Origin of the sequence: Halorubrum xinjiangense, from assembly GCF_900102375.1 — an archaeon.
Lineage (GTDB): Archaea > Halobacteriota > Halobacteria > Halobacteriales > Haloferacaceae > Halorubrum > Halorubrum xinjiangense.
The window spans coordinates 108,958-219,583 of sequence record NZ_FNBO01000004.1; the positions used below are offsets into that span (position 1 = coordinate 108,958).

A 110,626-nucleotide genomic window follows, 5' to 3' on the forward strand; every position below is an offset into this window, starting at 1 on the left:
GAGGCGGGCGCGGAGCCCGCCGACTCGGTCGCGGACCTCTGCGACCGGCTGGGAGCCGAAAAGCGGATCTGGCTGATGGTGCCCGCGGGCGACGCGGTCGACGCCACGCTCGCGGACGTGGAGCCGCATCTCGACGGCGATGACGTGGTCGTCGACGGCGGTAACTCCCACTTCGAGGAGTCGGTCCGCCGCGCCGAGGAGACGGACGCGGCGTACCTCGACTGCGGCACCTCCGGCGGGCCGGCGAGCGCGGAGGCGGGCTTCTCGCTGATGGTCGGCGGCCCGAAGTGGGCCTACGAGGCGATGGTCCCCGTCTTCGACGCGGTGGCGACGGGGCCGGAGGGCCACGACCGCATGGGCGAGTCGGGCGCGGGCCACTACGTGAAGATGGTCCACAACGGCGTCGAGTACGCGCTGATGCAGGCGTACGGCGAGGGGTTCGAGCTGCTCACCGACGGGCGCTACGACCTCGAGATGGAGTCGGTCGCGCGCACGTGGAACAACGGTGCCGTGATCCGGTCGTGGCTACTCGAGCTCTGCGAGGAGGCGTTCCGCGAGGAGGGGTCGGATCTCGGCGACGTGGCGGACCACGTCGCGGGGGGCTCGACGGGCACGTGGACGGTCCGAGAGGCGCTCGAACAGGAGGTCCCCGTCCCGATCATCTACCAGGCGCTCGCGGAGCGGTTCGACTCGCGCAACGAGGGGCGCTTCTCGCGGCGGCTCGCGAACCGGCTGCGGTACGGGTTCGGTCGCCACGAGGTCGCGCGGCGCGACGACGCGTAACCCGCCCGAGCGCCGACGGCGTCGGTGCGGTCGCGTCCGTGTGCGGCAAGACCCCTTCGCTTAGCAACACGTATTACTGGCGGCAGTCACACGGTTACACCCGTGCTCGATCTCGCCTTCGCCCGTCGGCAGTACCTCGTCCGGCTCTCAGACGGTCCGGCGCGGATCCGGGATCTCGTCGAAGAGTTCGAGCACTCCAGGTCGACGGTCAATCGCGCGATCCGGGCCCTCGAGGAGGACCGACTCGTCGAGCGCGGGGCGGACGGCTACGAGACGACGTTCGCCGGTCGGATCCTCTTAGACACCGTCGACGAGGCAACCGCGGTCGCGGAGGCGGTCGAGTCGGCGAACGACGTCCTCAACGAGCTCCCGTCGTCGCCGCGGAACCACCGCTTCCTCGCGGACGCCGAGGTGGTGACGATACCCGATACGTCGCCGGCGGCGGTGCTGTCCCGGCTCCACCGCGTCGCCGAGACGGCCGACCGGTTGCGGGGGGCGTCGATCGCCGCCAACGACGAGCAGTTCGTTTTGTCGCTGTATCGCCGTACCGTCGTCGAGGAGTCGCTGGAGCTGTCGTACGTCGTGACGGAGTCGGTCGCGGACTACCTGGCAGTGGAGAGCCCCGAGCGAGCGCGTTCCGTCGTCGACGCCGGGGTGGACATGAGCGTCGTCGCCGACCTCCCGTTCGCGTGGTACCTGAGCACCGTCGACGGTCGGACGACGGCGTACCTCGCGATCCACAGCGACAAGGGCACGCTCCTCGGGTACGCGGCCAACGACGACCCGGGCGCCGTGGAGTGGCTAGCCGAACTGTTCGACGCCCAGCGCGACCGCGGTACGTCGCTGGCGGCGTACTACCGCTCGAACGACGGCGACGCGATCGAACTGTGACGGCCGCCGCGGCCGAATCTCAGGGCGCGTAAGCCGCGGGAAACCCTTATATACTGTCGTGGTAGAGGATACCACGCATAGAATGTTCGAGCGATTCTCGAGCGGCTACTACCTGGGGGAACTGTACGTGGAACCCCACGGCGGCGATCGCGCCGTCATCCAGCGGGCGGACCACGAACACGTCAACGAGCAGCTGTACGCGGACGGCGAGGGGGTCGAGCGACTCGACGCCCCGCTCGTCATGAAGGTCGACGGCGGCCACATCCCGGTCGGCGGCGACGACGACGTACCGAGCGGCACGCTCGCGATTCCCCAGGAACTCGCCGACGAGACGCTCCCTGACCGGCGGAACGTGCTGCTGGCGGACGCGGACCGGGCGGAGACGCTGCTGCGATGGGAAGGGTGGGAACCGTTCGTGAACGCGTAGTTTGAGGAATGTGACTCCGTTTTCCCGTCGATTGTGGCCGCTACTTATAAATGGGCAGTTGGGTACAGATTGAGCGTGCTCCCGAACCCCCAGCCGCTCGCTTATAAGTGACTGATAGCGGATCAGCGGCAAACACCGCCAAAGCCCCAGCCGCTCGTTTATAAGTAGTTGCCGGTGGAGCGGCGGCAAACACCTCCAAAGCCCCAGCCGCGAGGCCGCAGTACGCTCGCTGCGCTCCTCGGTCGCAAACTTCGTTCGCTCCCTGCGGTGCTTACGTCGCCTACTGCGGCCTCGCGGCTGCCCCTTTGAGTCCCGCCCCGCACGGCACCGTCCAGCACCTCACGCCTCCCCAGCCTCGTCGCGGCCGCTTAAAAGCGGCCGCGACTCCCTCGCGCGTGCGGTTCGCGCCGCGGTGCGGCGCTCACCGGCACGCGCCACCGCACAGCACTCATATATAAACGAGTTCGACCACGTCGCCGCCACAGACGCACCTTTTAGGTCGCGGGGGGTCGCGGATTCGGTATGATCGATAGGCTGCTCGGGCGCGCCGAGCTGAAAGAGCGGATCGAGGAGCTCGAAGAGGAGAAGCGCCACCTCGAACGCCGCGCCGAGGCCGAAGAGGAGCGCCGCTCCGACGCGGTCGCCGACCGCCAGCGCGCCGAGGAGCGCGTCAACGAGCTCGAACACCGGATCGAGTCGCTGGAGGAGCGGATAGAGCGCGCCGAGGGCGTTGAGGAGTCACTCGAGTTCAGACGCGTGAGCGACCTCCGCGGGCCGAAGCTGGCCGACGCGCTCGACCGCTTTCGGAGCGTCGAGAGCGACGACCCCGAGGGGCTGCTCACGGCATACGTTCCGGACGCCGACTCGGTCCCCGCGACCGTCTCGGACTGGTTCGGCGACCGCACGGAACTGGTCCGGCGGGCCGCGCCCGCGGTCGTCCTCGCCGACGACACCGGCGCGGTGAGCGTCGCGCTCACGCCGCCGATCGAACCCGAGCCGTTCGACCGGTGGGACGACCGATTTCGACTCGACGACGCGTGGTTCCGGCCGACCGGCCGGTTCGCGTTCGCGCTGGTCCGCTCTGACACCTTCGCCGTCGGCACCTACGAGCGCGCGGAGCGGGTCGCGTTCGAGGGCTTCGCGAGCGACGTGAAGGAGGCCCACTCGAAGGGCGGCTTCTCGCAGGGGCGCTTCGAGCGCCGCCGCGAGGGGCAGATCGACGATCACCTAGCGAAGGCGAACGAGGCGCTCGCGGCGGTGGCCGACGCGGACGACATCGACCGGGTGATCGCCGTCGGCGAGCGCAGCGTCCTCGGGCGGGTCCGCGACCGCGCCGACGTCACCGACGTCTCGGACGCCACGGGGAAGCCGGAAGCGGCGCTCGACGACGCCTTCCGCGATTTCTGGCGGGTTCGCGTCCGCGCCATCTGACCCGGAATAAAAGGGACCGACGCGCGTCAAAACGGCGACTCGGGGCCCTCGTCGGGGTCGCCGGCGTCGGCTCCCTCGTCGGGCTCGTCCGTCTCCGTCAGCTCGCCGATCTGCCGTTCCCACGCCTCGATACCGCCGCGAAGGCTCTCGACGCGCGCGTCCTGTGTCCCCTCGTAGCTGCCGATCAGCTGGGCCGCCTGCTGGCTGGCGACGCCGTGCGGGCAGACGGTGACGATGCGGTCGCTGCCGTCGAGCTCCGCGATCCGGCTCGTCAGCTCCGGGAACGGGATACACTCGCTGCCGGGGAGGTGGCCCCGGTCGAACGCCCGCAGGTCGCGGATGTCGACGATGCGAAGCGATTCGGATTCGCCGGCGGGGCCGTCGGCTGATTCGTCGGCGGAGTCGCCGCCGCGCTCCTCGAGCAGCGCCGACAGCTCCGCGGGATCGATTTCGCCGTCCATCAGGGAAGGGGTGCGATACTGGCCGTGAGCACGGCTCGCTCGTCGGTGTCGTTGCGGGCGCCGTGGACCGCGCCTCGCGCGTTCTCGACCACTGCGGGCGCGGCAAGTGCCGCTTCCTCGTCGTCGCGGACCACGGTCGGCTCGCCCTCCACCACGTGGAACACGTTCGTGGCGTCGGCGTGTTCGTGCGCGTCCACCGTCGCGCCCGGGCCGAGGACGAACGCCTTCACGAGCACGTCGTCGGTGACGACGAGCTCCGCCGACTCGACCTCGCCGGGTTCGGGGTCGAGGTCCGAGACCGCCGCCGCGTAGCTGTCGAGCGTCATACCCGCACCTCGCGCGGGACGGGGAAAAATCGCGCGCTCGGGACCGGGGCCGACGGCGCGGCCGGGGCTCAGTACGACGGCGACTCCTCGGGCTCACCGTCGCGCGCGTTGACGAGCCGCCCGAGCGTGAAGAGGAGGTCGGAGAGCCGGTTGAGATAGGTGACGACGGCCTCGTTTATCGGTTCCGAGCGCGCGAGGTCGACGACGCGGCGCTCCGCCCGCCGGACCACGGCGCGCGCGTGGTGGAGCGCCGCCCCCGCCTCGCCGCCCCCGGGCAGGATGAACGACCGGAGCGGCTCCAGCTCCTCGTCGAAGGCGTCGATGCGGTCCTCCAGGTGCTCGGTGTGTTGGGCCTCGACCTGCGGGTCGTCCGGGTCGGGGTCGGGGTTCGCGAGGTCCGCCTGAACGATGTGGAGGTGGTTCTGGATCGTCTCTAGCAGGTCGTCGACGTCGTCGTGGCCTGTCGGGCGAACCGTGCCGAGCAGCGCGTTCGCCTCGTCGACGGAGCCGTACGCCTCGATGCGGTGGCTCGACTTCGACACCCGGCTCATGTCCCGGAGGTCGGTCTCGCCCTCGTCGCCGCGGCCGGTGTAGATGCTCATGCGAGGGTCCTCTCGACGTACTCGACGATGTTCGCGCTCTCCGCCATCGTCACGCCGCGCGCCTCGTCGACGAGGACCGGGACGCCGCGCTGGCCGCTGACGCGCTTGACCTCGTTCCGCGCCGAGTGGAGCGCCTCGACCCACTCCGTCTCGTACTCGACACCGGCTTCGTCTAAGGCGTCGGCCGCCTTCTCGCACCACGGACACCCGTCGAGGGCATAGAGTCGAACGGTCATACCGATCGATCCGTCCGCGCCGTCAAGAAGGTGTGCGTCCGGAGCGGATCGGCCGAGCGGTCTCGGCCGTCCGGACTCCTACAGGTCGTGGTACGACTCCATCTTGGCCCGATGTTCCTCGGGGATCGGCGCCGGCTTCCCGGTCTCCGGGTCCAGCGCGACGATCGTCGCCTCGGCCTCCGCCGCGACCGCGTCGCCGACGCGGATCTCGTGGGTCATCGTCGCGCTCGACCGCCCCAGGTCGGCCAGCTCGACGGTGACGGTCACGTCCTCGTCCGGCAGTTCGATCGGGCGGCGGAAGTCGATCGACAGCGACGCCAGCACGTTCGAGGACTGGGAGATGTCGATCTCAAGGAGGTCGCGGAAGTACCGCGTCCGCGCCTGCTCGACGTACGTCGCGTAGACGGCGTTGTTGACGTGGCCCAGCGCGTCGATGTCCCGGAATCGCACGTCGATATCCACGGTGTACGTACCCATACTCGACCCACTGGCGGGGATCGTATGTAGGCGTCGGGATCGGGGCGACCGCGGCCGGAAGCGCGGACGCGGCGGTCTCGACAACGTATAAAAACGGCACGCGCGTACCGGCGAGGCATGGACAACGGCGCGATAGACGACGTCGACAGGGCGATCCTGTACGCGCTTCAAGAAGACGCCCGAAACATGTCGTCCGGGGACATCGCGGAGCGGACCGGCACCTCGGACAGCACCGTCCGCAAGCGCATCCAGCGGCTCGAATCCGACGGCGTGGTCAAGGGGTACAGCGCCAGCGTCGACTACCAGCGGTCGGGGTACCCGCTCCGGATGCTGCTCTACTGTACCGCGTCGATACCCGAGCGGGGCGAGCTCATCCCCGACATCCTCGACATCGACGGCGTCGTGTCGGTTCAGGAGCTAGTCACCGGCGAGCAGAACCTCCTCGTGACGGTCGTCGGCGAGTCGGACAACGACATCACGCCCGTGGCGCAGGCGCTCCTCGACATGGGCGTCACAGTCGCCGACGAGGTCCTCGTGCGGACCCACGAGACCACCCCCTTCGGCAAGTTCGACGCCGGGCGCCGCGACGAGGACGATTAACCCACGACGCGCTCGACGTCCATCCCGGTCGCCCGCCGGACGACCGCGCTCACGGGGTCGACAGAGCCGCAGAGGTTGTCGGAGTCGCCGTCGAGGACGAGGAGGGCGGCCCGGCGGCCCGGTTCGATGACGCCGCAGTCGAGGCCGGCGATCTCGGCGCCCGCCGCGGTCGCCATCCGCAGCACCTCCCGGTCGGCCACGTCGAACCGCTTCGCCGCGGTCGCCATCTCTCGGAACATCGACGGCTGGTTCAACATGACGTTGTCCGTGCCGAGCGCGACCGTCGTGTGGTCGAGGAGCTCCCGGATCGGCGGCTTTCCGACGTCGAGGACCGCGTTCGCGCGCGGACAGACCGCGATCGGAACGGACTGCTCCGCGACCCGCTCTAAGTGCTCGCGTTCGGCGTGGACCATGTGGACGAGCAGCTCCGGGTCCAACTCGAGCGCCGGATGGATGTCGGTCGCGTCCGGTTCGCCCGCGTGGATCGCGAAGGGGCATCCGCGCTCCTCGCAGGCGCCGCGCTCCGCCGCGAAGTCGTCGTCGTTCGCGCCGGATGCCCCGTAGCCGTCGGCGACGTCGAGGACGGACGGGTCGCCGCTTCCGAAGATGAACGGGTCGACACCGACGCCCTCGGCCGCCTCGCGGAGCGCCCGCGCGCCGGCGGGTCCCGACTCGCGGAAATCGAGCGCGGAGATCGTCCCGGTCCGCCGCATGAACCGGAGCGTCCGGCGCATCGCCGACACCAGTTCGTCGCGGTCGGCGGCCGCCAACCGGCGGTGTTTCAGGCTGTCCGGCGGCGCCACCGCCTCGTCGAGCGAGAGGCCGACCGCCGCCTCCTTCGCGACCGAGTCGCCGAGGTGGGTGTGCGCGTTGACGAACGCCGGCAGCACGATGTCCGTCGAGTCGGTGTCCGTCTCCTCGACGGCCTCGATCCGCCCGTCCTCGACGACGACACGTCCGCGGACGGGGTCGAACGAGTCCCCGACGAGGACGGTCCCAGAGAGTTCCTCCATACCGGTCCTGCGGACTCGGGAACGATATGATTTCCTGAGTAGCGACGGCGAACGGTTCGTGAATCCGTGCCGCCCGGCGGCCGCTGCGCTCGCCGCGCGGCGGCCACGCCAATAACCATAATGTTCTATAATTTGGTTTATTCGAACAGATTGTGAATATAGGCAGTTTTAATAGCTATACTGTTCTCGAGAAGGCATAGATGCGACCGGAAACGGAACCGGAGCCGCTCCGGACGCCGGACACGGTCGCGTGACGAGTCGAACGATGTCAGGACGTACCTCGAAACCGACGGTCGGAGCGCTCCGGGAGACGGCGAACTCGTCGTCCGTTCCCGTCGCACTAACGCGGCTCGCGTGGACGCTGTTCGCCGCGAGCGTCGCCGTGCTCGTCGCTCGACTCCGACTCGGCGGGCCGTGGGAGATCCCCGGCGCGGTCGCAGTCGACGGGCTCACCGTCCTGCTGTGGGTTGTGGTGACGTTTTTCAGCGGCATCGTCCACAGCTACTCGCGCCGCTACATGGCCGGGAGCGCTCACGAGACCGACTTCTTCCTCGGAGTCTCCGCGTTCACGCTCGCCGTGATGGCGCTCGTCGCGGCCGACCACGTCGCGCTGTTCTGGCTCTGCTGGCTGACGATGGGTCTCCTGATGGCCCGGCTCATCGGGACCGCGGACAGCTGGCCGCAGGCCCGCGCCGCCGCGAGCGTCGCCCGTCAGCACTTCCTCGCCAGCAGCGCGCTCCTCGGGATCGCCGTGACGGCGCTGTGGCGGGCGACTGGCGCGACGACGATATCCGGCATCGCTGCGAGCGTAGACTCCCTCGGCGGGTCCGCGTGGCTCGTCGCCGGGGGCGCCCTCGTCCTCGCAGCGATGATCCAGTCGGCGCTCGTCCCGTTCCACGGCTGGCTGCTCTCCTCGATGACCGCCCCGACGCCCGCCTCTGCGCTGATGCACGCCGGCTTCGTCAACGCGGGCGGGATCCTGCTGACCCGCTTCGCGCCCGTCGTGACCGTCGAGACCGGACTCATGCTCGCGCTCGTGGTCGTCGGCGCCGCGAGCGCGCTGGCCGGGAAGCTGCTCAAGACCGTCCGATCGGACGTCAAAGGCGAGCTGGGCTGCTCGACGGTCGGGCAGATGGGCTTTATGATCGTCCAGGCCGGGCTCGGCTTCTTCGCCGCCGCCGTCACGCACCTCGTCTTACACGGCTTCTACAAGGCGTACCACTTCCTGAGCGCGGGCGACGAGGTCGAGCGCACGGCGCCGACGGAACACGGGTCGGGCGAGACGGGCGTCGCCGGCGCGGCGGTCGTCCTGTTGACCGGGCTCGCCGGCGGCGCGACGTTCGCGCTCCTGACCGGAAAGGGGACGAGCGTCGACAGCGGGCTCCTGCTCGCCGGGTTCGTGACGCTCACGACGCTCCACGCTGCCCGGAGCGCCGTCCGGCAGACCACCCTCTCGACGGCGGCGCGCTACGGCGCGGTGCCGCTGGTCGCGCTCCCGGCGATCGCGGTGTACGCGCTCGCCTACCGGGCGGTCTCGGGGCTCCTCTCCGGGCTGCCGCTCGTCTCTGCGCCGACGGAACTGACCGCGCTCCACGCACTCGTCGCGGTCGCCTTCCTCGCCGCGTACGTCGCGATCGAGACCGGCGTTCACGAGCGCAGCGAGCGCCTCTACGTCGCGCTGCTGAACGCGGGGCAACCCGCACCGGACACCGTCTTGACCGCCACGGAGGAGTACAATGAACACTGAATCCGCCATCGGAGACGTCGAAGACGCCATCGAAAAGGAGATCGAGGCGGCCGCGACCGCCGTCGGCTCGGTCTGGCCGGTCCACTCGTTCGTGACCGCGAACCCGCTCGCCGGCTTCGAGGACCGGCCATTTGACGAGGCCGTGAGTCGGGCGGCGGACCTCCTCGGCGGTCGCGGCTACCCGCGCGCAGCGACGTTCCGCACAGCCCTCGACGAGGGCCGGATCGACCGCGATCTGCTCGCCGAGCGGCTGACCGAGCGGGGGTACGAGACCGATCCCGAAGTACTGCTAGAGCGGTTAGAGACCGCCGAGGAGGCGGACGCGCAGAGCGATACCGGGGGGACGGAGCGCTCGGCCGCGGACGCCGAGCGCGTCGACCGCGTGCTGACGAAGTGGCTGTCGGCGTTCCTCGATGAGGGGCAGGCGGAGTGGGCGATGCCGAACCGCGAGGCGGGGTTCTACGACGCCTTCCGGTCGGTGGCCGCCCACGACGGCGAGATCCCCGACGAGGGGCTCATCGCCGACCTGCCGGCGTCGCCGACCGAGGCGATCGCGGCCGCGCTGGCGCCGTATCCCGAAGCACGGTGGCACGCGATCTTCGAGGCGCAGTTCGCCGCGCTCCCCGGATGGACCGGCCTGCTCAAGCGGCGCGCCGACGACGGCGGCGCGTGGCAGTCCGCGTACCCGATCACCCTGGCGGGGTACCTCGCGGTGCGGCTCGCGCTGGCGGACGCCTTCGGCGTCGACGTCTCGCCGCCGACCGAGTCTAACGGGGCGGCGGTCGAGCCGAGCGACGAGATCGCCGACGCGTGCCTGAGCGCGTGGGAGGCCACCTACCGGGACGAACTCGTCGAGCGGGTCGCCGCCGAGAGCGAGGCGCGCGACGGAGAGCGCGGCGCCCGCGCCGACGGCGGCGCGTCGGGACGCCCGGACGCCCAGCTGGTCTTCTGTATCGACACGCGCTCGGAGGTGATCCGCCGCCACGTCGAGGCGACCGGCGACTACGAGACGCACGGTTACGCCGGGTTCTTCGGCGTTCCGATGGAGTACAGCGGGTACGACGCCGAGGTGTCCGTCGACGCCTGTCCGCCGATCGTCGACCCGCAACACCGCGTCGCGGAGGTGCCGACCGACGACGACGAGCAGGCGAACCGCGACCGCTGGGCAGGGCTCCGCGAGGCCGCCGGCGAGGTGATCGAGACGCTGCGGTCGAACCCCGCCACCGCGTTCAGCTTCGTCGAGGGCGCCGGGAGCGGGTACGGGATCGCGCTCGCGGCCCGGACGCTCGTTCCGGGCCGGGTGTACGACCTGCTCGACGGCGCGGACGACGCGGTGCCCGGCGACCACGAGTTCTGCGAGCCGGGGATCCACGACCACGACGGCGCCGGCGAGGGGCTTCCGACGGGACTGACTCCCGACGAGAAGGTCGAGTACGCCGCGACCGCGTTCGAGCTGATGGGATGGGAGGCGTTCGGTCGCCTCGTCGTCTTCACCGGCCACGCGGCCGAGACGGCGAACAACCCCTACGACTCCAGCCTCGACTGCGGCGCCTGCGCCGGCAACCCGGGCGGCCCGAACGCCCGCGTGCTCGCCGCGATCTGTAACGACCCCGCGGTCAGAGCGGGGCTCCGCAAGCGCGGCCACGACGTGCCCGGCGACGCCGTTTTCCTCGCCGCCGAACACAACACGACGACCGACGAGATTGAACTGTACGACGGCGACGTGCCCGACTCGCACGCCGCGGACCTCGAACGGCTTCGCGCGGACCTTGACGCCGCCCGCGAGCGCGCCGCCGCCGAGCGCACCGGATCGGCGGCCGGGGGCTCGGCCGTCCGCGAGGCGGAGCGCCGCGCCGGCGACTGGGCCGAGACGCGCCCCGAGTGGGGGTTGGCCGGCAACGCCGGCTTCGTCGTCGGCCCCCGCGGACTGACGGCCGACCTCGACCTCGACGGACGCGCCTTCCTCCACTCGTACGACTGGACGACGGACCCCGACGGCGACGCGCTCGAAGCGATACTCGCCGGCCCGATGGTCGTCACCCAGTGGATCAACGCCCAGTACTACTTCTCGACGGTCGACAACGCGGCCTACGGGAGCGGGTCGAAGGTGACCCAGAACCCGGTCGGCAATGTCGGCGTCTACCAAGGGAACGGCGGTGACCTCATGGGCGGACTGCCGCTCCAGTCCGTTATGGCCGGGACCGACAAGCCGTACCACCAGCCGCTCCGCCTCTCGACGGTCGTCCACGCGCCGGTCGAGCGCGCGGAGGCGGTCTTGGCTGACCACGAGGCGGTGGCCAAACTCCTCGACAACGACTGGCTCTCGCTGACGGTCGTCGACCCGACGCGGGACCACCGCGCCTTCCACTACGAGTCGGACCTGGAGTGGTCGGCGCCGACCGAGTCGGCGCAGGTCGAAGCGCCCGCCGGGTCGAGCGCACCGACCGTCGCGGACGACTGACGGAACGGTCGCCGGAGACCGCGGCGCTCCGACGGACGAACCCCCGACACGCTCTTGCCCGTTGGCCTCTCGATAAGAGACGTATGTGGCGCCGCCTGTCGCGGTCGGTGCGGCGGCTCGTGCGGAGGCTACGACCGATGACACTCACACCACGCGCGATACGCGAGTACGACGAGCGAGCCCCGGAGCCGGAGGAGACCGAGACGGCGACCTTCGGCCTCGGCTGCTTCTGGGGTCCCGACGCGAGCTTCGGCGCGCTCGACGGCGTGGTCCGGACTCGAGCCGGCTACGCCGGCGGCACGAAGACGGACCCGACGTACCACTCGCTGGGCGACCACACAGAGGTTGTTCAGGTCGCGTTCGACCCCGGCCTGATCGAGTACGCCGAACTCGTCGAGCGCGCCTTCAGCCAGCACGACCCGAACTCGCAGCCGCGGAAGGCCCAGTACCAGAACGTCGTGCTCACCGAGACGCGGGCCCAGGGAGCAGCGCTCACCGAGTTCCTCCGCGAGCGAGGGCTGGAGCCGGACGCGATCGGGACCCGGATCGAGCAGCTCTCGCGGTTCTATCCGGCGGAGGCGTACCACCAGAAGTACAGGCTCCGGTCGCGGGCGGAGCTCATGGACGCGTTCGACGATGCGGGGTACGATGACGAAGCGGTGCGCGAGTCCCCCGCGGCCGCGAAGCTGAACGGCTACGTGGCCGGGAGCGGGAGCGGCGTCGCCGCCAAGCTGTTGACCGCCGAGTAGCGCGCCGGTCCGGGAGCGACGGCCGGGCCCCTGCGATTTTATGATGCCCACGCGACTACAATCGGACGTGAACGGAGCGCGTCAACCGGCGCGATCGACCCGAAATCGGCCCGTCGAACGCGGTGAGCGGCGGTGACCGACGCCGACCGCGGCGCGCTCGTCGTCGGCGACACGACCGTCGACCTCTACCCGGTCGGCGACGGGTCGTTGGCGAGCGGGAGCCGCTTCGAGTGGCACGTCGGCGGGACGGCGACGAACGTCGCACGGTGGGTCACCGGAGTCGGGTGTGACGCCGCGGTCGTGACGAACGTCGGGAGCGACATCGCCGGCGAGATGGCCGCGAGCCACCTCGACGAAACCCCCGTCGACACCGAGGGCGTCACTCGCGTCGACGGGCCCTCGCCGCTCACGCTCTACGTGCCGAGCGACGACGGAGACCGGTGGGACGCGTGGGTGCGCGGGAGCTGCTACGGCTTCACGCCGCCGGAGGACCCGGCGTCGCTCGTCGCCCCGTACGACTGGCTCCACTTGGAGGGCGTCACGCTCCCGCCGACGGTGAACCGCTCGGCGGTCAGCCGGCTCGCGGCGGCGGCGGGCGACGAGGGGACGAAGGTCGCCTTCGACTTGAACGGGCGGACGAACCAGTGGGAGAGCGCTGCGGCGTACCGGGCGGCGCTCGGGGAGGTGCTCCCCCACTGCACGCTGGTCTTCGCGGGGACCGACGACCTCGCGGTCGCGGGCGTCGACCCGACGCCGGACGGCCTCGTCGGCCGGCTCCCGGCGGACCACTCCGGAACCGCGTTCCTCACCGACGGCGCGTCGGCGACGGTCGGGCTGCGTCTCCGAGACGGGAAGGTCGTCGAGCGCGTCACCGCGTCGCCGCCGAGCGTCTCGGCCGCGACGACCGCCGGAGCCGGGGACGCCTTCGCCGGGGCCGTGCTCGCGGCGCGGCGGCGCGGCCGCTCGGATCTGGGCGAGCTCGCGGCGATCGGCAACGCGGCCGGCGCGGCGGCGGCGGCGACGGTCGCCCCGTTCGATCCCGACGCCGCGGCGGTCGTCGCGGAGCGGCTCGACGACTCATGACCGGTCGGGAGCGGATCATCACATACGTTTTGACGATCTGAGACGAACGATCGAACATGGCGTTCAAAAACGACCTCGCGAACGGCGTTATCTCGCTCGTGCTCGGCATCGGAATCACGTGGCTGACCGTCTCCGGCGACGACCACGACACGTCGGACCTGCTCGTCGCGGTGGCTATCAGCTCGTTCTTCTCGGGGTACTTCACGAGCTACTTCGCGAAGTGACCGGAAGGCGGCCGCGTCGGTTCCCGTCGCGCCGTCTCCGCCGTCGATTCCGTCATCGGTCGATGCCGGTGCGATCGGTTCCGCCGTCAGTCGACCGGGCAGCGGTCGATTCCGAGCGCGCGGTACAGCAGACACCGACGGGTAGCGCCTTCGACTATCAGTACCACGCCGGCGACGCCGAGCCCGACCGCGGAGACGACCGGGACGCTGACGCTCCCGGTCGCGGCGAGTAGCGCCAAGGCGGCGATCGCGACGCCGCCGATGATCCGGGCGATCGCATCGATCCGCCCCACGTTTCGTTTCACGGACGACGGGAGGCGCCGCGGCGGCTAAAAGCTTGAGGGGCCCGACCGGACACGTTTCGAAGGCCGCGTCGCTACGAGACGGACAGCGCCTCAGTGGTCGCGTGCGCGCGCTGGTCGGCGACGAACTCGAAGCGCGCGCCCCCCGCCTCGCTCTCGGTTATCGTCACCTCCCAGCCGTGCGCGTCGGCGATCCGCTTCACTATCGAGAGGCCGAATCCTGTTCCACCGTCAGCGGTGGTGTGGCCGGGCTCGAAGACCTGATCACGGCGTTCCGGGTCGATCCCCGGCCCGTCGTCGGCGACGTAGAACCCGCCGCCGACCCGGCCCATCGTCACCGTGACCGGCGAGTCGGCGTGCTCGACCGCGTTCCGCATGAGGTTCTCCAGCAGCTGACGGAGGCGGGACGGGTCGCCGTCGATGACCAGCTCCGAGTCCGGCAGTTCGAGCGCGTCGTCCGCACAGCAGAACGGCTCCCACGCCTCGGCGGCGATGGCGGCCACGTCCGCGGGCTCGGTCTCCGAGACCGTCTGCCCCTCGCGGGCGAGCGTCAGCAGGTCCTCGATCATCTGTTCCATCCGCTCGTGTTCCGCCTCGAGTCGTTCGAACGCGTCCTCGTCTCCCGTCGTTCTGGCGAGGTCCGCCGCCGTCTCGGCGTTCCCGAGCGGCGTCCGGAGGTCGTGCGAGATGATCGACGTGAACTCGTCGAGCCGCTCGTTCTGTCGGATCAGCTCCTCGCGCCGGCGCTGCTCGGCGCTCGCGTCTCTCAGTATCCCGACCGAGCCGCGGAACTCGTCGTCAAAGGGGAGCGCGGCCATGTGGTCGTAACACGGGACGACGTCGCCGTCGGCGGTGTAGATGTCGACCTTGAACTTCTGTCTGTCCGGCCCGTCCGAGGAGACGATCTTCGCGAGCATGTCGTTCGCCGTTTCGACCCCCTCGTCGGTCTTGATCAGTCCCGGCGTGTTGCCGAGTATCTCTTCGCGGTCGTACCCGGTCAGCTCGACGAACGCCTCGTTGACGTACTCGAACGTGGCGTCGTCGCTGACGACGTAGACCGGGTAGTCGAGCGCCCGCAGGACGGTCGAGTACCGCTCCGACTCGATCCGGCTGCGGTGCTCCGCCGCCGCGTGTTCGACGCGGTTGGCGAGCCGCCGGATCTGGTCCGGCCCGCCTTTCTGGAGATAGCCCGTGACGCCGGCGTTTATCGCCTCGGCGGCGATCTCCTCGCTCCCTTTCCCGGTGTAGAGGACGAACGGGAGGTCGGGGTACCGGTCGCGCACCGCGTCGAGCAGTTCGAGCCCGTCGCGGCCCGGCATCTCGAGGTCACTGATGACGCAGTGGAACGTCTCCGAGTCGAGCCGTTCGAGGGCCTCGTCGGGGTCCGTCGTCGTCGCGACGGTGACCGCCTCCAACTCCTCGTCGAGGAAGGACTGCGTGAGGTCGAGAACCGCCGGATCGTCGTCGACATGGAGCACCTCGATCGGCGCAGACGAGGCTCGCTGTGGGTTTTCGATCGACATTCGTTATATCAGTCTTAACGGGCTCTACCGACTAAAAACACGGGATAGTGGTGATTCGAATCGGTCGGAACGGTCCCCGTGCGAGCGGCTGTCAGTCGCCGGGGCGGCCGGTGCGTCGCGCCCGGGCTCTCAGTCGTCACCGGTCGTCGTCGTGTCGTCGCGATCCACGTTCCCGGACTCGGCGTTCGCATCGGCGTCGGGCCCGTCGGTCAGGGCGCTGCCGCGCCAGCCGCCGCTCTCGAACCAGCCGGCCGCGACGACCGCCGCGACGACCCCGGAGACGGCGAAGGCGAACCAGATGCCCGTCGGGTCGGGAGCGCCGAAGAACCACGCGTCCGTCGGGAGGACGCCCCGCGAGGCGACGTACGCGACCGGGAGCCGGATGAAGCCGAACAGCACGACCGCGATGGCGGCGGCGGTCAGCGTCTTCCCGGCGCCGCGGAACCCGCCGCTGTACGCGCGGAGCACGCCGACGAAGCCGAACGTCGGAGCGATCCACCGGAGGAACGACGCCCCCTCGGCGACGACGGCCGGCGAGTCGTCGAACACGGCGATGATGTCCGGGGCGAACGCGAAGGTGATGGCGCCGAGCAGCGACAGGAGGACGAACGACGTCTTCGCCGCGAACCGGTTGGTCGCGACGACGCGGTCCTCGCGACCGGCGCCGATGTTCTGTCCGGTCATCGCCTCGACGCCGCGGTCGATGGCGATGGCGGGCATGAAGATCATCGAGAAGACGCGGACGCCGACGCCGAAGCCCGCGACGACCGGTGTCGAGAACAACGTCACGATGACCAACACGGCGTTGATCGATACCGCCCGGCCGGTGTTCTCGATCGACGCCGGGACGCCGATCCGGAGCAGCTTCCTGCTGTATCCGAGGTCCGGCACCATCTGTGCGAGGTGGATCTGGATCCCGTGGGCGCCCCGGAGCATGATCCAGAGGCCGACGACCATCGCGGATCCCCGTGAGAAGACGGTCGCTATCGCCGCCCCCTCGACGCCGAGTTCGGGCAGCGGTCCGACGCCGAAGATCAGCAGGGGATCGAGGGCGACGTTGAGGACGACCGTGCCGAACATGACGAGCATGGGCGTGACGGTGTCGCCGGCGCCGCGCATCAGCGCGATGAAGACGGTGAAGCCGAAGAGGAACGGCAGTCCGAGGCTGATGACCTCCATGTACTCGGTCGCCAATCCCAACACCACCGGTTCCGCCTCGAAGACGTTCAGCAGGTCGGCGACGAACTGGAAGCCGAGGGCGCCGAGGCCGACGCCGGCCAACAGCGTGAACGCGACCGTCTGTGAGGCCGCGTACTCCGCGCGCTCGGACTGCTCCGCCCCAGTGTGTTGGGCGACCAGGACGCTCCCGGCGACCGTGAGGCCGAGCCCCAGCGAGATGAACAGGTAGACGAGCGGGAACCCGAGGCTGATCGCCGCCAGCGCTTCGGTGCTGTACCGACCGAGCCAGAACGTGTCCGCGAGATTGTAGCCGACTTGGAGGAGGTTGGTGATGACGATCGGCAGCGACAGGAAAAACAGCGAGCGAGGGATCGAGCCGTCGGTCAAATCGAGCTCCGACTGCGACTTGAACAGCCCCGCGAGGAGACTGAGGAGGCTCATCGGTGGCCCCCAGCGCGGACGGCCGCCTGACGCCCGACGGCGCGACGGCGAGACGTGTGAGGAATCAACGACGATCTGTACGGTCGTGAGGCAATTAAATCGTGTCCTCGCTGAGAGCGACCCGCGACGGGGCCAGGGACGGGCGCGGACTCGGAGACCGACAAGTGGGAGACGAGTCGGGTGTCGAGAGGCGACGGGCGGCCGGATCAGGAGCAGGAATGAAAAATTAATTCTACCATCGGCCGCGCTTCGGGGCGAACGAAGCGAGACGACTTGACCTCCTCCCGCGCCTGAAGACGCGGGAATCCCACCACGGGATTTCAGGCCGAGCGTGGCCTGGCGGTTTCAAGACGTATACGTTCCACGCGTCGCCTGCTGGGTCTCAGCATCGGCGTGGCTGTCTTGTGGGGCGGTCAAACGCCCCCCATCCTCAGCCGAGTCATCGCCATCCGTGTGTTCTCTTGAATGGCTCTCTCCGCTGAGGTAGCGGTCTGCGATGTTTATCGCCCCGTTCACATCCGCTTGATACTCATCCACCCAGCAGTCGTCGTTCGTACACGTAAACGTCGCCTGTTGTGGGCGGTATCCCACTTCACCGCAAGCGTGGCACTCCTTCGAGGTGTTGCGTGGGTGTACCGTCTCAACGGGGATCCCCTTCTCAACGGCCTTGTAGCGTATCTGCGCGTGGAGTTTGGCAAATCCCCACCCGTGGAGACGCCGGTTCATGTACTCGCCGTAGTCCATCGACTCCCGGATGTACGTCAGGTCTTCCAGAACCAGCACGGGATTCTCGACGGACTCGGCGTACTCCACGACTTCGCGGGTGACCCGGTGGAACACGTCGTCTATCTGGTTCCACAGGTCGTCCCCGAACGACTCCGCGATACGCTCGCTTTCCCGCGTCTGGAGTCGGCGCTTGGCGGTGAAGTAGGTCTTGCGCAGCCGACGAACGGTCTTTCCCTCGTCGGCCCACAGTTCTGGCGCGGTCGGGGAACCGTGATCGTCGCGGTGACACACCGTGACGAGTGACGCTTCCCCGATGTCCACTCCGATGGGCGTCCGTTCTTCGGCGGACGCCTCAGAGCGTTCCCCCACGTCGCGGGTGGCGGTGACGTGGAGATACCACGTTCCGTCTCGCGCGAACAGTCGACTCTCGCCCATCTCCGCGTCGCCAGCGTTCACCGCTTCGAGCCAGCCCCGTTGCTCAGGGTTCGACTGTGCTGGCATCCAGAGGTGGTAATCCTCGTGGTGCGGGATTTTGACGTACCACTCGATAGCGTTCTCTGGCTTGTGGGCGAGCCGTAGCCCCTCGTTGGTGAACCGAACAGGGTGGTCGTCGTGAAGTTCGCCCGCGTTGTACGTCGTCGTGAGTTGCGGGACGTATTTTTTGAGCGCGTTCTTCGCGTACCCACTCAGGTCGTAGTTGACCACCACATCGTTCGTTTCAGTCTGCGTGGTACATCTGGCGTCGAAGGCGTCATGAAGGGCCTGTTGGTACGCCTCTCGCGTCTCTCGGAGTTTTCTCCGCTTGTGAGCGTTCGGCTCTACCAATTTGAGTTCCAGCGTCTTCGTGAGTCCGGTCACGACTCATCCACCTCGTGACGCTGGATGTAGTTCTCGACAGTCTCACTCGAAACGTGCCCAGCGGTCCCTGCGTAGTAGCCTCTCGCCCATCCGATTTTCTCGCCGTCATGGTCGGCGTATCGGTGGTTGTACTTGCGCGAGGAGATACCCTTGAACCAGTTGGCGAGGAGCGCTGGTTCGTTCTTGGGCGGGCTACTGACGAACAGGTGAACATGGTCCGGCTGTACGGTGAGATCGAGAATTTCGAGGCCCTTGTCGTCGGCAATTTCGTGGAGGATGGTTCGCACACGGTCAGCGACCTCGTTGACGAGTACCGAGTTGCGATACTTCGGCAACCACACTATGTGGTAGTTGAGGTTGTAAGTCGCGTGCCGTGTGGTCTTCACCTGCGTTACACACTATAGATCAAGGTGTCTTAATACTGTGGAGAATCGGCGGGAAATCCAGCCGTAGCGTCGTCGGTGGAGGTGTACGCTATTGTCCGCTTGACTCCCGCCTAAAGACGGGGGTATGCGCTCGTAACTCTATCACGCGGCAATCCAAGATATGGGGACGATAGCCGTCGCGTACTTGGGCGTCGTCCTCCTCGGCGTCTCGACGTCCGTCACCGGGGTCGCGCTCATGTCGGCGGAAGAGGGAGACTGAGACGAGCGAACACGGGTCGGTCTGAGGAGACGAATACGGGGGTCTCGTTGCTATCGGCACGGAGGCGCCGTCCTTCGACGCACCGCCGACTCCGCCCCCGAGGCCGCTCGAAGCCGTTCCCGGCCTCGAGTTAGCTGAATCGCACCGAAAACCCCGCTGCCGACGGTCAGTACAGCAGTTCGTCGTCGTTCTCGATCATGTACAGCGACCGGGCGGCGATGTTGACCGCGTGGTCGCCGACGCGTTCGAGGTCGCGGATCGTAAGGAGGAGCCGCGAGACGTTCCGCATCGTCGCCTCCACGTCCTCCTCCTCGCGGAGCTCGTCGCGCTCGATGAGGTCGCGGACGACGAGGTCGCTCGCGGCCTCGCAGGCGGCGTCGAGGTCGTCGTCCGCCTCGGCGACGGCGTGACAGCGCTCGGGGTCCGACTCCGCGTACGCGTCCATCGCCTCGTCGAGCATCGCCAGCGTGTCGTCGCCGATACGCTGGACGTCGACGTCGGGGAACACCTCGCGGTCGGCCCGTTTCGCGTACTCGCCGAGGTTCGTCGCGAGGTCGGCGATCCGTTCGAGGTCGGTGATGATCTTGAACGACGCGGCGATGAACCGCAGGTCCCCGGCGACCGGCTGCTGGAGCGCGATCAGGTCCGTACACTGCCCCTCCAGTTCGAGATAGAGGTCGTTGATCTCGGCGTCGCCGGTTATCACTTCCTCGCCCAGCGCAGCGTCCTGCCGTTCGAGGGCGTCGAGCCCGGTGCGGAGCCGCTCCGCGACCAGTTCGCTCATGTAGAGCACGTCGTCGCGGAGGGCCTCCAGTTTTGTCTGGTACTGTTCGCGTGGCATCTTGGCGTATTCGCCACGCCGGACGCACAAAAACACGTCGGCGAAGTTCAACTACCGGAAACTATCACTGGTTATCCGACGTACGGTCGAACGCTGCCAGTGTGTCCGGAGACTTATACGTCGGGGAGAAACGGACAGCAATGTCACGGAAACTCGACTCGTCGCGGCGGCGCGTGCTTCGCGGCGTCGCGACCGGGGTGACGGCAGGGGCGATCGCCGGGTGCGCCGGCCGCGGCGCCGACGGCGATGGGAACGGAACCACCGGCGGCGGAAGTGGCGGAAGCGACGACAACGGGGACGGAGGTGGTGACGAGCCGGTCAGCGGCGGGGAACTGGTTTACTCACAGCAGGTGTCGCCGATCGAGTTCGACCCGATCGTCGTCAACGACATCTACTCGCAGCAGGTGTGTTCGCAGGTGTTCGAGCCGCTGTACGCCTACGACGAGGCGACGAACCCGGTCCCGCACCTCGCCAGCGAGGAGCCGACCGTCGAGCGCGACGGGACGCGGTACGTCGTGGAGCTCCGCGACGGGCCGCGCTTCCAGAACGGCGATCCGGTCACCGCGTCGGACGTGCGGTACTCGCTGCTCGCCCCGGTCGAGGAGGAGACCGCCAACGCGCCGGACGTCGAGATGATCGACACGATCGAGGTCGTCGACGAGCGGACCGTCCAGATCGACCTCCAGTACGGGTACGGCCCGTTCTACACGCTCGCGCTGACGCGGAACGTGGTTCCCGAGTCGGTCAGAGAGGCGGACAGGGATGCGTTCAACCTCGAATCGCCGGTCGGCTCCGGGCCCTTCGAGTTCGACGACTGGACCGAAGGGGAGTTCGTCGACCTGGTCCAGTGGGACGACTACTGGGGCGACTCGCTGCCGTACCTGAACCGACTCCGGTTCGAGCCGGTTGAGGAGAGCACGACGCGCGTCGTCTCCTTAGAGACCGGCGAGTCGGACGTCGCCGACGGGATCACGCCCCAGACGTGGGAGACTGTCGAGAACGCCGACAACATGTCGCTCCAGTCGGAGCCCGGCATCTCCTACTACTACATCGCGTTCAACTGCAACGAGGGGCCGACGGCGGACCCGCAGGTCCGAGAGGCGATAGACTACGCCGTCTCGATGGACCAAGCCGTCTCGAACTTCATCGAGCCGGCCGGGGAGCGCAACTACGCGCCGGTGCCGCTCCCGGTCGCTGACTCGTGGGACTTCCCGGTGGACGACTGGGCGGACATCGGCCACGACCGCGACGTCGACCGCGCGGCAGAGCTGCTCGCGGACGCGGGCGTGCCCGAGGACTACAACTTCCGGATCATCGTCCCGCCGGACGACCTCCGCGAGCAGATTGGCATCTCGGTCTCGAACGGGCTGAACGAGGCCGGCTACGACGCGGAGGTGCGCCGGTACGACTGGGGCACCTTCCTCGACACGTACGACACGGGCGACGAGGACGACTACAACATGTACGCGCTGGGGTGGCTCGGCGGGCCCGACCCGGACTCGTACGTGTACAACCTGTTCCACGACGGCCAGATCGGCGCCACGAACGGGACCTACTACGAGAACGACGACCTCATGGACGAGATCATCGAGGCGCGGCGCGCCAGCGACATCGACGAGCGGCGCGAGCTGTACGAGTCGATCATCCCGACGGTGCTCGAAGACCGGGTCCACCTCCCCAGCTACAGCCTGCGCGTCTCCATCGGCGTGCGCGACTACGTCAACGACTTCGTCGCCCACCCGCGCTCGCAGTACAACCCCCGGATCGTGAGCGACTACAACAACGTGTGGCTCGACCAGTGACGGGCCGGCTCGACGAGTAGCGCGGGCTCGGTCGAAGCGTTCAAACCCCGCCGCGACGACGGCTCGGGTATGCAGAACATAGAAGACCTCGTCCTCGACGAGAACGAGGAGGCGCTCGCGCCCGCGGTCGTGATCGCGACAATCGCGCTCCTCGCGGTGTTCGTCGTCGGAGTCCTGGTCTCCGTCGTCGGACTCGTCGCTTGATCGGCCCCGTTCCGGCGACGACGGCCCGCCCGCTCTCCCGCTGCGAACTGCGCGCTCTCCCGCTGCGAACCGCGCTCCCGCTGCGAACTGCGCGTCCAGACCACCCCCTCCGCGTCCACGGCGTTTTTTGTTCCTCCGACGGGTCGGACCGGTATGGACCGCGGGATACTCGCCGACCTCCTTGACCGCAACGACGACCACGTCGCTGCGCTTCCGTCCGGCTCCTTCGACCGGCACCGCGACGGCCAGCGGCCAGGCGTGGTCTCCGTCTGCTGCTCCGACTCGCGCGTCTCCCAGGAGGGGATGTTCGCCGTCGACGAGCCGGGGTTCCTCTTCACCTCCGGCGCCATCGGCAACAGCGTGAGCGCCCTCGTCGACGGCGAGCGAGTTCTGGACGGCAGCGTGGCGTACCCGCTCGGGCACACCCACACCGAGGTCCTCGCCGTGGTCGGTCACACGGGATGCGGCGCGGTCGAGGCCGCGCTCACGGCCGCCCGAACCGGCGAGTTCCCGTCGGAACCGGGTGTCCGCGCCGACGTCGAGGCGCTGTTACCGATCGTCGAGGAGGGGCTGAGCGACCCGGCCGTCGTCGGTGACGCGGCCGACGGCGACGCGGCCGACGGCGACGCGGCCGACGCCGAGGTAGATGCCGACGAGATGGCCGGCGCGAACGACGCACAACCGGACGCTCGTACCGGTTCCTCGGTCCACGACCGCCTCGTCGAGTACAACGTCCACGCACAGGTGGCGTTCGCTCGCGAGAGCGAGGAGGCGGCCAACGCGACGGTGTACGGGTTCGTCTACGACCTCCACGGCGTCTACGGCGACCGCGACGGCGCCGCCTACCTCGTGAACGCTGACGGCGAGCGCGACCCCGCGGCGCTCCGTGAGCTCGTCGGCGAGGCGCACGCGGGCCACGTGGCGACGCTACTGGAGCGGTAGCGGTCGCTTCCGGCCCGCTTTCCGGACCGGCGCAGACCGGAAGGGCCGCATCCGACAACCGTTTCACGGCGACGCCCGAAGGTGGTTCAAATGGACCGACGCGTCCTGTTCGCGACGCTGATCTTGCTGGCGGGCGGCGCGACCGGCGTCGGCGTGGCGCTGTTCGCGTTCGTCGGCGTCGACGACGCCACCACGGAGGCCACGGTCGTCTGGGAGTCCGACCCGGCCGCGGGCGACGACGGCAGCGGCGCCGTGGTCGCGACCGTCGACGGCGACCCGCTCCTCATCCGGCCCGCGGTCGAGAACGGGTCGCGGGTCGTCTCCGCGACGGTCGTCGGGACCGACGAGACCCCGTGGGCGGCCCCGGTCTCCGGGCCGGACGCGGAGCGCGGCGGCGGCGACGGGACGGGCGACGGGAACGACTCCGACGAAGCTGGCGGCGACCCTGTCGGCGTCAGCGCCCTCACCGCGGGCACGCTCGGCGGCGACCCGGTGGTCGCGCTCACGACGGCGTCGGGCGACCTCGTCGTCGTCGACGCGGCCGACGGGACGGAGCGGTTCGCGATCGACCTCGGCGGCCCCTCCGGGCTTCGCCCCGCAGTCGGCGACCTCACCGGCGACGGGAGCCCGGAGGTCGCCGCGGTCACGACCGACGGGGAGGTTCGCGTCGTCAACGGCGAGGGCGACGCCGTCGCCGAGGCCTCGCTGCCGGGCGAGGTCGACCGCCGGCCGCTCGTCGTCGAGCCGGACGCGGACGCCGAGGTGCGGGGCGGGCTCGCGGTGCTGACGACCGCGGGCGACCCCGCGACGATCCACATGCTCGGCGCGGACGGCGAGATGCGCTGGACGACCGAGCCGAACGTGAACCCGCTGAGCTGGAACGCGGCGGACAGCCGCGACGGCCCCGTGTTGGCGCTCGGGGGGGCGAACGGGAACTTGGAGACCGTCGAGGCGAGCGACGGGTCGGACCGGTACGAGGTCGGGCTTCAGGACCGCCCGGTCGCGATCGGCGACGCCGACCCCGGTCGGGTGTACGTCGGCGGCACCGGGAGCGTGTGGGCCGTCGACCTCCTCGACGGAGAGGTCGTCTGGAAACAGCAGTACGGCGCGTCGACCCGGGTCAACGAGCCGCGCATGGGCGACGTCGACGGCGACGGCGAGCGCGCGCCGGTCGTGGTCAACCGCGCCGGCGAGGTACTCGCGATGACCCAGAGCGGCGAAGTGATCACCCGGGGCGGCCCCGCCGAGGTCGTCGCCTACGGCGGCCCCCTGTTCGCCGACGTCACCGGCGACGGCGGCGAGGAGGTGATCGTGGTCGCGGACGACGGGACCGCGATCGCAGTGGAGACCTGAGCCGAGTGGGCTGTCGTAGCGATTTATAAATAGCGGTTTTTTCGAAAACGGTCGACAGCGAGAGGTTTTGGGGCGGGATTCACCGGAAACGCGGTGTGTCGACTGAGCGAGGACTACGCGGCTGGCGGGCGGCGGTGAAAAGTGAAAGTCCGAGCGCGACCGCGTCAGTGGTCCTCTTCCTCGTACACCCAGGCGGCGGTGTCGAGGCCGTAGTCGACGAGCTCCTCGTCGTCGAAGAACAGGTCGATCTCGCGTTCGTTGGCGCCCTCGTCCTCGTGGTCCGACGCGTGGATCACGTTGTGGCCGAGGTCTAAGCCGAAGTCGCCGCGGATCGTGCCCGGGGCGGACTCGGCGGGGTCGGTCTCGCCGACCATCGCGCGGACCTGTCGGGTCGCGTCCGCGCCCTCCCACACCATCGCGAAGACGGGGCCGGAGGTGATGAAGTCGACGAGGCCGTCGAAGAACGGCTTGTCCTCGTGCTCGCCGTAGTGCTCGTGAGCGAGCGCCTCGTCGATCCGCATGAACTTGCCGCCGACGAGCTTGAGCCCTCGGTCCTCGAAGCGAGAGACGATCTCGCCGATGAGGCCGCGCTGGACGCCGTCGGGCTTCACCATCACGAAGGTGCGCTCGTCGTGGTGGCTCACTGGTCGTCGCCTCCCGCGCGGTGGCCCTCCTCGGTCCACTCGACGTCGCGCGCCTCGCGGCCGAGGAAGTAGTTCTTCTCCGCCTTCGAGTCGACGAAGTGGAGGATCTGTCCGTCCTTTTTCACGTACATCGTGCCCGTGCCGGGCTCGATCTCCTCACCGCTGTAATCGCAGGTGCGTGTCTCGACCATTGGTTATCGTCCTCCGATGGAGTCGGCGTCGCGCTGGGTCTCCCGCAGCTGGAGCACGTCGCCCAGACGGACGGGACCCAGGACGTTCCGGGTGATGATCCGGCCCTGGTTCGATCCCTCCTGGATGCGGCACTTGACCTGCATGGCCTCGCCGTGCATCCCGGTCTTGCCGACGACCTCGATGACCTCCGCGGTCGTCGAGTCGCCGGTGCCCTCTTCTGCGCTCATGGGAGGTTATCGGAGCTCCGCGACCTTCTCGCCGATGTCCTCGACGTCGTCGGCGGCGTCGCCGGCGTCGACGACGGCGGCGGCGGCCGAGCCGACCTCGAGGCCGGCGGCCTGCCCGACCTCGTCCTGCGTGTCGACGAAGGCGACCGGGATCCCCTTCTCCTCGGCGAGTTCGGGGAGGTGCATCACGATCTCCTCGGGGGAGACGTCCTCGGCGACGATGACGAGGTCGGCGTTGCCGCGCTCGACGGCCTTGGTGGTCTCGTTGGTTCCTTTCTTCACGGTGCCGGTGTCTCGGGCGACCTCGAGCGCTTCGAGGGATCGCTCCGCGAGGTCCGCCGGGGTGTCGTAGTCTACGTAAACGGGCATATGTTTCTCCTATCCTCCGTGCGGGCTCGCGTGTCCGTCCCGTGGTCGGTCCCTATCGGAACGGCACATCATCAACCCCACAGAGGCTGTGCCCCGTCGTAGTCCGGACATCCATAAAAGCGCTTTCAATGTCCCGCGCGTGTGCGAGCGGGGATCACGGGGCGGAACCGCGGGCGGAGCGGAGCCGACAGGAGCCCTACCGGTGTCGGGCGCGGACGGACTCCGCGCTTTTTAAACCCGACTCGCTCCTTCGGTCGCGTATCGAATGGTCCGTCTCGTTCACTACTCCGACATCGAGAACGTCTTCGACGCCCCCGAGCGGGCGGCCCGCCTCGCCGGTCGGATCCGGGCGCTCTCCGGGGCCGACGCCGCGGTGGTCGCCACCGGCGACACGACCGCGCCGGGCGTCCTCTCGCTGGTCGCGACCGGCAGGCAGGTCCTCGACTTCTACGAGGCGACCGACACCGTCCTCGACACGTTCGGCAACCACGAGTTCGACTACGGCCCCGACGCGATCCGCGAGCTCGTCGCCGACGCGCCCGCGACGTTCGTCTCCGCGAACGTCCGCGACGAAGCGGGCGAGCCGTTCGGCCGCGACGAGGGCGTCGTCCCGTGGGCGACCCGCGAGGTCGACGGCGAGACGGTCGGCTTCGTCGGCGTCACCGACCCCGCGACGGACTCGCTGAACCCGATGGCCGCCGACCTCTCGTTCGACGACCCGATCGCCGCCGCGCGCGACGCGCTCGCGGAGATGCGGACCGCGGTCGCCGAGCGGGGCGAGGGAGGGAATGTCGGCGCCGACCCCCTCGATCGCGTCGTCGTCCTCTCGCATCTCGGCGCGGGCGACGACGACCTCGCGCGCGAACTCGACGTCGACGCGGTCCTGGGCGGCCACGTCCACAGCCGCCGGAACGAGGTCGTCGACGGCACCCTGCTGGTCCGGCCCGGCGTCAACGGCGAGGCGGTGGCCGAGGTCGACCTCGACGCGGATCCGCCGGCCGCGACGCTCCACGAGCCGGACGGGGCCGAGCCCGCGCCCGGCCTCGCGGACGCGCTCGCCGAGCGCATGGCCGCGGCCGACCTCGACGAGACCGTCGACGTCGTCGACGAGCCGATCGAGCGCGCCGGCGACGTGGTCCACGGCGGGGAGTGCCGCGTCGGCAACTTCGTCGCGGACGCGTTCCGGTGGGCCCACGACGCCGACGTGGGACTGTCGAACGCCGGCGGACTCCGGCAGGGCGACCCGTGGGCGGGCGACGTGACGAAAGCGGACCTGATATCCCTGATTCCGTTCGAGGAGCCGGTCGCGCTCGCCTCCGTCAGCGGCGCGGAGCTCCACGACGTGTTCCGCGAGATGGCCGCGCCCGACGTGGACTTCGGCGAGGACGACTGGTGGCACGGTCACGTCTCGAACGCCCGCGTCGTCTGGGACGACGACGCCGAGCTAGTCCTCGAGGCCACCGTCGGCGGCGAACCCATCGACGCCGACGCGCGCTACACGGTCGCCGTCTCGGAGTACCTGCTCCACTCCGAACACGAGTTCCCGACGCTCGCCCAGCGCCACCGGATCGACGAGGCCGACATCCAGTACGAGGTGCTGGCCGCGTACGCACGCGAACACGGGATCGATCCCGATATCGAGGGCCGGATCGAGATCCGGAACCGCGCCGCCGCGACCGACGGAAGCCGGTGAGCGGCGACGGACGGTTCTAAGCGAACCGCGGAGCGAGGTACCGGATCGAGGCGATGGACTCGACGGACGGCGTCCCCGTTCCGTTCGGCGGGCCGCGGCCCCGCCGGCCTCGTTCGAGGTGTCTCGAGCGCGCCGAGACACCGTTGCGACCCGCGTCCGTCGACGACCGCATCCACGACGGAGCGTGGGAGGCCCGTCATCGGGGAGAGGTGACGGAGTCGTCGGGTTTAACGTCGACTACGGAAAGCGAACTCGCTCCGCGAAAAATCGGCGATTCCGACGTGTTCCGTGCTGCCGCGTCGGTCAGCCGCTCGTCTCGTTGTCGGATTCCGTCTCGTTGTCGGTCCCAGTGCCGTTGCCTGTTCCGGTCTCGTTGTCTGTTCCTGTTTCGTTGTCAGAGTCCGTCTCGTTATCGGTCCCGGTCCCGTCGTCTGTTCCAGTCTCGTTATCGGAGTCCGTTTCGTTGTCGGTTCCGGTCTCGTCGTCGGTTCCGGTCTCGTCGTCGGTCCCGTCGTCTGTTTCGTCGTCTGTTCCGTCGTCAGTCCCGTCGTCTGTTCCGGTCTCGTCGTCTGTTCCGTCGTCAGTCCCGTCGTCTGTTCCAGTCCCGTCGTCTGTTCCGGTCTCGTCGTCAGTGCCGTTCATATCCTCCGAAGGCGCGTCCGGTTCGTCCGCACAGCCGGCGAGGCCGATGACGCCGGCCGCACCAACGACACTAACGAACGTTCGACGGTCGAGTTCTTTTCGTACCATAGATCGAACCTCGTCGACCGTGGGTGTTCCGTACCCATTGTTACGATTCGAGTACGGAAAGAATCGCGTTATTACTATGAAATGTTCGCATGGAAATTGAGAGATCGTGCGACAGCGACGTGGAAACGGACGGATAGGTTCTCTCGGCGAAACGCCGACAGGACGACGTTGAGGCCCCGAATAGACGGGACTGGTCGTCAGACCTGAACGGCTGAACTAACTGTCGACGCGACGAACGGCGACGGGACCGGGGTGCTCTTCGAACGGCACGACGGCGGTCCCGACAGTCCAGTCCTACTCGAGACAGCGCGGTCGTACCGACCCGGCGCGAGGTCGGTAACGAGGGCTTTTTCGACCGCGAGTTCGGATTTCGCACCGGCCCCTCTCGCGTCGGGAGACTACACGGTAGCACCGATCTGACGCCGCTCTTCAACCGGGTTCCAGTCGCCTACTCGTGGTAAGCTCGCCGAACCGGATACTGGTTCTTTTTGTATGAGGAGGTGTTCGGAGATGCGAAAGCACGATGCCGGACCAACCGCCGCCGGAAGACGAGACGGGAGTTCGGTCGCGGCGATCGCTGGTCCGCACCCTCGGCGGAATCGGCGCGGCACTGTTCGGCGGCGTCGGGAGCGCGGTCGCCGGCGGCATCGGAACACACCGACACGGCCGGACGTCCGCAAACGGCAGCGGAGACGGGATCGGGGACGGACTGAAGCGGTCAGAGACGTTTCACGAGCGACTCGTCGACCGCTTCGGCGCCGACTCGTTCGAGGGGCTGGAGGTCGGCCGACGGGACTTCCTCGTGGACGTGAGATACGTCGGCGACGCGACGGTGGACGACTCCGTCAAGCGGAACCTGGAGGCGCTGTTCCGCGACAACGGCATCTACATGCAGTGGCTCGACCACCCGAACCGGATCAGTGAGCGACAGTTTCTCGAGGCGTACGGGAACGACGCCTACAGCATCCTCTGGGCCAGAGAGAGCTTCTACGCCCGTGAGATCGAGGACGACCTGAAAGACGTCGCTTTCCAGCTGATAGTCGTTCCCGGGAAGCGCGAACCGCCGCACGAGGGGCGCGTCTACTCCCACCTCTCCGACAACTTGCGCGATCGGTGGAACGACGGGTGGGTCAACGGGATGAACGCCGGGAACAGAGCCGTCGTCGGTCACCGCGAATCCCCCCGCGAGCAGCTGCGACTCGCCCTTCACGAGATATCCCACCTCGTTCTCTGCCACGACGACGATCCCGCGAACTCCGGGGAGATGGGGACCCAGCAGCGACTGGATCTCACCGAGGCCGAATGGGCGGCGCTGCGGAACGGTCTCGACGCGGTCCGGGACACGACCGGCTACGACGTCGCCTTCCGCCGGTGTTCCTGGTCGGAGTACGCGCCGCTTTGACTCCCTCGAGAGCGGTCTCTTGAGGGACGGAACGCGCCGAGCGGCCGAGGGCCGTCGCCGCGTCCGCGACGGAAAGTATCCGCCGCCGAGCCCCGTCAGTCCAACTCGATCTCGACGTCGTGCTGGCGGCCGGCCGCCTTCACCGTGTTGTAGAGGAGCATCGCGCGCGTCATCGGCCCGACGCCGCCGGGCACGGGTGTGATCGCCCCAGCAACATCCTTCGCCGACTCGTAGTCCACGTCGCCCACCAGCTCGTACCCCTTCTCCGTGTCCGCGTCGACCCGATTGATCCCCACGTCGATAACCGTCGCGCCCGCCTTCAGCATCGAGCCGTCGACGAACTCCGGGATGCCCGCGGCCGCGACGACGATGTCCGCGCCCGCCAGTTTCGCCTCCAGGTCCTCGGTGCGCGAGTGACAGACCGTCGTGGTCGCGTTCCCGGTCGGCGACTTCTGGATCAGCAGGTTCGCCATCGGCTTCCCCACGATGTCGGAGCGGCCGACGACGACCGCGTCCGCGCCCTCGGTCTCCACGTCGTAGGCGTCGAGCAGCTTCTGGACGCCGTGAGGCGTACAGGGTTTAAATCGGGCGTCGCCCGCGACGAGACGGCCGACGTTCTCCGGGTGGAAGCCGTCCACGTCCTTCTCGGGGGCGATCCGTCGGAGGACCGTCCGCTTGTCGACGTGGTCCGGGAGGGGAAGCTGGACCAGAATCCCGTGGACGTCGTCGCGGTCGTTGAGGTCGTCTATCGTCTCGTACAGCTCGCTCGCGGGGGCGTCGGCGTCGATCTCGACGTGGAAGCTCTCGATGCCGACCTCCTCGCAGTCGCGCTGCTTCATCGAGACGTACGTCTCGCTCGCCGGGTCGTCGCTCATCAGCACCGTGGCGAGCCCCGGCGCGACGCCGGCGTCGCCCAGCCGCGTCACCTCGCCGGCGACCGCGTCCCGCACGTCGGCCGCGACCGCCTCACCGTCGATGATCTCCGTCATGTACGGCCGTCGTCGCCCCCGCGATAAAAATGACGCGGGATCGTGGTCATCGAACGGTTGCTATCTGTAATTCGATCCGAGAACGTGGATCGACTTCTCCGAAACGGCTACTCGGGGAACAGCTCCTCCTCGCGCTCGACGCCGTCGATCGCGGCGACCTCCGACTCGGTCAGTTCGAGGTCGGCCGCCGCGAGGTTGGCGCGGAGGTGCGCCTCGCTCGACGCCTTCGGGATCGCGACCACGGGATCCTTCGCGGTCGCCCACGCGATCGCGACGGCCTCGGGCGTCGTCCCGTGCGCGTCCGCGACCTCGACGACGGCGTCGACCTCCCGCACGCGACCGCCGGCGAGCGGCGAGTAGGCGACGACCGGATACCCGTGTTTGCGGGCGTGATCGAGCAGCGTCGGTTTATAAAAGAGCGGATGAAGCTCGGTCTGGTGGGCCGCCGGGGGCCGGCCGAGGACGTCGATAGCGCGGTCGAGATCGTCGATCTCGAAGTTCGAGACGCCGACGTTCCGTACGAGGCCGTCGTCGACCATTCGGTCCAACGCCGGGAGCGTCGCCTCGGGATCGTAGTCGCCGCGCGGCCGGTGGACGTACAGCAGGTCGATCGCGTCGACGCCCAGCCGCTCCGCGCTCTCGCGGGCGGCGGGCGCGACGGCGTCGGCCGCGAGGTCGTCGATCCACAGCTTGGTCGCGACGGTGACGTCCGCGCGGTCGAGGTTCTCCGTGGCGTCCACGGCGTCGCCGACGCCGGCGTCTCCGGCCAGCCCCGCGGCGAGCCCCTCGCCGACGACCGCCTCGTTGTCGTAGATCCGGGCGGTGTCGAGGTGGCGGTACCCGAGCGCGAGCGCGGTCGCGACCGATTCGGGGTCGTCGATCCCCATGGTGCCGAGGCCGACGGGCGGGAGTTCCATACGGACGACTCGTTCGAGGCGGTCCAAAAGCGGATCGGACCTGCTACCGCGACCGCGCTTCTCTCCTCTCCCCTCTCCTCCCTTCGCCGCGCCGCCGGGATCGTCCGCTCGGTTCGGCGGGAGTCGCGTCCGGGCTCACCGGCGGCGTCCGCAGATGCTCACGAGGTCGTGGAGGTCGTCGATCTCGTAGGTCGGGTGGCAGGCGAGCTCCGTCGACCGGCGGTGAGGGCGCCGGATGAACGCGGAGTCGATGCCAGCGTTGTCGGCCGCGCGGACGTCCGACTCGTTGTCGCCGACGAACAGCGCCGTCTCCGCGCCGAGGTCCTCGAGGGCGCGCTCGATGTAGTACGGGGAGGGCTTCTTGCGCGAGAGGCTGGCCACCGAGGGCTCGCGGCCGTACGCAACCTCGAAGCGGCCCGCGAGCCCGAAGTGGTCGAGCAGGGCGTCGACGGTCGCCTGCTGATTCGAGGAGACGACGCCGAGCGAGGCGTCCAGCGCGCGGAGGGCGTCGACGTCCTCGTACGGCGTCTTCCGTCCCTTCCGGGCCGCGTCGATCTGGGCCGCGGCCGCCGTCTCGTCTCTGACCCGCCAGAACTCCGCCGGCTCCACCCCGTAGCGCTCGCAGATGTCCGTCAGGGTCGCGGGATCGACGCCGACCGCGACGTCGTCGACGTGAGCGAGGTCCGGGTCCTCGACGCCGAGGCTCACGAACGCGTCCCACGCGGCCTCGCGGAGCGTGTCGAACGGCGTCCGTCCGATCAACACCCCGTCGTTGTCGAGGACGACGGCGTCGTACACGGCTCTCCGTGAGACGGTAACGGGCAAAAAGGTTTCACACGCCGAACGGACGGCGCCTCAGATGCCGAGCGGCGCCTCAGATGCCGAGCGGCGCCTCAGATGCCGAGCGGGCGGCGCTTCACGCGCGGACGGCACGACAGCTCAGACGCCGAACAGGCGGAGGAAGAGCCCGGCTAGCAGCGCGAGCGTGCCGGCGATCACGCCGATAAACGGGATCGGAACCGGCAGCGGGATCACGATCAGCGCGACGCCGAGCGCGATCAGCGCGGTCGAGAGTTTCACGAGACGACTTCGGCTCCGACGCCCAAATACCTTCAGGCGGATTTCGACGGTCGGACGAAACTCGCCGGCGGGCGCGACGACTCCCGCACTTTCAATACCCGGCCCGTCGAATCCTTAGATTGGACTATGAACATCTCTGATATCGCAGTGCCGGAGTACGTCGAGGTCGACGTCGACGAGCGGCTCGCCAAGGTTCGTTCTATCTTCGAGCGAGAGAACCCGAAGGGCATCGTCGTCGTCGAGGACGGCGAGTACGCGGGCGTCGTCGGTGAGAAACAGCTCATGCGCTCGCGAATGGAGGACGACACGAAGGTGTCTGCGGTGATGAAGCCGGCGCCCTCGGTCGACCGCCACGAGGACGTCCGCGAGACCGCGCGGCTCCTCGTCGAGGGCGACGTGAAGATCGCCCCCGTCTACGAGGGGGAGAAGCTCTTCGGCATCGTCACGGTCGACCAGATCCTCGAGGCCGTCCTCGACAGCCTCGACGCGATCACCGTCGGCCAGATCGCCACCGAGGACGTGATCGGAATCAACGACAAGGACAGCGTCGGCCGCGCGATTAACCTCCTCCGCGAGAACGGCGTCTCTCGGCTGCCGGCCCTCGACGAGAGCGGCGACCTTGTCGGCGTCGTCACCACGAACGACATCGTCGAGTTCGTCGTCCGCGACCAGGAGCGACAGGGCAGCGGCGACCGCGCCGGCGACATCGATCGGATGCTCGACATCCCCGTCTACGACATCATGTCGAGCCCCGTCGTCACGGCGGCGAACGACGAGACGGCGCAGGCGGTCGTCGAGCGCATGTTCGACAACGACGTCTCCGGGCTGGTCGTCACGCCCGAGGGCGCCGACACCGTCGCGGGCATGGTGACGAAGACCGACGTGTTGCGCGCGCTCACGTTCACCGAGCAGGACTCGATGGACGTCCAGATCACGAACGTCGACCTGCTGGACACGACCTCCCGCGAGCACATCGTCGAGTCCATCGAGCAGGTCGCGGACAAGTACGCGGACATGCACGTCATCCACGCGCACGTCCGGCTCCACGCGCACAAGGAGAAGCTCCGCGGCACGCCCCTGATCCAGTGTCAGATCCGCCTCCGCACCAACGAGGGACAGGTCGGCGGCTCCGGCGAGGGGTACGGGGCCGAGCACGCCTTCCACGTCGCGCTCGACAAGCTAGAGCGGAACGTCCTCGAGATCAAGGGCGTCAACGCCGACGAGGAGTACCGCGGTCAGCTCCTCCGCAAGCTCGGCGAGCTGTGAGCCGGTAGCGCCCGCGGTACCGGGCGCGACCGTCACGTCGCCGTCGACGGCTCTCGTCGTTTCGCCGCGAGAATTTCCGTCCTCGTCTTCGTCTCCTTCGCCGTCCGCTTCGATTCGTCTCTGGAAACTCAGGCGTCGGTCCCCTCCGCGAGCCCGTCCCCGACGATCCGGAATGTCGCGGTGTCGCCGGCGGGCTTCGAGCGGTGCTTTTCGAGCGTCGCCCGGCGGTTCCCGCCGCGGAACCGGTCGACGCGAAGGATCGCGCCGGTCCAGTGGTTGAGGGTGTTGCCGCCGAGCGCGCGGTCGCGGTCGCCGTCGGGGTCGGTGAACACCTGGTTCGTGATCACGACGGCGACGTCGTGGCGCCGGGCGAGAGAGAGGAGGTGCGTCACCTGCTTGGCGACTTTCCGGAGCGACTCGCCGCCCTCGGTGTCGCCGGCGCGCTCCAGCCGGTAGAAGCCCGTGGCGGAGTCTAACACGATAAGCTCGACTTCCTCGGCGAGCTCCTCCGCGTCGCGGACCGCCTCGCGCTGGTCGTCGAAGTCGTACGCCTCCGAGATCACCAGCCGGGAGGCGAGCTCCTCGAGCGTGTCACCGCCGTCGGCTCGGTCGAGCCGCCCCTCGGCCAGCTGCTCGAAGCGGTCGATCGACAGCCCCTCGGTGTCGATGTAGAGGGCGCGGTCGCCGTCGGCCGCGACCCCGACCGACGCGGCGAGCGCGAGGTTCGTCTTCCCGGCGGCCGGCGGGCCGTACACCTGCGTGACGACGCCGCGCTCGAAGCCGCCGCCCAACAGCTCGTCGACCGGGCGACAGCCGGTCGGGATCGGATCGGTCACTGAGGAGGGATTCGCCCGCGCTCGTATTTAAACGGTCGATCGCGTCGCTCGTCGAACAGCGGCCGGTGCGTATCGGGGGACGGCCGTCGCTCGTCGGGATGTGATAAGTGTGAAAGAAACGGAGATGGCGCCGATCACGTGGAGCGACGGCCGAGATCCGGTAGTGCGTGCGGACGCGTCGTCCGCGGTGTGGGGGATTAGTTGCGGACGAGGTTCGTCGCGCGGGGTCCCTTGGGGGACGATTCGATGTCGAATTCCACTTCCTGACCCTCCTCGAGGTCCGGGCCGCCGACGTCTTCCATGTGGAAGAACACGTCTTCGTCGTCGTCGAGGTCGCCGTCGTCAGTCGAGATGAAACCGTAGCCGCCAGTGTCGTTGAAGAAATCAACCTTACCGTTTGCCATTGCGAATAAACGTACAGCCCGCCTGGGGATAACCCTTGCGAGGGGCACGGTACCACGGGGGTTCCGGACGTTCGTCCACCGGTAGAAGTTCAACGAGTAGCGACGGTTCACGACCACTGGAGCCGCTCTTCGGGCGCTCCGGGTCGTGTTCAGCGCGCGCCACCAGCCGCGGGGTTCATTTACGCGCGACCACGTAGGTCGGACAACGACATGGACCGCCGCCACTTCCTCCGCTCGCTCGCCGCGGCCGGCGCCGCCGCCGGCGCGACCGCCACGGCCGGCTGCGCCGGCGTTATCGGCGATTCCGGTCCCGAGGGAACGATCCTCGGCCCGCCCGAACAGAGCCGCGGGGATCCGGTCCACCCGATCCAAGGCGACGAGATGCCCGAGTTCACCGTCCCCGACCCGATCACGGGCGAGGAGATATCGACGGCGCAGTTCGAGGGCGAGCGCGCGTTCCTGTGGACGATGTTTTATACTAACTGCCCTGACGGCGTCTGTCCGGCGCTCATCCTCCGACTGCGGCGCGCACAGGAGGTCGCCGCGGAGGAGGGATTCGGAGACGAAGCGGCGTTCCTCCCCACCACGTTCGACCCTGAGCGTGACACCGAGGAGGCCCTCCGCGAGTACGCGAGCCAGCGCGGGGTTGACCTCGACGCCGGAAACTGGCACTTCCTCCGCCCAGAGACGTACGAGAGCGGACAGGAGCTGTTCGACGAGCAGTTCGGGCTCAAAATCCAGAAGTCGTTCGACAACGACTACGAGAGCCTAGAGTACACGTTCCCGCACTACGGACTCATCCTCCTCGTCAACAAGCGTGGGATTGTCGAGCGGGCGTACCCGCGCGGGCCGACCACCGACGTCGAACGGCTCGTGGACGACTTCCGACGGGTGGTCACGGCGTGAGGCGACGAGACCTGTTGGCCGGCCTCGCGAGCGTCGGGGTGCTCGGGGGGGCGGGCGCCGTCGCGACCGGGGGAGTCCCCAACTCGCTCGGTGGAAGCGTCCTCGACGGGGAATCCGACGAACTCGGCGAAAACGGCTCCGAAAGTAGCGACACCGACAGCGGCAGACCGGAGCCGATCGAGCCGGTGACGATCGACACTATCGAGGCGCCCGGTAGTCGCGACGGCGAGGTGACGATTCCGGCGCCGGATCGGCCGACGTTCGTCGACTTCTTCGGGACGTGGTGTCCTCCCTGCGCGGAGCAGATGCCAGCCCTCGCGGAGGCCCACGATCGGATCGGCGACGAGGTGCTGTTCGTCTCCGTGACGACGGAGCCAGTCGGCGAGAGAATTAGCGAGGACAAGGTGGTGGATTGGTGGCATAAACACGACGGTGACTGGCTTGTCGCCGCCGATGTCTCGGCCGAACTCGCGGCGCGGTTTCCGATCGGGAAATACCCGAGCGCCCGGGCCATCGACGCCTCCGGCCGGGTCCAGTGGGCGACCTCCGGAACCCACACGACCGAGGAGTTCGTCGCGGGCATCGAGCGCGCGCTCGACGGATGACGGGGCTATCTGACCGATGACCGACGTCTCGCTCGCGACGAACGTCCCGTTCGCCGTCACCGCCGGCGTCGCGACGTTCTTCTCGCCGTGCGCGTACCCCCTCCTGCCGGGGTACGTCGGCTTCTACGTGAACTCCGTCGAGGCCGACTCCGCGTCGGTCCTCGGCGCGGGGGTGCGCGGCGTCGCGGCCGCGCTGGGCGTGCTGGCGACGTTCGCGCTGCTCGCGGGCGCCACCGTCCGGGTCGGCTACTCGACGCTGTCGAACATCACCGTGTTCGAGACGCTCGTCGGCGCGCTGCTCATCCTCTTCGGGCTGCTCGTGGCGTCCGGGCGCACGCCGTCGATATCGGTGCCGCTGCCCGAGCGGCGGTCGAGCGTGTTCGGGTTCGGGGTCTTCGGCGCGGGGTACGCGCTCGCCGGCGCGGGCTGTGTGGCGCCGGTGTTCCTCGGCGTCGTCGCCCGCGCGATCGCGCTCCCGTCGGAGGCGGCGCTCCTCGTCATCGCGGTCTACGCCGGCACCGTGGCCGTCCTGATGGCCGCGACCACCGTCGCGACCGGCGTCGGCCTCGTCAGCAACGCCAACCGGGTGATGACACACGCCGGACTCCTGAAGCGGATCGCGGGCGCCGTGATGGTCGTCGCGGGCGCCGGCCAGCTGTACCTCTCGCTGGTCGTGTACTGAGGCCGGAGCCGCGCGGCGAGACCCGAGCGGTCGTGCTGCGCGCCGTGAAAGCGCTCTTTGTCTCTCCCTTGACATCCTCCCCGCGCTGAAGCGCGAGGATTCCCACGGCACCGTGCCGCTGGGTTGGGATATTGTGGTTTACGACGTGACCCGTTCTTGAGGTGCGAATACACCAGCTTCCTTGTCAAACAGGAACGTCGATGGCTGTGCCAACCAGCCGTTACTCCTATTCACCGACAGATTCGGTGAACTCGGAGATACTTTCTGTCGGATGTTCTCAGCGCCGTTCACGTCAGCGTTCGCCACTGTACCGCAGTCGTCGCAGACGTACAACCCACGTTCAACACGGTTCGCGTCACGTTTGCGACCACAGCACGAGCACGACTTCGACGTGTCCTCCTCGGAGACTTCCTCGACGACAATACCTTCCATCTCCGCCTTGTATTCGAGGAGGTCGGTGAATCGGTCGAATGCCCACGAGTGTAAGTCGAGATTGCCGTGTTTTCCCCAGTTTTTCGACTCATCAGTGTCATCGTCTTCGCGAATCCCTGAGAGATCACCCACTACAATCGTTCCAACACCTTCCTCAACACACCGCTGGATGATGTGTTTCGAGAGCGTGTGGAAATAGTGGGTACGACGAGCCGACTTTTTCTGGTTCAGCCGGGTGGCCTGCTCGGAGTTCGAGTCATCACACCGGGCAATCCGCTTGCTGAAGTAGTAGTCGTCCTGCTTCAGACAGTTCAGCGGATACAAATCGCTGTGACCGTCCTCGTAGGCGAGCGCGGCGAAGTTGTTGATCCCGAGATCAACGCCCACCGTCTTCTCACCGGGGGCTTCAGCCACGTCGATCTCGACCTTACAGACGAAGTGTAGTTTCCATTCCTCACCCGCCCAAACTGTCCGAACCTGTTGGACGTTCTCGACGGTGGAGAGATCAACGTCGGGGCGGGTTTGGTACTCACAGAGGATGAAGTCCGACCAATACTCCTTGAGGTTCGACCCCTTTGAGAGTCGAACGCGGTTGTACTGGGTATCGAGTTTGAAGCCAGCGGCTTTGAACGTCACCGTCGAACGCGGGTGCTCCTCGCCGTGTTTGCGGTAGCCGGGCGGGTTCGCTCTCGTATCTCCGTTGCGTCGTTTGCCGTACCAGCCGTTGAACGCCTCAGCGAGTTCTTGAAGGACTCGCTGACTTGACTGCGAATGTAAGTCATCATAGCGTTCGTGGGTTTTGAGGTACGTGGTGAGTTCGTTGTGGTTCGGGATATAATCGATTTTATCCCAAATCCGACTACATGTCCACCGTCCGACGTTCCAGAGTTTCGAGGCAGCGAACCCGAGCGAATCAAGGTCGTCTTGCACTCGAGACTGGTTCCGTATGGAAGCGGTGTAGGTGCGGGTGACGACCTGTTTCACTATACGTAACCTATATAAATAAAATTACTTGAAGGCTTGGATTGGAGCAGCGTGGAATATCCAGCCGTGCCATCGACCGGTGGATTGTGGAGAGTAATGTCGGATTCATCCCCGCGCTAAAGCGCGAGGCTTTCTCCTTGATTCTCCGTAAGTTCTTAAGCGATACCGCGGAATCTCCGCACAGCCGAACCGACAGGTTCGGTCCCCGTACTATGAAGCTCGACGATTTCACCGCCGCGAACGCACCGACCGACAGCGCGGAACCGTTCCAGCGCGAGAACAGCTACACCCTAGACGTCGACGTCGACGGCACCGTCATGGCGAAGGCGGGCTCGATGGTGGCGTACACGGGCGACGTCTCCTTCACCGGGAAGGCCTCCGCCGAGGGCGGCATCACCGGCTTCCTCAAGGAGGCCGCCACCGGCGAGGGGACGCCGATCATGGCCGTCGAGGGGCAGGGCCACGTCTACTTCGCAGACGACGGCAAGAAGGTCCAGGTGATCGAGCTTGGCGCCGGTGAGTCGATCACGGTCAACGGCGAGGACGTACTCGCCTTCGAGGAGTCGCTCTCCTACGAGATCAGCGCAATCGACAGCCTCGCCGGCGCGCTCGCCGGCGGCTTCAGCAACGTCTACCTCGAAGGCCCGGGCTACGTCGCGCTCACCACCCACGGCGACCCGATCGTCTTAGAACCGCCGGTTGCGACCGACCCGAGCGCGACCGTCGCGTGGGGCGGCACCTCGCCGGACGTGGAGGTCAACCGGAGTCTCTCGGACATGATCGGCCAAGAGTCCGGCGAGCGATATCAGATGCGTTTCGACGGCGACAGCGGCTTCGTCGTGGTCCAGCCGCGGGAAGAACACGTCTGAAGCGAGAGGAAGCCCGCAACCCCACAAGTCGGGCCTACCGCGCCGCCAGCCAGTCGGCGAAGTCGCCGGTGAGGAAGTCGACGTAGTCGACGATGCCGAGGTACAGCGAGACGATCACGACGATCACGATCGGGATCCGAACGGCCCAGATCCACGCGCCGTCGAGGTCGCCGACGTCCGCGATTCCTTTCCGGAGTTCCGCGCGGCCGACGTCGGGGATGACCCAGCCGACGAACAGCGCGAGCAGCAGCGACCCGAGAACGAGCAGGATGCCGTCCGCGAGCAGGTCGTACAGGTTGAGGAACACCAGATCGAGCGTGACCGGCACGCCGAGCAGGAACACCGCCGCGCCCAGGGCGGCCGACGCCGGAACACGAGCGACGCCGAGTTCGTCGATCAGGTAGGAGACGAGCACTTCGAGGATGCTGATCGCGGAGGAGAGCGCGGCGATCCCGACCATCCCGAAGAAGACGATCCCGATGATCCGCCCGCCCGGGACGCTCGCGAACGCCGACGTGAGGCTCACGAAGATCGCGCCGGCACCGCCGGTCCCCGGTTCGATCCCGACCGTGAAGAGGACCGGAAAGACGACGAAACCAACGAGGACGGCGATGAGCGTGTCGATCGTCGCGATGATGCCGGCGTCGGCCGCGAGGTTCCGGTCCTCGCCGAGGTAGGAGGCGTAGGTGATCATCACGCCCATCCCGAGCGACAGGGTGAAGAACGCCTGCCCGGCGGCGGCCGGGAGGATCTCGGTCCAGTTCGCGGTGATCGTCCCGAAGTCGGGCGAGAGGTAGTAGCCGTACGCCGCGGCCGCGCCGTCGAGGGTGAACCCGTAGGCGGCCAACCCGACGAGCATCACGAGGATGGCGGGGACCATCACTTTCACGCTCAGTTCGATGCCGCGCCTGACGCCGGCGGCGATGATGCCGACGACGAGCAGCATGAAGACCGCGTGGAAGAGGAGCGTGTCGAGGCCGGTCGAAACCGTTCCGAACAGCGCGTTCGCCTCGGTCGGGTCCGTGAGGGTGTACCCCTCGGTGATCCCGATAAGCGTGTACCGGAGGAACCAGCCCGCGACGACGCTGTAGTACGAGAGGATGATGAAACCGGTGACGACGAACAGCCAGCCGGCGTACGACCAGACGCCGCTCCCCAGTTCCCGCAGCGCGCCGACGGGGTTCCGGTCGGTCCGCCGCCCGATGACGAACTCGACGAGGATCGCCGGGAACCCGATCAGCGCGACGAACGCTAGGTAGGTGATCAGAAACGACGATCCGCCGTACTGGCCGGTGATGAACGGGAACCGCCAGATGTTCCCGAGGCCGACCGCGCTGCCGACCGCGGCGAGGATGAACCCCATTCGGGTCGCCCATGTCTCGCGTGCCATTGGTGTCGAAGAGAGATCCTGTACCGTGTATAAGCGTGTCTCTCTGTCGCTCTTACCATCAATCATCGAAGATGATCAATTGGGCACCCGGGTGGCGATGACGATCTGGCGCCGCGCGGCGCCTCCAAGCGATACCCGGGGATCGTCCGCATCGGGGACCGTGAATTTAATAGCCGGACAGGGACCTCACGAGGTATGGAACGCGTAGATGTCGCGATCGTGGGCGGCGGGCCGGCCGGCTCGGCGGCGGCGCACGCGGCCGCGACCGGCGGGGCGGACGCCCTGGTCCTCGAGAAGGGAGTCCCCCGGGCCGACCGCGACCGCCTCGGTCCGGATTCGACCGACGCCGCCGGGATCTTGGACTACTGGGTGGACATCATGGGGATCCACCCCGACGAGTTCGACGACGGGGTCGTCCAGCGCGAGCTGAACCGCGCCGAGTTCCGCGGTCCCGACGAGTCCGCCACGCTCACTTCGACCGGCATCGACTCCTCGTATGACACGTTCGGGTACACCTTCCAGCGCGCGCGCTTCGACGACTGGCTCCGCGACCGCGCCGAGGACGCCGGCGCGGAGTACCGCGTCGGCACCTCCGTCCGCGGCGTCGACACCGACCTCTCGGCGGCGCCCGGCGACGGCGACCCGCGCCACAGTCTCGAACTCGCCGACGGGGGAATCGTCGGCGCCGACTTCGTCGTCCTCGCCGACGGCCCGCAGCGGACGGTGACGAACCGCGTCTTGGACGAGTACCTGCCCGCGGACGCGCAGGCCTCGGAGCGGCTGGCCTCCCGCACCGCGAACCACATCGCCTATCAGGAGTACCGGCGCGTCCCGGAGGCGGTGTTCGAGGAGGTCGATGACGCCCTCGTCTTCTGGTGGGGCGTGATGCCGGGCGAGACCGCATACCCGTGGATCTTCCCGAACGCGGACCGCGTCTGTCGGGTCGGGCTGACGATGCCGATCGGCCTCGACATCGACGAGGTCGACCGCGACGCGTACGCGCTGCTCGACGCGGACGACGAGTCGATCCCGCAGGGCGCCGAGTACATCCGGCGGCTCCTGGAGTGGCAGTACGGCGACGAGTACGACATCGAGGAGGACTTCCCGCTCGTCGAGGACGCCGGCAAGCGGAACGGGACGGAGACGTATCCGATCTCGTCGACCCGGCCGATCGACTCGCCGGTGGACGCGGGGGTCGCGGTCGCGGGCGGCGCGATGGGGACCACGTCGGCGTTCCACGAGGGCGGCGACCACGTCGCGGTCCGCACCGGCGCCATCGCGGGCGAGCTCGCCGCCGAGGGCGACCTGGCTTCATACAACCGCCGCTGGAAGGAGGCGATCGGCGACGAGGTCGTCCGCAACGTGACGATGGCCGACATGGTCGCCGACTACGAGCCGGACGACTGGGACCGGGTCATCGGCGCCGCGGACGCGATGCTCGCCGGCGAGGCGGGCGGGAGCCTGCTCTCGCAGCCGTACCGCTCCGGCTGGGAGTCGGCGAAGCTGCTGCTCGGCTACAAGTGGAACAAGCGCCGGGTGAAAAAGGAGTACGTCGGCATCGACGAGAGCGAGTACGTGTACTGACGTCAAGACGGATGCGACCCGTCCCGGCGACGATGAGCGAGTGCAAAACTCGAGGGCGACTTTACACCCTTTCACCGGCAAGCTAATCGCTTATTCGGCCGTCAGCTGTCCTCTCGGGTGGAATGTCCCTATCAGACACCGCCTCGAAGATCGACGGCCTGAGCGACGAGCAGCGCGAGTGTGTGGAGAACTGTACCGAGGCCGCGACGGTCTGTGAGTGGTGTGCCGACGAGTGCCTCGGCGACGCCGACATGGAGGAGTGCGCCCGGCTCTGCCGGGACGTCGCCGACCTCACGTCGCTGCACGCGCGGCTGATGGCCCGGGGTTCGAGCTACAGCGCCCAGCTCGCGCAGACGTGTGCCGACGCCTGTGAGGAGTGCGCCGACGAGTGCGAGCGCCACGACGCCGACCACTGCCAGGCCTGCGCGGAGGTCCTCATACAGTGCGCCGAGAGCTGTCGCCGGATGGCGAGCGCGTAACCGAACGACCGACGAGGGCTCCTATTTTTCATCACCAACCCGCCCGCAGCCGCGGAGGATCGCCAGACGAGTCTCACCGGATGACAACCCGAGAGAGCCGATCCAACGCGGAGACCGGCCGTCGAGGGTGGACGGAATGAATCCGATCTACCTCGTCGTCGGCGTTGCCTGTCTCCTGTCGGCCGTGATCGACATGCTCTGGACGACGCTGTGGGTCGACGGGAGGGCCGGTCCCCTCACTTCCCGGCTGATGTCCGGTACGTGGAAGCTGTTCAGGAGAGCGTTCGGTGAGCGCCCCCGCGTGCTCTCGCTTTCCGGCCCGGTACTTCTCGTCTTCGGGCTCGCGACGTGGATCGGACTGCTCTGGGGCGGCTGGACGTTCCTCTTCGCGGGCGGCGAGGAGAGTCTCCTCGACACGCGAAACGCCGGTCCGATCTCCTGGGCTGAGCGGTTCTACTTCGTCGGGTACTCGATCTTCACGATGGGGAACGGGGATTTCACGCCGAACGGCGCGATCTGGCAGGTCGCGACCGCGTTCACCACGGCCAGCGGGATGTTCTTCGTCACGCTCAGCGTCACGTACGTTCTCAACGTCCTCAGCGCCGTCACACAGAAGCGGTCGCTGGCGAGCAGCGTTCACGGGCTCGGTGAACGGAGTACGGATATCCTCGAAGCGAGCTGGGACGGCGACTCGTTCGAGGGACTGGACGTCCCGCTGAACCTGATCGCGACCCAGCTCGACACGCTGACGGCGAACCACAAGGCGTACCCCATCCTCCACTACTTCTTCACGCCGGAGACGTCGCAGGCGCCGGCGACCAACGTCGCCGTGTTAGACGAGACGCTCACGCTTCTCCGGTTCGGCGTCGATCCGGAGTGCCGTCCGAGTGAGCCGGCCGTCACGCAAGCCCGGTCGAGCGTTCGGACGTACCTCGATACGCTGGAGGACGGGTTCGTCGGACCGGCGTCGCAGCCCCCGCCCGCCCCGGATCTCGAACCGCTGCGCGACGGCGGGATCCCAACCGTCTCGGACGGGGAATTTTCCGACTCGATCGCGGAGGTGGACGAACGGCGTCGGTTCCTGCTGGGCCTCGTCGAATCGGATGCGCGACGCTGGCCCGACACCGGCGGCCGGTAGGAAGCCACCCGCGGGCCGTGCCCCGAGCAGCACGGCTCACCCGTACGTATCGATCTGCGCCGAATCGGAGCCGGTTTCCGCGGTTCGACAGCGCCTCTCCTACCGAATCACGGGCGCCGCTAACTCGACGGGCTCGGCGTCGATGCCCGCGACGTCGACCGGCTCGACCTCGTGGGTCGGCCACCGGCCCGTCTTCGTGAGCCGCTCAGTCAGATCGGACGTGACGAGGTGCGTGTCCTCGCTTTTCGTTCCGTGAACCGTCGGATTCCACGCGTATCCCATCGGCCGCCGAACCGGCTCGTCGCCGTCCGGGGTCGCGAACCACTCCCGTCCCGCGAACCCGGCGGCGCCGCCCTGGTGGTGACTCTCCCACTCGTCGGCGAAGCCGACCGCGTCGTACGCCCGTTGGATGGCCTCGAAGACGTCGCCGGCGGTGTCGGGGGCGGCGTCGCTGGGATCGGCGGCGCTGGGATCGGCGGCGTCCGCGGCGTCGCCGGCTCGCGAGAGCGTCCCGGCCGCGGCGGCCTCGGTGGCGCGGACCGCGGTCGCCGCGACGCGCGCCGCGGCGCGGTGGCGCTCCTCGAACCAGTCGGGGGCGTCGAAGGCGACGGTGCGCGTCATCGAGGCGTACAGCCCGGCGCGTTCGGCGGTGACCGACACGAGCGCGTAGTCGCCGAGCGCCGCGTCGGTCGGCGTGTAGTGGCGGTACGCCTGCGCGCGCTCCGCGCCGCCGACGAGGACCACCGGCGTGTCCACGTCGCGGGAGGCGAGCGAGATGTCGATCCCGGCCGCGACCTCGTACTCCGGGTCCTCGGGTTCGAGGTTCCGGCAGACGGTCTCGACGGCGGCCGTGACCTCGCGGCCCAGCTCGCGGTACCGCGCGACGTCGTCGTCGGTGAGCGGCTGGCGGAGGCTGCTCCCGTCGACGGCCTCGAAGCCGGGCACGTCGAAGTCGGCGGCCGCGGGGGCGGGCGAGCGCTCGGCGACCGCGTCGGCGAGCGAGTCGGCGTACCACGGGAACGACTCGACCGCGAACGCGTCCGGGAGCTCCTCGTCGGTGAGCCGGTCCGCCTCGATACCGTCGGTGATCACGCGGAGGTCGCCGTCGTAGCCGGCGGCGGCGACGCCCGTCGGCGCGTCTCCGTCGACGACGTTATCGCCGCCGGTGAGCCACGCGAAGCCGTTCGGGCGCGCGAACCAGACCGCTTCGAGCCCGCGCTCGTCGAGGTACGCGTCGAGCCTCTCCGTGCGGGCGACAAGGTCGACCATACGGACGGACTCTCGTCGAACGGGTAAAACCGGTCGAAACCCGTCGGCGCGCGGACGCCGGTCCGTGCGGGATCAGTCGCCCGCGACCGCGAGAGACGCGGGTATCGTCGCCGCGCCGTCTCCCGATCGGTTTCCAAGAACAGCCCCGGCGGGAGGCTCGAAACGAAAGGTTCAATTACGTCCCACGGAAACGACGAGATGCGTCAGTAAGCCCCTGCGGGTTGGTAGTCTAGTCCGGTTATGACACCTCCTTGACATGGAGGAGGCCGGCAGTTCAAATCTGCCCCAACCCACTCACTTATAAGCGAAAACCGCACGACGGCGAGCCGCGGCTTCCGCTCCGAACCGTCGGTTTCAGCGCGCCGGCGGACGCTAACCGATATGCCGACAGCCGATGGTATCAGATCATGGAGGATCGGACCCGGAGAGACATCGTTAGGGTCGGATCGACCGGACTGGTCACCGGCGTGGCCGGCTGTAGCGGAGCCGTTCCGGGCGACGCCTCACGACCGGCGGCGTGCCCCGCGACCGACTGGGCTCCGAGCGGCCGGAGCCGGTCGAACTAGAGGTCCACGAGGAGTTCACCGACTACGAGTGGACGACCCACGACGATACCGCGGTCATCAGGCGGTACGTCGAGGAGTTCTAGGTCCCTGGGAGCGCGGTGCTGACGGCGTCGGTCGCGGGGTGACCAATGCGAAGTTTCTTTTAGCTCACCCCGGAGGATACCGGTAGATGAGAGACCGAGGCGGTCGAGAGCCGGACGGGGGCGAATCGGCGGATTCGAGCGGTGAAACGGCTGATTCTCTCGCTCCGACGGCGTCTGAGCCGGCCGCCACGGTCGCCGGCGACGAGGCGCCGACCGGGCGGCTGGTCGTCGTCTGCGGGCTCCCCGGCGTCGGCAAGACGACCGTCGCCGAGCGGGTCGCCGCCCACGTCGACGGGCGGATCCGCCGGACCGACGTGATACGGAAGGAGCTGTTCGACGACCCCGAGTACACCGACGCGGAGACCGAGGCCGTCTACGCCGAACTCCTCTCGCGCGCCCGCGACGACGTCGACGCCGGCGACGCCGTCGTCCTCGACGCGACGTTCGCGGACGCCCGGTTCCGGGCGGACGCCCGCGAGACGGCCGCCGAGGCCGGAGTCGAGTTCGAACTCGTCGAAGTGGCCTGCGACGAGACCGTCGTCGAACGACGGATCGAGCGCCGCGACGGGATCAGCGACGCCGACTTCGAGATCCACCTCCACTTCAAGGAGCTGTTCGACGAGGTGGCGACCGACCACGTCGTCGTCGACAACTCCGGGACGGAGCCGGAGACGTTCGCGCAGGTCGACGCCGCGTTCGGCGGGGACGCGTTCGGCCAGGAGGCCGCGGGCGAGGAGACCGCGGGCGAGAACGCCTCTGTCGACCGCGGCGACCGGTCCGCCGCGGTCACCGACGCCGAGTAGTCGGCGTCGGCCCCGACGCCGGTGTCGTGCGAACAGATCGCATGACGGGGGCGCACACGCGTCTCCCACCACTTATACGGGCGAGCGCACTACGGATGGTATGAGCGAAGAATCCGGGCGGAAGAACCTCCGCATGCCCAACGACGACGAAGTGTTCGCCGTGGTGACGGAACACCTCGGCGGCAACCACGTTCAGCTGCGCTGCGCCGACGGCGAGGAGCGGCTCGGCCGGATCCCCGGCCGCATGAAGTACCGAACGTGGATCAGCGAGGGTGACGTGGTCCTCGCCGAGCCGTGGGACTGGCAGGACGAGAAGGCGAACGTCGAGTGGCGGTACTCGGACGAGGACGCCGACCAGCTCCGCCGCGAAGGTCACATCCAATAATCGACGAACGGCGCGACCGCGCCGCGTCGCCGTCAACCGTCTCCCTGCGGTCTCTTTCCGCTCCGACGCGGTCCGTTCGGGCGCCTGCTTGCCGGATCGGTGCGGAGTTTTCGAACGCCGATAGCGACCGCACCGGCCCGTATCGCGGCGTAGCCGGACGGAGGTCGCCTGTCTGCTCTATCGTAGTATTGTGAACACTATCCAAAACCATTATTACCGCGAGGCGCGTAGGTGTGGGTATGAGTTCGACAGAAGCCGCTCCCGCGGAACCGATCCAGCTGACCGACGCCGCCGCGTTCGACACGCACGTCACCGATAACGACGTGGTCCTCGTCGACTTCTACGCCGACTGGTGCGGCCCCTGTCAGATGATGGAGCCCGCGGTCGAGGCAGTCGCGGAAGACACCGACGCGGCGGTGCTGAAGGTCGACGTCGACGTCCACCAGGCGCTGGCCGGCGAGTACGGCGTTCAGGGTATCCCGACGCTGCTCGTGTTCGCGGACGGCGAGCCCGTCGAGCGCATGGTCGGCGCGCAGACCGAGCAGGCGCTGGCCGACGCGATCGGCGAGCACACCGCCTGAAACGCTCCCGAAGACGTCTCACACCGAACAATCCGGGACGCGGTCGTCGGCCGACCCGTCGCGGCCCGAGTCGCCGAAACCGACACCATGAGAACGATTCAACTCGACGACGACGGTATGACCCCGAGAGAGCTTCGCGCGGACGTCCCGGCACTCGGCGACGCGGCGTACTTCAACTTCGGCGCGCACGGACCGAGCCCCGAGTACGTCGTGGAGGCGGCCGCGTCGTTCGTCGAGGACCACGAGTACGGCTCCGCGACGACCGACCCGTACGAGTACGCGTTCGAGACGTACGACCGGGTGCGCGAGCGGATCGCAGCGTTCGTCGGCGCCGATCCCGAAGAGATCGCGCTGACAGAGAGTACGACCGACGGCATAAACCGCGTCGCCGGCGCGATCGACTGGGAGCCGGGCGACGTGGTCGTGCGGACCGACCTCGAACACCCGGCCGGCGTCCTCCCGTGGAAGCGCCTCGAACGGGAGGGCGTCGAGGTTCGCGTCCTCGAGACCGAGGAGGGCCGCGTCGACCGCGACGAGTACGCCGAGGCGGTCGCGGACGCCCGGCTCGTCTGTTTCAGCGCGATCACGTGGACCCACGGCACCCGCCTCCCGGTCGCCGACCTCGTCGAGATCGCGTCCGACGCCGGCGCGTTCACCCTCGTCGACGCGGTCCAGTCGCCCGGGCAGGTGCCGATGGACGTGCACGAGTGGGGCGCCGACGCAGTCGCGGCCGCCGGCCACAAGTGGACGCTCGGCCCGTGGGGCGCCGGCTTCCTCTACGTCGACCGCGACGCCGCAGCCGACCTCGCCCCACGCGCGGTCGGCTACCGGGGCGTCGAGGACCCGACCGGCGACGAGATCGAGTTCAAGCCCGCCGCGGGGCGCTTCGAGATCGGGACGACGACGGCCGCGGCCCACGTGGGCCTCGTCGAGGCGCTCGACGCGATCGACGCCGTCGGCCTCGATGCGATCGAGTCGCGGATCGCGTCGCTCACCGATCGCCTCAAAGACGGCGTCCCCGAGGACCGGCTCCACAGCCCGCGATCCCACGAGTCCGGGCTCGTGACGATCGACGTCGACGACCCGGAGGCGACCGTCGAGCGGCTCGGCGCGGAGGATATCGTCGTCCGGTCGCTGCCGCACCCGAACGGGATCCGGGCGTCGGTCCACGCAGTCTCGACCGAGGCCGAGGTCGACCGGCTGGTCGAGGCGCTGGAGCTGGAGTGGTGAACCGCGGGCGGGGTCGCTCAGTCCCGAGCCGGGGGCGGCCACGCGCCGCGCGACCGGACGCGTTTTAGCGCTCGGCGCGCAAGACCGGGCATGGGATTTCATACGTTCGACGCCGACGGCGCCGATCGATTGGAGCGACCGGCGGTGCGGTATCGCTGGGTCTCCGCCGAGGAGGTCGTCGGTCCGTTCGCGGCCGACGCGTTCGGCGTTCTCGCCGACCTCGGGAGCGGCACCGGCTTCTACACCGACGACGTCGCCGAACACGCCGAGACCGTCTACGGCGTCGACGTCCAGTCCGAGATGCACGAGTACTACCGCGAGAAGGGCGTCCCCGAGAACGTCGACCTCGTCGCGAGCGACGTGTCGGACCTCCCCTTCGCGGACGGCGAGCTCGACGGCGCGTTCTCGACGATGACGTACCACGAGTTTGCGAGCCCGGACGCGATCGAGGAGGTCGCCCGCGTCCTCCGCTCGGACGGCCGGTTCGTCGTCTTCGACTGGTCGGCCGAGGGCGACGGCGAGCACGGGCCGCCGGTCGACGAGCGGTTCGCGGTGGACGACGCGCGCGACGCGCTCGCCGACGCCGGGTTCGACGTCGAGCGCGCCGAGGCGCGGACAGAGACGTTCGGCGTCGTCGCGCGGTCGCCGTAATCGCTCGGCGTCTGGCGCTTCGAAACCGCCGTCTCAGTCGCGGTTTCGAACGTTCATGAAGAAATACCGTTAGGTGCGTTCGGCCCATAGACGAGGTATGTCCGTTCGTCACCGATCGGTCGCGGTCGCCGCGTTCGCCCTGCTCGCGACGCTCGCCGCCCGGCCGGTCGCGGCCCACGTGGACTACGTCACCGAGGACTCGGGCGATCCGCTCGACGCGGTGGCGTTCGTCGCGGAGGTGCTCTCCGACCCGTTCAACGCGGCGCTTTTCGCCGGGTCCGGGCTCGTCGCGGTCGCCGGACTGGCCCTCTACCTCTGGATACGCCCCACCATCGTCGACATCGTCGTCCTGCGCGAGACGCTCGCCGGCTACGGCGACCTCGTCCCGTGGATGCTGCGGCTGGCCGTCGGGCTCCCCCTCGTCGGCGCCGGCTTCCAGGGGTACCTGTTCGCGCCGACGCTCGCGTTCGACCCAGGCGCGAGCCCCCTCCTCCGCGTGCTCTTCATCGGGCTCGGCTTCGCCGTCCTCTTCGGGCTCGCGACGCGGATCGCGTCGGTCGTTGGCCTCCTGGCCTACGCGTGGGTGTTCCTGGCCGTCGACCCGCTCGTCGTCCTCGCGGTCGAGTATGTCCCCGTGTTCATCGCGCTGGCGATCCTCGGCGGCGGACGGCCAAGCGCCGACGACATGCTGCTGGCGGTCGCGAGCACGCCGGACTCGTACTACGGCCGGATCGACCCGGTTCACCGGCTGAAGTCGTCCCTCGACGAGGCGAGCGGCTCGCTGCGGCGCTACGTCCCCACAGTGCTTCGGGTGGGGATGGGCGTCTCGTTCGTCTACCTCGGGCTGATCCAGAAGCTCGCCGACCCCGCCAGCGCGCTACAGGTCGTCGAGAAGTACGACCTCACCGCCGTGGTGCCGGTCGACCCGGGGCTGTGGGTCGTCGGCGCCGGCGTGACCGAGGTCGCCGTCGGCCTCGCGCTGATCGCGGGCTTTTTCACCCGCGGCGCGGCCGCGCTCTCGTTCGTGCTGTTCACGACGACGCTGTTCGGCCTCCCGGACGACCCGGTCCTCGCTCACGTGGCGCTTTTCGGCCTCGCGTCGGCCGTCTTCACGCTCGGGTCCGGACCGCTCGCGTTCGACCGCTGGTTCGGGCGACCCGCGCTCAACGACGAGGAGCCGGTGGCGGCGGCCGACTGACGACCCCCGGCTCGGTCGGCGGTTTTTAAGTCGCTCTCGCGCGGTGAGGGTAGTATGCGCGTGGACCTCGGCAACGCCCTGGAGACGACCCCCGGGCTCACGACGGCAACGCTGGACAGGCTCGACGACCGCGTCGCGGCCGCCCACGAGCGGATCGCGGCCGGGATGGCGGACGACGAGTTCGGGTACGCCGCCCTGAATCTCCCCGAGACCGCGGACCCGGACGCAATCTACGCCGCGGTCGACGAGTTCGACCGCCCCGAGGCGGTGCTGACGGTGGGTATCGGCGGGAGCGCGCTCGGCGCGGCGACGCTGTCGAACGCCCTGTCGGGCGACGTGGACGCGTACGTCCTCGACAACGTCGACCCCGACGACGCGCGGGCGCTGCTCGACGACCTCCCCCTCAACGACACCGTGATCAACGTGGTCTCGAAGTCGGGGACGACCGCGGAGACGCTCGCGAACTTCCTCGTCGTCCGCGAGGCGATGGCCGACGCGGGCGTCGATTGGACCGAGCGCACCCTCGTCACCACGGGCGAGGCGGGGAATCTCCGGCAGCTGGCCGACCGCCACGACCTCCCCTCGCTGCCGGTCCCGGACGGCGTTCCGGGGCGCTTCTCCGTGCTGTCGACGGTCGGCCTCGCGGTCGCCGCGCTCCAGGGCCACGACGTCGAGGCGGTCCTCGCGGGCGGCCGCGACGGGATGGCCGCGCTCTCGGGGTCGCTGTACGAGTCGCCCGCGTACGCCTACGGGGCGGCGACGTACGCGCTCGCGGAGCGCGGCGCGCTCACCAACGCCGTCATGCCGTACGCGGAGTCGCTGGAGACGTTCGCGGAGTGGTTCGCCCAGCTGTGGGCCGAGAGCCTCGGGAAGGACGGGCTGGGGCAGACCCCGGCGCGTGCGCTCGGCGCGACCGACCAGCACTCCCAGCTCCAGTTGTACCGCGCCGGCCCGCCGGACAAGCTGGTGACGCTCGTGCGCCCGATCGAGCGCGAAGAGGTGCCGATCCCGGAGACCGATCTGGACGGCCTCGCGTACCTCGGCGGCTCGTCGCTTGGCGGGCTCCTCGACGCCGAGTTCGAGGCGACCGAGGCGAGCCTCGCGGCTGCCGACGTCCCGAACGTGCGCGTCGAGATCGACCGCGTCGACGAGCGGGCGCTCGGCGAGCTGCTGTTCGGCATGGAGGCGGCCTGCGTCCTGTACGGCGAGCTCGCGAGCGTCTCGACGTTCACGCAGCCCGCGGTCGAGTGGGGGAAGAAGGCGGCCCGCGGACTGCTCGGCGGCGGCGACTTCGCGGAGGCCGACGCGGTCGACGAGAAGCGCGAGCTGCGGATCGACTGAAACCCGAACCGCGAGTCGGCATCGACGCCGACGATCCCCTTCCGGTGCGTCTAAAGCCCCGCGAGCCGTGTCCCCGGCAATGAGCGACGACCTCTCGGCCTCGGCGGTCGGCGAGCGGGTGTTCCGGGTCGCGAGCGCGCTGTTCGCGATCGTGTTCGCGCTCCTCGTCGCGAGCGCGATCACCGCGCCGGGCGCGGACCTCGCGGCCTCCCTCGGGCTGGTGTCAGAGGGCACGACCGGCTACCAGCTGCTTCAGACGCTGCTCCAGTTCGGCGGGTTCGCGCTCGCGGTCGCCGGCTACCTCGCGATCACCGGTGAGTGGGGACTCGCGCGGGTCTCCCGCCCGGACGCTCGCGAGGCGGCGATCATCGTCGGCGGGGGGATCGTCCTCTTCGCGTTCCAGTACGGCGCGCTGTTCGCGCTCGATCAGGTCGGGCTCTCGACCGGCCAGAACCGAGCGGTCGTCCCGGCGGGCGACCCCGTGGCCTACTACCTCGCGATGATCGCCGTGTCACTCGCGGTGGTCGGCCCGGTCGAGGAGCTGCTGTTCCGCGGCGTCGTCCAGGGCGGCGTTCGGCGCGCGTTCGACGCCGTCCCCGCGGTGCTCATCGCGAGCCTCGCGTTCGGGCTGATCCACCTTCCCTCGGTCTCCGGAACGCCGGTCGAGCAGTGGGCGTACGTCGGCGTCGTCGTCGTCCTCGGGTCGGTCCTCGGCGCGCTCTACGAGTGGACGGACAACGTGGTGGTGCCGGGACTGGTCCACGGCATCTACAACGCGATCACCTACGCGTTGCTGTTGGCGGAGACGCTCTGAGGGCGGACGCGACTGTTCTGAAACGCGATCATTCCGATAGAATCTCTGCGGTGGCGCGTGCCTGCGAGCGGCCGACAGGCCGCGAGCAGCACGCGCGAGGGACGCGGCGACCGCAGGGAGCCGCGAGGCTGGGGAGGCGTGCGGTGCGGTCGCGGTGCTGTACGGGGGGGACTCAAAGGGGCAGCCGCGCGGCCGCCGCAGACGACGCAAGCACCGCAGTGAGTGAGCGAAGCGAACGAACGAGGAGCGCAGCGAGTGTGCGGCGGCCGCGCGGCTGGGGCTTTGGAGGTGTTTTCTGTCGATTCGCTATCAACCATTTATAACTAAGCGGCTGGGGCTTTGGAGGTGTTTTCTGTCGATTCGCTATCAACCATTTATAACTAAGCGGCTGGGGCTTTGGAGGTGTTCTCCGCCGAACCGGAATGGGTGGTTTATAAGCAGCGGCTGGGGGTACAGAAGTCCGAAACGACGGTACTGGCAGCTAGTTACGTATAATCGATGGCAGCTCAGTACGTCTCCTTCCCCCATCGCAGGTCGTCGTAGGTGGCCTGCTGGTCGCTGCCGAGGCGCTCCTCGAACTTCCGGCGGAGCGCCGCCTTCTCGGTCGCGGAGATCCGCGCCAGCTCGTCCGCCTTCGCGACCGGCTCCGGCGGGCCGCGGGTCGCCGCCACCTCCGCGAGGACCTGCCGGGTGAGCCGCTCGCGGGTCGCCGCGTCGCAGGTGAACGCGTACGGCGCCTCCAGCTTGTACGTCACGTCGGTCCGGGGGTCGTAGACGACGGTGAACGTGGGCTCGTACAGCTCGGGGTCGAGCTCGCGCTCGACGCCGAGCGCGTCGCCGTCGGCGGCCATCGGCGCGTCCGCGCCGCCGCGGCTGCGGAACCACGTGGTGAAGGTGAGGTCGTCGTCGAGGCGGGCGCCGCGGTCGGCGGCCGGATCGTCGTCGGTGAACGTCCCACCGGTATCGGCGCCGCCGTCCGGCTCGCGCCGCTCTAACAGCCGGGTAAAAAGCGCCGTGTCGTCGGGCCACGGCGACTCGACGCCGGCGCGCGAGAGCGCTCGGACCGCGGCCCCGCTCGCGGGGTTCTTCACGAAGCCGGCCAGCGGCACGTCGCGCTCGACGAACCGCTCGACGAGGCGAACGTACTTCTCTATCACCGCGCGGGGCTTCGCCTCGCGGGCGAGCACGCCGAGTTCGGGGTCGCGGTCGGCCCACGTGAACAGCTCCTTCGGGTAGATGGGGCCGTCGAGGACGAGGAGCTCGTCGACCGCGTCGGCGTGGTCGAGCGCGTGGGTCCCCTCGGCGAGGTACAAGGCGAGCGCGTGGACGACCCGCTCCGCGTAGCGGTTCACCCGCGGGACGTGGAGCACGCGCTGGCGGGTGTGGCCCTCGTCGCGGCGGGTCCACTCGCTGTCGAAGCCCGCGGTCGAGTCGCCGGCGTGGACGGTGGCGACGATGGTGCGGTCGCGGTGGAGGTCGAGGTCCGTGGGCGAGCTCGCCATCGCCGCGTGCGCGACGTCGACGACGAGTCCGTTTTTGAACGTCGTCGGGTTGATCGTTCCCGAGTCGAGGCCGTGGACCGTCTCGAACGGGCGCTCGGTGAGCGCCACGTCGTCGATGGCGGCCCGGCGGCGCTCGTGGTCGCCGAGCGCCTCGATCACGACGCGGCCGTCGCGGCGCAGTTCGGGGAGCCACTCGCGCCACACGCGCTCGGCGAGGTCGTCGTGGTCCGTCGCGTCCACGTCGCCGCCGATGCCGTACGCGAGTTGGGCGATGTTCTCGACGTGGATCGGATCGAGCGTCACGGGCGTACCGCGGACCGGACGGATATAAAACTCGTCGGCCGCGCGGTCGGCGCTGCGACCCCTCCGACGGTCACGGACGGAGGGGAGGGACACTCCGGGTCGGCCACTGAACTGATTCGGCCTCCGTAAAAAGAAGCAAAGCACGTGGGATACCGAAAGTGTTGGCCAGAGATTGTGTTCAACATATTATCACTTATCGACCCACCGTACGGCGATATCAGCGATAATACTTGGAGGCGATGGGTTTTTAAATGATACGACAACCGTCGCGTATGGCAGAGACTGCGACCGAGACTGGCTCGGGGGTATCGGGCGGGCTGACCGCGAGCGTCCGGGAGGTGATCCGCTACATCCCCGACGGCACCTCGATGCCGGAAGAGATGTGGAAGCCGCGCCACAGGAACATTCTGATCGTCATCGCGGTCCAGCTCCCGTTTCTGATCGGCCTCGGCCTCTATCAGGGGACGGAACCGATCAGCGGCGCGCAGATCCCGGCGACGCCGCTCTGGATGCTCGGGGCGATCGTCGCGATAATCGGCGGATTCGGGCTGCTCGCCGCCTGGCCGCGGTTCGACCGCCGGACTCGGACCCTGCTCGCGACGTTCAGCGGGCTGACGGTCTCGATGGCGCTCGTGAAGCTCTCGGGCGGCTACATCGAGGCGCACATCCACTTCTTCGTGTTCATCGCCGTGGTGGCGGTGTACGAGGACTGGCTCCCGTTCGCGCTCGGGATGACGTACGTCGCGGGCGGTCACGCGGCCTTCGGGCTGATCGACGCCAGCCTCGTCTACAACCACTCGGCCGCGATCGAGAACCCGATCGTCTGGGGCGGGATCCACGCGGCGTTCATCACCGCGCTGGCGGGCGCACTGATGATCAACTGGTACTCGATCGAGAAGTCGCGCGAGGCGGCGCGCGAGCAGCTCGAACTGGCGGAGCAGAAGCAGTCGGAGATACAGGACGTCGAGGCGGCGAAAGCGGAGGTCGAGGAGCGGCGCGAGGAGGTCGAGCGGCTGAACAGCCACCTGGAGACGAAGGCGGACGAGTTCAGCGCCGCGATGGACCGGGCGGCCGACGGCGACCTCACCGTCCGGCTCGACGCGGCAAGCGAGAGCGAGGCGATGGCCCAGATCGGCGAGGCGTTCAACGGCATGATGGACGACATCGACGAGGCGATGGGCGAGGTCCGGTCGTTCGCGCAGGACGTGTCGGCCGCGAGCGCGAACACGGTCGAGGGCGTCGAGACCGCGGCCGACCGGAGCGAGACCGTCAGCCGGTCCGTCACGGAGATCGCCGAGGGCGCCGACGAGCAGCGCGAGATGCTCCGGCAGGTGTCCGACGAGATGAACGACCTCTCGGCGACGATCGAGGAGGTCGCCTCCTCGACGCAGACCGTCGTCGAGGTCGCCGAGCAGACGGCCGACATCGCAGACGACGGCGAGGAGACCGCCGAGGCCGCGATCGAGCGCGTCGAGGAGTCCCGCGAGGCACTCGACTCCGCCGCGGGAACCGTTCAAGAACTCGACGAGCGGATGGAGGACATCGGCGAGATCGTCGACCTCATCGGCGACATCGCCGAGCAGACGAACCTGCTCGCGCTGAACGCGAACATCGAGGCCGCCCGCGCCGGCGGGAACGGCGGCGGGAGCGACGGCTTCGCGGTCGTCGCTGACGAGGTGAAACAGCTCGCCGAGGAGACCCAAGACGCCGCCACGGAGATCGAGGAGCTCATCGGCGCCACGCAGTCGCAGACCGACGGGACGGTGAAGGCGGTCCGGAGCGCCGAGGAGAACATCGCCGCGGGCGCCGAAGCGGTCGACGACGCCGCGGACGCGTTCGCGCGGGTGTCCGACAACGCCGGGGAGGCCGGCGAGGGGATCCGCGAGATCAGCCGCGCGACGGACGACCAGGCGGCCAGCACGGAGGAGACCGTCTCGATGGCCGAGGAGGTCGCGGAGATCAGTCAGACGACCGCCGACGAGGCCGACGCGGTCGCCGATGCCGCCGACGAGCAGCTGACCGCGATGAACGAATCGACCGTGGAGGCCGGCTCGCTCGCGGAGCAGGCGGAGCGGCTCGGCGCGCTCGTCCGCGACTTCGACGTCACCGACGAGGGGGTCGACACTGGCGGCTCGCCCGGTCCCAACGTCGCGGTCGGCGACGGCGGCCAGCCCGAGTAGTCGACGCCGCGCGACGCGGACTCTTTTCGTGAACCGGCGCCGGCCGTCGGCTACTCGTCGTCCGACGCGTTTCGGACCGCGGTGAGGACCGGCAGCGCGCGTTTCACCTGCGCGCCGTCTTCGACGAACACCAGCGTGCGCGGCGGGTGGACCGTCTTCGGTCGAACGCGGAGGTCGACCTCACCCGCCGCCGTTGCGGCCGCGTCCGGGGCCGCGATCGCCTCGATCCGCGCGCGGTCCGGCTGGACGTACACCTCGGCGACGGGTTCGGCGGACTCGTCTCCGCCGAATTCGTCCGCCGAGTCGCCGCGCTCGCGGACGATCCGGTAGGCCAGCTCGCCGTCCGCCGTCGGCTCGACGTCGGGGTCGGCGTCGGCGACCGTCAGCCCGCGGAGGTCGCTCTCGTTGCCGGTCACCTCGGAGGCGAGCAGCTGGGCGATCCGGACGCCGTCGGTGAGACGGTCCGTGACCATCTCAGACCCCCTCCGAGTCGTCGGCGGCGCTCTGAACTCCCGTTCCGTCGACCGCGTCTGCGGCGAGCTCCTCTCGCACGTCGGCCGCGAGCCGGTCGACCGCGGCGCCCTGCTCGCGGGCGTAGAGGACCGCGGCCGCCTCGATGGTGACCGCCAGCGCGCGCTGGCGCTCGTTGATCGCGGCGACCGCCCGCTGCTTCTCGACGCCCGCGGCGACGATGGCGTCGAGCGCGCTCTCGAAGGTTGACTGCTCGCGGAGGACGGACTCGTCCGGGGTGAACCCCTCCGGGACGGTCACCTCGGCCGGGTCGAACTGCGGGACCAGGTCGCCGTCCTCGGACGCGAGCAGCCCGCGACCGACCGCGACGTCGACGAGCCGCTTCGCCTGGTCGGGCGAGAACCACTCCCGCTCCAGCGACAGCGCGACGACGAACTCCCCCTGCCCGAGCCGGTCCTGCGCTCGGGTCTTGAACGGGGCGGCGACGGCGACCTCCAGACTCATGTGGAACGGACGGCCCGGCGGGCGCGTAAACGTGTCGAACGCGGGCTCGCCCGGACCGCACGGGCCTCAGTCGTCGCTGCCGGGCGCGGCGGCGGCGCCCTCGCTCGCCTCGGCGCCGCCGTCGGCTGGGACCGGGTTCGCGTCGATCGTGTACCCGGTCGCGGCCATGGCGAAGAGCACGAGCGGCGAGAGGAACGCGAACAGGTAGTAGGGCGCGTACTCTACGGTCGGCACGCCGGTGGCGCTCGCCATGAAGACCGCGCCCGCGTGCCACGGGAACAGCGCGCCGGTCGGCGTCCCGGCGGCCTCGACGGCGCGGGAGAGCTGGTCGGTGTCGAGTCCGAACTCGTCGTAGGTGTTCCGCAGCGTGACGCCCGGGAGAACGATGCTCATGTACTGCTGGGAGGTGAGCGCGTTGATGAGGATCGCTGAGACGCCGGTCCCCGCGACGAGCGCGCCCGAACTCTTCACCGACGACGTGAACGCGTGGGCGATCACCGCGAGGACGCCCGTGCGCTCCAGAATGCCCCCGAGCGACAGGGCGGCGACGACGACCGTGATCGTCCACGCGGAGCCGGTGAGCCCGCCGGTCGCGAGGAGATCGTTCACCGTCGTGGAGGACGACTCCGGCGCGGTCCCGGACATGAATATCTCCCACGCGGCGACGAAGCCGGTCCCCTGGAGGAGGATCGTCGTGAACGCGCCGGCGAACACGCCGGCGACGAGCGTCGGGAGCGCCGCGTAGCCGCGCAGCGCCAGCCCGAAGGTGACGACGAGCGGGACGAAGGCGAGGACCGTGATCGCGTATGTCTCCGTGAGCCCGCCCTGGATCTCGGCGATCCGGCCCGCCGGAATGGTCCCGCTCGTGCGCAGGCCGAGCGCGGCGAAGCCGAGGACCGCGAGGCCGAAGGCGATCGCGGTGCCGGTCCGCATCCGGCGGATGTGGCCGTACAGGTCGGTGTTGGTGACGCCGGCCGCGAGGTTCGTGGTGTCGGAGAGCGGCGACTGCTTGTCGCCGGCGTACGCCCCCGAGAGGACAGCCCCGACCGTCATCGGCGCGGGGACGCCGAGTCCGGCGCCGATGCCGACGAAGGCGACGCCGAGCGTCCCCACCGTGGTCCACGAGGAGCCGATGGCGAACGCGACGACGGCCGCGAGGACGGCGGCCGCCGGGAGGAACGTCGTCGGCGAGAGGATCTCCAGCCCGTAGTACATCAGGCTCGGAATGGTGCCGGCGCTGACCCACGTCGCGATCAGCCCGTAGATGGTGAAGATGATGAGGATCGCCTGTAGTCCCATCACGAGTCCGTTCGCGATGCCGTCGAACAGCTCGTCCCAGTCGTAGCCGAGCCACAGGCCGAACGCGCCGACGAAGGCGATACTCCAGAGCAGCGGCGGGTGCGGGTCTAAGCCGAGGACGGCCGAGCCGATACCGAGGAACGCCACGACGGCGAGGACCGGGACCAGCGCCGCCGCGAGGCTCGGGCGACGGTCCGGGTCGAGGTCGTCGTACGCCGTGGGCGTGAACGAGCGTGCCATGCGCCGCTGTATTCCTTTGAAGCATAAGAACGTCTCGAAATATGAGCGAAGAAGATAACGATCGTTCGTCTATCTTTCCGGTCGACGGCGCCGGCGGGCCTCCGTCATTCCGGCACCCGGCGCGTCCGCCCGTGTGCCGCCGTGTCGCGGCGGTCCGCGAACGGACGCTCTTATACGCGTCGGCGGCGAAGCCGAGGTAACATGATATTTGAGGGCCTCCCGACGACGCCCCGCGCGGAGGAACTCGTCGACAAGGCGTTCTCGCGGGCGGCGCGGGCCGGGCGCGCGAAGCGCGGCCACGAGGCGCAAGAGTCGATGCTCCGGACCGCCGGCAACGTGCTCTCGGACAACTTGGAGAACGTCGTCACCTCGTGGCCCGACTTCGGCTTCGACGTCGACCCGTTCTACTACGAGCTCGCGGACGCCATCGTCGACGTCGACCGGCTCCGGCAGGCGCTCTCGCAGGTGATGTGGGCCAGCCGCCAGATCGAGGACCTCCGCGACGAGTACACGACGAAGATCCGCAACTCGGACGTCGACACCGCCCGCAAGCACCGCAAACAGGCGTTCGCCCGCATGGCGGACGTGATGGACCAGATCGAAGACGACCTGCGCTACATCGGCGACTCGCGGGACCAGCTGAAGGTCCTCCCGGACGTGAAGACGGACGAGCCCGCAATCGTCGTCGCCGGCTACCCGAACGTCGGGAAGTCTTCGTTTGTCAACCGGGTCACCCGCGCGTCCAACCGGATCGCGGAGTACCCGTTCACCACGAAGGACGTCCAGATCGGTCACTTCGACCGGAACCACGTCCGCTACCAGATCGTCGACACCCCCGGCCTCCTCGACCGGCCGGAAGACGAGCGCAACGACATCGAGCGACAGGCGGTGAGCGCCCTCGAACACCTCGCGGACGCCGTCGTCTTCGTCATCGACCCCTCCGGCGACTGCGGCTACCCCCTCGACGTCCAGCTGGAGCTCCGCGAGGAGGTCCGCGAGCTGTTCGGCGCGGACGTGCCGCTGCTCACCGTGGCGAACAAACACGACCGCTTCGAGGCGGTCAAAGCGGAGTCCGTCGATGCGACGATGAGCGTCACGGAAGACGAGAACGTCGAGGACGTCCTCGATATGGCGGTCGACGCCGTCGGCTACGAACCCGACCTCCCCACGCGCGACGGGGAGTAGTCAGGCTGCGCGGTCGGCGCACGTACGCTGAAAAACGGGTTCTCTCGCGGCGCTACGCCTACTGATTCTCTCGCGGCGCTACGCCTGAACCGCCTCGTACACGACGTTGACCGAGACACGCACGCTGACGTCGCCGGTCTCAACGGCGGTCGAGGCGCCCGCGTCGCCGCCGTCGCCGGCCGCGTCGTAGCTCTCGGTGACGTACGGCCGCGACCCCGACTGCGTCGTCGACACCTCGTAGACCCCGGAGACCTCCAGCCCGCTGGCGTTGGCGAGCGCCGCCGCGTCGTCGTCCGCGTTCGACATGGCCTGCGCGATCGCCTCCTCGCGGACCTCGCGTTCGGTCTCCTCGCTCAGGCCGAACTCGATCCGCTGGACCTGGTCTGCGCCTGCGTCGATCGCGACGTCGATCACCTCGCCGACGGCGTCGACGTCGTCGAGCTCGATCGCGTACTGGTGGACGCCCTCGTACCGAGTCCGGTTCGGGTCCTCGCGGGTCTCGTAGCTCTCGCGGACGTCGTACCGCTCAGTCCGGATCGCGTCGTCGCCGAGCCCCCAGTCGGTCAGCGCCGTCCGGAGCGCCTCCTCGTCGGCGGCCAGCTCGTCGCGCACGGCCGCCGCGTCGTCGCCGGTCGCGGTGACCGCCACGCGGAGAGTGGCGCGGTCCGGCGCCGAGGTCGCCTCGCCCGTCGCCGTCACGTCGATGCTCCGTTCCAGTTGCGCCTCGTCGCCGTCGGTCGGCGTCGCGGTGCCCGCGAAACCGGAGCAGCCGGCCAGCGCGACGAGCGCCGCGATACCGATGAGTGCCGTCAGTCGCCTGTTCATACGCGCACCGTCGCTCCGGACCCACGTATAAGTCGCCGATAGCACAAAGAGCCGTTTTCGCTATCGGCCGTCGTCGTCCGCTTCATCGTCGCCCGCCTCGTCGTCGCCCGCCTCGTCGTTGCCCGCCTCGTCGTCCGCTTCGTCGGCGGCCTCGTCGTCCGCTTCGTCGGCGGCCTCCTCGTCCGCGACGTCGTGATCCACGACGTACGTGTCGTCGAGGTGAGGCTGCTCGTCCTCGGGGCGGTCGTCGACGTCCCCGGCCGTCTCGTCGTCGTCGGCCTCCTCGCTGTCGTCGAGGGCGGCGTCGACGGCGGCGTCCGCGGCGTCGGTTCTGCCGTTCGAGGCCTTGCCGTCGTCGCTCCCGGCGTCCTCGAGGGGGGCGCCGTCGAGGGGAGCGTCGTCGCTACCGGGATCGCGGTTCTCGACCGCCCGCACGTCGGTGCCTTCCGACCGTTCCGGGTCGCGCTCGACGCCGCCCGACATGTCGGTGGCGCGGCGACCGGATCCGAACAGCCGCTCGCGAAGCGATCGGGTGCTGGGGCGCTCCGTGAGCAGGACCGAGGCGTCAACGTCGTGAATGACATCGAGATGCAGGGAGTTCGAGACGAGCCGCGAGAGCAGCCCCTTCTCCGTGGCGCCGATGATGACGAGGGTCTTGTCGCCGGCGGCCCGGCAGATCCCATCCTCCACGTCGCCGCCGTCGTCGACGACGAGCTCCGCGCCCTCGAGACCGTGTTCCGCCGCCCAGTTGGCGAGGAACGCCTCGCCTCGGCCCTTGTCCTCCGGCCCGTCGACCACGTGGAGCAGCGTCACCTCCGCGTCGGCGGTGTCGGCGAGCACCTTCGCGACCTCCGCGCTCAGGTCCGAGTCGGGACCGCCGGAGGTCGGGATGAGGATCCGCGAGGTGTCGAGCTCGTGCTCGTTCAGGATGAGGAAGTCGCAGGGGAGCTGGTTGGTGAGCTCGTCGATGGGGCGCTCGGCGCGGGCGGCGCTCCACAGCTGGTCGTCGCCCCAGCCCATCAGCACGGCGTCCGGGCGGGTCCGGCGGGCCATGTTGAACACCTCCTCGAACGAGCGGTGCGAGACGACCGTGGAGGTCGACACCTCGACGTCGTAGTCGGTCGCGGTCGACCGGAGGTTCGCCATCCCCTCCGCGGAGACGTCGGCGATCCGCTGTCCCGCGTCCCCGGAGGACAGCGACATGCGCTCGGGCGCCTGAACGACGTGGACGATGTGGACGACCCCCTCGTCGTGGCTGCTCGCGAGCCGCGCCGCGAGCTCGACTATCGGCTCGTCCGTCCGGGGGTTCGTGATCGGCACCATGACCCGGTATCCCTCGCCCGCGAACAGCGTCGCCTCGGTGGCGTCCAGAATCGGGACGTACGAGCGACCGGCCGCGCGGCCGAAGGCCCACTCGGGGACCGTGAGGCGGCGGCTCACGCCCTCGAAGCGCGCCTCTTCGAGGCGCTCCTCGCTGGTCTGGAAGTAGTTGACGAGCGTGACCAACACGACTCCGCCGATGGTGTTCCCGAGCAACACCGGGATCACGAAGCCGACGATCCCGGAGTAGAGGCTGATCTCCGCGCCGTACAGCGGAATGCTGTGCTGGAAGAAGAGGTACAACACCTCGGTGAAGGAGACGACGACGTGGAACAGGTTTCCGAGCGGGATCGCGAGGAAGGCGAGGTAGACGACGAGCATCCGCGTCACGGAGTCGGTGGAGGCGAACCCGACCCAGACGACGCCGGCGACGATGAGGCCCGCCATCGCGGCCTTGAAGAACAGCGGGACGAAGTCGACCGCGAACCCCCCCTCGGAGATGTACCGCGCCGCGTCGACGGTGTCGCCCGTGAAGACGCCGCCGTACGACAGCACGAGCGCGCCGATCCCGCCGCCGACGAAGTTGCCCGCGAGCACGATCGTCCAGTGGCGGAGGAGCGTCGGGAGGCTCGCCAGCCGTTCGAGCGTGAGCGCCACCGGCGGCAGCGTGTTCTCGGTGTACAGCTGGTAGCCGCCGATGATGATGTAGATGAACCCGAGCGGGTACAGCAGCACGCTCAGTATGGGATGCGAGTCGGTCGCCGCGGTCAGCGACGCGTACAGCATGAACGTGATCGTGATCGCCAGCCCGGCGGCGAGCCCGCTGAAGAAGAGCTCGCGGCTCCCCGAGGTCACCTCCTCGTCCGCGGCCGCGATAATCCGCTGGAATACCTCGTCGGAGGAGAAGCGGTCCCGGACGGCCTCGCCGACCGCCGGGGCGCCGCTCCGGGACCGCTCGACGACCTCCCGCATGGAATCGTCGTCGGGTTGCTCTGAGTCCGTCACTGTGCTATGGCACTGGGGCCGCGTTAAAAAGTACTTCCACTTTCGTCATGCGCCGTAAAAACCGACGATACCAAAGTTCTGGCGCGGCAGGAACGGTTCATTTTCACGTTTATCGGAGAAACAATAGAGATCAGTCGGTCGTTGTTCACGCCGAGGGCAGAGACGCGTTCTGTCGCTGTCCGGCGCGTTCGATCGTCGGTTAGGAGCGACTGACCGCCACGAGCCGGACCTCCACCTGTACGTCCTCGTCGATCGTCGTCTCGATCCGACGGTCGAGGGCCCGGGCGATTTCCTCCGCACCGATGCCCGGGGGCGCCCCGACGGTAACCACCACGCGTTCGGTGTTGCGAGGCGGTAGCGTCCCCTCGCGCTCGACCTCGAGTTCGATCAGCTCCGTCCCGAAACCCATCGCGTCTAGCTCGTCGTTAACGGCGGTCCGGATATCGGCCTCGGTCGTCGAGGCGACGTACGAGTCGTACGTGACCCCGCCGAGGAACACCGACAGCACGGCGATTGCGACGAAGAGGGTCGCGGCGCGCTTCACGAATGCCGAACGCGCGTCGTCCTCGCGAAACCACCGCTGGGGTCGGTACCCCTCGTACCACAGCATCACCAGCGCGGAGAGGTTGATCGAGAGAGTGTTCACCGCGACGATCACGCTCGCACCGACCACGAGCTGCGGGATCACGAAAGCGATCCCGATGCCGACGGCGGCCGCCGGCGGAATGAGCGCCACCGCGATCATCACGCCGACTATCGCCTCGGAGACGCCTGTCATCAGCGAGACGATCCCGGCGACGCCGGCGCCGATCGCCACGACGAGGACGAGGACGTTCGGGGCGAGCCGCTCGGAGACCTCGGCGAGCGCGAGCGGGTCGATCCCGGGGGGAACCAGCGCGAGGGTCCGTATCGCGAACGCGAACACCGTTGCGGCGGCGATCGCGACGACGACCCCGATCACCTGCATCCGCACGCCGCGCCGGAACATCTCCTCGTCGTCGACGACGGTTCCGATCGCGGCCGACATCGCGGGGCCGATCAGCGGCGCGATCACCATCGACCCGACCACGGTCGCCGGCGAGTCGAGCAGGAGCCCGGCGGTCGCGATCACGGCCGAAATGACGGTCATCAGCACGTACGTCCGGAGCCCCGACGCGAGGTCGTCGGCCTTCGCCTGCAGCTCCTCCCGGGAGATGTAGTTGCCCGCGTGATCGGCCTCCTCCTCGTACTCGTCTTCGAGCGCCTCGAACCGTCGGGAGATGACCGTCTCGGCCGCGACGATAACGGTGTAGGTACTCTCGTCGATCCCCGCCTCTCGGAGCCGTTCGAGGACGGGCTCGACGGCGGCGGTCGGCAGCGGGAACGTCGCGACCGCGGTGTACTCCCGGCCGCTCGTCTCGTCGGTGACGACGTAGTCGACGCCCTCGTCGTCGAGCGCGCGGACGACCGCCGCCCGCTTGCCCGCCGGAATCATGACCTGAACGAGTCGCACGGTCCACGGTCGCACCGACGACTCTTATAAGATCGGCACGCGGCGGACCGCCCGGGCCGCGAGAAACGGAACTTTAATGCGCGAATCGCTCGCACCTCCAGCCAAGAATGATCTCGCCGCTGGTCATCGACACGTTCCTGCTCGACTACCACCTCGGGCACGTCATACTGTTCGGGCTCGTCGTCTCGCTTCTGGGCGCCGCACCGCTGAAGTCCCAGAAGATCATCGCGTCGATCTTGGCCGGGTTTGGGGTCATCTTCCTGATGGCGCCGTACACGGCGATGCCGCCGACGTTCATCCTCCTCGGCATCCCGCTGGTCCTCGTCGGCGCGCTGCTGTGGACGATGGCCGGCCGCTGAGGTCGACACCAGGAAACCGCCCGCCTCTCCCTTTCTCTCTCCGCTCCGCCCCGTCGGACGACCGCGACCGCGTCCGCCGTCGCGCTGTTCGATCCCGCTCCTTTTTGCCCCCCGAGGGACACTCCCCGCCATGGTAACGGTACGGGCCCCCGCGACGAGCGCGAACCTCGGGAGCGGCTTCGACGTGTTCGGGGCGGCCCTCTCGCGGCCGGCGGACGTCGTCACGGTCGAGAAGGCGGCCGAGACGACGATCGAGGTCACGGGCGTCGGCGCGCAGTACATCCCGGAGGACCCCGAGAAGAACACGGTCGGCGCCGTGGTCGAGGCGCTCGACGCGCCCGCGCGCATACACATCGATAAGGGCGTGCGCCCGGCGTCGGGGCTCGGTTCCTCGGCCGCGAGCGCCGCCGGCGCCGCCGTCGCGCTCAACCGGCTGTACGACCGCGGGCTCTCCCGCGAGGAACTGGTCCCGATCGCCGCGGAGGGCGAGGCCGTCGTCTCCGGCGTCGCGCACGCCGACAACGTCGCCCCCTCGATCCTCGGCGGGTTCACCGTGACGACCGCCGAGGGGACCCGGTCGGTCGACGCCGCGATCCCCCTCGTCGTCTGCCTCCCCGACGTGGCGGTCTCGACCCGCGACGCGCGCCGGGTCGTCCCCGAGACCGCCTCGATGGAGGAGCTGGTCGAGACCGTGGGGAACGCGGCGACGCTCGCGATCGGGATGTGCCGCTCGGACCCGGACCTCGTCGGCCTCGGCATGAGCGACCCCGTGGTCACGCCCGAGCGCGCCCGCCTGATCACCGGCTACGACGACGTCCGCGAGCGCGCCTTCGACGCGGGCGCGACCGGCGTCACCGTCAGCGGCGCCGGACCGGCGGTGATCGCGGCCTGCCGCGAGCGCGACCGCCGCGAGGTCGCCGCCGGGATGCTCGACGCCTTCGCCGGCGCCGGGATCGAGGCGCGCGCGTACCAGACGCAGATCGGCCGCGGGTCGACCGTTCTAGAGGAGTAGGCGTCCGACGAGCGCGCGGCGACGGCGAAACAGCGAGCGCGCGGTGACGGCGAAACGGCGAGCGCGCGGTGACGGCGAAACGGCGAGCGCGTGGCGACAGGGAATCGGCGACCGCGCGGCGCTCACTCGTTCTGGACGAACTCACCCGAACAGTCGTACTCGACGAGTTCGAACTCGTTCGCGGCCCGGACGCTCCCGTTGTAGGGGTCGGTCCGCTCGTACAGCTGGTAGACGGTGACGGTCTCGACGTCGGTCGCGTGCGTTCGGTTCCACTCCGCACAGAGGTAGTTCGCGAGGTACGAGCGGTGGTTCTCGTTGTCCCCGGAGTAGACGTTCGAGAGGTACTTCCGCCAGCGTGCGGTGGGGTACGTCGCGTCGACGTCCGGCGGCCGATCCATGGAGACGTCGCCGTCATGGAGCACGTCCCGCTCGCTCCCGTTTTCGAGGACCCCGGGAGCGACGAACCACCGCGTCGTGCGGACGGGTTCGGGCGCGAACATCTGCCAGTGCTGGTCCATCTCGACGGTCTCTAAGACCTCCTCGCCCGGGTCCGGAACCTCGCCGTAGCCGACCGACTGCGCGCTCGAGAGGACGATCAACACGACGAAGAAGACGGGGATGACCGTCGAGAAAAGCAGGCGGCCACGTTCGACTCCCGCGGTGACGCCGTCCGTGAGGCCGGCGAGGCGGTCAGTCGGTGTCGGTCGCGGAGCCGACGCGTCGAGCGAAGCGATCGCTCTCCCCGCGGATTCGAACCCCGCACGCCATCGATCGAGGGCTTCAGTCGGCCCGAACCGGTCGACAGCGCGTGCCGCGGCGTCCCAGACCGGCGTCTGGTAGAACGGGATGAAGCCGACGACGGCGATGACGGGGAACAGGTCGATCCGCATCGTAACCGCCATCCCGAGGTGCATGCCGACGAACAGCGAGGCCACCACTGCCCGGGAGTACCCAGTCGAGAGGATCAAAAGCGGCGAGGCGAAAAGCAGCGCGACCCACACGTACGTGGCCGCGCGCAGCAGGGTCGGGAACGCGGCGATGTGGTCGCCGAGGAGGTAGGTGAAGTGGTCCGCCTGCATGACGTACGCGACCGCCTCGCCACCCATCCAGAGGTCCCCCTCCAGCTTGTGGACGCCGTTCGTCACGTACATCACCAGCATCTGGAGGAGCACGCCCAGGGAGGCGACCGTCGCGATAGCGGCGGCGTGCGGGCCCCCCGGCGAGGGAGCGGTTTCCGACGCCGCGTCGTCCTCAACGCCGTCGGCGGCGTCGGCTATCGCGTCGTCCTCAGGGTTTGCGGCCGCCGCTCGCCGGATCGCGTCGACCGACCAGCGCGCGCCGAGCGGGAGGAAGACGCCCCAGAAGAGCAGCATCGCCAGGAGAGCGTCGCCCGCGTTCAACACCATCGGGTTCCGGGCCTGGAGGAAGAGCAACAGCAGCCACGAGACGGCCGTCGCGAGCCGCGTCCGGTACCCGACGGCCAGCGCGAGGGCGACGGCGCCCGCGACCGCGAACAGCGACGCGACGGCCCACGGCTCGCCGGAGAGCGCGTGGAGTGAGTACGTCCCCGAGTAGTCGGCGAACAGCGCGCGTCGCGGGAGCACGCCGGCATCCGTGTAGAACGCCGTCAGCGAGCGCGAGCGACGGAGCAGGTCGGCGATCAGCAGCGTCCCGAGCCCGATCCGGAAGGCGGCGAGCGCGCGCGGGTCGACCGCGCTCCGCGCGGCGACCGCCGCTGAGAGCCGTCGAACGACGGCCGAGAACCGCGACCGGACGGTCGCGACAGAGAGACTCCGAGGCATGGTGGTGTGATCCAACTTGTGGGAGACACAGAGGGACCGATATAAGTTTTCCGTGCGACGGCACCGGCGTCTCCGTCTCGCGGTCGCCGGGAAGAGGCTCGGTCCGGTCCCACCGGAATCCTGAACTGCGGCGGCCGTGTACACACGAGAGGAGATGGACGAGGATATCCCCGAGGACGCTGCGATCGTACTCTTCGACGGCGTCTGTAACCTCTGTAGCGGGTTCGTACAGTTCATTCTCCCCCGCGACCCGGAGGGGAAGTACCGGTTCGCCTCGCTCCAGTCCGACGTGGGACGGGCCCTCTTGGCCGAACACGGCCTCGCGACCGAGGAACTGGACTCGATCGTTCTGATCGAGGACGGCGAGAGCTACGTGAAGTCGGCGGCCGTCATCCGGATCGCGACGGGGCTCGGCGGCCGCTATCGGCTGCTCTCGCCGTTCCGCTACGTGCCCAAGGCGGTCCGCGACCGCGTGTACGACTTCGTCGCCGACAACCGGTACCGCTGGTTCGGAAAGAAGGACCGGTGCGTGAGGCCGTCCGAGGACGTCGAGTCGCGATTTCTGGGGTGAGCTGCGGGATGTCGAGGAGGGGCCCGCCTCCCGGCGCCGCTCAGTCCGCGTCGCGCCGCTCGTAGGTGACGAACGCGAGCTCGCCCTCGGTCTCGCGGTCGCGTTCGACCCACACCCCGGGATCCCGCTCGGGGAACCGGGTATCGCCCTCGGGACGGCCGGGGACTTCGGTGATCACCAGCCGGTCCGCGCGGTCGAGGTACGCGTCGTAGACGGCGGCGCCGCCGATGACGTAGACGGCGTCGACTCCGCGGTCGGCGGCGTCCGCCGCGGCGCGCTCGACCGCGGCGTCCGGGTCGCTCGCCACGACGGCGCCATCCGCGAGTTCGTCGTCGGCAATCTGACGGGTCGTCAACACCACGCTGGTCCGGTCGGGCAGCGGGCCGCCGAGTCGGTCGACGATGCTCTCGTACGTCTTCCGGCCGACGATCACCGGGTGACCGGTCGTGAGCCGCTTGAAGTGCGCCAGGTCCGCGGGGTAGTGCCACGGCATCCCGCCGTCGTCGCCGATCACGCGGTTCTCGGCGACGGCGGCGACGAGGACGAGGTCGGGAGGGGCGCGTTCCCCCCCGGGAGCGTCGGCGCCCGCCATCACTCCGCGACCGCGAACGAGATGCCGTCCGCGGAGTCGTAGTCGACGACCTCGACGTCGTCGTACGTCAGCTCGTCGAGCGGCTTGTCCGCGATCTCGATCCGCGGGCGGTCGCGCGGGGTCCGCGAGAGCTGTTCGAGGAGGCCGGGAACGTGGTCGTACCCCTCCTGGCCGTTCGGCTCGTCGGGGGCGGTGCGCTCGACCCAACTTTTCACGTCGAGGTAGTCGCTCTTGCGCTCGACGTTCGCGAGCCGCTCCTGGACGTAGCGGAGGTTGTTCGCGTACCACTTCCCGCGGTCGCCGCGGCCGCAGTAGACGTGCGCGTCGACGACGGTGTGGCCGAACTCCCCGACATCGAAGCCGGTCCGCTGGGCGAGCGCGTTCGCGAGCAGCGCGTACGCCGCGATGTTGAACGGGACGCCGAGCGCGATGTCGCCCGACCGCTGCGTCAGGTGGAGGTTGAGCCGACCGTCCTGAACGTTGACGACGAAGGTGTAGTGGCAGGGCGGCAGCGTCGAGACGGCGGCGTTCGCCGGGTGCCACGCGTTCACGACCATCCGGCGCGAGTGGGGGTTCTCCGCCAGCGTGTCGAGGACGTACCCGATCTGGTCGAACGTGCGCCGCGTCGTCCCGTCTTCGTCCTCCTCGACGGTGACCCAGCGGTTCGCGTCGTCGGGCCACGTCTCGCCGGGGAGTTCGGCGTGCGACTCCGGTACCGGGTAGCGGCGCCAGAACCGGCCGTACGCGGTGTCGAGCTTCCCCTCCTCGTCGGCCCACGCGTCCCAGATCTTCGTCTCCTCGCGGAGGTTCCGGATGTGCTCCTCGCCGGAGAGGTACCACAGCACCTCGTGGATGAGCGAGTTCCACCGGTAGCCGTCCATCTTCTTCGTCGTCAGGAGGGGGAACCCCTCGGCGAGGTCGACGGTGTACTGGCCGCTGAACGTCGCGATCGTGTCGACGCCGGTTCGGTTCGGTTTGTACGTGCCGGTCGAGAGCGCGTCGTCGACGAGGTCGAGGTACTGTTGCATGGTGGGTTCGGCGCGCCGGGACCGGCGGTCACCGGCACGGACTGTTATCGGATGAAACGAGTGGGGGCACCTAATAACGTTGATCGGCCGTCGCGATCACCGGTATCGGTCCGGGAGGTACGGGTCGGCCGCCGCCGGGAGAAGCGGGATCACGGCCGCCGCGATCTCCGCGAGGCGCCGGCGGAGGAGGGTGTACACGGCCGCGACGACCAGCGTCCCGATCACGATCTGTCGGAGGGGGCCGTCGACGAGGAGCAGGAGGGGGACGCCCAGTCCGACCGAGAGCGCCAGGTCCTCGACGGCGCCGTCGTACCGGACGCCCCGCCGCGGTGCGACCCAGTTCCCGCGGTAGTGGTCGTACACCGCGCGGTCGGAGTTCCCCTCCCACGGTCGCAGCTCCAGCCCGCCGCCGTACATGTCGGCGACGCTGTGGAGGGCCGCGCCGAGGAGGAACAGCGCGACGCCGACCGTGAGCGCCGAGGGCGCGACCACGGCCGCGAAGAGCGCCGGGAGGGACAGGACCGAGTAGTAGACGGGGTAGTGGAGCGTCCGCCGGTGGCCGGTGTACATGTCGAGGTCGGGGGCGAGCCCGCCGAGGAACCCGGCCGCGAACCCCACCGGCGCCAGTTCCGGCGCCGCGCGCACCAGCGGGGCCGCGAGCAGCATCCCCGCCAGCACGTGGGTCGGAAGCATCATCGTACCGGGACGCAAGCGACAGAAACATATGAGCGTGTCGGCACCGCGACCGCGGTCGACCCCCGCGCAGCGACCTCCTGTGGGGCCTCGACGGCCTCCTTCGCGGTTCGTTTATATACCGCCGGCCGAACCGGGGCGTATGCTCATGACGCCGGGACCGACCGCGGTCCCAGAGCCGGTGCGCGAGGCGATGTCCCGCGAGCTTATCAACCCCGACGTCGACCCGCGGTTCCGGGAGCTATACGGCCGACTCACGGAGCGGCTAGCGACGGCCTACGGGGTCGATCCGGACGACGACGGGGTCGCGGACGGCTCCGACGACGCCGCCCGCGACGTCGTCGCCCTCGGCGGCGAGGGCATCCTCGGGCTCGAGGCCGCGGTCGCCTCGCTCGTCGAGCCCGGCACCGAGGTGCTGTGTCTGTCGAACGGGCTCTACGGCGAGGGGTTCGCCGACTTCGTCGAGTCGTACGGGGGCGATCCGACCCTCGTCGCGGCCGAGCACGACGAGCCGCTCCCGCTCGACGCGCTCGACGACGCGCTGGCGGCCGACGACGCCGACTTCGACCTCGCGACGATGGTCCACTGCGAGACGCCCACGGGGACGCTCAACGACATCGGGAGCGCGCTCGACCGCTTGGAGGCGGCGGACTCGGAGATACTCACGGTCGTCGACGCCGTCTCCTCGCTCGGCGCCGTCCCGGTGCCGACCGACCGGATCGACGTCTGTCTCGGCGCCTCCCAGAAGTGCTTCAGCGCGCCGCCGGGCCTCGCGACCGCCGCGGTGAGCGATCGAGCCTGGGCCGCGATGGACGAACGGGATCCGCACTCGCTGTACGCGAACTTCCTGCCGTTCCGCGACGTGAGCGACGGGTTCCCGTACACCCACCTCACGACCGAGGTGGTCGCGCTCGACGCGGCGCTCGGCCTCCTGCTCGACGAGGGGCTCGACGCGGTCCGAAAGCGACACGAGGCGGCCGCGGCGCGGTGTCGCGAGCGCGGCGCGGAGCTGGGACTAGAGACGGTCCCGGGCCCCGAGCGGAGCTCGCCGACGGTGACCGCCTTCGAGGTGCCCGGGCGAGCGTCGGAGATTCAGGAGCGGCTGCGGGAGGACCACGACGTGATCCTCGCGACCGGGCTGGGCGAGGGCGCCGGGGACGTGCTTCGGGTGGGCCACATGGGCCACAACGCGCGCGTCGACCGCGTCGAGGAGACGATGGACGCGCTCGCGGCCGTGCTGTGAGCGCGGATTGAGAACGAGGCACAACCCGGCGGAATCTTCAACCGGCACGCGATGAGACGCTTCGCTATGGCTTCGCCGCGCGAAGTGATGCGGGAACGCGGGTGGACGGTCGAACACGTCCCTCACGAGGAGATAGCGAGGTACAACGCCTGCTACCGCGTCGAGTACGACGGGAAGCTGATCCACCCGCCCGCGGCCGACGACTTGGGGATCCCGAGGAACGAGATCTGGGTCTCGGAGAAGTGGTCGAAGTACGACCGGTTCATCCTGTACCACGAACTCAGGGAGATCGAACACCGAGCCGACGGCCACGACGTGACCACGGCGCACGAACTCGCCGAGCGCGACGAGCGCTCCCTCTGGCGGGACAACCCCCGCTGGCGGGTGATGAACGCCGAGTGGGACGAGGGGCGGGCGCACCTCCCGTTCCCGCACGAGTGGCGCCGCCGGACCGTTTGACCCCGCCTTCGGAACGCCCTTGGGTTCGCCCGAACAACGTCCGGCCGACATGAACCACCGCGAACTCGGCGAGGTCGGTGCGGTCAGCGAGGTCGGCTACGGCGCCTGGCAGATCGGCGGCGACTGGGGCGAGGTGACGGAGGACGAGGCGGTCGCGGCGGTCGAGGCCGCCCGCGACGCCGGCGTCGACTTCTTCGACACGGCGGACGTGTACGGCGACGGCCGCTCGGAGCGGATCGTCGGCGAGGTCCTCGCGGAGGACGTCGCCGCGGGCGACGTGACCGTCGCGACGAAGGCCGGCCGCCGGCTTGACCCGCACGAGGCGGACGGCTACACGGAGGCGAACCTCCGGCGGTTCGTCGACCGCTCGCGGGAGAACCTCGGGATGGACACACTAGACCTGGTCCAGCTCCACTGCCCGCCGACGGACGTCTACTACCGGCCGGAGACGTTCGACGCGCTGGCGACGCTCGAAGACGAGGGACGGATCGCGAGCTACGGCGTCAGCGTCGAGCGCGTCGAGGAGGGGCTGAAGGCGATGGCGTACCCCGGCGTCGAGACGGTCCAGATCATCTTCAACCCCTTCCGCCAGCGGCCCGCCGAGCTCTTCTTGGAGGAGGCCGCCGCGCGCGACGTGGGCGTGATCTGCCGGGTGCCGCTCGCCTCGGGCCTCCTCACGGGCGCGCTCTCGCGCGATACGGCGTTCCCCGAGGACGACCACCGCAACTACAACCGCGAGGGCGACGCGTTCGACGTCGGCGAGACGTTCGCGGGCGTCCCCTTCGAGGCCGGGCTCGACGCGGTCGACGCCCTCGACGAGCGCCTGCCGGACGACCGCCCGCTGCCCGAGTTCGCGCTGCGCTGGATCCTCGACCACGACGCCGTCTCGACGGTGATCCCGGGCTCGACGACGCCCGACCACGTCCGCGCGAACGCGGCCGCGAGCGAGGCGCCCCCGCTCTCAGACGCCGAGCGCGAGGCCGCGAGCGAGGTCTACGCCGAGCACGTGCGCGAACACGTCCACCAGCGCTGGTGAGGCGAGCGGGCGGCGCGCGACGATCTGGGGGCGAGGCGCGCGACCGGCTGGGAGCGAGGCGCGCGACGGGCCGGGAGCGAGGCGCCCGTCGACGCCTCAGTCGTCGAGCGCCGCCGCCAGCTTCTCGATCGGGTGCGGGGGCGTCTCGGCGCCCTCGCGGTCGCCGAGCTGCGACCGGCAGGAGGCGCCGGGCGCCGTCACCGCGTCGCCGTCGCTGTCGGCGACCTGCCCAAAGAGGATCCGCCCGATCGCCTGCGACAGGTCGTAGTGTTCGCTCTCGTAGCCGAACGAGCCGGCCATGCCGCAACAGGAGGAGTCGAGCGGGTCGACGCTGTAGCCGGCGCGCCGGAGCACGCCGACCGCGTGGTGGTCCTTGTTCGTCGCCTTCTGATTACAGTGGCCGTGGTAGGTGAGCGTCTCCGCCGGCGCGTCCAAGGACAGTCGCTCGTCGACCCGGCGGGCGTCGAGGTACTCGCAGACGCCCGCCGCGGCCGCCGACACCGCCTCGACGTCGTCGCCGTCGAGGAGGTCCAGGTACTCGTCCTGGAACATCACCGCGTCGGAGGGCTCGACGAAGAGGACGGACTGCCCCTCGCGAACGCGGGGCGCGAGCGCCGCGACGTTGTCAGCCGCGCGCTCTCGGGCCGCGTTGAGGAACCCCGTCGAGAAGGCGGCGCGGCCGGAGGGCGCGAGGCCGTCGGGCACCTCCACGCGGACGTCGGCGGCCTCCAGCACGCGCACCGCCGCCTTCCCGGCCGCCGGGTAGCTGTAGTTGGTGTAGGTGTCGGGAAACAGCGCGACTGTGTCGACCGCGTCGCGCTCGTCGACCGCGGGGCCGCCGCGGGCCGCGAACCACGCCTCGAAGCTCGTCGACCGGAACGTCGGTAGCTCGCGCTCGGGAGCGATCCCGGCGAGCGCGTCCATCGCCTTGCGGGCCCCGGGGAGCTTCGCCGCCGCGTTCGACAGCGGCGCGAGCCTGCTCCCGAGCGCCGAGAGCCGGTCGATGTCGCGGAAGAGCCGCTCGCGCAGTCCCGCTCCCTCCCGCTCGTGGTGGTCGTGTTTCACCTCCGCCTTCAGCTTCGCGAGGTCGACGCCGGTCGGACAGTCGCTCTTACACCCCTTACAGCCGACACAGAGGTCGAGCACCTCCGCCTGGAACCGGTCGGAGTGGATCTCCTCGTCGTCGAGCTCACCGCTTATCGCCGCTCGGAGCATGTTCGCCCGCCCGCGGGTCGTCTGGATCTCCTCGCCGGAGGCGCGGTAGGTCGGACACATCGTCCCGGAGTCAGTCTCGCGGCAGGTGCCGCAGCCGTTACACAGCTCGACGAGCTCGGAGAACCCGCCCTCGTCGGCGAAGTCCAGCGTCGTCTGCGGCTCGATCGACTGATACGTCGGCCCGTACCTGAGGTTCTCGCGCATGTCGGTGTCGGCGGCGGCCTCCGGGTAGCCGCGCTCGGCGGCGGTGTCGCCGTCGACGTAGACGACCTTCCCGGGGTTCATCCGCCACTCGGGGTCGAACGCGGACTTCAGCTCCTGGAACGCCGTCCAGAGATCCTCGCCGTACATCTTCGGGTTGAACTCCGTGCGCGCGAGCCCGTCGCCGTGCTCGCCGGAGAAGGCGCCGTGGTGTTCCAAGACCAGGTCGGTGACGTCGTCGGCGATCGAGTGCATCGTCTCGACCCCCTCGGACTCCTTCAGCGAGAGGATCGGCCGAATGTGGAGGGTACCGACCCCAGCGTGCGCGAAGTACGCGGCCGAGGTGCCGTGGTCGTCGAGGACCTCCTCGAAGGCGGCGACGTAGTCGGCGAGCTCCGCTGGCGGTACCGACGCGTCCTCGATGAAGGGGTACGGCTTCGCGTCGCCGTCCATGCTCATCAGGAGCGGGATCGCCGCCTTCCGGAGGTTCCAGAGGTCCGTTTGGGTCTCGGCGTCGTACGCCTCGATGACGTCGAACGCGTCGCGGTCGCCGTCGCCGAGGAAGCGGTCGTTCGCGTCGGCGACCGCCGCCTCGAACTCGTCGACCAGCTCAGAGTCCCACTCCAGCATGAGCGCGGCCGCGGCCCGGTCCGGGATCGGCTCCGCGTACTCGGCGTACTCCGGCGACCCCGCCGCCAGCTCGACGACCGCGTCGTCCATCAGCTCGACCGCGCTCACGGGGAACTCCAGCGCCTCGGGGACCGCGCGCATGGCCGCGTCGAGCGAGTCGAAGGCGTACAGCGCCAGCGCGGTCTCCTCGGGTCGGGTGACGAGCGAGAGCGTGGCCTCCACGACGACGCCGAGCGTCCCCTCCGCGCCGACGAACAGCTTCGAGAGGTTGATCACCGCCTCGCCGTCGTCGTTTTCGGAGATCACCTTGTGGAGGTTGTACCCGGAGACCGACCGCTTGAGCGTCGGGTATCGGTCCTCGATCTCGTCGGCGTTCCCCTCGACGAGCGCGCGGACCGTCTCGTACAACGCGGCCTCGCGCTCGCCGCCCGCCTCGCCCGCGACGATCGCCTCGTACTCCGGCGAGTCGAGGACGACGTCGCGGGTGTGGATCAGCGAGCCGTCCGCCAGCACCACGCGCAGCTCCTCGGTGTAGGCGTCGGTGATCCCGTACCGCACCGAGTGCGCCCCGGTGGAGTTGTTGCCGATGCCGCCGCCCACCGTCGCGCGCGCCGAGGAGGCGGGGTCGGGCGCGAACTTCAGGCCGTCCTCGGCGAGCCGGTCGTCGAGGTCGTCCTGGACGACGCCGGGCTGGACCGTGGCGCGGCGCGCGTCGGGGTCGACCGACAGGATCGAGTCCATGTGTCGCGAGCAGTCGAGGACGACGCAGCCGGGACCGACGGTCTGCCCCGCGAGCGACGACCCCGCGCCGCGCGGCAACACGGGGACGCCGTGGTCGGCCGCGACCCGCATCGCCGCCCGCACGTCGTCGACTCCGCGGGGGTACACCACGCCTGCTGGTCGCGCCTGATAGACGCTCCCGTCCGTGGCGTACAGCACCTGCGCGTACTCGTCGAACTCGACGCCGCCCGCGACCGCGTCGCGCAGGTCGGCCGCGAGCGACCGGTACGCCTCGACGTCCGGCCGGTCGTGGCCCAGCGCGGCCGCCGAGACGGCGGACCGGTCCGGATCTGGCCCGGACGATTCCGCCGCCGTCGACCCGTCCGACACGGATCCGTCCGTCGCGGCCCCGACGCCCTCAGCGGCGACTCCGCCGTCCGACGCTACTCGTCGGGGTCGGTCTCCCTCGTCGCTTCCGTGCGATGCTCTCGGGTCCCCCTGGCCGGCCGGGCCTCCTCCGTCCATAGGAAAGGTGGGTAGGATAAGCGGCATAAATCCTTTGTGAACGATAATTATATTCATTTAGGGCGGCCGCGAAGCGCGCCGCTTTTTCGGCGGGACCGCGACCGATCGACGGAGACGACCGTGGGACACGAACGCGACGAGGACGCGGGGAAGTTCGACGACGACAGCCGCGAGAGCGGCGGACCGTCCGAAGATGTCGTCGACTGCGACCGCGACGCGATCCCCGAGGACGAGCGCGAGGCGCTGGAGACGATCGCGCACGGCGCGGTGCTCACCTCGGGCGGGGTCGCGGCCCAGCGCGCGCTCATCGCGGCGACCGAGTTCGCGCTGACCCGCGGGCTCGGCCCGACCGCGTACGGGGTGTACGCGCTGGCGTGGCGGATCGCCCAGTTGTGCTCGCGGCTCGTGACGTTCGGCAGCGTCCCCGCCATCCAGCGGTACCTCCCGGAGTACGCGGCGGATCCGGACCGGCAGGGGGCGATCGCCGGCCTCGCGTACGCGACGACGATCGGATTCGGGGTCGCGATCGCGGTCGCCGTTTGGTTCGCGGCGCCGGCGATAAACGCGCGCACCGTCACCGAGCCGGCGTTCGCGGGAACGATGCGCGCGTTCGGGGGACTCGTCGGACTGCTGGGGGTCGTGATGGTCGCGTCCGCGCTCTTCCGCGCGGTCGGGTCGGCCCGGGGCGAGATCCTGTTCAACAAGCTGTTGCGCCCGGGCGTCAGGCTCGTCGCCGCCGTCGGCGCGCTCGGGCTCGGCTACTCCGTCGTCGGCGTCGCCGGGGCGATCGTCGCCGCGACCGCGGTCCTCGCCGCGGCCGCGGTCCCGCTCTCCGCGTCCGTCACGGGCGTTCGACCGACGCTCCGGGGCGCCCGCGCCGAGGCGCGCCGCTTCTACGACCACGCGGCCCCGGTCGCGATGAGCAGCCTCGGGAAGGTGTTCCAGAACCGCGTCGACGTGCTGCTCGTCGGCGCGCTGCTGACGGCGACCGCGGCCGGCGTGTACAACGTCGTCCTCGTCGTGATCGCGGTCTCGTGGATCCCGCTCCTCTCTTTCAACCAACTGCTCCCGCCGGTCGCCTCGGAGCTGTACGCGAACGACCGGACGGCGACGCTCAACGCGGTGTACGGCTCCGTCACGCGGCAGATCGTCACCGCGGTCGTCCCGATCCTCGCCGTGCTGGCGGTGTACGGCCGTGAGGTCCTCAGCCTGTTCGGCGCGGCGTACGTCGACGGCTACCTCCCGCTCGTCGTCTACCTCGGCGGCGTCTTCGTCGGGAGCGCGGTCGGCGCGACCGGCTGGCTCCTGATGATGACCGACCACCAGTACGCGCGGATGGCGCTCGATTGGCTGCTCGCGGTCCTCAACGTGGGGCTCACGTACGTGTTCGTCGTCCGGTACGGGCTCGTCGGCGCCGCGCTCGGCACGTCGCTCGCGATCGCGGTCCAGAACGGGGTCCAGGTCGTCCTCCTCCGTCACTTCGAGGGGCTGTGGCCGTACGACCGGAGCTTCCTCACGCCGCTCGCGGCCGGCGGCGTCGCCGTCGCCGCGATGTACGCGGTCCGTGCGCTCCTGACCGGCCTCCCGGCGGTCCTCGCGGGAAGCGCGGTCGGGCTCGCGGCGTACGCGGCCTCGCTGCGGCTCCTCGGCGTGGACCCCCGCGACCGCTTCGTCGCCGAGCAGCTGGCGAGCCGGTACCGGGCCGCGCTCGCAGAGCGGTTCGACCGCTGAATCTCCCGCCAGCGGATTGCGACGATTTATGGGCGGACCGCGACGTACTGACTGTATGCAAACGATCGACCGCGAGTCGGCGGGGTCGGCTCGCGTCGCGATCGTCGGCGGGATTCACGGCGACGAGCCCGCCGGCGTGCGGATCGTAGAGCGCCTCGCGGACGAACTCGACCCGCTCGACCCGTCTGGCGGAGGCGGGAGCGACGGCGACGCGGGGGAAGCGGGGCTCGTCCGGCTGATACTCGCCAACGAACCGGCGATCGAAGCCGAGACGCGCTACACGGACACGGACCTGAACCGGGCCTTTCCGGGGGACGCCGACAGCGACGAGTACGAGCGCGGGCTGGCGTCGCGGCTCACAGCCGAGTTAGAGGGGATGGACGCCGTGCTCGCGCTCCACACCTCGCACAGCGCGCCGCCGCCGTTCGCCATCTTCAGCGACCTCACGGAGTCGGTCCGCCGCACCGTCACCGGGCTGCCGGTCGCCCACGTCGTCGACGCGAGCGGGCTGCGGTCGACGACGCTCGACTCGACGGTCCAGCACACCGTCTCGATCGAGGTGGGCCGGCAGGGCAGCGAGGAGGCGGTCGAGTTCGGCCACGAGGCGTGTCTCGCGTTCCTCCGGGTCCACGGCGCGATCGCGGACAAGCCGCCGACGTTCTCGGAGACGACCGTGGTGGAGGGCCGCGAGGAGGTGCCGAAGGGCGGCGGGGTGCCGCACGTCCACTTCGCGAACTTCGAGGCGATCCCCGAGGGCGCGGTGTTCGCCGAGGACGACGTGTACACCCACCGCGTGGAGGAGCCGGGGTTGGTCCCGATCCTCGCGAGCGAGGACGGGTACGACGACATCTTCGGCATGTACGGCCGCGTCACCGGCGTCCTGAAAGCGCCGGGCGAGGGCGACCTGCGGGTGTATCCGAACGACGAGCGCGGCGAGAAGGGTGAGCGTCGCGACTCGAGCGCGGATGGTAGCGACGGAGAACCGAACGACGCGGACCGGTCGAAACGCTCGAGCTGACTACGTCTCGGCGGTGAGTCTCACTTCGCGGTCGGCGTGATGTCGCCGACGGCGTCCATCACCTGGACCGCCGCGCTGGCGGCGAGGCCGCGGGCGACCTCGTCGGTGTCGGACTCGGCGATGCCGGCGTCGAGGTCCTCGGGGTCGGGCGTGAAGCCGGCCGAGACGGGGTGGCCAGCCGGGGGGTTCACCGCGACGGTCGCCTGCGGGCCGTCGGCGCCGACGGACAGCTCGGAGCCGACGGCGTAGCTGTCGGGGAGATACGATTCCGTGCGCGATACGATTCCGGCGACCGCGCGCCGGAGCTGTCGTTCCTGGTCCGGAGAGAGGTCGACGGCCGCGGGCGAGCCCGCGTCCGTCACACCCGGTGCCCCGGCGTACGGGTTGTTGCCGTTCATTCGGAGACACGTCTCGTACGCGGAGCCGAGTCAAAAAGGCGTCGGCGCCGGCGACCGCGCTTCCGGCGCGGATCGGCTCTGGTTTGCTCGGCCGCTTAGAGAATCGGCTCGGACTCCCCGTACGCGGCGACCACGACCGCGGTCGCGTAGCGGTCCGGCTCGGCGGCGACCGTCTCGACGCGCGTCTCGCGGTCCGGGAGCTCCCAGTCGCGGAGGCCCGCGCCGGTGTCGAGGCCCGCGTGGATCCGCTCGCGGACATCCTCAGCGTCCTCGCCGGTCACCTCGTAAAAGAGGCCCGGCCCGGGACCGGTCGCCCAGCCCAGCCCCGCGACCGCGTCGGGGTGTCGGCGCGGCGCGCGCTTCGACTCGGCGTCCTCGGCGCCCGAGCGCCCGCCCTCGCGGAAGTCGACCTCGTCGCCCGGCCCGACCGTCCGGCGCGCCTCGACGACCGTGAGCCGGTTCCCGGCGGGACCCAGGTCGGGAGCCTCCGACACCGCTTCGACAGTGGCCTCGGCGGGGACGACCGAGGAGACCGCCACGAGGTTGTAGTTGTGGAGGTTCGCGTCCGCGAGCGCGGCGTCGTAGGAGGCCATCGCCGTGTCGGCGACCCCGACGCCGCCGGCGACGTGGATGGTGTTCATTGACGAAGAAGCGACGGCGAGCGCGGTAAGGAGTTACGAACCCGACTGCCGCCGCCGCCAATATAAACCGCATATAAAAAGGCAGTGGCGCGTGCCTGCGAGCGGCCGCCCCCGGCGGCCGCGAGGAGCACGCGCGAGGGAGTCAGTCGCCGGAGCGAAGCGACGGCGACTGACGAGGCTGGGGAGGCGTGAGGTGCGGTCGCGGTGCTGTGCGGGGCGGGACTCAAAGGGGCAGCCGCGAGGGTCGCGCAGACGACGTAAGCACCGCAGCGAGCAACGCGAGCGAGGAGCGCAGCGAGTGTGCGTGGCCCTCGCGGCTGGGGCTTTGGAGGTGGTCGCTATCGATCCACCGTTAATTATTTATAAACGAGCAACTGGGGCTTTGGCGGTGGTCACCGCCGATCCTCTGTCAGTTATTTATAACTTATCGGCTGAAATTCCAGCCGAGATAACCGATTGTACACTCCCTTCAAAAACCGAGACGTCGATCACGTAGTCGCCGCTGTAGTCGACTCAGTACTGGTAGTTGATGACCCGCTCGTCTTCCTTGTCCGCGTCCTGAAGCTTGTCGCGGGCCGCCTCGAAGTCTCCCTGCGAGACCTCGGTGCGCCCGTCGCGGATGGCGAACATCCCGGCCTCGGTCGCCAGCGAGGCGATGTCTGCGCCGCTGTACCCGTCGAGGTCGCGGGCGACGGCGCCGAGGTCGACGCCGTCGGCGACGCTCATGTCCGCGGTGTGGATCTCCAGGATGCGCTCGCGGCCCTCGGCGCCGGGCTCGGGCACCTCGATGAGGCGGTCGAAGCGGCCAGGACGAAGGATCGCCTCGTCGAGCATGTCGAAGCGGTTGGTCGCGGCCATGATTCGGACCTCGCCGCGGTCGTCGAAGCCGTCCATCTCGGAGAGCAGCTGCATCATCGTCCGCTGGACCTCGGCGTCGCCCGAGGTCTTCGAATCCGTCCGCTTGGCGGCGACGGCGTCGATCTCGTCGATGAAGATGACGGCGGGCTCGCGCTCGGCGGCGAGCTCGAAGAGGTCGCGGACGAGCCGCGCGCCCTCGCCGATGAACTTCCGGACGAGCTCCGAGCCGGCCATCTTGATGAACGTCGCGTCCGACTCGTTGGCGACGGCCTTCGCGAGCATCGTCTTCCCGGTGCCCGGCGGGCCGTGGAGGAGGACGCCGCTCGGCGGGTCGACGCCGACCTTCTCGAACTGCTCGGGGTTTTCGAGCGGGTCCTCGACGGCCTCGCGGACCTCGCGGATCTGGTCGTCGATGCCGCCGATGTCGGCGTACTCGACGTCGGGGGACTCGGTGACCTCCATCGCCTGCGCCCGGGAGTCGGTCTCGTCGTCGAGCACCTGCTGGACCGCGAAGGAGTCGTTGATCGCGACGCGGTCGCCGGGGCGGAGGTCCTCGTCGAGCCGCGAGGCGGCCTGCGTGAGCACCTCCTGGTTGTTGCCGTGCTGTTTGATCACGACGCCGTCGTCGGTGATCTCCTCGACGGAGGCGATGTACAGCGAGGAGGTCTTCAACACCTCGTTCTCGCGTTTCAGCTGCTCGACGTCGTCTTTCAGCTCGCCGCGGCGCCCCTCGGCGTCCGCGAGCCGCGTTTCCAGTTCATCGTTCACCTGAACGATCCGCCGGTAGTGCTGGCGGATCGCCTCCAGCCGCTCCGCGTCGCTCATCTCGGGATCGAGCTCCAACCGCGGGCGGTCGGGCAGTGAGGGGCTGTGAGACATTCGTTGTTCCCGGTTAGATGCGGGCGTAAATGTGCCTTTGGGTCACGGAGAGACGGTGGGATCGGCGGGACGGACGCGCGACCGCCGCGATCTCGCAGCTCGACCCGACGGCCGTACGCCGCACGGCGCACGCCGCATCCCGCACGCCGCACGCCGCACGGCGCCCTTCGGATATCGCCTCTGATAATCAGGTGTCAACGTTTTAACGCGGCGCGAACGAACCGGTCGGTATGGACGCACGAACGGCGGGCGGACGCGCCGGCCCGACGGCCGCAGACCGCGGAACGCGGGACCGGAGGGCTCGCCTATGACCGGGACCCCGGAGGCGACGGTCCTCGCGGTCGACGACGAGCCGGACCTCGCGGAGCTGTACCGGGTGTACCTCGATCCGGTCTACGACGTCCGGATCGCCACCGGCGGCGAGGAGGCGGTCGACGCGATGGACGACGCGGTCGACGTCGTCCTCTTGGACCGCCGGATGCCCGACATGTCGGGCCACGACGTGTTAGACGCGATCCGCGGCGAGGGGTACGACGCCCGCGTGGCGATGCTGACCGCGGTCGAGCCGGACGTCGACATCGTCGAGATGCCGTTCGACGACTACAAGACGAAGCCGGTCACGAAAGAGGACCTGCTCACGCTCGTCGAGGTGCTCCTCCACCGCGCCGCGTTCGACGAGCGCAGCCAGGAGTTCTTCGCGCTCGCTTCGAAGAAGGCGGCGCTGGAGGCCGCGGGCACGACGAACTCCGAGGAGTACGAGGAGCTCGTCGATCGGCTGGAGTCCGTCCGGCTCGAAGTCGACGACACGCTCGATCGCCTCTCGGCGCGGGACGCGTTCGTCGAGGTCCCCGGCGAGGTGCCGTAGGCGGCGTTCCCCTCGACTACTCGATCTCCAACTCCCCGTCTCCGCCCTCGCCGCCGCCGTCTTCGTCCCACTCTAACTCGAACTCGACGCTCAGTTCCCCGGGCCCCTCCGCGGGCCCCTCGCGCTCCGCTTTCACCTCGAAGGTCGGTCGCGCCGGCGGGTCGAGCGTCGTCGACTCGTCGCCGCGCTTGAGCGTGATCGCGTTTCCGTCGTCGAGCGAGTCCGCGACCGTTCGCAGGTACGCGGCGATCTCGGCGCGGCTCCGGCGACTCTCCGATTTGAAGAGGACTTCTTCTGGCATACGTTCGCATACGCGTCCTCGAGATATAAATGTCGCCGCGGCGTCCGGAAAAAGACCGAAATGTTCCCGCGGCGGCCGGAAAAAGCCCGAAATATCGCCGCGGCGTCCGGGCGGGGACAGCGGCGGGAGGTCCCGGACCGTTTTGTGGCACCCGCCCGAACCGACACACGATGTCCGTTCCCGACCCGCTCCGCACGGTCGTCGCCGTCGCCGTCTACTGGACGGCGATCGCGCTCGGCGGGAGCGTTCTCCTTCCCGATCCGACGAGCCCACTCGTCGCGCTCCCAGTCATCGGCGGCGGCGCGGTCGTCGCGCACGCGGCGCGTACCGATCGGCTGGTTCCGCTCGGCTACGCCGTGGGAACGATGTGGCTCGCCGTGCTCGCGCTGACGGTCGGCACCGGCGTCGTCGACGTCGTCGGAACCCCCGACGGAGAGATAGCGCCCCTCGCCGACTATCCGGTCCCCGCCGCGCTCGGCACGGTCGGCCTGTTCGGCGTCCTCCTCGTCGCGTACGCGGCGTTCGTCCGCCGGAGCGCAGAGCGCGACGCGAGCGAAAGCGAGTAGACAGAACGGCCGCCGACCCGAAACCTCCCTAGAACCCGTCCTCGAAGACGAACGTCCCGTTCCGCTGGACCACCTCGCCGTCGACCTCGATGACGGAGTCCTCGCTCATGTCGACGATCATGTCGACGTGCTCGGCGGACTCGTTGACCGCGTTCTCCTCGCCGACCGTTTCCGGGTACGCGGAGCCGACCGCCATGTGGACGGTGTCGCCCATCTTCTCGTCGAACAGCATGTTGTAGGTAAATCGGTCGATCTGGCGGTTCATCCCGATCCCCAGTTCGCCGAGGCGACGGGAGCCCTCGTCGGTGTCGAGGATGCCGGAGAGCAGGTCCTCGTTGCGCTCGGCGGAGTGCGAGACGACCTCGCCGTCCTCGAACCGGAGCCGAACGCCGTCGATCTCGCGGCCGTAGCGGTAGAGGGGGAGATCGAAGTGGACCTCGCCGTCGACGCCGTCGCGCGTCGGGGCGGTGAACACCTCGCCGCCGGGGAGGTTCGCCTCGCCGTAGTCGTTGAGCGTGGAGTTGCCGGAGACGTCGAGGGTGAGATCGGTCTCCTCGCCCGATTTGATCCGGACCTCGTCGGCGTCGTCCAGAATCTCGACCATGTTCGACTGGAACTCGCGCTGTTCGTCCCAGTCCAGCGAGACGGCGTCCCACACGAAGTTCTCGTACGCCTCGGTGCTCATCCCGGCCAACTGGGCGTGGCTCGCGGTCGGGTACTGCGTGAGACACCACGTCTTCGAGAGGCGCGTGCGCTTGACGTCCTCCATCGCGCGGTTGTACGCGGCGTTGGTCTCGGGGTCGACATCGGCGTCCTCGGTGGCGTTCGCGCCGCCGCGCGCGATGACGAAGACGTCCGCCTCCTCGTAGAGGGCGCGCCGGTGGCTCGGCTCGGAGAACTCCTCGGAGGAGCGCTTGAAGGCGCGCTGGGCGCGCTTCGAGTAGTTGAGGTAGACGGGGTTCGCCCCGCGGTCGCCACAGACCTCGTGGAGTGCGACGGCGAGGTCCTCGGCCTCCTTGGGCATCTGGATGACCACGTCGTCGCCCGACTCGATGCCGGTAGAGTGATCGGCGATTATCTCCGCGTGTTCGCGGATGCGTGCGTCCATACGTCTCGATTTCGCGGCCGGGGAATTACCGCTTTTCCTTCCGGCGGGCCGGGCGGGGGAGCGAGGCATCCGTAGCCCGAGAGGCGGATCGCCGGCGGTGCCGGCCGCAACGCGTTTGCCCCGCCGTCGCGTATTTTCGAACATGTCTCGGCTCGCGTTCCGCGCGGCCGCGGCGGTCGTCGGCGTCGCCCTGCTCGCCGCCTACCTGACCGCGGCACTGTTCGTCGCCGACCTGCTGTGCGCGGCCTGGGCCGCCCGGCCCGACCTCTCAGTCCTCCTCGCGCTGGTGGCCGCGGGGACGCTCGGGTCGGCGTACCTCAGCTACCGGCTCGGCATGGCGCAGATCCTCGCGAACTTGGAGGGTGATCGCGTCCCTCGGAGACGGGCGCCGGACCTCCACCGTCGGATCGACGCGCTCGCGGCGCGGATGGACGTCGCGCGCCCGGAGCTGTACGTCACCGACGCCCGCGCGCCCAACGCGTTCGCAGTCGGGGGCGGGAGCGACGCCGGCGCGCTGGTGGTCGACCGGTCGCTGTTCCGACTGCTCTCGCCGCGCGAGATAGAGGCGATCCTCGCGCACGAGCTGGCGCACTTGGAGACGAACGACGGGTTCGCGATCGCGATGGCCGACGGGGTCGGGCGCTCGCTGGTGGGGATCGCCACGGTGGCGGCGCTGCCGGCGCTGCTCGCGCTCTCGGGGCTCGCCGCCGCTTCGGCGTGGATCCGCGGGCGGCCGGGCGACCGGTCGGGCCCCTTCGCGCGCCTCCACCGGGCGCTCGCCGGCGCGCTGTTCGCGGGGTTCGTCCTCGCGACGCTCGTCGCGCGATCGCGGTCGCGTAGCCGCGAGTTCGCGGCCGACGACCGCGCGGCCGAGGTGACCGGCGACCCGCTGGCGCTCGCGCGGGCGCTCCGCCGGATCGAGCGCGCGACCGAACCGACGTGGCGGTTCGCGCCCTTCTCGACGCACAAGCGGACCGGCGAGCCGGCCGAGCGCTGGCTGTCGACGCACCCCTCGACCGACGAGCGCGTCGAGCGCCTGCGGGAGATGGCCGAGTCGCAGGGGCCGACGCGGCGGATCCCGGCGGGGCCGTCGCGGGCGGCCGTCGGGCGAGGGCGATCGCGGCGGTGATGGGAGACACGACGCGAGAGTCGGACGCTACTGCGGTGGCGCGTGCCGACGAGCGCCCGGAGGGCGCGAGTCGCACGCGCGAGGGACGCCGCGAGCGAAGCGAGCGGCGAGGCTGGGGAGGCGTGAGGCGCGGTCGCTGTGCGGGGCGGGACTCAAAGGGGCAGTCGCGAGGGCGGCGCAGACGACGTAAGCACCACAGTGAGGGAACGAACGGAGTGAGTGACCGAGCGAGGAGCGCAACGAGTGTGCGCCGCCCTCGCGGCTGGGGCTTTGGCGGAGTTCGTCGCGGAGTCACCGGCAGCAATGTATAAACGAGCGGCTGGGGCTTTGGCGGAGTTCGTCGCGGAGTCACCGGCAGCAATGTATAAACGAGCGGCTGGGGCTTTGGCGGAGTTCGTCGCCGATCCGCCAGCAACCATTTATAAATAATCAGCCAGCGGTCTGGCAGTCTCCGATGTCGATCCGTCGGCAACGATTTATACGTCGTACTGTTCGCGCGTCACGTCCCCGAGCCCCGACTCCGTAAGCACGTCCGACGGGACCAACATGTCGAGCTGGACGACCCCTGGGAGCCGGCCGATCTGGACGCCGCCGGTGAACGTACACCGGGCGCGGACCTCGCCCTCGGTCATGTCGAGCAGCGTCCCGGCGCGGTCGAAGGCGTTCTGCGTGGCGTCGTTGACGGTCGCGCCGGAGCCGATCACCTGGATCGGGGCGGCGTCGGTGTCGACGTCGACGCCGTGCTCCGCGCCGAGGTTCTCGCCGGCCGCGACCTCCTCGTCGCTGTACGGCGCGCTGATGAAGGGGAGGTCCTCCTCGTTCGGGAGGAGGACGGGACCGTCGAGGTCGACGTCCTCGATCACCTCGACGTCCATCGTCACTGTCCCGCTCACGTCGGTGGTGTGTAAGGATAGCTCGCCGTCGCCCTGGTTCGCGTGGAGGTCGCCGACATAGATCCCGCCGCCGTCGACGACGACCGGGCAGATCAGCGTCGCGCCCGCCCGGACCTCGGGGACGTCCATGTGGCCGTCGGTGCGCAGCTCAAGGTCCGCCTCCGTCTCGACGCCGTAGTCGTGGTCGGCGCCGATGAGGTTCTGCCCGAAGTCGCCCGCGTTGTGCGAGTCGGGCATCGTCACCGGCGGCGTGGTTCCGATGTTGCCGATGAACGGCCGGAGGCGGCCGAGCGCGCCCGGCATCCCGTCGGGCTCGTACAGCAGGATCGGGTGCTGTCGGGCGTTCTCGGGGATGTCCATCACCTCGTCGGCGTCGAGCGCGAGCTCGTGGGCGCCGTCCGCATCGAGGGTGATCCCGACCGCGTTCTCGTGGTCGAACGCGACGGTGTAGCCGTACTCGAAGCCGAACGAGGAGGCGTTGGCGCCGCACTCCGCACAGCGGATCGCGTCCTCGCCGGTGCCCTCGACGACGGAGTCGGGCCACGTCGTGCCGCACTCCGGACAGCGGTGGTCGACGAATGGGTCGTCGCCGAACGCCTCGTCGCGCTCCGCCATCGACCCCGTGCTGGTCGCCATGCTCGTGACCTCGACGTCGCGGATGTGGATCGCGACGGCGTCGCCGACCTCCGCGCCCTCGACGCGGATCGGTCGCGTCACCTCGTGGCCGCCCCGGAACGAGGGGGTCACCATCGGGCCCCAACAGCCCGGCGGCGTGTACGTTGTCACCGTCCCGCCGTCCGCGACCGTGCCCGCCCACTCCTGGTCGGGGCCGACGAGGCCGAGCGTGTACTGGTCGACGTACAGCTCCTCTTGAACGCCTTGCTGTGACATACCGTGTCAACATACAGCGCAGACCGAGATAATCCTACTGCTCGCGGAGGAAACCGAGGGGAGGAGCGTCCCGAGGGATGCCTGAGTCCGACGAGTCCGCAGACCATCGATGTTGAAACGGCGAGTTTTCGAGAGAAACCAGTATCAGGAATCGTCCGTTGCTGTTAGGTGGGCGAAACGACTCGATTCGGTCGGGAGCAAGCGGTCGTGATCCGAGGCCGAACCCGCGGACTGGAAAGGGAACCTCACTCGCGTTGAGGAGCCGAAATGGTGTTTCTCGGCGTCATTGAACTTATCACCGGGTGACGCATTCTCGTTCGATTCCGGCGGGTACGGGTAACCCATACACCGACGCGGAGCGATACCTCACCTAGATCGTGACAGAAACGACGTGCGGGGTGCGGAGACCAAGTTCGTCGACTCAGTCAAGTTATTTATCAACTGAGGGATCATTCATGAGCGTATGGTCGATCGCCCGGGACCTAGACTCGGCCGAGCAGGTCGTCGTCAAGTTCTCCGGACAGCCGGTGGTCTCGCCGCACTGAGCATCCTCGGGACGGGTGCCTCTACCACAGTCGCTGCCGATCCCGGTGACGAGCAATGGACCTTCGAGACCGGTGGTCCGGTCGACTCGTCGCCTACGGTTGTTGATGGAACCGCCTTCGTTACAAATGTCAGCGGTGGTCTTTACGCGGTCGATATCGAGACTGGCAACCAGCAGTGGAGTTTCGAAATCGGCGAGTATGTTGAGTCGTCGCCGGCAGTAGTCGATGGCATCGTTTTTGCCGGAGGTCGAGTCGATGCGTTTGATATTCTGGACGGGACCGGTCGTCTTTACGCGTTAGATTCCGAGAGCGGAACTCAACAGTGGGCCTTCGAAACAGATGGTGTGATTAAGTCATCGCCGACGGTGCGTGATGGCACGGTCTTCGTTGGGAGTGACGGCGGAAAATTATACGCAGTAGATGCTGAAACTGGTGGCCCACAGTGGACCTTTGATGTCAGAGGAGACAGCCTCATAATGAATTCAATTCAATCGTCGCCGACCGTAGTTGATGATTCCCTATTCGTTGGAGATGGCCGCGGTACTCTTTATGCGATAGATGCCGAGACTGGCAACCGGCGGTGGGCCTTCGAAAGCACCCGAATTCGCTCGTCACCGACGGTCGCTGATGGGACCGTCTTTGTCGGGAGTTTCGACCACAACCTCTACGCGGTAGATGCCGAGACGGGCAACCAACAGTGGGCTTTCGAAACGGGCGACTTCATCGCGTCGTCACCGACAGTGATTGATAGCACTGTCTTCGTCGGAAGTGATGACGGGTATCTCTACGCGGTGGATGCGGAAACGGGCGACCAGGAGTGGGCCTTCCAAACCGGCGGCAGGATCAGATCGTCACCGACGGTAGTTGACGGAACGGTCTTGGTCGGGAGCAGTGACGGAAATATCTGCGCGGTGGATACAGAGACGGGCGATCAACGATGGGAGTTCGAAATCGGCAGTGGAGTCAACTCGTCGCCGACGGTGGTCGATGGGACCGTCTTCGTCGGGAGTGCCGACGGCAACCTCTACGCGGTGGCTACCGGTGTTGATGGCTCAAGCGAGGACTCTCGTGTGCTGCTTGGGACGCTAGGCCACCACGGCGACCGGCGGTTTGCTAATCAATCAATCGACATTCCCGCCCATGCGCTGTACACCTCGTGGGTGCGGAATAATGCTGACTGGCTTGCCATTGGGGGTGTAGGGATCGGGGGCGGTATCGGTGGGATATCGCTGATCCGGCGACGCGAGGATACCCGAGAATCTAAACAGGATCCCCCAAACGAGTCGAGTGGAGAGTCGTCTGCCATGCCTCCCTCGGAGACGGCGCAGTCGACGACCCCCACAGATCAGTCCGGAACCGACGCTTCATCGAGGGTCGACGAGTTCCGGTCGGAAGCGGAAACGGCCCTCGAGATGGCGGTCGCCGCCAAGGAGAACAACCTGTTCGACGAGGCGGAGGACGCCTACGACGTGGCCCTCACCCAGTACGAGGCTGCCCTCGACGAACTCGACGCCGGTGACGCAGAGACACGCACGAAGGTCGAAGAGTCCATCGACGCGGCCCATGCTGAACTGACGGCGCTCGAAACCCTCCACGAGCAACAGGAGGAGATCATCGAGACGCTGGAAACGGCCGAACACAGCTTTCAGGTGGCTATCATGGCCTACGTAGAGGGTAGCCAGACGCTCGCGCGAATTCGCTTCCGACAGGCCCGAGATTCGTTTGCGGAAGCCGTCGATATCGTTGAGGACAGCGACGAGGACCTCCTTTCACCGCCCGTGGAAGTGAGTGTCCAGCCCGATCGAGAGTTGGCGTCGACGGCGCTGAGCGAGTTACCGGCGGTGCCGGAGGCGGCGGTAGCGTCGCTATCCGACGCCGGAGTCAACGAGATCGACGAACTCGAAGAGCGCGAGGAACCACCGTGGCCACCCACTCCCGTCGAAACGCTAGCGACCGAAGAGACGACGAGCGATCGGGTGGAAACGACGCTGACGCTGTTGTCGTGGTGGGAGGACACCGACAGCCACGAGTTCGAGACCGCGGCAGCAGTCTCACGCCGACGCGACCAAGCCGAGTACGGGTTCGCCCGGAGTTCGTAGGGGAACTGGTGCTTTTTATAAACGGCACCGTTACGTCCCGCGTATGCAGACCCACGTCGTGCCCGTCGGGTTCGACTACGACCGGATGATCGCCCCCCTCATCCGGGACCAGTTCGACGTCGACCGCGTTATCCTATTGGAGGGGACCGTCGGCAGCGAGGCCAACGTCGAGTACTCGCGCAACATCGCGCGCAAGCTCGAACAGGACTTCACGAACCTCCTCGGCGCGGAAACGGTCCGCGAGCAGCTGACCGACGTGTACGACTACGACGCCGCCTTCGAGCGCGCCTTCGACCTCATCAACGCGGAGTTGGACCGAGACGAGGGCGTCGACGCGGCGGGCGACGAATCGGTCGACGAAGCGGAGTCGGGCGTCGACGGCGACGAGCGCGAGGTGTGGGTGAACCTCTGTTCGATGCCCCGCCCCGTCTCGTTCGCGTTCGCGACCGCGGCCCACTCGATCATGGTCGAGCGGCAGGCGGACCGCGACCGCATCCACACCTACTACACGGCCACCGAGAAGTACTTAGAGACCGAACTCGCGGAGGAGCTGCGCGCAACGCGCGACCTCCTGCGCGACCTCGACGACGGGAGCGACGCCGAGGCGCTGGCGGACGCGGGCGTCGACCCCGACCGCGTCGCGGACCGGCTCGCGAGCACCACGGACCTCCTCGCGGAGTTCGACGAGCGCGGGACCACCATCGGCGCGAAGAAAATCGGCGACCGCCACGTGATCGAGCTGCCGGTCGCCTCCTTCCAGAACGTCAAACCGTTCGAGGAGCTGGTCCTCTTCACGCTGGGCGAGCACGGCGAGTTCGAGTCCGTCTCGGAGCTGGCCGAGACGCTCGCCGCCGAGCTCAACGAGGAGTACACCGACTCGTTCCGCTCGAAGGTGATCTATAACGTCGACCGGCTCGGGCCCGGCGGCAAGGGGTACATCGAGCGCGAGGAACACGGGAAATCCTACCGGACGAGCCTCTCGCGGATCGGCCAGCTGTGGGTCCGCGCGCACGCTGACGAAGATCGAGACGTGGCGTGAATAGATTCGGGAGACTCGGTCGCATACTTATAAATCGACACTGGCAGATCGGCTACTAACACCCCCAAAGCCCCAGCTGATCGCTTATAAATGGCTGATTTCGGATCGACGGCGAACGCCTCCAAAGCCCCAGCCGCGAGGCTATAAACAGTTGATTGCGGATCGGCGAAGAACACCGCCAAAGCCCCAGTCGCGAGGCTATAAACAGTTGATTGCGGATCGGCGGAGAACACCACCAAAGCCCCAGCCGCGAGGCTATAAACAGTTGATTGCGGATCGGCGGCGAACACCGCCAAAGCCCCAGTCGCGAGGCGGGCGCACACTCGTTGCGCTCCTCGCTCGTTCGCTCCGCTCACTCGCTGCGGTGCTTACGTCGTCTGCGCCCGCCTCGCGACTGCCCCTTTGAGTCCCACCCAGCACCGCCCCGCACAGCACCGCAGCCTCAAGCCTCCCCAACCTCGCGGCTCCCTCGCTTCGCTTCGGTCGCCGCGTCCCTCGCGCGTGCTCCTCGCGGCCTCCGGCCGCTCGCAGGCACGCGCCACCGCAGTTGTTTATAAATATATGTCGCGGCGCGCGAATTTACTTATAAACAGACGTTCGCGATCGGCGCCGTCGTTCCGACTCGATCGGTGTCGCGACCCGCCCGTTTATCAGGGTGGAACCGGGAGCGTTAGGGGATGAGTTCGGGGGGCAGTTCCGGCGCGAGTGGATCGAACGGCGGCGGGAACGGCGGAGGCGAGAGCGACGCGAACGAGTTCGACTTCGCGACGCCCGCGACCGACCAGTCGTTCGAGAACGCGCTCGCGAAGGCCCGCGACGGCGCTCGCCTGACGGTTGCCGACGCGACCGAACTGCTCGCCACCGGCACGGCGTCGCCGGGGATCGACCCAGTCCGCAAGGAGGCGGTGCTGGAGGCGGCCGACCGGCGCAGGGCCGAGGAAGTCGGCGACGAGGTCACCTTCGTCGCCAACCTGAACAACAACGTCACCACGGCCTGCAACACCGGCTGCCTGTTCTGTAACTTCAAGGACTCCGCGCACGCCTTCGAGGCCGACAGCGAGGTGGAGCACGCCGGCTTCACCAAGCCGCCCGCCGAGTCGCGCGAGATCGTCGAGGACGCTCTCGACATTGGGATCTACGAGGTCTGCTCCGTCTCGGGGCTCCACCCGGCGTTCGCGCTGAACGAGGAACACCACGAGATCCTCGCCGCCTACGACGACCCCGCGAGCGAGGTGAACTACAAGCCGCCCGAGACGTACGCGACCGACCCGGGCACCTACCTCGAACAGATGGAGGCGATGTCGGTCGGCGGCGTCCACCTCCACTCGATGACCCCCGAGGAGGCGTACCACGCCTCGCGCGGTACCGACTGGGAGTACGAGGCCGTCTACGGCGAACTCGCTTCGGCCGGGCTCGACTCCGCGCCCGGCACCGCCGCCGAGATCCTCGTCGACGAGGTCCGCGACGTGATCTGCCCGGGGAAGATCCGCACCGACGACTGGGTCGCGGCGATGGAGGGCGCGGCCGCCGCCGGCTTAGACGTCACCTCGACGATGATGTACGGCCACGTCGAGACGGTCGCCCACCGCGCGGAGCACCTGAAGGTGATCCGCGACCTCCAGGACCGCACGGGCGCGATCACGGAGTTCGTCCCGCTCTCCTTTATCCACCAGAACACCCCGCTCTACCGCCGCGGCGTCGTCGACTCCGGCCCCTCGCACGCCGAGGACGAGCTCGTGGTCGCGGTGGCGCGGCTCTTCTTAGACAACGTCGACCACGTCCAGGCCTCGTGGGTGAAGTCGGGCGACGCCCACGGGATCAAACTGCTCAACTGCGGCGCCGACGACTTCATGGGCACCATCCTCTCGGAGGAGATCACCAGCCGCGCGGGCGGCGAGTACGGCGAGTACCGCTCGTTCGACGACTACGTCGAGATGATCACAGCGATCGGGCGGACGCCGGTCGAGCGCTCGACCGACTACCGCACGCGGCGCCGGATCGACCCCGACGACGGCCCGCACGGTCCCCGGCTCGGCCCGCGCGCCGACGGGACGCCGATGCTGCCGAACCGCCCGTCCGGCGGCGACGGGAGCGGCGACGCGGCCGGCGCGTCCTCTGCCGACGACTGAGCCGGCGTGGGCGACGCGGGGAGAACCAGTTGGATCCCGAACACGTTCCGCTGAGCGCCGGCGGTTCTCACTCGCTGGGAGCCGCCGGCATCCCCTTTATCATGGTACTCCTCCACACGTGTGAAATGGGCGCACCCGACGCACAGCCGGCCGACCGTTCGGCGGAGTGCTCCGAGGACGGCGACCGCGACGAGCGGATCGACCCCGACCGCCCGTCGCTGACGCGCTCCGACGAGCGGCTGCTCTCGTACCTCGCCGACGTCGGCGCGGACTATCAGGCGTTCGTCGCCGGGAACACCGGGCTCTACGACGACCACGTGGAGTCCCGGCTGACCGCGCTGGCGGAGGCCGGGCTCGTGGAGCGCGTGTCCGGCGAGGCCGTCTACCGGATCACCGACGCGGGGCGAGCGGCGCTCCGCGACGACTGTCCGCGCTGGTCCGATTAAGAATGGCGTTCGCGGGGCTTACCGCCCGAGCTCCTCGTGCGCCGACGAGAGGTGCCGCGAGCCGAGCGCCGCGAGCAGGGAGAGCTCGCCCGCGAGCGCGCAGACCGCGATCGACTCCGCGAGCGCGTCGGCGTTGCTCCCGGCCGGGTCGCCGCCGCCGGCGACGCCGAGGATCTCCAGGCTCGCGCGCTGCGTCGGGAGCTTCGTCCCGCCGCCGACCGTCCCGACCTCCAGGCTCGCCAGCGAGACCGAGACGTAGAGGTCGCCGTCGGCGGTCGTCTCGGCGGTCGTGATCGCGTTCGCCCCCTCGACGACCTGCGCCTCGTCCTGCCCGGTGGCGAGGAACATCGCCGCGACCGCGTTGGCGACGTGGGCGTTGAAGCCGAGCGCGCCCGCCTTCGCGGAGCCGACGAGGTTCTTCCGCGTGTTGATCTCGACGATCGCCTCCGGGGTCGTGTGGAGCCGGTCCTCGATAACCTCGCGCGGAATCGTCGCGTCCGCGACGACGGAGCGACCCCGCCCCTCGACGGCGTTGATCGCGGCCGGCTTCTTGTCCGAACAGAGGTTCCCCGACAGCGCGACGAGGGAGGCGTCCGTCTCGGCCTCGACGGCGTCGCAGGCCTCCCGCGTCGCGATGGTGACCATGTTCATCCCCATCGCGTCCTTCGTGTCGTAGCGGAACCGGCAAAAGACGTTGTTGCCGACGACGTATGGCGTCACGTCCAACAGCTCCCCGTGGCTCGTCGTCGACTCCGCGGCCTCCCGCAGTGCGGCCTCGTTGTCGCGCACCCAGTCGACGAGCGCCTCCGCCTCGGCGACGTCCGCGACCCGGAACACGGGCGCGCGGGTCATGCCGTTCTTCGTAACCCGGGCGGTCGCGCCCCCGCCGTCGTTGACGACGGAACAGCCGCGGTTGATCGACGCGACCAGCGCGCCCTCCGTCGTCGCCAGCGGGAGGTACCGCTCGCCCGAACTCGCGCCGCCGTCGATCGTCACCGGGCCGGCGACGCCGATCGGGACCTGGACGCCGCCGAGGGTGTTCTCGATGTTCGAGCCGTGGACCGCGTCGGCGTCGAACGCGTACTCGCCGAGGGGGTCGAGGTCGGCGTCGGTCGCCTCCGCGACGAGCAGCCGGCGCGCGGCGGTCGCGACGTTGGCGTCGGCGTGGTCCTCGAGCTCGTGGAAGCGGATCTCGCCGTCGCGGACGCGTTCCGCGAGCGACGCGGGAGTGGCGTCAGTCATGCCCGCGTCTCCTCGCGGCGCGTGCTAATGGCTGTCGGTTTTCGGGGTCACCGGTCCGCGCCGTCCAGCGCCGAGCACAGCTCGCCGAGCGTCGCCTCGTCGGTCGCGGCGACGGACAGGTCTCCGTCGCGCCGGACCGCGGCGCCGGCCTCGGTCGCGAGCAGCTCCGTGACCGCCCGCTCCTCCTCGTCCGGGCGGAACTGGACGATCCCCTGGAGCCGGCCGCGGGCGAACAGCCCCGAGTGGACCGTCGGCGCCCAGCTGTCGAGCACGCGCTTGACGCGGTCGCCGAGCGCGGCGCGGAGGGCGTCGGCCTCGGCCGCGAGCGCCGGGTCGCGAGGCACGTCGCGGCCGACAATCACGGCGACCGTGGCGCCCGCGAGGTCGCCCGCGGCCTCGCCGCCAGTTCCCCGCGCGTCGGCGGCGTCGACGCGGTCGCCGTCGTACCGGACGCCCTCGCCGGCCCGCGCGACGTACGTCTCGTCGGTCGCGGGCTGGTGGACGGCCGCGACGAGCGGTTCCCCGTCCCGGAGGACCGCGACCGACGACGCGAACGTCGGCAGGCCCGCGGCGAAGTCGTTGGTGCCGTCGAGGGGATCGATTATCCACCGGTACGGCTCGTCGCCGGCGAACTCCCCCGCCTCCTCGGCGAACACGGCGTGGTCCGGGAACGCCTCGCGCACGACCGGGAGCATCCGGGACTCGGCCGCCACGTCGGCCGCCGCCTTCACGTCGTGCGCCCCGTACTCGGCCTCGGCGTCGCCGTCCCGGTACCGGTCGCGAAGCTCCGCGCCCCCGGCGAGGACGGCCGCCCGCGCGACCGCCTGTATCTGGTCGTGATCGCTCACGCCGCGGGCTTCGGCGAAGGGGTTGAAACGGTTTCCGGTCGCGGGACCCCGACGGTCCCGAACGATCGCCTACCGACCGACGAACCCGGAGAGCCGCTCGCGGAGCGACTCGCCGCCGAGCTTGAGGTAGTAGGCGTCGCCGCCGTCCTCGTAGTAGTCGTCGATGCGGCGGATCACCTCGAAGCCGAGGTGCTCGTAGAAGCCGAGCGCCTGCCGGTTGGTCGTGCGGGCGTGACAGGTGACCGACCGGTGGTCCTCCGCGATGTCGGCGACCAGCCGCTCGGCGTGGCCGCGGCCGCGGTGGTCGGGGTGGACGGCGAGGAAGAGGATGTAGCCGTCGCGCCGGACGGAGGCGAACGCGACGAGCCGGTCGTTCTCGACGAGCAGGTGGGCGGTCGACCGGCGGTACGCGTCGACGAAGAAGCCGCGTCGCTGTCTGAGGACGCCCTCAGCGGACCGAATTTGCTCTTTGAGCTCCCACGCGGCGGTCGCGTAGTCGGACTCGCCGGGCGGGTCGGTCCGCTTTTCGACGTTGACGCTCACTGGGGAAACCTAACACGCGGGCGGAATATAACTCCACCGCCAGCGGGGACCGTTGCGGGCGGCTGCGCCGCCAGCAAGAGCAGTTGCGGGCGACAGCCTCGCTCTCGACAGGTCGGCGTTGGTCACTACCGCGACTGCGACGGAAACGGTTTAGTCGCGCTCGGGCGTGTTGGCGAGCGATGACCTACGAGCTCCGCGACCACACCGCCGACGTCGCCGTCGAGGCGACGGCCGATACCCTCTCGGCGCTGTTCGCGGCGGTCGCCGACGGGCTCGCGGCCGCCAGCGCGGAGTCGGTTCCGGACGAGGGCGACCGGTTCGAGTTCGAGGTCGCCGCGGAGGGTCGCGAGGCCCTGCTGTTCGACTACCTCGACCGGCTGATCTACGAGCGCGACGTGCGGCTCGTCCTCCCGGCCGACCACCGGTGTGCCGTCGTCGGACCGGGCGAGGGCGACAGCGGGACCGGCCCCTCGGACCCGGACGAGTGGCGGCTCACCGCCAGCGCGCGCGGCGTCCCGCTGGACGCGGTGGCCGCCCGCGAGATCAAGGCGGTCACCTACTCCGAGATGGCGCTCGAACGCCGCGGGGACGAGTGGTACGCGTACGTCGTCTTCGACGTGTGAGGCCGCGACGACCGGTCTGACGTGTGATATGATAAATCGTTATATTAGCTGAGTTCATTGGTACCATATGTCGCACTCAGATCGGAGCGACGGGAGCGATCCGGCAGTCGCGGAGCGGCGGTGGCGGGCGGGGGCGGTCGGCGGGCTCGTCGCCGGCACCGCGATGGGCGCCGTGTTACACGTCGGCCTCGGACTCATGCCGACGATCGGCGCGCTGGTCGGCGTCGAGACGGTCCTCGCCGGGTGGGCCGTTCACCTGTTCAACAGCACCCTCTTCGGCGGGCTGTTCGTCGCCGTCTTCGACCGATCCTTCTTCGCCGACTTACGCGGGGACGTCGGGGGCTGCCTCTCGCTCGGCGTCGTCCACTCCGCGCTGCTCGGGATGCTCACCGGGGGGCTGCTGTTGCCGGCCGCGATCGCGATCGAGGGCGCGACCTCGCTCCCGGTGCCGACGCTGCCGGTGCCGGGGCTGACCGCGAGCTTCGAGTTCGGCGCAGTCATCGCGGTCGCGCACCTGCTGTACGGGCTCGTCCTCGGACGTGTCTTCGCCGCGTTCACGCTCGCGGAGGGCGACATCGCCTGGCTCCCGATCGACCCGGTCGACCGGTGAGGCCGCGATCGGGCGGTCGGCGTCCGACTCTCGCGAGAGCCGCTCGCGACCGCGCCCGCCGACGCAACACCTTCGTCTCCCCCGCCCGCTGACGCAACGCCCTCCTCCTCCCGCCCGCTGACGCAACGCCCTTGCCCTCCCGCGTCGAACGCCGGGTATGACCACGCACGAGTTCGACGGGATCCGGCTGGAGAAGGTGCGCGAGCACGTCTGGGAGATCCCCCGCGAGGGCGACATGAACGTCCCCGCGCGGGTCCTCGCCAGCGAGTCGCTGCTCGAGGAGATCGGCGAGGACGACTCGCTCCAGCAGCTGAAGAACGCTACCCACCTGCCCGGAATGGTCGAGCCCGCGCTCTGTATGCCCGACGGCCATCAAGGATACGGCTTTCCCGTCGGCGGCGTCGGCGCGATCGACGCCCGAACCGGCTGTATTTCTCCCGGAGCGGTCGGCTACGACATCAACTGCTTGCCGGGCGACACCGATGTTCGACTCTCGTTCGGTCGTCGGGCCTCGCTCGAAACGCTTCGGGATCGATTCGAGGACGAGCGTGCGGCCGTCGCGACCGGTGAGGACCTGCTGGCGTCGGAGATTCAGCTGTTCACCGAATCCGGAGCGAAACCGGTTCACGAACTCGAAACTTCGACCGGTCGGCGAATCGAGGCGACCGCTGACCACCGATTCGAGACTCCAGACGAGATGGTTACCGTCGATGACCTCGACGCAGGCGACGAGGTGTATGTCCACCCGTTCGAAGGCCTCGAACACGAATCCCCTGAGGACTTTACTGTCCTCTCAGCCGAAGATTTCGAAGACGCGAATCCGCAGATACGGCGAGTCCTTAAAAAACGGGGGCTGCTTCCGCTCCGCTCAACGGATGAGGCGTTCAATCGGCTGCTCAAAATCGTCGGCTTCCTCCTCGGCGACGGGTCCTACGGAGGAGAGGGCCAGACGTGGTTCTACGGATCACCAGAGGAACTGGAGGAGATCCGGGACGACGTTCGCGCCATCGGATTCAGGCCGTCGAAAATCTACGAACGCAACCGGTCACACGACATCGACGGGAACACCTTCGAGCGGACGGAGTACAGCTTCAAGACGACCTCCAAGACGCTGCGACGCGTGTTCGTCGAACTAGGAGTCCCGGAGGGACCGAAAGTATCGTCGGGATTCACGACGCCAGACTATCTCGGTCAGCTCCCTGACTGGCAGCAGGCGCTCTTCTACTCGGCGTATTTCGGCGCCGAAATGAACGCGCCGGCGGCACAGCACGACAAGAACCTCTACTGCCCGAAGGTTTCACAGACGCGAACCTTGGATACCGAAGCAGCGGGGAGGGAATTTTTCGAGGATATGGCCGCATTCCTCGATCGGGTTGGTATCCGGACCAACGACATCGAATCATTTGAGACGGATACGAACAGTTCGGCTTCGACAGTCCGGCTCCGGTTGGGCGTCAAAAACGACTCCGAGAATTTGATTCGGTTCTTCGGTCGCGTCGGCTATCGGTACCATCCCGAAAAGCAGCGCGGCGCGATGGAAGCCGTCCAGTATCTCCGGACCAAAGAGCGGGAAATCGAGCGGCGAGAATCGATCGCTTCCGAGGCGAAGGCGCTCGCAGACGGAGGCTGTGACGTTTCTGACATCGTGGACCGGTTCGATATCAACGATCGGTTCGTCGAACGGAGCGTCTGGAGCGGGCGCGAGGGCCGCCCACGTCCCGGTGATGAGTTCCCCGGATTCGAAGAGTATCGTTCCGAACTCGACGTCCGACCGGACGGTGCCGTCGCCGTCGAAGTAGAGGGTATCCGGGAGGCGGGGTCGAAACCCGTGTACGACCTCGGCGTGACACACGACGCCCACACGTTCCTCGCGAATGGATTCGTCGTTTCGAACTGCGGCGTACGAATGGTGAAAACTAATCTCACCTACGACGACGTGCGCGGCCGCGAGGCGGAGCTGGTCGACGCGCTGTTCGAGGCGATCCCGTCCGGGCTCGGCGGCGGCGGCGTGATAAATGGCGACGCCGACGCGATCGAGGGCGCCCTCGAACGCGGCGTCGAGTGGGCGGTCGAGGAGGGGTACGGGATCGAGAGCGACCTCGCGCGCTGCGAGGACGAGGGGCGCCGACCCGACGCGCGCCCGGAGTACGTCTCCCAGAAGGCGATGGACCGCGGGCGCAACCAGATGGGGTCGCTCGGCTCCGGAAACCACTTCCTCGAGGTCCAGCGCGTCACCGACGTGTTCCGGGAGGACGTCGCCGAGGCGTACGGGCTCGAAGAAGACGGGATCGTCGTCCTGATCCACTGCGGGAGCCGCGGGCTCGGCCACCAGACGTGTAACGACTACCTCCGCCGGATCGAGCAGGAGCACGGCGACCTGCTCGACGAACTGCCGGACAAGGAGCTCGCGGCCGCGCCCGCCGGCTCAGAACTGGCCGACGAGTACTACGGCGCGATGGGCGCGTGCATCAACTTCGCGTGGGTGAACCGGCAGCTGATCACCCATCAGGCGCGCGAGACGTTCGGCGAGGTGTTCGACGCCGATCCGATCCAGGACCTCGGGATGGAGCTTTTGTACGACGTGGCGCACAACATCGCGAAGAAGGAGACCCACGAGGTCGGCGTCGACGCCGACGGCCTGCCCGCCGTCGGCGACGAGGCGGTCGACCGCGCGGAGCGCGAGCTGTACGTCCACCGAAAGGGCGCGACGCGGGCGTTCCCCGCCGGCAACGCGGACGTGCCCGAGACCTACCGCGACGTCGGTCAGCCGGTCATCATTCCCGGCAGCATGGGCGCGGGGTCGTACGTCCTCCGCGGCGGCGACGAGTCGATGTCGGTGTCGTTCGGCTCGACCGCCCACGGCGCCGGCCGACTGATGAGCCGGACGCGGGCGAAACAGGAGTTCTGGGGCGGCGACGTCCAAGACGACCTCGAGGACGGCCAGCAGATCTACGTGAAGGCCCAGTCCGGCGCCACCATCGCGGAGGAGGCGCCCGGCGTCTACAAGGACATCGACGAGGTGATCCGCGTCAGCGACGAGCTGGGGATCGGCGACAAGGTCGCCCGCACCTTCCCTGTTTGTAACATCAAGGGGTAGCGTCTCGTCGCCGAGCCGGCTCTCCTCCCCGACGCTTATCACCGGAAGCGCGGCCACTCCCGTCGAGATGTGGGACCGCTCGCGGGACGGCGACGCGCAGGAAGATCCAACCAGACGAACGGTTCTCGGCGGGACCGCCGCCGTCGCGGTCGGCGGGCTGACCGGCCTCGGCGCCCTCGCCGCGTCGAGCGAGCCGGCGGCTGCGGTCGAGGGCGACCCCGCGGCCTTCGAGGCGGGTGACGCTCCGACGGTCACGAGCAACGACGGTCGGATCGAATCGGTGTACCTCTCGCCCGCCCTCGAAGTGTCGTGGACCGACTTCTCCGAGGGCGTCGAGCGCGTGACGCTCTCGCTCGCCGTGGGGAGCGACGCCGGCGTCGACGAGGTGTATCGAGAGGCCCTGACCGCCGCGGACCCGGCCGCGACCCCCGGGGACGTCGCGTCGGTCGGGGCGCCGAGCGGCGACCGGTCGGGGGCCGTGTCGGACGCGCCGCCCGACTTCGACGCGGTCGACGGCGCGCTCGCCGCGCGGTTCGAGCGCGCGGACGCGACCGCCCGCGGCGACGCCGTGACGAGCGAGACGCTCTCCGCGACCGACCTTCCTGGCGGCGAGACGAGGACGACGACGCTCGACGTGGTGTTTCGCGCGGACGTCGCCGGCGGTAGCGACGAGGCGACCGTCGTCCGCACGACGACCGTCGACCTGACGGTCGAGAACCCCGCTGGGGACGCGACCGCAGGCGGGTCGGTCGGGATCGACACCGCATGATGCGGCGCCGAGGCGGTGCCGCGGCGTTAGCACTCCGCTCTCACCGTCAGCGCTCCCGCTTCGCCTCCCGACCGAGGTGGTCCTCGACGGCGTCGACCTTCTCGGCGGCGGTCCCGTCGCTCGTCCGCTTGTCGTCGATCTTGAGGACCGTCGAGACGCGGTCGCCGTCGACCGCGTCGTGGGCGGCCGCCGCGGCCGCGAACAGCGTCTCGGCGTCGTCGGCCTCGATGACGGTGCCCATCGGGTTCGTCTCGTAGCTCACGTCGAACTCGTCGAGCGCGGCGACGGCCTTCGCCACCTCCTCGGCCATGCTCCCCTCGATCACCGGGGCGACGCTCAACATCGCGATGGCTGTCATACCTGAGCGTGCGCTGCGAGCTCACTTAAGGGGTCGCAGGGGGGTAGCCGCGCGCGAGAGAGCGGAGCCGAGCGACGCTATTCGAGCGCGTCGCGCAGGAAGGAGAGCTGGTGACCGATCGCGCCCTCGAAGTCCGCGCCCAGCACCGAGAAGTGGTCCGCGGGCATGGTGACGACTGTCCCGCGCGAGAGGCGCTCGCCGGCGTCGACGACGGACTCGGCGTCGACAATGGCGTCGTCGGTGCCGGCCAGAAGCAGCGTCGGAGCGTCGATTTTGTCGAGCTGTGTCACGGGCCGATAGCCGACCAGGCCGAGCAGGGAGCGCGCCGGCGTCTCGTTGCGCCACGCCGACTCGCGGTCGACGAGGTCGATGTACTTCCGCTTCGTCCCCGGCTCCGTGATCGCCGCGCACTCCTCCGTCCCGCCGACGATGGGGACCGTGCGGCCGCGACCGATCCGGTGACCGAGCAGGTCGCGGAGGCCCGCGGCGCCGGAGCGGAGGAGGTACCGGCCGCCGCGCCGCAGGGAGACGGCGCGCCCGTCGAGCAACGGCACGAGCCCCACGACCGCGTCGACGTCGCGGCGCTCAGCGGCGAGCGTCAGGACGTGCCCGGCCGACAGCGACGCGCCCCAGAGCACGAGGTCGTCGCCGACGTCGTCGACGCGGTCCGCGCGGTCGATGGCGCCCTCGTACGCCGCGCGCTGGCGGGCGAGGTCGACCGCCTGCGAGTCGCCGTCGGAGGCACCGAACTCCGGGTGGTCGAAGAGGAGGGCGGCGTAGCCCGCGTCCGCGAACCGCTCCGCGACGGCGGGGTAGCCGAAGCTCCGCTCCGCGCCGAGCCCGGGGGCCATCACGACGACCGGGGGGTTGTCCGCGTCGCCGCCGGGCAGGTACAGCGTCCCGCGGCAGGTCGCGCCGTCGACGTCGAACGCGACCGCGCGGGTGGCGAACCGCTCGCGGGCCGGGCGCGCGAGCCGACGCTGCGCGCGGTTGACCGGCTTGCGGCGGGTCACCGGTCGGCCTCCGCGTCGGTTTCGGTGGCGTCCGCCGCTTCGGATCCGTCGTCGAGTTCGTCTCCACCCTCGGTCTCGTGGCTGACCGTCTCCAGCACGCGGCTCGAGAACTCCGTCTCGGAGATCTCGTAGCGCATGAGCGCCTCGAACCACTCGCCCTCGGCGCGCCACGTGCCGAGGACGTCGCCGGGGGAGCGCACGACCGTACCCTCAACGCGGACTGGGTCCCACTCGTCGGCCTCCGCGCGGTCGATGAGCGCGTTGAGCGCGCGCCCGATCTCGCCGCGGTGGATCTCGCGGCCGGGGAACGCGGTCATGTACGTCAGCTCCAGCGGCTCGCCCCCGTCGATCGACTCGACGCTGACGCCGTAGCTCCTGAGTTCCGGCTCCAGATCGGCCGTCCGCTCGTCGCCGGTCATACCCGATCCGTCGGCGGGGCGGGATAAATCGGTACCGGCACGCGACGGCGTCGCCACTGGCGAGAAGTGGTCAGTCAGAAGCCGCGGACGGGGGGCGACCGCCGAAGGGCGGTCGCGGTAGGTTGTCAGAGGCACACGATTGTCCCGCGCGGCCGGTCGACAATAATTCGTGGAGTGATATAAACGCTCGGGCCCGGGTATCATTTATGCGGCTCCCGCTCCTGTGTCGAGTCACATGCTTACCGCGGCCGCGACGGCGCTGACCCGAACCGACGACACGGCCGGCGTCGTCCTCGTCGGCGGGTCCGTGACCCTGTTGGGGTGGGTCCTCACGCCGCTGTGGATCCTCGGCGTCCTCTTCGTCAGTCCGGCGGTCGCCGTCGCGGCCCCCGTCGCGCTCGCGCCCTCGCTCGTCGCGCGCGGCTACTTCGTCCGAGTGACGCGGAGCGCGATCCAGCCCAGCGACCCCGCCGGCGCACCGTCGCTTGTCGCCTGGGGGGAGCTGGTCAGGGACGGCCTCAAGTCGGCGCTGCTGTCGGCGGCGCTGCTCGCGCCGCTGGCGGGGGGCCTCGCGGTCGGCAGCGGCGCGGTCGCCGCGCTCGTCGCCGGTCCCGTCGATCCGGCGTCGACCGCGACCGCCGTCGAGTCGGCGCTGGGTCCGAACGGCCCGATCGCCGTCGCCGCGGTCGCCGCCGGCCTCGTCGCCGCGCTCGTCGGCGCGTACCTCCTCGCGTTCGCGTACGTCCGCCCCGCCGCGCTCGTCGCGTTCGCCGCGTCCGGGCGGCTCAGAGACGGACTGAATCCGCGGACGGTGGCCGACGTCGCCGCGACGGGCCCGTACGCGACCGGGTGGACGCTCGCGGTCGGGGCGCTCGCGGTCGGGTACGCCGTCGCGGCGCCGACAGCCCCGCTCGTGGTCGGCGTCGCGGTCGCCTTCCTCGCCCGCGTCGTCGCGCACGGGCTCTACGGGCGGGGCGCGGCGGGCGCGCTGCGAGAGGGTTCGACGCGGATCGCCGAGACGCGGACACCGGTCCGGACGGCTGGCGATTCCGCTCGCTCCGCGGACCGAACGGCTCGCCGCGCGGGCGCGACTCGCGGGGCAGACGCGACCGGTGGCGCCGGTGCGGCTCGGGAGGTCGGTCGCGCGCGCGCCGGCGTACCGACCCCCGTCGTGTCGGGCGACGGCGGGCGACCGCTGCGGAGCGAGCCGCCGGCCCCGGTTCAGGTCGGCCGCGGCGTTTCGGTCGACGACCGGGGCGACGCCGTCGAGGGGGGCGAGCGCAAGGGCGGAGGCGAGAGCGATCCGGCCGACGCGAGCGATCTAGCCGACACGAGCGATGCGGCTGACGCGACCGACGCGGCCGGCGACCCGACCGGCGGCTTCGAGTGGGGGCCGTCGCTCGCCGACGCGGAAGACAAGGGTTGATACGGCCGCGAGCGAACGCTCGGGCATGCGAATCTCCGAGCGGGGGTACGGCGAGGAGGGCCGGGAACGGCTCACGCTGGTCCCCGAGAACGTCGACGACCTCTGGCACCTCGCGCACGTCCTCGAGCCCGGGGACCTCGTCGAGGGCGACACCACCCGGCGGATCCAGCGGAACGACGACCAGATGCGGGACACCGGCGGGCAGCGCGAGCACATCTTCGTCACGCTGGAGGTCGAGGACGTCGAGTTCGCGCGGTTCGCCAACCGCCTCCGCGTCTCCGGGGTCATCGTCGGCTGCTCGCGGGAGGACCAGCTCAACGCTCACCACACGCTCAACGTCGAGGAGCACGACGAGATAACCGTCGAGAAGCACTTCAAGCCGGATCAGACGGAGCGGCTCGAAGAGGCGACCGAGGCCGCGGAGAACCCCGACGTGGCCATCGCGACCGTCGAGGAGGGCGCCGCCCACGTCCACACGGTCCAGCAGTACGGCACTGAGGAGTACGCCTCGTTCACGAAGCCGACCGGGAAAGGCGAGTTCTCGCGGCCGCGCGAGGAGCTGTTCGCCGAGCTGGGCGAGGCGCTCTCGCATCTCGACGCCGACGCCGTCATTCTGGCGGGGCCCGGGTTCACGAAGAACGACGCGCGCGACTACATCGACGAGGAGTACCGGGACCTCTCGGATCAGATCACCACCGTCGACACCTCCGCGGCGGGCGACCGCGGCGTCCACGAGGTGCTCAAGCGCGGCGCGGTCGACGAGGTGCAAAAGGAGACCCGCATCTCGAAGGAGGCGAACCTCATCGACGAGCTGACCGAGAACATCGCGACAGAGGAGAAGGCGACGTACGGCCCGGACGACACCGCCGAGGCCGCCGAGTTCGGCGCGGTCGAGACGCTGCTCGTCGTCGACGAGCGCCTCCGCACCGAGCGACAGGGCGACGGCGACTGGGACATCGACGTCAACGAGGTGATCGAGTCGGTCGAGCGGCAGGGCGGCGACGTGGTCGTCTTCTCCTCGGAGTTCGCCCCAGGCGAGCAGCTCGCCAACCTCGGCGGCATCGCCGCGATCTTACGCTACCGGCTCCAGTGAGCGGCTGACAGTCAAAATTCGATGGCGCGCGCCTCCGAGCGGCCGCCACCGGCGGCCGCGAGGAGCGCGTGCGAGGGAGTCGGTGGTCCGGAGCGAAGCGGAGGACCACCGACGAGGCTGGGGAGGTGTGAGGTGCTGTGCGGGGCGGGACTCGAAGGGGCAGACGGGAGGACGAAGCACGACGACGTAAGCACCGCAAGGAGCGAACGGAGTGAGCGACTGAGGAGCACAGCGAGTCGCGCGAGTCCTCCCGTCTGGGGCTTCGATGGTCATGTTCAACTCAGTGACCGCGTATCGTCAGGAGGCTGGGGCTTCGGCAGGCCCGGCCCACGGGCCGTCCGCAACGAAAGCAGTCATGTATAGCGGCCGTGACCTTATCAGAGCGCGTCGCCAACCTCTCATCGATGGCGGACCGATCCGGCGGTGACGAGACCGTCTCGGCGACCCCCGATCGCGAATGCGCCGACGACATCGACGGCGATCCGACCCCGGACGACGCCGACCCGCTCCCCGACGAGCTCGACGACGCGGGCGTCGACGACGAGGTGAAGCGCCGGCTCCGCGAGGCGTACCTCAACGACGAGGAGAACGCGCTGATCGTCACCCGGGTGCGCTCCGTCGGCGACCGCGTCGCCGTCGAGATGCGCCCGCCGCACGGCGACGCCACCCACACCGAGCGGTTCGACGCGCCCCGCGACGGCTCGCTTCAGGAGTCGGAGGCGTTCCTCGACTTCTTGGAGGCCGCGGGCGTCTCGCCGCTTGACGTCGACGAACTCGTCGGCGCTCGCGTCCCCGCGACGTACGATCCGGAGACGGGGTGGCGGGTCGACGCGGCGTACCGCGGCGAGTCGGGATCGGCGGCCGAGAACCGGTTCGCGGCGGCCCGCGAGTGGCTGTGGACCTACCGGGCGTGGCTGCTCGCCGCGCTGCTCGTCGGCGGCGAGTTGGCGTTCGTCGCCGTGATCATTCTGGTGTACGGCTGACCCTTGGAGGCGTCCGTCGGGCCGGGTCCAAGACGGTCCGGAACAGGAGCGACGCGAGAACCGACTACTTCCCCCAGAACGGGTCCCGCTTGCGTCGCGTGTCGAGGTAGCCCTGAAGCGCCTCGCGCTCGTCGGCGGTGATCTCCTCTTTTAACTCCTGCTCTAAGATCTTCGCGTGCTTCTCGGGCACTTCGGTCCAGAGCGTGTCGCCCTCCTCGATGTCGCGGCCGACGGTCGGCCCGTCGATGGCGATGCTGACGCGCTCGCCGGACCGCGCCTCGTCGACGTCGTCGCCCTGCTTTTGAATGCCGGAGAGGCCGCCGACGCGCTCGAACTCGTTGCCCTCGAAGTAGCCGACGTTGCGGTTGTTCTGGAGCGTGCCGGAGATTATTTCGACGCCGACGACCGCGGGGTCGTTCTGCCGGAACGTGTGGTCGGGGAGGATGCGGAAGCGGGCCGGGCGCACCACCTTGTCTAACACCGTCTCCTGTTGCGCGCGCTGCTTCTCCTCGACGTAGCGCTCGTAGTCCTCGACCAGCTGGTAGATGACCTCGTTTTTGAACAGCTTCACGTCCGCGTTCTCTAAGTCCGGCTCCGCGTTCTGGAGGAGGTCGACGTTGAACCCGAGGATGGCCTTGTGTTCGTCCTGGTTCGCGGTCTCCGCGACGGCGATATCTCGCGGCGCGATGTCGCCGACCTCGGCGCGCAGGATGGGGACCTCGGCCTCGCGGAGGGCGTTCGCCATCGCCTCCAGCGAGCCGAGGGTGTCCGCCTTGACGACGACGCCGTTGTCGGCCGTCTCGACCTCGATCTCCGCGAGCTCCGCTTTCACCTCCTCGACGACCTCCGCCTCCGGGCGGTCGCGGACGACCCGAACGGGCGCGCCCGCCATCGCCTGATCGAGGTCGGGCGCGGCGATCTTCACGCCGGCCGCGGCGCCGATCTCGCCGACCTTCTCGAACTGCTTCTCCGTGCGGATCTCCGCGAGCGGCCGCGGGCGGAGCAGCGCGCGGATCTCGGTGACGATCGGCTCGTTCTGCCCGCCGACCACGATCGTGTCCCCGTTGCGGATCACGCCGTCGTAGACGACGGTGTCGACGGTGGCGCCGAACCCGCGCTCGTCTTTCACCTCGAGGACCGTCCCCTCGCCGGGCCCCGTGACGTCGATGGCCATCTCCTCTTTCATGAACCGCTGGGAGAGGCCCATCAGGACGGTGAGGAGGTCCGGGACGCCCTCGCCGGTGAGCGCCGACAGGGGGACGACGCCGATGTTCTTCTGGAAGTCCTGGACGCGCCAGTAGAGGTCGGCGGAGAAGCCGGCGTCCGACAGCTGGCCGATGATCTCGTAGAGGTTCTCGTCGAGCATCGACTTCGCCCGCTCGGACTGCGCCTCCATGCTCCGCTGGATCGGCTCGCCGTCCTGCGGGTTCCAGCCGGGCGTCGTGTCGACCTTGTTGGCCGCGACGACGAAGGGGGTTCCCGTCCGCCGGAGGATGTCTATCGCCTCCTCCGTCTGCGGCTGGAACCCGTCGTTGACGTCGACGACGAGCACCGCGATGTCGGCGAGCGCGCCGCCGCGGGCGCGCAGCGTCGAGAAGGAGTGGTGCCCCGGCGTGTCGATGAAAAGCAGGCCGGGGAGATCGAAGTCCGACGGGTCGATCAGCTCGCCCGCCATCCCGGAGATGGTGTCGAGCGGAATGTCCGTCGCCCCGATGTGTTGGGTGATCGCGCCGGCCTCGCCCTCGCTGACGGCGGAGCCGCGGATCGTGTCGAGCAGGCTCGTCTTGCCGTGGTCGACGTGGCCCAGCACGGCGACGATGGGCGTTCGCAGGGTGTCCGCGTGTGTGTGGTCGGTCATATGTGATCGCCCCGAGAAGGTTATACCGTCCGTTCCGCCGGGCGTCAGTTAAGCCTTTCAAAATGCCGCGACGAACCGGAACGTCGAGAGCGCGGCTGCGTCCGTCGCCCTCCGGTGACGAACGCGCGGCCGCGTCCGTCGCCCGTCCGACGCCCCGTGGCGTTTAATACCGTCGCCCGGGACCGTGGGGGTATGGTCGACATCCTCGCGGAGAACCTCTCCGGGAAGGCGGTGATGAGCTCCGACGGCACCGAACTCGGAGACCTGTACAACATCACGATGAACCTCGAGTCCGGGGAGCTGAACCACCTCCTCGTCAGCCCGCACGAGCAGCTCAGGGCCGAACGCGTCGACTTCGAGTTCGACGAGATGGGTCGGCTCCGAGTCCCGGTCGCGAACGTCCAGGCGGTGAAAGACTACATCGTCGTCGCCCGCTGATGCAAGTCCTCGACTCGTCCGCGTTCATCCACGAATACACGACAGACGACGACGTGGTCTCCATCCCGGCGGTCCACGACGAACTCACCGGCGAGGTGGCCCTCCGCTTCGACGCGATGGAGGGCTCTGGGATGACCGTCCACGTCCCCGCGCCGGAGGCGGTCGACCGGGTCCGCCGCGCCGCGAAGGGCTCGGGCGACGCCGCGGAGCTGTCCGACACCGACATCCGGCTGATCGCGACCGCCTTAGAGCTCCACGCGACGCTCGTCACC

Annotated in this window: 110 protein-coding genes and 1 tRNA gene (2 of these 111 running past the window's edge); 60 read left to right on the plus strand and 51 right to left on the minus strand. The window is 69.2% G+C overall.

The window, feature by feature from the left end; all coding sequences use genetic code 11:
- The 4 genes from gnd to F3H13_RS06465 form a co-directional block, all read left to right on the plus strand.
- A protein-coding gene (gene gnd, locus F3H13_RS06450; protein WP_223174384.1) for a phosphogluconate dehydrogenase (NAD(+)-dependent, decarboxylating) crosses the window boundary here: on the plus strand, positions 1 to 783 show its 3' portion. It extends 180 nt beyond the left edge of the window; 783 of the gene's 963 nt are visible here — the last part of the coding sequence; its start codon lies beyond the left edge, outside the window; it ends in the stop codon at positions 781 to 783.
- Between the two features lie 102 nt (positions 784 to 885).
- Positions 886 to 1,674 carry a helix-turn-helix transcriptional regulator gene (locus F3H13_RS06455; protein WP_149798223.1) on the plus strand — a complete coding sequence of 263 codons (789 nt, stop codon included), beginning with the start codon at positions 886 to 888 and terminating at the stop codon, positions 1,672 to 1,674.
- A gap of 82 nt (positions 1,675 to 1,756) precedes the next feature.
- Positions 1,757 to 2,101 (plus strand): DUF5802 family protein, encoded by a 345-nt coding sequence (locus F3H13_RS06460; RefSeq protein WP_008848511.1) that lies wholly within the window; start codon positions 1,757 to 1,759, stop codon positions 2,099 to 2,101.
- A gap of 522 nt (positions 2,102 to 2,623) precedes the next feature.
- Positions 2,624 to 3,532: a Vms1/Ankzf1 family peptidyl-tRNA hydrolase gene (locus F3H13_RS06465; protein ID WP_149798224.1), complete on the plus strand. Its 909-nt coding sequence runs from the start codon at positions 2,624 to 2,626 to the stop codon at positions 3,530 to 3,532.
- Positions 3,533 to 3,558: 26 nt separating this feature from the next.
- Here the strand turns inward: F3H13_RS06465 and F3H13_RS06470 are convergent, their stop codons facing one another.
- The 5 genes from F3H13_RS06470 to F3H13_RS06490 form a co-directional block, all read right to left on the minus strand.
- Positions 3,559 to 3,993: a rhodanese-like domain-containing protein gene (locus F3H13_RS06470; RefSeq protein WP_149798225.1), complete on the minus strand. Its 435-nt coding sequence runs from the start codon at positions 3,991 to 3,993 to the stop codon at positions 3,559 to 3,561.
- Complete coding sequence (locus F3H13_RS06475) at positions 3,993 to 4,319, minus strand: cupin domain-containing protein (protein WP_149798226.1); 327 nt, start codon at positions 4,317 to 4,319, stop codon at positions 3,993 to 3,995. The genes F3H13_RS06470 and F3H13_RS06475 overlap by 1 nt, the downstream gene beginning before the upstream one ends.
- Positions 4,320 to 4,387: 68 nt before the next feature.
- A complete protein-coding gene (locus F3H13_RS06480) occupies positions 4,388 to 4,921 on the minus strand; it encodes a cob(I)yrinic acid a,c-diamide adenosyltransferase (protein ID WP_149798227.1) in 534 nt (177 codons plus the stop codon).
- Positions 4,918 to 5,157 carry a glutaredoxin family protein gene (locus F3H13_RS06485; protein ID WP_149798228.1) on the minus strand — a complete coding sequence of 80 codons (240 nt, stop codon included), beginning with the start codon at positions 5,155 to 5,157 and terminating at the stop codon, positions 4,918 to 4,920. The genes F3H13_RS06480 and F3H13_RS06485 overlap by 4 nt, the downstream gene beginning before the upstream one ends.
- A gap of 78 nt (positions 5,158 to 5,235) precedes the next feature.
- Positions 5,236 to 5,634, minus strand: coding sequence for an acyl-CoA thioesterase (locus F3H13_RS06490; protein WP_149798229.1), 399 nt, complete (start codon positions 5,632 to 5,634; stop codon positions 5,236 to 5,238).
- A gap of 117 nt (positions 5,635 to 5,751) precedes the next feature.
- Between F3H13_RS06490 and F3H13_RS06495 the strand changes: the two genes are divergently transcribed.
- The gene (locus F3H13_RS06495; protein ID WP_149798230.1) at positions 5,752 to 6,234 is read left to right on the plus strand and encodes an Lrp/AsnC family transcriptional regulator; all 483 of its coding nucleotides are present in this window, start codon (positions 5,752 to 5,754) and stop codon (positions 6,232 to 6,234) included.
- On the opposite strand, the gene F3H13_RS06500 is transcribed toward F3H13_RS06495, so the two are convergent.
- Complete coding sequence (locus tag F3H13_RS06500; protein WP_149798231.1) at positions 6,231 to 7,247, minus strand: amidohydrolase family protein; 1,017 nt, start codon at positions 7,245 to 7,247, stop codon at positions 6,231 to 6,233. The two genes, F3H13_RS06495 and F3H13_RS06500, sit on opposite strands and share 4 nt — an antisense overlap.
- Before the next feature lie 265 nt (positions 7,248 to 7,512).
- On the opposite strand from F3H13_RS06500, the gene F3H13_RS06505 reads away from it, so the two are divergent.
- The 5 genes from F3H13_RS06505 (at position 7,513) to F3H13_RS16150 (ending at position 13,511) form a co-directional block, all read left to right on the plus strand.
- The gene (locus F3H13_RS06505; protein ID WP_149798232.1) at positions 7,513 to 8,994 is read left to right on the plus strand and encodes a proton-conducting transporter transmembrane domain-containing protein; all 1,482 of its coding nucleotides are present in this window, start codon (positions 7,513 to 7,515) and stop codon (positions 8,992 to 8,994) included.
- Positions 8,984 to 11,455, plus strand: coding sequence for a DUF2309 domain-containing protein (locus F3H13_RS06510; RefSeq protein WP_149798233.1), 2,472 nt, complete (start codon positions 8,984 to 8,986; stop codon positions 11,453 to 11,455). Before F3H13_RS06505 ends, F3H13_RS06510 begins: the two co-directional genes overlap by 11 nt.
- Positions 11,456 to 11,592: 137 nt before the next feature.
- The gene (locus F3H13_RS06515; RefSeq protein ID WP_149798234.1) at positions 11,593 to 12,204 is read left to right on the plus strand and encodes a peptide-methionine (S)-S-oxide reductase MsrA; all 612 of its coding nucleotides are present in this window, start codon (positions 11,593 to 11,595) and stop codon (positions 12,202 to 12,204) included.
- A gap of 132 nt (positions 12,205 to 12,336) precedes the next feature.
- Complete coding sequence (locus F3H13_RS06520; RefSeq protein ID WP_149798235.1) at positions 12,337 to 13,287, plus strand: carbohydrate kinase family protein; 951 nt, start codon at positions 12,337 to 12,339, stop codon at positions 13,285 to 13,287.
- Positions 13,288 to 13,343: 56 nt separating this feature from the next.
- Positions 13,344 to 13,511 (plus strand): hypothetical protein, encoded by a 168-nt coding sequence (locus tag F3H13_RS16150; protein ID WP_188128011.1) that lies wholly within the window; start codon positions 13,344 to 13,346, stop codon positions 13,509 to 13,511.
- Positions 13,512 to 13,597: 86 nt separating this feature from the next.
- Here F3H13_RS16150 and F3H13_RS06525 read toward each other — a convergent pair whose 3' ends face one another.
- The 6 genes from F3H13_RS06525 to phoU form a co-directional block, all read right to left on the minus strand.
- On the minus strand, positions 13,598 to 13,816 hold the full coding sequence (locus F3H13_RS06525) for a YgaP family membrane protein (RefSeq protein WP_149798236.1): 219 nt from the start codon (positions 13,814 to 13,816) through the stop codon (positions 13,598 to 13,600).
- Between the two features lie 71 nt (positions 13,817 to 13,887).
- The gene (locus F3H13_RS06530) at positions 13,888 to 15,336 is read right to left on the minus strand and encodes a sensor histidine kinase (protein WP_149798237.1); all 1,449 of its coding nucleotides are present in this window, start codon (positions 15,334 to 15,336) and stop codon (positions 13,888 to 13,890) included.
- A 129-nt stretch (positions 15,337 to 15,465) separates the two neighbouring features.
- Entirely contained in the window at positions 15,466 to 16,956 is a 1,491-nt protein-coding gene (locus tag F3H13_RS06535; RefSeq protein WP_149798238.1) for an MATE family efflux transporter, read from the minus strand.
- Between the two features lie 345 nt (positions 16,957 to 17,301).
- Positions 17,302 to 18,540, minus strand: coding sequence for an RNA-guided endonuclease InsQ/TnpB family protein (locus F3H13_RS06540; protein ID WP_149798239.1), 1,239 nt, complete (start codon positions 18,538 to 18,540; stop codon positions 17,302 to 17,304).
- Positions 18,537 to 18,926, minus strand: coding sequence for an IS200/IS605 family transposase (gene tnpA, locus F3H13_RS06545; protein ID WP_149798240.1), 390 nt, complete (start codon positions 18,924 to 18,926; stop codon positions 18,537 to 18,539). Before tnpA ends, F3H13_RS06540 begins: the two co-directional genes overlap by 4 nt.
- Positions 18,927 to 19,351: 425 nt before the next feature.
- Positions 19,352 to 20,026 carry a phosphate signaling complex protein PhoU gene (gene phoU / locus F3H13_RS06550; RefSeq protein ID WP_149798241.1) on the minus strand — a complete coding sequence of 225 codons (675 nt, stop codon included), beginning with the start codon at positions 20,024 to 20,026 and terminating at the stop codon, positions 19,352 to 19,354.
- A 140-nt stretch (positions 20,027 to 20,166) separates the two neighbouring features.
- Between phoU and F3H13_RS06555 the strand changes: the two genes are divergently transcribed.
- The 4 genes from F3H13_RS06555 (at position 20,167) to F3H13_RS06565 (ending at position 24,327) form a co-directional block, all read left to right on the plus strand.
- On the plus strand, positions 20,167 to 21,828 hold the full coding sequence (locus tag F3H13_RS06555; protein ID WP_149798242.1) for an ABC transporter substrate-binding protein: 1,662 nt from the start codon (positions 20,167 to 20,169) through the stop codon (positions 21,826 to 21,828).
- Between the two features lie 69 nt (positions 21,829 to 21,897).
- Positions 21,898 to 22,032, plus strand: coding sequence for a hypothetical protein (locus F3H13_RS16505; RefSeq protein ID WP_262488590.1), 135 nt, complete (start codon positions 21,898 to 21,900; stop codon positions 22,030 to 22,032).
- A 153-nt stretch (positions 22,033 to 22,185) separates the two neighbouring features.
- Positions 22,186 to 22,974: a carbonic anhydrase gene (locus tag F3H13_RS06560; protein WP_149798243.1), complete on the plus strand. Its 789-nt coding sequence runs from the start codon at positions 22,186 to 22,188 to the stop codon at positions 22,972 to 22,974.
- A gap of 90 nt (positions 22,975 to 23,064) precedes the next feature.
- Complete coding sequence (locus tag F3H13_RS06565; protein ID WP_149798244.1) at positions 23,065 to 24,327, plus strand: PQQ-binding-like beta-propeller repeat protein; 1,263 nt, start codon at positions 23,065 to 23,067, stop codon at positions 24,325 to 24,327.
- A gap of 164 nt (positions 24,328 to 24,491) precedes the next feature.
- Here F3H13_RS06565 and ndk read toward each other — a convergent pair whose 3' ends face one another.
- Genes ndk through rpl7ae form a run of 4 tightly spaced genes read right to left on the minus strand, consistent with a single transcriptional unit; the run spans position 24,492 to position 25,759 of the window.
- Positions 24,492 to 24,971, minus strand: coding sequence for a nucleoside-diphosphate kinase (gene ndk, locus F3H13_RS06570; protein WP_149798245.1), 480 nt, complete (start codon positions 24,969 to 24,971; stop codon positions 24,492 to 24,494).
- Positions 24,968 to 25,162, minus strand: coding sequence for a 50S ribosomal protein L24e (locus F3H13_RS06575; protein ID WP_149798246.1), 195 nt, complete (start codon positions 25,160 to 25,162; stop codon positions 24,968 to 24,970). The genes ndk and F3H13_RS06575 overlap by 4 nt, the downstream gene beginning before the upstream one ends.
- Before the next feature lie 3 nt (positions 25,163 to 25,165).
- Positions 25,166 to 25,390 carry a 30S ribosomal protein S28e gene (locus F3H13_RS06580; protein WP_004595321.1) on the minus strand — a complete coding sequence of 75 codons (225 nt, stop codon included), beginning with the start codon at positions 25,388 to 25,390 and terminating at the stop codon, positions 25,166 to 25,168.
- Between the two features lie 6 nt (positions 25,391 to 25,396).
- Positions 25,397 to 25,759, minus strand: coding sequence for a 50S ribosomal protein L7Ae (rpl7ae, locus tag F3H13_RS06585; protein WP_004595322.1), 363 nt, complete (start codon positions 25,757 to 25,759; stop codon positions 25,397 to 25,399).
- A gap of 265 nt (positions 25,760 to 26,024) precedes the next feature.
- On the opposite strand from rpl7ae, the gene F3H13_RS06590 reads away from it, so the two are divergent.
- Complete coding sequence (locus tag F3H13_RS06590; RefSeq protein WP_149798247.1) at positions 26,025 to 27,452, plus strand: bifunctional metallophosphatase/5'-nucleotidase; 1,428 nt, start codon at positions 26,025 to 26,027, stop codon at positions 27,450 to 27,452.
- A 303-nt stretch (positions 27,453 to 27,755) separates the two neighbouring features.
- Here the strand turns inward: F3H13_RS06590 and F3H13_RS16155 are convergent, their stop codons facing one another.
- Positions 27,756 to 28,202 carry a hypothetical protein gene (locus F3H13_RS16155; RefSeq protein WP_188128012.1) on the minus strand — a complete coding sequence of 149 codons (447 nt, stop codon included), beginning with the start codon at positions 28,200 to 28,202 and terminating at the stop codon, positions 27,756 to 27,758.
- Positions 28,203 to 28,725: 523 nt separating this feature from the next.
- Between F3H13_RS16155 and F3H13_RS06600 the strand changes: the two genes are divergently transcribed.
- Positions 28,726 to 29,604 carry a hypothetical protein gene (locus F3H13_RS06600; RefSeq protein ID WP_149798248.1) on the plus strand — a complete coding sequence of 293 codons (879 nt, stop codon included), beginning with the start codon at positions 28,726 to 28,728 and terminating at the stop codon, positions 29,602 to 29,604.
- A 95-nt stretch (positions 29,605 to 29,699) separates the two neighbouring features.
- Here F3H13_RS06600 and F3H13_RS06605 read toward each other — a convergent pair whose 3' ends face one another.
- The 4 genes from F3H13_RS06605 to F3H13_RS16160 all read right to left on the minus strand — a co-directional run bounded on the left by F3H13_RS06605 (position 29,700) and on the right by F3H13_RS16160 (position 32,590).
- Positions 29,700 to 30,593, minus strand: a complete 894-nt coding sequence (locus tag F3H13_RS06605; RefSeq protein ID WP_149798249.1) for a bifunctional methylenetetrahydrofolate dehydrogenase/methenyltetrahydrofolate cyclohydrolase — start codon at positions 30,591 to 30,593, stop codon at positions 29,700 to 29,702.
- Positions 30,594 to 30,700: 107 nt separating this feature from the next.
- A complete protein-coding gene (locus F3H13_RS06610) occupies positions 30,701 to 31,510 on the minus strand; it encodes an aldo/keto reductase (protein ID WP_149798250.1) in 810 nt (269 codons plus the stop codon).
- 135 nt (positions 31,511 to 31,645) lie between these two features.
- Positions 31,646 to 32,308 (minus strand): HAD family hydrolase, encoded by a 663-nt coding sequence (locus tag F3H13_RS06615; protein ID WP_149798251.1) that lies wholly within the window; start codon positions 32,306 to 32,308, stop codon positions 31,646 to 31,648.
- A 141-nt stretch (positions 32,309 to 32,449) separates the two neighbouring features.
- Positions 32,450 to 32,590 (minus strand): hypothetical protein, encoded by a 141-nt coding sequence (locus tag F3H13_RS16160; protein WP_188128013.1) that lies wholly within the window; start codon positions 32,588 to 32,590, stop codon positions 32,450 to 32,452.
- A gap of 126 nt (positions 32,591 to 32,716) precedes the next feature.
- Between F3H13_RS16160 and F3H13_RS06620 the strand changes: the two genes are divergently transcribed.
- Positions 32,717 to 33,856 (plus strand): CBS domain-containing protein, encoded by a 1,140-nt coding sequence (locus F3H13_RS06620; protein ID WP_149798252.1) that lies wholly within the window; start codon positions 32,717 to 32,719, stop codon positions 33,854 to 33,856.
- A gap of 128 nt (positions 33,857 to 33,984) precedes the next feature.
- Here F3H13_RS06620 and radB read toward each other — a convergent pair whose 3' ends face one another.
- Positions 33,985 to 34,692, minus strand: coding sequence for a DNA repair and recombination protein RadB (radB, locus tag F3H13_RS06625; RefSeq protein WP_149798253.1), 708 nt, complete (start codon positions 34,690 to 34,692; stop codon positions 33,985 to 33,987).
- 197 nt (positions 34,693 to 34,889) lie between these two features.
- The gene (locus F3H13_RS06630) at positions 34,890 to 35,096 is read right to left on the minus strand and encodes a cold-shock protein (RefSeq protein WP_004595330.1); all 207 of its coding nucleotides are present in this window, start codon (positions 35,094 to 35,096) and stop codon (positions 34,890 to 34,892) included.
- A gap of 210 nt (positions 35,097 to 35,306) precedes the next feature.
- On the opposite strand from F3H13_RS06630, the gene F3H13_RS06635 reads away from it, so the two are divergent.
- The 3 genes from F3H13_RS06635 to F3H13_RS06645 are packed head-to-tail and all read left to right on the plus strand — an operon-like array spanning position 35,307 to position 37,289.
- Positions 35,307 to 36,002, plus strand: a complete 696-nt coding sequence (locus tag F3H13_RS06635; protein WP_149798254.1) for an SCO family protein — start codon at positions 35,307 to 35,309, stop codon at positions 36,000 to 36,002.
- On the plus strand, positions 35,999 to 36,607 hold the full coding sequence (locus tag F3H13_RS06640; RefSeq protein ID WP_149798255.1) for a TlpA family protein disulfide reductase: 609 nt from the start codon (positions 35,999 to 36,001) through the stop codon (positions 36,605 to 36,607). The genes F3H13_RS06635 and F3H13_RS06640 overlap by 4 nt, the downstream gene beginning before the upstream one ends.
- A 16-nt stretch (positions 36,608 to 36,623) precedes the next feature.
- Positions 36,624 to 37,289 carry a cytochrome c biogenesis CcdA family protein gene (locus F3H13_RS06645; RefSeq protein ID WP_149798256.1) on the plus strand — a complete coding sequence of 222 codons (666 nt, stop codon included), beginning with the start codon at positions 36,624 to 36,626 and terminating at the stop codon, positions 37,287 to 37,289.
- 138 nt (positions 37,290 to 37,427) lie between these two features.
- Here the strand turns inward: F3H13_RS06645 and F3H13_RS06650 are convergent, their stop codons facing one another.
- Complete coding sequence (locus F3H13_RS06650) at positions 37,428 to 38,708, minus strand: RNA-guided endonuclease InsQ/TnpB family protein (protein ID WP_149798257.1); 1,281 nt, start codon at positions 38,706 to 38,708, stop codon at positions 37,428 to 37,430.
- Positions 38,709 to 38,917: 209 nt separating this feature from the next.
- Here F3H13_RS06650 and F3H13_RS06655 point away from each other — a divergent pair, with 209 nt between their 5' ends.
- Positions 38,918 to 39,574 carry an AIM24 family protein gene (locus F3H13_RS06655; RefSeq protein WP_149798258.1) on the plus strand — a complete coding sequence of 219 codons (657 nt, stop codon included), beginning with the start codon at positions 38,918 to 38,920 and terminating at the stop codon, positions 39,572 to 39,574.
- A 34-nt stretch (positions 39,575 to 39,608) separates the two neighbouring features.
- On the opposite strand, the gene F3H13_RS06660 is transcribed toward F3H13_RS06655, so the two are convergent.
- A complete protein-coding gene (locus F3H13_RS06660) occupies positions 39,609 to 40,964 on the minus strand; it encodes a sodium-dependent transporter (protein ID WP_149798259.1) in 1,356 nt (451 codons plus the stop codon).
- 195 nt (positions 40,965 to 41,159) lie between these two features.
- Here F3H13_RS06660 and F3H13_RS06665 point away from each other — a divergent pair, with 195 nt between their 5' ends.
- The 3 genes from F3H13_RS06665 (at position 41,160) to F3H13_RS06675 (ending at position 44,165) form a co-directional block, all read left to right on the plus strand.
- A complete protein-coding gene (locus tag F3H13_RS06665; RefSeq protein ID WP_149798260.1) occupies positions 41,160 to 42,548 on the plus strand; it encodes an NAD(P)/FAD-dependent oxidoreductase in 1,389 nt (462 codons plus the stop codon).
- A gap of 122 nt (positions 42,549 to 42,670) precedes the next feature.
- The gene (locus tag F3H13_RS06670; RefSeq protein ID WP_149798261.1) at positions 42,671 to 43,027 is read left to right on the plus strand and encodes a four-helix bundle copper-binding protein; all 357 of its coding nucleotides are present in this window, start codon (positions 42,671 to 42,673) and stop codon (positions 43,025 to 43,027) included.
- 136 nt (positions 43,028 to 43,163) lie between these two features.
- A complete protein-coding gene (locus F3H13_RS06675; RefSeq protein WP_149798262.1) occupies positions 43,164 to 44,165 on the plus strand; it encodes a potassium channel family protein in 1,002 nt (333 codons plus the stop codon).
- Positions 44,166 to 44,264: 99 nt separating this feature from the next.
- On the opposite strand, the gene F3H13_RS06680 is transcribed toward F3H13_RS06675, so the two are convergent.
- On the minus strand, positions 44,265 to 45,434 hold the full coding sequence (locus F3H13_RS06680) for a M24 family metallopeptidase (RefSeq protein WP_149798263.1): 1,170 nt from the start codon (positions 45,432 to 45,434) through the stop codon (positions 44,265 to 44,267).
- 218 nt (positions 45,435 to 45,652) lie between these two features.
- Here F3H13_RS06680 and F3H13_RS06685 point away from each other — a divergent pair.
- The 10 genes from F3H13_RS06685 to F3H13_RS06730 all read left to right on the plus strand — a co-directional run bounded on the left by F3H13_RS06685 (position 45,653) and on the right by F3H13_RS06730 (position 53,086).
- Positions 45,653 to 45,727, plus strand: a tRNA-Val gene (locus F3H13_RS06685).
- A 224-nt stretch (positions 45,728 to 45,951) separates the two neighbouring features.
- Positions 45,952 to 46,083, plus strand: coding sequence for a hypothetical protein (locus F3H13_RS16510; RefSeq protein ID WP_262488591.1), 132 nt, complete (start codon positions 45,952 to 45,954; stop codon positions 46,081 to 46,083).
- 86 nt (positions 46,084 to 46,169) lie between these two features.
- Entirely contained in the window at positions 46,170 to 46,886 is a 717-nt protein-coding gene (locus tag F3H13_RS06695; RefSeq protein ID WP_149798264.1) for an AAA family ATPase, read from the plus strand.
- Between the two features lie 100 nt (positions 46,887 to 46,986).
- The gene (locus F3H13_RS06700) at positions 46,987 to 47,271 is read left to right on the plus strand and encodes a translation initiation factor eIF-1A (protein WP_006112429.1); all 285 of its coding nucleotides are present in this window, start codon (positions 46,987 to 46,989) and stop codon (positions 47,269 to 47,271) included.
- A gap of 239 nt (positions 47,272 to 47,510) precedes the next feature.
- Positions 47,511 to 47,852 (plus strand): thioredoxin, encoded by a 342-nt coding sequence (trxA, locus tag F3H13_RS06705; RefSeq protein ID WP_149798265.1) that lies wholly within the window; start codon positions 47,511 to 47,513, stop codon positions 47,850 to 47,852.
- 87 nt (positions 47,853 to 47,939) lie between these two features.
- Positions 47,940 to 49,082, plus strand: coding sequence for an aminotransferase class V-fold PLP-dependent enzyme (locus F3H13_RS06710; protein WP_149798266.1), 1,143 nt, complete (start codon positions 47,940 to 47,942; stop codon positions 49,080 to 49,082).
- Between the two features lie 90 nt (positions 49,083 to 49,172).
- Complete coding sequence (locus F3H13_RS06715) at positions 49,173 to 49,733, plus strand: class I SAM-dependent methyltransferase (RefSeq protein WP_149798267.1); 561 nt, start codon at positions 49,173 to 49,175, stop codon at positions 49,731 to 49,733.
- 97 nt (positions 49,734 to 49,830) lie between these two features.
- Entirely contained in the window at positions 49,831 to 50,931 is a 1,101-nt protein-coding gene (locus tag F3H13_RS06720) for a DoxX family protein (protein ID WP_149798268.1), read from the plus strand.
- A gap of 54 nt (positions 50,932 to 50,985) precedes the next feature.
- Positions 50,986 to 52,272, plus strand: coding sequence for a glucose-6-phosphate isomerase (locus tag F3H13_RS06725; protein ID WP_149798269.1), 1,287 nt, complete (start codon positions 50,986 to 50,988; stop codon positions 52,270 to 52,272).
- A gap of 79 nt (positions 52,273 to 52,351) precedes the next feature.
- Positions 52,352 to 53,086 carry a CPBP family intramembrane glutamic endopeptidase gene (locus F3H13_RS06730; RefSeq protein WP_149798270.1) on the plus strand — a complete coding sequence of 245 codons (735 nt, stop codon included), beginning with the start codon at positions 52,352 to 52,354 and terminating at the stop codon, positions 53,084 to 53,086.
- Positions 53,087 to 53,592: 506 nt separating this feature from the next.
- Here F3H13_RS06730 and F3H13_RS06735 read toward each other — a convergent pair.
- Positions 53,593 to 54,891 carry a DNA double-strand break repair nuclease NurA gene (locus F3H13_RS06735; protein ID WP_149798271.1) on the minus strand — a complete coding sequence of 433 codons (1,299 nt, stop codon included), beginning with the start codon at positions 54,889 to 54,891 and terminating at the stop codon, positions 53,593 to 53,595.
- A gap of 272 nt (positions 54,892 to 55,163) precedes the next feature.
- Between F3H13_RS06735 and F3H13_RS06740 the strand changes: the two genes are divergently transcribed.
- On the plus strand, positions 55,164 to 57,071 hold the full coding sequence (locus F3H13_RS06740; RefSeq protein WP_149798272.1) for a methyl-accepting chemotaxis protein: 1,908 nt from the start codon (positions 55,164 to 55,166) through the stop codon (positions 57,069 to 57,071).
- Between the two features lie 50 nt (positions 57,072 to 57,121).
- Here the strand turns inward: F3H13_RS06740 and F3H13_RS06745 are convergent, their stop codons facing one another.
- From F3H13_RS06745 to arcD, 3 genes are all read right to left on the minus strand, one after another.
- Positions 57,122 to 57,544, minus strand: a complete 423-nt coding sequence (locus tag F3H13_RS06745; RefSeq protein ID WP_149798273.1) for a hypothetical protein — start codon at positions 57,542 to 57,544, stop codon at positions 57,122 to 57,124.
- 1 nt (position 57,545) lies between these two features.
- Entirely contained in the window at positions 57,546 to 58,046 is a 501-nt protein-coding gene (locus tag F3H13_RS06750; RefSeq protein ID WP_188128014.1) for a DUF2240 family protein, read from the minus strand.
- A gap of 66 nt (positions 58,047 to 58,112) precedes the next feature.
- Complete coding sequence (arcD, locus tag F3H13_RS06755) at positions 58,113 to 59,585, minus strand: arginine/ornithine antiporter ArcD (RefSeq protein ID WP_149798274.1); 1,473 nt, start codon at positions 59,583 to 59,585, stop codon at positions 58,113 to 58,115.
- Positions 59,586 to 59,786: 201 nt separating this feature from the next.
- Between arcD and F3H13_RS06760 the strand changes: the two genes are divergently transcribed.
- A complete protein-coding gene (locus tag F3H13_RS06760) occupies positions 59,787 to 60,770 on the plus strand; it encodes an NOG1 family protein (protein ID WP_149798275.1) in 984 nt (327 codons plus the stop codon).
- Positions 60,771 to 60,848: 78 nt separating this feature from the next.
- Here F3H13_RS06760 and F3H13_RS06765 read toward each other — a convergent pair whose 3' ends face one another.
- The 3 genes from F3H13_RS06765 to F3H13_RS06775 form a co-directional block, all read right to left on the minus strand.
- On the minus strand, positions 60,849 to 61,595 hold the full coding sequence (locus F3H13_RS06765) for an SIMPL domain-containing protein (protein ID WP_149798276.1): 747 nt from the start codon (positions 61,593 to 61,595) through the stop codon (positions 60,849 to 60,851).
- Between the two features lie 60 nt (positions 61,596 to 61,655).
- A complete protein-coding gene (locus tag F3H13_RS06770) occupies positions 61,656 to 63,920 on the minus strand; it encodes a formate/nitrite transporter family protein (protein WP_149798277.1) in 2,265 nt (754 codons plus the stop codon).
- Positions 63,921 to 64,119: 199 nt separating this feature from the next.
- Positions 64,120 to 65,394 carry a TIGR00341 family protein gene (locus F3H13_RS06775; protein WP_149798365.1) on the minus strand — a complete coding sequence of 425 codons (1,275 nt, stop codon included), beginning with the start codon at positions 65,392 to 65,394 and terminating at the stop codon, positions 64,120 to 64,122.
- Positions 65,395 to 65,519: 125 nt separating this feature from the next.
- Here F3H13_RS06775 and F3H13_RS06780 point away from each other — a divergent pair, with 125 nt between their 5' ends.
- A complete protein-coding gene (locus F3H13_RS06780; RefSeq protein WP_149798278.1) occupies positions 65,520 to 65,771 on the plus strand; it encodes a hypothetical protein in 252 nt (83 codons plus the stop codon).
- 130 nt (positions 65,772 to 65,901) lie between these two features.
- Complete coding sequence (locus tag F3H13_RS06785; protein WP_149798279.1) at positions 65,902 to 66,783, plus strand: homoserine kinase; 882 nt, start codon at positions 65,902 to 65,904, stop codon at positions 66,781 to 66,783.
- A 122-nt stretch (positions 66,784 to 66,905) separates the two neighbouring features.
- On the opposite strand, the gene F3H13_RS06790 is transcribed toward F3H13_RS06785, so the two are convergent.
- Positions 66,906 to 68,585, minus strand: a complete 1,680-nt coding sequence (locus F3H13_RS06790) for an HTTM domain-containing protein (protein WP_149798366.1) — start codon at positions 68,583 to 68,585, stop codon at positions 66,906 to 66,908.
- Between the two features lie 154 nt (positions 68,586 to 68,739).
- On the opposite strand from F3H13_RS06790, the gene F3H13_RS06795 reads away from it, so the two are divergent.
- Positions 68,740 to 69,156 (plus strand): thiol-disulfide oxidoreductase DCC family protein, encoded by a 417-nt coding sequence (locus tag F3H13_RS06795; RefSeq protein ID WP_149798280.1) that lies wholly within the window; start codon positions 68,740 to 68,742, stop codon positions 69,154 to 69,156.
- Positions 69,157 to 69,196: 40 nt separating this feature from the next.
- On the opposite strand, the gene F3H13_RS06800 is transcribed toward F3H13_RS06795, so the two are convergent.
- From F3H13_RS06800 to F3H13_RS06810, 3 genes are all read right to left on the minus strand, one after another.
- Complete coding sequence (locus F3H13_RS06800) at positions 69,197 to 69,748, minus strand: dihydrofolate reductase (RefSeq protein ID WP_149798281.1); 552 nt, start codon at positions 69,746 to 69,748, stop codon at positions 69,197 to 69,199.
- Positions 69,748 to 70,776 carry a thymidylate synthase gene (gene thyA, locus F3H13_RS06805; RefSeq protein WP_149798282.1) on the minus strand — a complete coding sequence of 343 codons (1,029 nt, stop codon included), beginning with the start codon at positions 70,774 to 70,776 and terminating at the stop codon, positions 69,748 to 69,750. The genes F3H13_RS06800 and thyA overlap by 1 nt, the downstream gene beginning before the upstream one ends.
- A 96-nt stretch (positions 70,777 to 70,872) precedes the next feature.
- Positions 70,873 to 71,469 carry a metal-dependent hydrolase gene (locus tag F3H13_RS06810; protein WP_188128017.1) on the minus strand — a complete coding sequence of 199 codons (597 nt, stop codon included), beginning with the start codon at positions 71,467 to 71,469 and terminating at the stop codon, positions 70,873 to 70,875.
- A gap of 142 nt (positions 71,470 to 71,611) precedes the next feature.
- On the opposite strand from F3H13_RS06810, the gene F3H13_RS06815 reads away from it, so the two are divergent.
- The 3 genes from F3H13_RS06815 to F3H13_RS06825 all read left to right on the plus strand — a co-directional run bounded on the left by F3H13_RS06815 (position 71,612) and on the right by F3H13_RS06825 (position 74,207).
- On the plus strand, positions 71,612 to 72,712 hold the full coding sequence (locus F3H13_RS06815; protein ID WP_149798284.1) for a pyridoxal-phosphate-dependent aminotransferase family protein: 1,101 nt from the start codon (positions 71,612 to 71,614) through the stop codon (positions 72,710 to 72,712).
- Positions 72,713 to 72,778: 66 nt separating this feature from the next.
- Entirely contained in the window at positions 72,779 to 73,171 is a 393-nt protein-coding gene (locus F3H13_RS06820; protein WP_149798285.1) for a hypothetical protein, read from the plus strand.
- A gap of 49 nt (positions 73,172 to 73,220) precedes the next feature.
- Positions 73,221 to 74,207 (plus strand): aldo/keto reductase, encoded by a 987-nt coding sequence (locus tag F3H13_RS06825; RefSeq protein WP_149798286.1) that lies wholly within the window; start codon positions 73,221 to 73,223, stop codon positions 74,205 to 74,207.
- Positions 74,208 to 74,303: 96 nt separating this feature from the next.
- Here F3H13_RS06825 and F3H13_RS06830 read toward each other — a convergent pair whose 3' ends face one another.
- A complete protein-coding gene (locus F3H13_RS06830; protein WP_149798287.1) occupies positions 74,304 to 77,498 on the minus strand; it encodes an FAD-binding and (Fe-S)-binding domain-containing protein in 3,195 nt (1,064 codons plus the stop codon).
- A 120-nt stretch (positions 77,499 to 77,618) separates the two neighbouring features.
- Here F3H13_RS06830 and F3H13_RS06835 point away from each other — a divergent pair, with 120 nt between their 5' ends.
- Together F3H13_RS06835 and F3H13_RS06840 are read left to right on the plus strand one after the other, a co-directional pair.
- Complete coding sequence (locus F3H13_RS06835) at positions 77,619 to 79,229, plus strand: lipopolysaccharide biosynthesis protein (protein WP_188128015.1); 1,611 nt, start codon at positions 77,619 to 77,621, stop codon at positions 79,227 to 79,229.
- 55 nt (positions 79,230 to 79,284) lie between these two features.
- Positions 79,285 to 80,247, plus strand: coding sequence for a M14 family metallopeptidase (locus F3H13_RS06840; RefSeq protein WP_149798288.1), 963 nt, complete (start codon positions 79,285 to 79,287; stop codon positions 80,245 to 80,247).
- A 20-nt stretch (positions 80,248 to 80,267) separates the two neighbouring features.
- Here F3H13_RS06840 and F3H13_RS06845 read toward each other — a convergent pair whose 3' ends face one another.
- From F3H13_RS06845 to pan2, 3 genes are all read right to left on the minus strand, one after another.
- Positions 80,268 to 80,645 (minus strand): DUF5811 family protein, encoded by a 378-nt coding sequence (locus F3H13_RS06845; protein WP_149798289.1) that lies wholly within the window; start codon positions 80,643 to 80,645, stop codon positions 80,268 to 80,270.
- A 95-nt stretch (positions 80,646 to 80,740) separates the two neighbouring features.
- Positions 80,741 to 81,286 (minus strand): pyruvoyl-dependent arginine decarboxylase, encoded by a 546-nt coding sequence (locus tag F3H13_RS06850; RefSeq protein ID WP_149798290.1) that lies wholly within the window; start codon positions 81,284 to 81,286, stop codon positions 80,741 to 80,743.
- 513 nt (positions 81,287 to 81,799) lie between these two features.
- On the minus strand, positions 81,800 to 83,023 hold the full coding sequence (pan2, locus tag F3H13_RS06860) for a proteasome-activating nucleotidase Pan2 (protein ID WP_149798292.1): 1,224 nt from the start codon (positions 83,021 to 83,023) through the stop codon (positions 81,800 to 81,802).
- A gap of 307 nt (positions 83,024 to 83,330) precedes the next feature.
- Between pan2 and F3H13_RS06865 the strand changes: the two genes are divergently transcribed.
- A complete protein-coding gene (locus tag F3H13_RS06865; RefSeq protein ID WP_149798293.1) occupies positions 83,331 to 83,888 on the plus strand; it encodes a response regulator in 558 nt (185 codons plus the stop codon).
- Positions 83,889 to 83,904: 16 nt separating this feature from the next.
- Here the strand turns inward: F3H13_RS06865 and F3H13_RS06870 are convergent, their stop codons facing one another.
- Positions 83,905 to 84,189: an amphi-Trp domain-containing protein gene (locus F3H13_RS06870; RefSeq protein WP_149798294.1), complete on the minus strand. Its 285-nt coding sequence runs from the start codon at positions 84,187 to 84,189 to the stop codon at positions 83,905 to 83,907.
- A gap of 170 nt (positions 84,190 to 84,359) precedes the next feature.
- On the opposite strand from F3H13_RS06870, the gene F3H13_RS06875 reads away from it, so the two are divergent.
- The gene (locus tag F3H13_RS06875; RefSeq protein ID WP_149798295.1) at positions 84,360 to 84,755 is read left to right on the plus strand and encodes a hypothetical protein; all 396 of its coding nucleotides are present in this window, start codon (positions 84,360 to 84,362) and stop codon (positions 84,753 to 84,755) included.
- A 28-nt stretch (positions 84,756 to 84,783) separates the two neighbouring features.
- Here F3H13_RS06875 and F3H13_RS06880 read toward each other — a convergent pair whose 3' ends face one another.
- Positions 84,784 to 85,863 (minus strand): aminopeptidase, encoded by a 1,080-nt coding sequence (locus F3H13_RS06880; RefSeq protein ID WP_149798296.1) that lies wholly within the window; start codon positions 85,861 to 85,863, stop codon positions 84,784 to 84,786.
- Positions 85,864 to 86,005: 142 nt separating this feature from the next.
- Between F3H13_RS06880 and F3H13_RS06885 the strand changes: the two genes are divergently transcribed.
- A complete protein-coding gene (locus tag F3H13_RS06885) occupies positions 86,006 to 86,992 on the plus strand; it encodes a M48 family metallopeptidase (RefSeq protein WP_149798297.1) in 987 nt (328 codons plus the stop codon).
- Positions 86,993 to 87,468: 476 nt separating this feature from the next.
- Here F3H13_RS06885 and F3H13_RS06895 read toward each other — a convergent pair whose 3' ends face one another.
- On the minus strand, positions 87,469 to 88,776 hold the full coding sequence (locus F3H13_RS06895; RefSeq protein WP_149798299.1) for an acetamidase/formamidase family protein: 1,308 nt from the start codon (positions 88,774 to 88,776) through the stop codon (positions 87,469 to 87,471).
- A 463-nt stretch (positions 88,777 to 89,239) separates the two neighbouring features.
- Here F3H13_RS06895 and F3H13_RS06900 point away from each other — a divergent pair, with 463 nt between their 5' ends.
- The 4 genes from F3H13_RS06900 to F3H13_RS06920 all read left to right on the plus strand — a co-directional run bounded on the left by F3H13_RS06900 (position 89,240) and on the right by F3H13_RS06920 (position 95,034).
- Positions 89,240 to 91,420, plus strand: coding sequence for a beta-alanine-activating enzyme beta-propeller domain-containing protein (locus F3H13_RS06900; protein WP_149798300.1), 2,181 nt, complete (start codon positions 89,240 to 89,242; stop codon positions 91,418 to 91,420).
- A 43-nt stretch (positions 91,421 to 91,463) separates the two neighbouring features.
- A complete protein-coding gene (locus tag F3H13_RS06905; RefSeq protein WP_149798301.1) occupies positions 91,464 to 92,459 on the plus strand; it encodes an HFX_2341 family transcriptional regulator in 996 nt (331 codons plus the stop codon).
- A 677-nt stretch (positions 92,460 to 93,136) separates the two neighbouring features.
- The gene (cofH, locus tag F3H13_RS06915) at positions 93,137 to 94,588 is read left to right on the plus strand and encodes a 7,8-didemethyl-8-hydroxy-5-deazariboflavin synthase subunit CofH (protein ID WP_149798303.1); all 1,452 of its coding nucleotides are present in this window, start codon (positions 93,137 to 93,139) and stop codon (positions 94,586 to 94,588) included.
- Between the two features lie 125 nt (positions 94,589 to 94,713).
- Complete coding sequence (locus F3H13_RS06920) at positions 94,714 to 95,034, plus strand: DUF2250 domain-containing protein (RefSeq protein ID WP_149798304.1); 321 nt, start codon at positions 94,714 to 94,716, stop codon at positions 95,032 to 95,034.
- A gap of 18 nt (positions 95,035 to 95,052) precedes the next feature.
- On the opposite strand, the gene hmgA is transcribed toward F3H13_RS06920, so the two are convergent.
- The 3 genes from hmgA to F3H13_RS06935 form a co-directional block, all read right to left on the minus strand.
- Positions 95,053 to 96,276, minus strand: a complete 1,224-nt coding sequence (gene hmgA, locus F3H13_RS06925; RefSeq protein WP_149798305.1) for a hydroxymethylglutaryl-CoA reductase (NADPH) — start codon at positions 96,274 to 96,276, stop codon at positions 95,053 to 95,055.
- Positions 96,277 to 96,323: 47 nt separating this feature from the next.
- Positions 96,324 to 97,124, minus strand: a complete 801-nt coding sequence (locus F3H13_RS06930) for an inositol monophosphatase family protein (RefSeq protein WP_149798306.1) — start codon at positions 97,122 to 97,124, stop codon at positions 96,324 to 96,326.
- A 69-nt stretch (positions 97,125 to 97,193) separates the two neighbouring features.
- A complete protein-coding gene (locus F3H13_RS06935) occupies positions 97,194 to 97,667 on the minus strand; it encodes a GNAT family N-acetyltransferase (protein ID WP_149798307.1) in 474 nt (157 codons plus the stop codon).
- Between the two features lie 179 nt (positions 97,668 to 97,846).
- Here F3H13_RS06935 and F3H13_RS06940 point away from each other — a divergent pair, with 179 nt between their 5' ends.
- From F3H13_RS06940 to F3H13_RS06955, 4 genes are all read left to right on the plus strand, one after another.
- Positions 97,847 to 98,290 carry an archease gene (locus F3H13_RS06940; RefSeq protein WP_149798308.1) on the plus strand — a complete coding sequence of 148 codons (444 nt, stop codon included), beginning with the start codon at positions 97,847 to 97,849 and terminating at the stop codon, positions 98,288 to 98,290.
- A 67-nt stretch (positions 98,291 to 98,357) separates the two neighbouring features.
- Positions 98,358 to 98,900 carry a hypothetical protein gene (locus F3H13_RS06945; RefSeq protein WP_149798309.1) on the plus strand — a complete coding sequence of 181 codons (543 nt, stop codon included), beginning with the start codon at positions 98,358 to 98,360 and terminating at the stop codon, positions 98,898 to 98,900.
- 157 nt (positions 98,901 to 99,057) lie between these two features.
- Positions 99,058 to 101,997 (plus strand): RtcB family protein, encoded by a 2,940-nt coding sequence (locus F3H13_RS06950; RefSeq protein WP_149798310.1) that lies wholly within the window; start codon positions 99,058 to 99,060, stop codon positions 101,995 to 101,997.
- 67 nt (positions 101,998 to 102,064) lie between these two features.
- On the plus strand, positions 102,065 to 102,766 hold the full coding sequence (locus tag F3H13_RS06955) for a hypothetical protein (protein WP_149798311.1): 702 nt from the start codon (positions 102,065 to 102,067) through the stop codon (positions 102,764 to 102,766).
- Between the two features lie 46 nt (positions 102,767 to 102,812).
- Here F3H13_RS06955 and F3H13_RS06960 read toward each other — a convergent pair whose 3' ends face one another.
- The 3 genes from F3H13_RS06960 to F3H13_RS06970 all read right to left on the minus strand — a co-directional run bounded on the left by F3H13_RS06960 (position 102,813) and on the right by F3H13_RS06970 (position 104,556).
- Complete coding sequence (locus tag F3H13_RS06960; protein WP_149798312.1) at positions 102,813 to 103,124, minus strand: MTH1187 family thiamine-binding protein; 312 nt, start codon at positions 103,122 to 103,124, stop codon at positions 102,813 to 102,815.
- Positions 103,125 to 103,201: 77 nt separating this feature from the next.
- Positions 103,202 to 104,137 (minus strand): alpha/beta hydrolase, encoded by a 936-nt coding sequence (locus F3H13_RS06965; RefSeq protein WP_149798313.1) that lies wholly within the window; start codon positions 104,135 to 104,137, stop codon positions 103,202 to 103,204.
- Positions 104,134 to 104,556, minus strand: coding sequence for a hypothetical protein (locus F3H13_RS06970; protein WP_149798314.1), 423 nt, complete (start codon positions 104,554 to 104,556; stop codon positions 104,134 to 104,136). Before F3H13_RS06970 ends, F3H13_RS06965 begins: the two co-directional genes overlap by 4 nt.
- Positions 104,557 to 104,791: 235 nt before the next feature.
- Here F3H13_RS06970 and F3H13_RS06975 point away from each other — a divergent pair, with 235 nt between their 5' ends.
- From F3H13_RS06975 to F3H13_RS06985, 3 genes are all read left to right on the plus strand, one after another.
- On the plus strand, positions 104,792 to 105,982 hold the full coding sequence (locus F3H13_RS06975; RefSeq protein ID WP_149798315.1) for a DUF4013 domain-containing protein: 1,191 nt from the start codon (positions 104,792 to 104,794) through the stop codon (positions 105,980 to 105,982).
- Between the two features lie 25 nt (positions 105,983 to 106,007).
- Positions 106,008 to 107,075, plus strand: a complete 1,068-nt coding sequence (locus tag F3H13_RS06980) for an mRNA surveillance protein pelota (RefSeq protein ID WP_149798316.1) — start codon at positions 106,008 to 106,010, stop codon at positions 107,073 to 107,075.
- 404 nt (positions 107,076 to 107,479) lie between these two features.
- Complete coding sequence (locus tag F3H13_RS06985) at positions 107,480 to 108,058, plus strand: hypothetical protein (RefSeq protein ID WP_149798317.1); 579 nt, start codon at positions 107,480 to 107,482, stop codon at positions 108,056 to 108,058.
- A gap of 64 nt (positions 108,059 to 108,122) precedes the next feature.
- Here F3H13_RS06985 and infB read toward each other — a convergent pair whose 3' ends face one another.
- The gene (infB, locus tag F3H13_RS06990; protein ID WP_149798318.1) at positions 108,123 to 109,916 is read right to left on the minus strand and encodes a translation initiation factor IF-2; all 1,794 of its coding nucleotides are present in this window, start codon (positions 109,914 to 109,916) and stop codon (positions 108,123 to 108,125) included.
- 192 nt (positions 109,917 to 110,108) lie between these two features.
- On the opposite strand from infB, the gene F3H13_RS06995 reads away from it, so the two are divergent.
- Together F3H13_RS06995 and F3H13_RS07000 are read left to right on the plus strand one after the other, a co-directional pair.
- Entirely contained in the window at positions 110,109 to 110,354 is a 246-nt protein-coding gene (locus F3H13_RS06995) for a PRC-barrel domain-containing protein (protein WP_149798319.1), read from the plus strand.
- Positions 110,354 to 110,626 carry the 5' portion of an NOB1 family endonuclease gene (locus F3H13_RS07000; RefSeq protein ID WP_007345155.1) on the plus strand. The gene runs 186 nt beyond the window's last position, so 273 of the gene's 459 nt are visible here — the first part of the coding sequence; the start codon lies at positions 110,354 to 110,356; its stop codon lies off the right edge, out of view. The genes F3H13_RS06995 and F3H13_RS07000 overlap by 1 nt, the downstream gene beginning before the upstream one ends.

Bases quoted from the DNA above. Each gene is read 5' to 3' on its own strand.
- F3H13_RS06785 (WP_149798279.1), top strand. From the start codon at position 65,902: ATGGTAACGGTACGGGCCCCCGCGACGAGCGCGAACCTCGGGAGCGGC.
- F3H13_RS06635 (WP_149798254.1), top strand. From the start codon at position 35,307: ATGGACCGCCGCCACTTCCTCCGCTCGCTCGCCGCGGCCGGCGCCGCC.
- F3H13_RS06490 (WP_149798229.1), bottom strand. From the start codon at position 5,634: ATGGGTACGTACACCGTGGATATCGACGTGCGATTCCGGGACATCGAC.
- F3H13_RS06850 (WP_149798290.1), bottom strand. From the start codon at position 81,286: ATGAACACCATCCACGTCGCCGGCGGCGTCGGGGTCGCCGACACGGCG.
- F3H13_RS06840 (WP_149798288.1), top strand. From the start codon at position 79,285: ATGCAAACGATCGACCGCGAGTCGGCGGGGTCGGCTCGCGTCGCGATC.
- F3H13_RS06535 (WP_149798238.1), bottom strand. From the start codon at position 16,956: ATGAGCCTCCTCAGTCTCCTCGCGGGGCTGTTCAAGTCGCAGTCGGAG.
- F3H13_RS06790 (WP_149798366.1), bottom strand. From the start codon at position 68,585: ATGCCTCGGAGTCTCTCTGTCGCGACCGTCCGGTCGCGGTTCTCGGCC.
- F3H13_RS06575 (WP_149798246.1), bottom strand. From the start codon at position 25,162: ATGGTCGAGACACGCACCTGCGATTACAGCGGTGAGGAGATCGAGCCC.
- cofH (WP_149798303.1), top strand. From the start codon at position 93,137: ATGAGTTCGGGGGGCAGTTCCGGCGCGAGTGGATCGAACGGCGGCGGG.
- F3H13_RS06960 (WP_149798312.1), bottom strand. From the start codon at position 103,124: ATGACAGCCATCGCGATGTTGAGCGTCGCCCCGGTGATCGAGGGGAGC.
- F3H13_RS06810 (WP_188128017.1), bottom strand. From the start codon at position 71,469: ATGCTTCCGACCCACGTGCTGGCGGGGATGCTGCTCGCGGCCCCGCTG.
- F3H13_RS16150 (WP_188128011.1), top strand. From the start codon at position 13,344: ATGGCGTTCAAAAACGACCTCGCGAACGGCGTTATCTCGCTCGTGCTC.
- F3H13_RS06465 (WP_149798224.1), top strand. From the start codon at position 2,624: ATGATCGATAGGCTGCTCGGGCGCGCCGAGCTGAAAGAGCGGATCGAG.
- F3H13_RS16505 (WP_262488590.1), top strand. From the start codon at position 21,898: ATGCAGAACATAGAAGACCTCGTCCTCGACGAGAACGAGGAGGCGCTC.
- F3H13_RS06885 (WP_149798297.1), top strand. From the start codon at position 86,006: ATGTCTCGGCTCGCGTTCCGCGCGGCCGCGGCGGTCGTCGGCGTCGCC.
- F3H13_RS06480 (WP_149798227.1), bottom strand. From the start codon at position 4,921: ATGAGCATCTACACCGGCCGCGGCGACGAGGGCGAGACCGACCTCCGG.
- F3H13_RS06645 (WP_149798256.1), top strand. From the start codon at position 36,624: ATGACCGACGTCTCGCTCGCGACGAACGTCCCGTTCGCCGTCACCGCC.
- F3H13_RS06725 (WP_149798269.1), top strand. From the start codon at position 50,986: ATGCGCGTGGACCTCGGCAACGCCCTGGAGACGACCCCCGGGCTCACG.
- F3H13_RS06485 (WP_149798228.1), bottom strand. From the start codon at position 5,157: ATGACCGTTCGACTCTATGCCCTCGACGGGTGTCCGTGGTGCGAGAAG.
- F3H13_RS06740 (WP_149798272.1), top strand. From the start codon at position 55,164: ATGGCAGAGACTGCGACCGAGACTGGCTCGGGGGTATCGGGCGGGCTG.
- F3H13_RS06730 (WP_149798270.1), top strand. From the start codon at position 52,352: ATGAGCGACGACCTCTCGGCCTCGGCGGTCGGCGAGCGGGTGTTCCGG.
- F3H13_RS06555 (WP_149798242.1), top strand. From the start codon at position 20,167: ATGTCACGGAAACTCGACTCGTCGCGGCGGCGCGTGCTTCGCGGCGTC.
- F3H13_RS06830 (WP_149798287.1), bottom strand. From the start codon at position 77,498: ATGGACGGAGGAGGCCCGGCCGGCCAGGGGGACCCGAGAGCATCGCAC.
- F3H13_RS06795 (WP_149798280.1), top strand. From the start codon at position 68,740: ATGGACGAGGATATCCCCGAGGACGCTGCGATCGTACTCTTCGACGGC.
- F3H13_RS06950 (WP_149798310.1), top strand. From the start codon at position 99,058: ATGACCACGCACGAGTTCGACGGGATCCGGCTGGAGAAGGTGCGCGAG.
- F3H13_RS06985 (WP_149798317.1), top strand. From the start codon at position 107,480: ATGGCGGACCGATCCGGCGGTGACGAGACCGTCTCGGCGACCCCCGAT.
- F3H13_RS06745 (WP_149798273.1), bottom strand. From the start codon at position 57,544: ATGGTCACGGACCGTCTCACCGACGGCGTCCGGATCGCCCAGCTGCTC.
- F3H13_RS06600 (WP_149798248.1), top strand. From the start codon at position 28,726: ATGCCGGACCAACCGCCGCCGGAAGACGAGACGGGAGTTCGGTCGCGG.
- F3H13_RS06590 (WP_149798247.1), top strand. From the start codon at position 26,025: ATGGTCCGTCTCGTTCACTACTCCGACATCGAGAACGTCTTCGACGCC.
- F3H13_RS06655 (WP_149798258.1), top strand. From the start codon at position 38,918: ATGAAGCTCGACGATTTCACCGCCGCGAACGCACCGACCGACAGCGCG.
- F3H13_RS06975 (WP_149798315.1), top strand. From the start codon at position 104,792: ATGCTTACCGCGGCCGCGACGGCGCTGACCCGAACCGACGACACGGCC.
- F3H13_RS06750 (WP_188128014.1), bottom strand. From the start codon at position 58,046: ATGAGTCTGGAGGTCGCCGTCGCCGCCCCGTTCAAGACCCGAGCGCAG.
- F3H13_RS06670 (WP_149798261.1), top strand. From the start codon at position 42,671: ATGTCCCTATCAGACACCGCCTCGAAGATCGACGGCCTGAGCGACGAG.
- F3H13_RS06995 (WP_149798319.1), top strand. From the start codon at position 110,109: ATGGTCGACATCCTCGCGGAGAACCTCTCCGGGAAGGCGGTGATGAGC.
- F3H13_RS06845 (WP_149798289.1), bottom strand. From the start codon at position 80,645: ATGAACGGCAACAACCCGTACGCCGGGGCACCGGGTGTGACGGACGCG.
- rpl7ae (WP_004595322.1), bottom strand. From the start codon at position 25,759: ATGCCCGTTTACGTAGACTACGACACCCCGGCGGACCTCGCGGAGCGA.
- F3H13_RS06920 (WP_149798304.1), top strand. From the start codon at position 94,714: ATGGGCGCACCCGACGCACAGCCGGCCGACCGTTCGGCGGAGTGCTCC.
- arcD (WP_149798274.1), bottom strand. From the start codon at position 59,585: ATGGCACGCTCGTTCACGCCCACGGCGTACGACGACCTCGACCCGGAC.
- F3H13_RS06500 (WP_149798231.1), bottom strand. From the start codon at position 7,247: ATGGAGGAACTCTCTGGGACCGTCCTCGTCGGGGACTCGTTCGACCCC.
- F3H13_RS06905 (WP_149798301.1), top strand. From the start codon at position 91,464: ATGCAGACCCACGTCGTGCCCGTCGGGTTCGACTACGACCGGATGATC.
- F3H13_RS06895 (WP_149798299.1), bottom strand. From the start codon at position 88,776: ATGTCACAGCAAGGCGTTCAAGAGGAGCTGTACGTCGACCAGTACACG.
- F3H13_RS06660 (WP_149798259.1), bottom strand. From the start codon at position 40,964: ATGGCACGCGAGACATGGGCGACCCGAATGGGGTTCATCCTCGCCGCG.
- F3H13_RS06940 (WP_149798308.1), top strand. From the start codon at position 97,847: ATGACCTACGAGCTCCGCGACCACACCGCCGACGTCGCCGTCGAGGCG.
- infB (WP_149798318.1), bottom strand. From the start codon at position 109,916: ATGACCGACCACACACACGCGGACACCCTGCGAACGCCCATCGTCGCC.
- thyA (WP_149798282.1), bottom strand. From the start codon at position 70,776: ATGCAACAGTACCTCGACCTCGTCGACGACGCGCTCTCGACCGGCACG.
- F3H13_RS06470 (WP_149798225.1), bottom strand. From the start codon at position 3,993: ATGGACGGCGAAATCGATCCCGCGGAGCTGTCGGCGCTGCTCGAGGAG.
- F3H13_RS06475 (WP_149798226.1), bottom strand. From the start codon at position 4,319: ATGACGCTCGACAGCTACGCGGCGGCGGTCTCGGACCTCGACCCCGAA.
- F3H13_RS06680 (WP_149798263.1), bottom strand. From the start codon at position 45,434: ATGGTCGACCTTGTCGCCCGCACGGAGAGGCTCGACGCGTACCTCGAC.
- F3H13_RS06630 (WP_004595330.1), bottom strand. From the start codon at position 35,096: ATGGCAAACGGTAAGGTTGATTTCTTCAACGACACTGGCGGCTACGGT.
- F3H13_RS06610 (WP_149798250.1), bottom strand. From the start codon at position 31,510: ATGGAACTCCCGCCCGTCGGCCTCGGCACCATGGGGATCGACGACCCC.
- F3H13_RS06815 (WP_149798284.1), top strand. From the start codon at position 71,612: ATGCTCATGACGCCGGGACCGACCGCGGTCCCAGAGCCGGTGCGCGAG.
- F3H13_RS06700 (WP_006112429.1), top strand. From the start codon at position 46,987: ATGAGCGAAGAATCCGGGCGGAAGAACCTCCGCATGCCCAACGACGAC.
- F3H13_RS06945 (WP_149798309.1), top strand. From the start codon at position 98,358: ATGTCGCACTCAGATCGGAGCGACGGGAGCGATCCGGCAGTCGCGGAG.
- F3H13_RS06880 (WP_149798296.1), bottom strand. From the start codon at position 85,863: ATGGACGCACGCATCCGCGAACACGCGGAGATAATCGCCGATCACTCT.
- F3H13_RS06580 (WP_004595321.1), bottom strand. From the start codon at position 25,390: ATGAGCGCAGAAGAGGGCACCGGCGACTCGACGACCGCGGAGGTCATC.
- F3H13_RS06460 (WP_008848511.1), top strand. From the start codon at position 1,757: ATGTTCGAGCGATTCTCGAGCGGCTACTACCTGGGGGAACTGTACGTG.
- F3H13_RS06495 (WP_149798230.1), top strand. From the start codon at position 5,752: ATGGACAACGGCGCGATAGACGACGTCGACAGGGCGATCCTGTACGCG.
- F3H13_RS06775 (WP_149798365.1), bottom strand. From the start codon at position 65,394: ATGATTCCGGCGGGCAAGCGGGCGGCGGTCGTCCGCGCGCTCGACGAC.
- F3H13_RS06800 (WP_149798281.1), bottom strand. From the start codon at position 69,748: ATGGCGGGCGCCGACGCTCCCGGGGGGGAACGCGCCCCTCCCGACCTC.
- F3H13_RS06675 (WP_149798262.1), top strand. From the start codon at position 43,164: ATGAATCCGATCTACCTCGTCGTCGGCGTTGCCTGTCTCCTGTCGGCC.
- F3H13_RS06695 (WP_149798264.1), top strand. From the start codon at position 46,170: ATGAGAGACCGAGGCGGTCGAGAGCCGGACGGGGGCGAATCGGCGGAT.
- F3H13_RS06715 (WP_149798267.1), top strand. From the start codon at position 49,173: ATGGGATTTCATACGTTCGACGCCGACGGCGCCGATCGATTGGAGCGA.
- F3H13_RS06530 (WP_149798237.1), bottom strand. From the start codon at position 15,336: ATGTCGATCGAAAACCCACAGCGAGCCTCGTCTGCGCCGATCGAGGTG.
- phoU (WP_149798241.1), bottom strand. From the start codon at position 20,026: ATGCCACGCGAACAGTACCAGACAAAACTGGAGGCCCTCCGCGACGAC.
- F3H13_RS06720 (WP_149798268.1), top strand. From the start codon at position 49,831: ATGTCCGTTCGTCACCGATCGGTCGCGGTCGCCGCGTTCGCCCTGCTC.
- F3H13_RS06980 (WP_149798316.1), top strand. From the start codon at position 106,008: ATGCGAATCTCCGAGCGGGGGTACGGCGAGGAGGGCCGGGAACGGCTC.
- F3H13_RS06870 (WP_149798294.1), bottom strand. From the start codon at position 84,189: ATGCCAGAAGAAGTCCTCTTCAAATCGGAGAGTCGCCGGAGCCGCGCC.
- F3H13_RS06665 (WP_149798260.1), top strand. From the start codon at position 41,160: ATGGAACGCGTAGATGTCGCGATCGTGGGCGGCGGGCCGGCCGGCTCG.
- pan2 (WP_149798292.1), bottom strand. From the start codon at position 83,023: ATGTCTCACAGCCCCTCACTGCCCGACCGCCCGCGGTTGGAGCTCGAT.
- F3H13_RS06565 (WP_149798244.1), top strand. From the start codon at position 23,065: ATGGACCGACGCGTCCTGTTCGCGACGCTGATCTTGCTGGCGGGCGGC.
- F3H13_RS06970 (WP_149798314.1), bottom strand. From the start codon at position 104,556: ATGACCGGCGACGAGCGGACGGCCGATCTGGAGCCGGAACTCAGGAGC.
- F3H13_RS06760 (WP_149798275.1), top strand. From the start codon at position 59,787: ATGATATTTGAGGGCCTCCCGACGACGCCCCGCGCGGAGGAACTCGTC.
- F3H13_RS16155 (WP_188128012.1), bottom strand. From the start codon at position 28,202: ATGGTACGAAAAGAACTCGACCGTCGAACGTTCGTTAGTGTCGTTGGT.
- F3H13_RS06955 (WP_149798311.1), top strand. From the start codon at position 102,065: ATGTGGGACCGCTCGCGGGACGGCGACGCGCAGGAAGATCCAACCAGA.
- F3H13_RS06620 (WP_149798252.1), top strand. From the start codon at position 32,717: ATGAACATCTCTGATATCGCAGTGCCGGAGTACGTCGAGGTCGACGTC.
- F3H13_RS06825 (WP_149798286.1), top strand. From the start codon at position 73,221: ATGAACCACCGCGAACTCGGCGAGGTCGGTGCGGTCAGCGAGGTCGGC.
- trxA (WP_149798265.1), top strand. From the start codon at position 47,511: ATGAGTTCGACAGAAGCCGCTCCCGCGGAACCGATCCAGCTGACCGAC.
- F3H13_RS06515 (WP_149798234.1), top strand. From the start codon at position 11,593: ATGACACTCACACCACGCGCGATACGCGAGTACGACGAGCGAGCCCCG.
- F3H13_RS06510 (WP_149798233.1), top strand. From the start codon at position 8,984: ATGAACACTGAATCCGCCATCGGAGACGTCGAAGACGCCATCGAAAAG.
- F3H13_RS06780 (WP_149798278.1), top strand. From the start codon at position 65,520: ATGATCTCGCCGCTGGTCATCGACACGTTCCTGCTCGACTACCACCTC.
- hmgA (WP_149798305.1), bottom strand. From the start codon at position 96,276: ATGACTGACGCCACTCCCGCGTCGCTCGCGGAACGCGTCCGCGACGGC.
- F3H13_RS06765 (WP_149798276.1), bottom strand. From the start codon at position 61,595: ATGAACAGGCGACTGACGGCACTCATCGGTATCGCGGCGCTCGTCGCG.
- F3H13_RS06865 (WP_149798293.1), top strand. From the start codon at position 83,331: ATGACCGGGACCCCGGAGGCGACGGTCCTCGCGGTCGACGACGAGCCG.
- F3H13_RS06710 (WP_149798266.1), top strand. From the start codon at position 47,940: ATGAGAACGATTCAACTCGACGACGACGGTATGACCCCGAGAGAGCTT.
- F3H13_RS06560 (WP_149798243.1), top strand. From the start codon at position 22,186: ATGGACCGCGGGATACTCGCCGACCTCCTTGACCGCAACGACGACCAC.
- F3H13_RS06820 (WP_149798285.1), top strand. From the start codon at position 72,779: ATGGCTTCGCCGCGCGAAGTGATGCGGGAACGCGGGTGGACGGTCGAA.
- F3H13_RS06900 (WP_149798300.1), top strand. From the start codon at position 89,240: ATGGTCGATCGCCCGGGACCTAGACTCGGCCGAGCAGGTCGTCGTCAA.
- F3H13_RS06505 (WP_149798232.1), top strand. From the start codon at position 7,513: ATGTCAGGACGTACCTCGAAACCGACGGTCGGAGCGCTCCGGGAGACG.
- F3H13_RS06605 (WP_149798249.1), bottom strand. From the start codon at position 30,593: ATGACGGAGATCATCGACGGTGAGGCGGTCGCGGCCGACGTGCGGGAC.
- F3H13_RS06875 (WP_149798295.1), top strand. From the start codon at position 84,360: ATGTCCGTTCCCGACCCGCTCCGCACGGTCGTCGCCGTCGCCGTCTAC.